This is a genomic window from Exiguobacterium sp. s161, assembly GCF_018619045.1.
Taxonomy (GTDB): Bacteria; Bacillota; Bacilli; order Exiguobacteriales; family Exiguobacteriaceae; genus Exiguobacterium_A; species Exiguobacterium_A indicum.
In genome coordinates this window covers 112,350-227,692 of sequence record NZ_JACSNH010000001.1, presented here as the reverse complement: position 1 = coordinate 227,692, position 115,343 = coordinate 112,350, and the positions used below count along the sequence as shown (strand labels likewise).

General features: G+C 45.4%; 83 protein-coding genes, 1 pseudogene and 2 riboswitches (2 of these 86 cut by a window edge). Of the genes and pseudogenes, 23 read left to right on the top strand and 61 right to left on the bottom strand.

Annotated features, from left to right (window positions below):
* Window positions 1-239, bottom strand: partial view of an ABC transporter permease gene (locus tag KNQ14_RS01045; RefSeq protein WP_235147601.1) — the start only. The gene continues 559 nt to the left of window position 1, outside the view; the window shows 239 of its 798 coding nt (coding positions 1-239); the start codon lies at window positions 237-239; its stop codon lies off the left edge, out of view.
* Between the two features lie 796 nt (window positions 240-1,035).
* On the opposite strand from KNQ14_RS01045, the gene KNQ14_RS01040 reads away from it, so the two are divergent.
* Window positions 1,036-3,147 (top strand): 5'-nucleotidase C-terminal domain-containing protein, encoded by a 2,112-nt coding sequence (locus tag KNQ14_RS01040; protein ID WP_214859308.1) that lies wholly within the window; start codon window positions 1,036-1,038, stop codon window positions 3,145-3,147.
* A gap of 45 nt (window positions 3,148-3,192) precedes the next feature.
* Here KNQ14_RS01040 and KNQ14_RS01035 read toward each other — a convergent pair whose 3' ends face one another.
* The 3 genes from KNQ14_RS01035 to KNQ14_RS01025 all read right to left on the bottom strand — a co-directional run bounded on the left by KNQ14_RS01035 (window position 3,193) and on the right by KNQ14_RS01025 (window position 6,909).
* Window positions 3,193-4,551, bottom strand: a complete 1,359-nt coding sequence (locus KNQ14_RS01035; RefSeq protein ID WP_214859302.1) for an ankyrin repeat domain-containing protein — start codon at window positions 4,549-4,551, stop codon at window positions 3,193-3,195.
* 166 nt (window positions 4,552-4,717) lie between these two features.
* Window positions 4,718-5,737 carry a Delta(5) desaturase DesA gene (desA, locus tag KNQ14_RS01030; RefSeq protein ID WP_023469419.1) on the bottom strand — a complete coding sequence of 340 codons (1,020 nt, stop codon included), beginning with the start codon at window positions 5,735-5,737 and terminating at the stop codon, window positions 4,718-4,720.
* A 470-nt stretch (window positions 5,738-6,207) separates the two neighbouring features.
* Window positions 6,208-6,909: a tyrosine-protein phosphatase gene (locus tag KNQ14_RS01025; RefSeq protein ID WP_075642989.1), complete on the bottom strand. Its 702-nt coding sequence runs from the start codon at window positions 6,907-6,909 to the stop codon at window positions 6,208-6,210.
* Between the two features lie 104 nt (window positions 6,910-7,013).
* Here KNQ14_RS01025 and KNQ14_RS01020 point away from each other — a divergent pair, with 104 nt between their 5' ends.
* Both KNQ14_RS01020 and galE read left to right on the top strand, forming a co-directional pair.
* A complete protein-coding gene (locus KNQ14_RS01020) occupies window positions 7,014-7,994 on the top strand; it encodes a hypothetical protein (protein ID WP_174316597.1) in 981 nt (326 codons plus the stop codon).
* Between the two features lie 73 nt (window positions 7,995-8,067).
* Complete coding sequence (gene galE, locus KNQ14_RS01015; protein WP_035396028.1) at window positions 8,068-9,075, top strand: UDP-glucose 4-epimerase GalE; 1,008 nt, start codon at window positions 8,068-8,070, stop codon at window positions 9,073-9,075.
* 128 nt (window positions 9,076-9,203) lie between these two features.
* On the opposite strand, the gene pelG is transcribed toward galE, so the two are convergent.
* Genes pelG through KNQ14_RS00990 form a run of 5 tightly spaced genes read right to left on the bottom strand, consistent with a single transcriptional unit; the run spans window position 9,204 to window position 16,023 of the window.
* On the bottom strand, window positions 9,204-10,664 hold the full coding sequence (pelG, locus tag KNQ14_RS01010; RefSeq protein WP_214859300.1) for an exopolysaccharide Pel transporter PelG: 1,461 nt from the start codon (window positions 10,662-10,664) through the stop codon (window positions 9,204-9,206).
* The gene (gene pelF, locus KNQ14_RS01005; RefSeq protein WP_023469424.1) at window positions 10,645-12,063 is read right to left on the bottom strand and encodes a GT4 family glycosyltransferase PelF; all 1,419 of its coding nucleotides are present in this window, start codon (window positions 12,061-12,063) and stop codon (window positions 10,645-10,647) included. Before pelF ends, pelG begins: the two co-directional genes overlap by 20 nt.
* Complete coding sequence (locus KNQ14_RS01000) at window positions 12,060-13,895, bottom strand: DUF2194 domain-containing protein (protein WP_023469425.1); 1,836 nt, start codon at window positions 13,893-13,895, stop codon at window positions 12,060-12,062. The genes pelF and KNQ14_RS01000 overlap by 4 nt, the downstream gene beginning before the upstream one ends.
* Window positions 13,892-14,800 carry a hypothetical protein gene (locus KNQ14_RS00995; protein WP_214859299.1) on the bottom strand — a complete coding sequence of 303 codons (909 nt, stop codon included), beginning with the start codon at window positions 14,798-14,800 and terminating at the stop codon, window positions 13,892-13,894. Before KNQ14_RS00995 ends, KNQ14_RS01000 begins: the two co-directional genes overlap by 4 nt.
* Window positions 14,797-16,023 carry a GAF domain-containing protein gene (locus KNQ14_RS00990; RefSeq protein WP_023469427.1) on the bottom strand — a complete coding sequence of 409 codons (1,227 nt, stop codon included), beginning with the start codon at window positions 16,021-16,023 and terminating at the stop codon, window positions 14,797-14,799. The genes KNQ14_RS00995 and KNQ14_RS00990 overlap by 4 nt, the downstream gene beginning before the upstream one ends.
* Before the next feature lie 71 nt (window positions 16,024-16,094).
* A riboswitch (cyclic di-GMP riboswitch) is annotated at window positions 16,095-16,179 on the top strand.
* A gap of 106 nt (window positions 16,180-16,285) precedes the next feature.
* Here KNQ14_RS00990 and KNQ14_RS00985 point away from each other — a divergent pair.
* Window positions 16,286-17,077, top strand: coding sequence for a glycoside hydrolase family 191 protein (locus KNQ14_RS00985; RefSeq protein WP_235147602.1), 792 nt, complete (start codon window positions 16,286-16,288; stop codon window positions 17,075-17,077).
* 233 nt (window positions 17,078-17,310) lie between these two features.
* Window positions 17,311-18,336, top strand: coding sequence for a GGDEF domain-containing protein (locus KNQ14_RS00980; protein ID WP_214859297.1), 1,026 nt, complete (start codon window positions 17,311-17,313; stop codon window positions 18,334-18,336).
* Between the two features lie 127 nt (window positions 18,337-18,463).
* Here KNQ14_RS00980 and KNQ14_RS00975 read toward each other — a convergent pair whose 3' ends face one another.
* From KNQ14_RS00975 to KNQ14_RS00925, 11 genes are all read right to left on the bottom strand, one after another.
* Window positions 18,464-20,233, bottom strand: coding sequence for a WD40 repeat domain-containing protein (locus tag KNQ14_RS00975; protein ID WP_214859296.1), 1,770 nt, complete (start codon window positions 20,231-20,233; stop codon window positions 18,464-18,466).
* On the bottom strand, window positions 20,193-20,927 hold the full coding sequence (locus KNQ14_RS00970) for a nuclease-related domain-containing protein (protein ID WP_214859295.1): 735 nt from the start codon (window positions 20,925-20,927) through the stop codon (window positions 20,193-20,195). Before KNQ14_RS00970 ends, KNQ14_RS00975 begins: the two co-directional genes overlap by 41 nt.
* A complete protein-coding gene (locus KNQ14_RS00965; protein ID WP_214859293.1) occupies window positions 20,911-21,315 on the bottom strand; it encodes a hypothetical protein in 405 nt (134 codons plus the stop codon). Before KNQ14_RS00965 ends, KNQ14_RS00970 begins: the two co-directional genes overlap by 17 nt.
* A gap of 165 nt (window positions 21,316-21,480) precedes the next feature.
* Window positions 21,481-22,347 carry a UTP--glucose-1-phosphate uridylyltransferase GalU gene (galU, locus tag KNQ14_RS00960; RefSeq protein ID WP_214859291.1) on the bottom strand — a complete coding sequence of 289 codons (867 nt, stop codon included), beginning with the start codon at window positions 22,345-22,347 and terminating at the stop codon, window positions 21,481-21,483.
* Window positions 22,348-22,364: 17 nt separating this feature from the next.
* Window positions 22,365-23,837, bottom strand: coding sequence for a glycosyltransferase (locus KNQ14_RS00955; RefSeq protein ID WP_214859284.1), 1,473 nt, complete (start codon window positions 23,835-23,837; stop codon window positions 22,365-22,367).
* A gap of 136 nt (window positions 23,838-23,973) precedes the next feature.
* Window positions 23,974-25,503: an FAD-dependent oxidoreductase gene (locus KNQ14_RS00950; protein WP_214859281.1), complete on the bottom strand. Its 1,530-nt coding sequence runs from the start codon at window positions 25,501-25,503 to the stop codon at window positions 23,974-23,976.
* A gap of 179 nt (window positions 25,504-25,682) precedes the next feature.
* Window positions 25,683-27,092, bottom strand: a complete 1,410-nt coding sequence (gene uhpT / locus KNQ14_RS00945; RefSeq protein WP_214859279.1) for a hexose-6-phosphate:phosphate antiporter — start codon at window positions 27,090-27,092, stop codon at window positions 25,683-25,685.
* Window positions 27,093-27,127: 35 nt separating this feature from the next.
* A complete protein-coding gene (locus KNQ14_RS00940; protein ID WP_214859277.1) occupies window positions 27,128-28,117 on the bottom strand; it encodes an ABC transporter substrate-binding protein in 990 nt (329 codons plus the stop codon).
* Window positions 28,114-28,890 carry a DUF3919 family protein gene (locus KNQ14_RS00935; protein WP_214859275.1) on the bottom strand — a complete coding sequence of 259 codons (777 nt, stop codon included), beginning with the start codon at window positions 28,888-28,890 and terminating at the stop codon, window positions 28,114-28,116. The genes KNQ14_RS00940 and KNQ14_RS00935 overlap by 4 nt, the downstream gene beginning before the upstream one ends.
* A 95-nt stretch (window positions 28,891-28,985) precedes the next feature.
* Complete coding sequence (locus KNQ14_RS00930; RefSeq protein WP_214859273.1) at window positions 28,986-30,383, bottom strand: HAMP domain-containing sensor histidine kinase; 1,398 nt, start codon at window positions 30,381-30,383, stop codon at window positions 28,986-28,988.
* Window positions 30,368-31,039 (bottom strand): response regulator transcription factor, encoded by a 672-nt coding sequence (locus tag KNQ14_RS00925; RefSeq protein ID WP_023469441.1) that lies wholly within the window; start codon window positions 31,037-31,039, stop codon window positions 30,368-30,370. The genes KNQ14_RS00930 and KNQ14_RS00925 overlap by 16 nt, the downstream gene beginning before the upstream one ends.
* Window positions 31,040-31,331: 292 nt before the next feature.
* Between KNQ14_RS00925 and KNQ14_RS00920 the strand changes: the two genes are divergently transcribed.
* Together KNQ14_RS00920 and KNQ14_RS00915 are read left to right on the top strand one after the other, a co-directional pair.
* Window positions 31,332-33,647, top strand: coding sequence for a bifunctional diguanylate cyclase/phosphodiesterase (locus tag KNQ14_RS00920; RefSeq protein ID WP_251138252.1), 2,316 nt, complete (start codon window positions 31,332-31,334; stop codon window positions 33,645-33,647).
* 206 nt (window positions 33,648-33,853) lie between these two features.
* Window positions 33,854-34,042, top strand: a pseudogene (locus KNQ14_RS00915) (helix-turn-helix domain-containing protein); the annotation flags it as partial.
* A 33-nt stretch (window positions 34,043-34,075) separates the two neighbouring features.
* Here the strand turns inward: KNQ14_RS00915 and KNQ14_RS00910 are convergent.
* Together KNQ14_RS00910 and KNQ14_RS00905 are read right to left on the bottom strand one after the other, a co-directional pair.
* Complete coding sequence (locus KNQ14_RS00910) at window positions 34,076-34,822, bottom strand: creatininase family protein (protein ID WP_214859271.1); 747 nt, start codon at window positions 34,820-34,822, stop codon at window positions 34,076-34,078.
* A gap of 408 nt (window positions 34,823-35,230) precedes the next feature.
* Complete coding sequence (locus tag KNQ14_RS00905) at window positions 35,231-36,463, bottom strand: J domain-containing protein (RefSeq protein WP_214859269.1); 1,233 nt, start codon at window positions 36,461-36,463, stop codon at window positions 35,231-35,233.
* Window positions 36,464-36,578: 115 nt separating this feature from the next.
* Here KNQ14_RS00905 and KNQ14_RS00900 point away from each other — a divergent pair, with 115 nt between their 5' ends.
* Window positions 36,579-37,298, top strand: coding sequence for a hypothetical protein (locus KNQ14_RS00900; RefSeq protein WP_214859262.1), 720 nt, complete (start codon window positions 36,579-36,581; stop codon window positions 37,296-37,298).
* Complete coding sequence (locus KNQ14_RS00895; RefSeq protein ID WP_174316611.1) at window positions 37,295-37,978, top strand: hypothetical protein; 684 nt, start codon at window positions 37,295-37,297, stop codon at window positions 37,976-37,978. The genes KNQ14_RS00900 and KNQ14_RS00895 overlap by 4 nt, the downstream gene beginning before the upstream one ends.
* Window positions 37,979-38,020: 42 nt before the next feature.
* Here KNQ14_RS00895 and KNQ14_RS00890 read toward each other — a convergent pair whose 3' ends face one another.
* Genes KNQ14_RS00890 through KNQ14_RS00880 form a run of 3 tightly spaced genes read right to left on the bottom strand, consistent with a single transcriptional unit; the run spans window position 38,021 to window position 41,576 of the window.
* Window positions 38,021-39,751 (bottom strand): zinc ribbon domain-containing protein, encoded by a 1,731-nt coding sequence (locus tag KNQ14_RS00890; protein WP_214859260.1) that lies wholly within the window; start codon window positions 39,749-39,751, stop codon window positions 38,021-38,023.
* The gene (locus KNQ14_RS00885; protein WP_035395989.1) at window positions 39,748-40,170 is read right to left on the bottom strand and encodes a zinc ribbon domain-containing protein; all 423 of its coding nucleotides are present in this window, start codon (window positions 40,168-40,170) and stop codon (window positions 39,748-39,750) included. Before KNQ14_RS00885 ends, KNQ14_RS00890 begins: the two co-directional genes overlap by 4 nt.
* Before the next feature lie 20 nt (window positions 40,171-40,190).
* The gene (locus KNQ14_RS00880) at window positions 40,191-41,576 is read right to left on the bottom strand and encodes a TcaA 3rd/4th domain-containing protein (protein ID WP_214859258.1); all 1,386 of its coding nucleotides are present in this window, start codon (window positions 41,574-41,576) and stop codon (window positions 40,191-40,193) included.
* A 466-nt stretch (window positions 41,577-42,042) separates the two neighbouring features.
* On the opposite strand from KNQ14_RS00880, the gene KNQ14_RS00875 reads away from it, so the two are divergent.
* Window positions 42,043-42,717, top strand: coding sequence for a DUF3298 and DUF4163 domain-containing protein (locus KNQ14_RS00875; protein WP_035395986.1), 675 nt, complete (start codon window positions 42,043-42,045; stop codon window positions 42,715-42,717).
* A gap of 108 nt (window positions 42,718-42,825) precedes the next feature.
* On the opposite strand, the gene KNQ14_RS00870 is transcribed toward KNQ14_RS00875, so the two are convergent.
* The 4 genes from KNQ14_RS00870 to KNQ14_RS00855 form a co-directional block, all read right to left on the bottom strand.
* Window positions 42,826-43,137 (bottom strand): hypothetical protein, encoded by a 312-nt coding sequence (locus KNQ14_RS00870; protein ID WP_214859256.1) that lies wholly within the window; start codon window positions 43,135-43,137, stop codon window positions 42,826-42,828.
* 15 nt (window positions 43,138-43,152) lie between these two features.
* Window positions 43,153-43,338: a hypothetical protein gene (locus tag KNQ14_RS00865; protein ID WP_214859254.1), complete on the bottom strand. Its 186-nt coding sequence runs from the start codon at window positions 43,336-43,338 to the stop codon at window positions 43,153-43,155.
* Window positions 43,339-43,581: 243 nt separating this feature from the next.
* Window positions 43,582-44,142: a hypothetical protein gene (locus KNQ14_RS00860; protein ID WP_214747049.1), complete on the bottom strand. Its 561-nt coding sequence runs from the start codon at window positions 44,140-44,142 to the stop codon at window positions 43,582-43,584.
* 75 nt (window positions 44,143-44,217) lie between these two features.
* Entirely contained in the window at window positions 44,218-45,933 is a 1,716-nt protein-coding gene (locus tag KNQ14_RS00855; RefSeq protein WP_214859252.1) for a hypothetical protein, read from the bottom strand.
* A 327-nt stretch (window positions 45,934-46,260) separates the two neighbouring features.
* On the opposite strand from KNQ14_RS00855, the gene KNQ14_RS00850 reads away from it, so the two are divergent.
* The gene (locus KNQ14_RS00850) at window positions 46,261-46,695 is read left to right on the top strand and encodes a sigma factor (RefSeq protein WP_023469451.1); all 435 of its coding nucleotides are present in this window, start codon (window positions 46,261-46,263) and stop codon (window positions 46,693-46,695) included.
* Window positions 46,692-47,525 (top strand): tyrosine-type recombinase/integrase, encoded by an 834-nt coding sequence (locus KNQ14_RS00845; RefSeq protein ID WP_214747055.1) that lies wholly within the window; start codon window positions 46,692-46,694, stop codon window positions 47,523-47,525. The genes KNQ14_RS00850 and KNQ14_RS00845 overlap by 4 nt, the downstream gene beginning before the upstream one ends.
* On the opposite strand, the gene KNQ14_RS00840 is transcribed toward KNQ14_RS00845, so the two are convergent.
* Together KNQ14_RS00840 and KNQ14_RS00835 are read right to left on the bottom strand one after the other, a co-directional pair.
* Window positions 47,506-48,324, bottom strand: a complete 819-nt coding sequence (locus tag KNQ14_RS00840; RefSeq protein WP_214747059.1) for a tyrosine-type recombinase/integrase — start codon at window positions 48,322-48,324, stop codon at window positions 47,506-47,508. The genes KNQ14_RS00845 and KNQ14_RS00840 overlap by 20 nt on opposite strands.
* A gap of 107 nt (window positions 48,325-48,431) precedes the next feature.
* Window positions 48,432-49,115: a hypothetical protein gene (locus KNQ14_RS00835; RefSeq protein ID WP_251138250.1), complete on the bottom strand. Its 684-nt coding sequence runs from the start codon at window positions 49,113-49,115 to the stop codon at window positions 48,432-48,434.
* 505 nt (window positions 49,116-49,620) lie between these two features.
* Between KNQ14_RS00835 and KNQ14_RS00830 the strand changes: the two genes are divergently transcribed.
* The 3 genes from KNQ14_RS00830 to KNQ14_RS00820 all read left to right on the top strand — a co-directional run bounded on the left by KNQ14_RS00830 (window position 49,621) and on the right by KNQ14_RS00820 (window position 57,437).
* Window positions 49,621-52,275 (top strand): immunoglobulin-like domain-containing protein, encoded by a 2,655-nt coding sequence (locus tag KNQ14_RS00830; RefSeq protein ID WP_214859250.1) that lies wholly within the window; start codon window positions 49,621-49,623, stop codon window positions 52,273-52,275.
* A gap of 161 nt (window positions 52,276-52,436) precedes the next feature.
* Window positions 52,437-56,363: an immunoglobulin-like domain-containing protein gene (locus tag KNQ14_RS00825; protein WP_214859248.1), complete on the top strand. Its 3,927-nt coding sequence runs from the start codon at window positions 52,437-52,439 to the stop codon at window positions 56,361-56,363.
* A 153-nt stretch (window positions 56,364-56,516) separates the two neighbouring features.
* Window positions 56,517-57,437 (top strand): hypothetical protein, encoded by a 921-nt coding sequence (locus KNQ14_RS00820; RefSeq protein WP_214859246.1) that lies wholly within the window; start codon window positions 56,517-56,519, stop codon window positions 57,435-57,437.
* A 54-nt stretch (window positions 57,438-57,491) separates the two neighbouring features.
* Here the strand turns inward: KNQ14_RS00820 and KNQ14_RS00815 are convergent, their stop codons facing one another.
* From KNQ14_RS00815 to KNQ14_RS00805, 3 genes are all read right to left on the bottom strand, one after another.
* Window positions 57,492-58,139, bottom strand: coding sequence for a hypothetical protein (locus KNQ14_RS00815; RefSeq protein WP_214859244.1), 648 nt, complete (start codon window positions 58,137-58,139; stop codon window positions 57,492-57,494).
* Window positions 58,140-58,651: 512 nt separating this feature from the next.
* On the bottom strand, window positions 58,652-64,318 hold the full coding sequence (locus KNQ14_RS00810) for a SpaA isopeptide-forming pilin-related protein (protein WP_214859243.1): 5,667 nt from the start codon (window positions 64,316-64,318) through the stop codon (window positions 58,652-58,654).
* 105 nt (window positions 64,319-64,423) lie between these two features.
* Window positions 64,424-65,194: a transglutaminase-like domain-containing protein gene (locus tag KNQ14_RS00805; RefSeq protein WP_214859242.1), complete on the bottom strand. Its 771-nt coding sequence runs from the start codon at window positions 65,192-65,194 to the stop codon at window positions 64,424-64,426.
* A 12-nt stretch (window positions 65,195-65,206) separates the two neighbouring features.
* Window positions 65,207-65,283: riboswitch (cyclic di-GMP riboswitch) on the bottom strand.
* A 205-nt stretch (window positions 65,284-65,488) separates the two neighbouring features.
* Here KNQ14_RS00805 and KNQ14_RS00800 point away from each other — a divergent pair.
* Window positions 65,489-65,674, top strand: a complete 186-nt coding sequence (locus KNQ14_RS00800; protein WP_214859241.1) for a hypothetical protein — start codon at window positions 65,489-65,491, stop codon at window positions 65,672-65,674.
* Between the two features lie 162 nt (window positions 65,675-65,836).
* Here the strand turns inward: KNQ14_RS00800 and KNQ14_RS00795 are convergent, their stop codons facing one another.
* The 16 genes from KNQ14_RS00795 to KNQ14_RS00720 form a co-directional block, all read right to left on the bottom strand.
* The gene (locus tag KNQ14_RS00795; protein ID WP_214859240.1) at window positions 65,837-65,998 is read right to left on the bottom strand and encodes a hypothetical protein; all 162 of its coding nucleotides are present in this window, start codon (window positions 65,996-65,998) and stop codon (window positions 65,837-65,839) included.
* A gap of 526 nt (window positions 65,999-66,524) precedes the next feature.
* Entirely contained in the window at window positions 66,525-69,506 is a 2,982-nt protein-coding gene (locus tag KNQ14_RS00790) for a hypothetical protein (protein ID WP_214859239.1), read from the bottom strand.
* 225 nt (window positions 69,507-69,731) lie between these two features.
* Window positions 69,732-70,307 (bottom strand): S-layer homology domain-containing protein, encoded by a 576-nt coding sequence (locus KNQ14_RS00785; RefSeq protein WP_214859238.1) that lies wholly within the window; start codon window positions 70,305-70,307, stop codon window positions 69,732-69,734.
* 367 nt (window positions 70,308-70,674) lie between these two features.
* The gene (locus KNQ14_RS00780) at window positions 70,675-75,717 is read right to left on the bottom strand and encodes a right-handed parallel beta-helix repeat-containing protein (protein WP_214859236.1); all 5,043 of its coding nucleotides are present in this window, start codon (window positions 75,715-75,717) and stop codon (window positions 70,675-70,677) included.
* 291 nt (window positions 75,718-76,008) lie between these two features.
* The gene (locus tag KNQ14_RS00775; protein WP_214859235.1) at window positions 76,009-77,769 is read right to left on the bottom strand and encodes a hypothetical protein; all 1,761 of its coding nucleotides are present in this window, start codon (window positions 77,767-77,769) and stop codon (window positions 76,009-76,011) included.
* A 574-nt stretch (window positions 77,770-78,343) separates the two neighbouring features.
* Window positions 78,344-80,647: a hypothetical protein gene (locus tag KNQ14_RS00770; RefSeq protein ID WP_214859234.1), complete on the bottom strand. Its 2,304-nt coding sequence runs from the start codon at window positions 80,645-80,647 to the stop codon at window positions 78,344-78,346.
* A 452-nt stretch (window positions 80,648-81,099) separates the two neighbouring features.
* On the bottom strand, window positions 81,100-81,879 hold the full coding sequence (locus KNQ14_RS00765; RefSeq protein ID WP_214859233.1) for a hypothetical protein: 780 nt from the start codon (window positions 81,877-81,879) through the stop codon (window positions 81,100-81,102).
* A complete protein-coding gene (locus tag KNQ14_RS00760; RefSeq protein ID WP_214859232.1) occupies window positions 81,872-82,816 on the bottom strand; it encodes a tyrosine-type recombinase/integrase in 945 nt (314 codons plus the stop codon). The genes KNQ14_RS00765 and KNQ14_RS00760 overlap by 8 nt, the downstream gene beginning before the upstream one ends.
* 224 nt (window positions 82,817-83,040) lie before the next feature.
* Window positions 83,041-85,362: a DUF927 domain-containing protein gene (locus KNQ14_RS00755; RefSeq protein WP_214859231.1), complete on the bottom strand. Its 2,322-nt coding sequence runs from the start codon at window positions 85,360-85,362 to the stop codon at window positions 83,041-83,043.
* Between the two features lie 569 nt (window positions 85,363-85,931).
* The gene (locus tag KNQ14_RS00750; RefSeq protein ID WP_214859229.1) at window positions 85,932-86,789 is read right to left on the bottom strand and encodes a tyrosine-type recombinase/integrase; all 858 of its coding nucleotides are present in this window, start codon (window positions 86,787-86,789) and stop codon (window positions 85,932-85,934) included.
* Window positions 86,790-87,135: 346 nt separating this feature from the next.
* On the bottom strand, window positions 87,136-87,396 hold the full coding sequence (locus KNQ14_RS00745) for a hypothetical protein (protein ID WP_214859227.1): 261 nt from the start codon (window positions 87,394-87,396) through the stop codon (window positions 87,136-87,138).
* An 80-nt stretch (window positions 87,397-87,476) separates the two neighbouring features.
* The gene (locus KNQ14_RS00740; RefSeq protein ID WP_214859226.1) at window positions 87,477-87,788 is read right to left on the bottom strand and encodes a hypothetical protein; all 312 of its coding nucleotides are present in this window, start codon (window positions 87,786-87,788) and stop codon (window positions 87,477-87,479) included.
* 157 nt (window positions 87,789-87,945) lie between these two features.
* Window positions 87,946-90,741, bottom strand: coding sequence for an Ig-like domain-containing protein (locus KNQ14_RS00735; protein ID WP_214859224.1), 2,796 nt, complete (start codon window positions 90,739-90,741; stop codon window positions 87,946-87,948).
* 831 nt (window positions 90,742-91,572) lie between these two features.
* Complete coding sequence (locus KNQ14_RS00730; protein ID WP_214859221.1) at window positions 91,573-92,904, bottom strand: Ig-like domain-containing protein; 1,332 nt, start codon at window positions 92,902-92,904, stop codon at window positions 91,573-91,575.
* Window positions 92,905-93,135: 231 nt separating this feature from the next.
* Window positions 93,136-93,543, bottom strand: a complete 408-nt coding sequence (locus KNQ14_RS00725; RefSeq protein WP_035395896.1) for a hypothetical protein — start codon at window positions 93,541-93,543, stop codon at window positions 93,136-93,138.
* Between the two features lie 73 nt (window positions 93,544-93,616).
* Entirely contained in the window at window positions 93,617-94,852 is a 1,236-nt protein-coding gene (locus KNQ14_RS00720) for a UDP-glucose dehydrogenase family protein (protein ID WP_214859220.1), read from the bottom strand.
* A gap of 110 nt (window positions 94,853-94,962) precedes the next feature.
* On the opposite strand from KNQ14_RS00720, the gene KNQ14_RS00715 reads away from it, so the two are divergent.
* On the top strand, window positions 94,963-95,211 hold the full coding sequence (locus KNQ14_RS00715; protein WP_041255214.1) for a hypothetical protein: 249 nt from the start codon (window positions 94,963-94,965) through the stop codon (window positions 95,209-95,211).
* 63 nt (window positions 95,212-95,274) lie between these two features.
* Here the strand turns inward: KNQ14_RS00715 and KNQ14_RS00710 are convergent, their stop codons facing one another.
* Window positions 95,275-95,706: a helix-turn-helix domain-containing protein gene (locus KNQ14_RS00710; RefSeq protein ID WP_214747089.1), complete on the bottom strand. Its 432-nt coding sequence runs from the start codon at window positions 95,704-95,706 to the stop codon at window positions 95,275-95,277.
* A 122-nt stretch (window positions 95,707-95,828) separates the two neighbouring features.
* Complete coding sequence (locus KNQ14_RS00705) at window positions 95,829-97,265, bottom strand: SdrD B-like domain-containing protein (RefSeq protein ID WP_214859218.1); 1,437 nt, start codon at window positions 97,263-97,265, stop codon at window positions 95,829-95,831.
* A 139-nt stretch (window positions 97,266-97,404) separates the two neighbouring features.
* Between KNQ14_RS00705 and KNQ14_RS00700 the strand changes: the two genes are divergently transcribed.
* Window positions 97,405-98,922, top strand: a complete 1,518-nt coding sequence (locus KNQ14_RS00700; RefSeq protein ID WP_251138249.1) for a S8 family peptidase — start codon at window positions 97,405-97,407, stop codon at window positions 98,920-98,922.
* 45 nt (window positions 98,923-98,967) lie between these two features.
* Here the strand turns inward: KNQ14_RS00700 and KNQ14_RS00695 are convergent, their stop codons facing one another.
* Genes KNQ14_RS00695 through KNQ14_RS00685 form a run of 3 tightly spaced genes read right to left on the bottom strand, consistent with a single transcriptional unit; the run spans window position 98,968 to window position 100,135 of the window.
* The gene (locus tag KNQ14_RS00695; protein ID WP_053454386.1) at window positions 98,968-99,390 is read right to left on the bottom strand and encodes a hypothetical protein; all 423 of its coding nucleotides are present in this window, start codon (window positions 99,388-99,390) and stop codon (window positions 98,968-98,970) included.
* Window positions 99,391-99,397: 7 nt separating this feature from the next.
* On the bottom strand, window positions 99,398-99,820 hold the full coding sequence (gene fabZ, locus KNQ14_RS00690) for a 3-hydroxyacyl-ACP dehydratase FabZ (RefSeq protein ID WP_023469477.1): 423 nt from the start codon (window positions 99,818-99,820) through the stop codon (window positions 99,398-99,400).
* A 27-nt stretch (window positions 99,821-99,847) separates the two neighbouring features.
* Complete coding sequence (locus tag KNQ14_RS00685) at window positions 99,848-100,135, bottom strand: DNA-directed RNA polymerase subunit beta (RefSeq protein ID WP_214860381.1); 288 nt, start codon at window positions 100,133-100,135, stop codon at window positions 99,848-99,850.
* Window positions 100,136-100,520: 385 nt separating this feature from the next.
* On the opposite strand from KNQ14_RS00685, the gene KNQ14_RS00680 reads away from it, so the two are divergent.
* Window positions 100,521-101,888 carry a hypothetical protein gene (locus tag KNQ14_RS00680; RefSeq protein ID WP_023469479.1) on the top strand — a complete coding sequence of 456 codons (1,368 nt, stop codon included), beginning with the start codon at window positions 100,521-100,523 and terminating at the stop codon, window positions 101,886-101,888.
* An 88-nt stretch (window positions 101,889-101,976) separates the two neighbouring features.
* Window positions 101,977-102,924 carry a class F sortase gene (locus KNQ14_RS00675; protein WP_023469480.1) on the top strand — a complete coding sequence of 316 codons (948 nt, stop codon included), beginning with the start codon at window positions 101,977-101,979 and terminating at the stop codon, window positions 102,922-102,924.
* 47 nt (window positions 102,925-102,971) lie between these two features.
* Here the strand turns inward: KNQ14_RS00675 and KNQ14_RS00670 are convergent, their stop codons facing one another.
* The gene (locus KNQ14_RS00670) at window positions 102,972-103,295 is read right to left on the bottom strand and encodes a winged helix-turn-helix transcriptional regulator (RefSeq protein WP_023469481.1); all 324 of its coding nucleotides are present in this window, start codon (window positions 103,293-103,295) and stop codon (window positions 102,972-102,974) included.
* A gap of 67 nt (window positions 103,296-103,362) precedes the next feature.
* Window positions 103,363-104,520 (bottom strand): AI-2E family transporter, encoded by a 1,158-nt coding sequence (locus KNQ14_RS00665; RefSeq protein WP_035395884.1) that lies wholly within the window; start codon window positions 104,518-104,520, stop codon window positions 103,363-103,365.
* A gap of 248 nt (window positions 104,521-104,768) precedes the next feature.
* Between KNQ14_RS00665 and KNQ14_RS00660 the strand changes: the two genes are divergently transcribed.
* Both KNQ14_RS00660 and KNQ14_RS00655 read left to right on the top strand, forming a co-directional pair.
* Entirely contained in the window at window positions 104,769-107,309 is a 2,541-nt protein-coding gene (locus KNQ14_RS00660; protein WP_214859215.1) for an ATP-binding protein, read from the top strand.
* Window positions 107,310-107,409: 100 nt separating this feature from the next.
* The gene (locus KNQ14_RS00655) at window positions 107,410-108,255 is read left to right on the top strand and encodes an NAD(P)-dependent oxidoreductase (protein WP_214859213.1); all 846 of its coding nucleotides are present in this window, start codon (window positions 107,410-107,412) and stop codon (window positions 108,253-108,255) included.
* Window positions 108,256-108,305: 50 nt separating this feature from the next.
* Here the strand turns inward: KNQ14_RS00655 and KNQ14_RS00650 are convergent, their stop codons facing one another.
* Both KNQ14_RS00650 and KNQ14_RS00645 read right to left on the bottom strand, forming a co-directional pair.
* Entirely contained in the window at window positions 108,306-109,088 is a 783-nt protein-coding gene (locus KNQ14_RS00650) for a flagellar hook-basal body protein (RefSeq protein ID WP_035395874.1), read from the bottom strand.
* A gap of 15 nt (window positions 109,089-109,103) precedes the next feature.
* Entirely contained in the window at window positions 109,104-109,898 is a 795-nt protein-coding gene (locus KNQ14_RS00645; RefSeq protein ID WP_035395871.1) for a flagellar hook-basal body protein, read from the bottom strand.
* 311 nt (window positions 109,899-110,209) lie between these two features.
* Here KNQ14_RS00645 and KNQ14_RS00640 point away from each other — a divergent pair, with 311 nt between their 5' ends.
* A complete protein-coding gene (locus KNQ14_RS00640) occupies window positions 110,210-112,993 on the top strand; it encodes a sensor domain-containing protein (protein ID WP_251138296.1) in 2,784 nt (927 codons plus the stop codon).
* A 46-nt stretch (window positions 112,994-113,039) separates the two neighbouring features.
* On the opposite strand, the gene KNQ14_RS00635 is transcribed toward KNQ14_RS00640, so the two are convergent.
* Together KNQ14_RS00635 and mreB are read right to left on the bottom strand one after the other, a co-directional pair.
* Window positions 113,040-114,236 carry a multidrug efflux MFS transporter gene (locus tag KNQ14_RS00635; protein ID WP_058712959.1) on the bottom strand — a complete coding sequence of 399 codons (1,197 nt, stop codon included), beginning with the start codon at window positions 114,234-114,236 and terminating at the stop codon, window positions 113,040-113,042.
* 193 nt (window positions 114,237-114,429) lie between these two features.
* On the bottom strand, window positions 114,430-115,343 hold the 3' portion of the coding sequence (gene mreB, locus KNQ14_RS00630) for a rod shape-determining protein MreB (RefSeq protein WP_023469490.1). 67 nt of this gene lie beyond the right edge of the window; the window shows 914 of its 981 coding nt (coding positions 68-981); the start codon falls outside the window, past its right edge — the gene reads right to left on this strand; its stop codon occupies window positions 114,430-114,432.

Here is a 115,343-nt window from a genome sequence, read left to right as displayed (position 1 = left end):
AACCAAACGACGATCCCACAGAGAAGCCATACGATGAATGGAATGTTTCCATCGACATTTTCATTTCCCCGAAGACCGACACCAAAGACGAACCAGTAGATGAAAATTTGGAGACCCGGATTGAGGAGTTCCCATAAGAGACCAAGGCGTTGTTCTGCGTGCGCGGACTTAATTTCATATCGCGCGAGCCGGCGAATCAAAGGAAAGTTTTCAACCTGTTCCCGGATGATACTTTTCATTTCTTTCAACATAAGTGTAAGTTCCTTCCGATTTCATGGTGCATGTATTTGTAATTCAATGAATTCTGGATCAAATTCAAACAAAAAACGGGTTCTGTCCGCGATTCCTCAAACGAACATTCCTCCGATCGACATGATATATCATGTCTAATTATCCATCCCTCCTCGTTTAGCTTTCAATTGTGTATACACGAAGTACACTTAATCAATTCTAGCCATCCGTAAAAAGCGTGTCAACGTATAGCGTGAACCGACACCAAACTGTAGCTTTCCCGTTGAAACAAAAAAATCGACAAGGACTCCTTGCCGATCCATTCACAGGATTAGGTATGTGTAAAGTTAGGAAATTCAATTGTCGTCGGTGGAGAGGCGAGCCCCCATATAATCAAGATTCCCATTATACAAAGTATACCTACGAGTAGACTCCTACGTATCTTTTCATCCATTCGTACTCCCGCCTCCCCATCGCATATTTTTCATATAGTAAATTATACATTTTTTTGAAAATGTTTACTACGCGATTCTCTCAAAATGAGGACAATTTCCTACAATCTATTGTAATCTACGTTTCTTTTGAAGGAGGAACAAGATATAATGTAAGCGCAATCATTTATCTTTTCTTCTTTCAGGTAGAAGAAAACAAACGACTTGCAAGAGTTGTATTGTCGTCGGACCTAAGAATTTACGCATTTTACAAAAGGTTCATGACACGATTGTCCGTTAAGCATTTATAGTAGAAGAAGAGGTTACCGATCGCTGGTTGACCTCATATCATCTCGAGGGAGGATTTTTATTTATGTACAAATCAAAACCGCTTTACGCGGCAGCAGTAGCTGTCGCATTGACGACATCGGCAATCGTGCCGGCTGCACAAACGACCGTATCTGCTGCAACACATGTCAAAGTCAAGACGGTCAAATTGAAGTCTCTCATTTTCACGAAGGGTGAGCCTGTTAAACTTCCGGCTACATACAAGGGAGAAAAAATCTCATGGGGTGCATACAATAAGCACATCTTCAATCGCTACCAAACGGTTCATGGCACATATGGTAAGAAAAAGCTCCCAATCGAAGTAAAGATTCACGTCGAGAATTATGTGATCAAAATCATTGAGTCCGTTAAGGAACAAGTGATTTCAGTCGATCAAAAACCAGTCCTTCCTAAAAAACTAGCTGTTCTTTACGCTAACGGCAAAGTCTACGATAAAGAAATCAAATGGAGCAAAGTTGATACGAGTGAGTCAGGTACTTACTATGCGACAGGTAGCTTGACGCATAAAGGCAAAACGGTCACGACAAAAGCAAAAATCATCGTCCGTGACATCAATACAGATGATTTCAGCCTTGCCTTGCTCCATACGAACGATACACATGCTTCGCTTGATCTTGCACCAAAACGAGCGACTGCTATTAAAGAGCGCCGTGCCGCTTACCGCGCCGAAGGTACACCGTCGCTTCTCCTTGATGCTGGTGACGTCTTCTCAGGATCACTTTACTTCAATGAGTTCAAAGGACAAGCCGATCTTAAACTCATGAACTACATGAAATATGACATGATGACGTTCGGTAACCATGAGTTTGATTTGGGTGCTCAAGATCAAGGGGCTGCCTTGCAAGCCTTCGTTGCCGGTGCGGACTTCCCGTTCATCACAGCAAACGTGGATTTTAGTAAAAATCCACTCTTTAACGGCATGCAAAAGAAAACAATCACGTCTGGGCCGGAAGACGGACGGATCTATCAAGGTATCATCAAAAAAATCAACGGTGAAGAAGTCGGTTTCTTCGGCTTGACGACAGAAGAAACAGTTGGTATTTCGAGCCCTGGTACGATTGCATTCTCGAACTATATCAAGAGTGCTCAAGCGACAGTTGATAAGTTCAAGGCACGTGGCATCAACAAAATCGTTGCATTAACGCATATTGGATACGATGATAATCCAGCAATCGATAACGATATTCAACTTGCTCAAAATGTAAATGGAATTGATGTCATTGTTGGTGGACATTCACACACAGAATTAAAGGCACCTGAATATGTCCCAACGAGTGACAAAAAGACAGAGCCAACCATTATCGTTCAAGCAAATGAATATAGCAAAAAATTAGGGGATGTCAGCATGACATTCAACTATAAAGGACAACTTAAATCTTATAAAGGCGGATTGATTGATGTCGCTTCACAAACACCAGATGCAGGTGCTACTGAAATCCTGAAGCCTTATGCTGACAAAATCTCAGCAATTAAGAATCAAGAAGTCGGTGTAAATATTGTCACTGCGTTACCTAACCCACGGAAAAGCGATGGTTTAGATGTTAACGTCCGTAATAGCGAGACTGCTCTTGGTAACTTAATCACAGACGGTATGCTTGCTAAAGCAAAATCGATTAATCCAGAAACCGTCATCGCCGTTCAAAATAGTGGTGGAATCCGTGCCGCAATCGATGCAGGTCCACTTACTACTGGTGAAATTTTGACAACATTACCATTCGGTAACACGCTTGCACTCGTGACAATGAACGGTTCACAACTTAAAGATCTCTTTGAAATCAGTGTTGGAATTGCACCAATTGAAAATGGTGGGTTCTTACAAGTATCAGGCATGAAACTTGAGTACGATGGTTCAAAAGCGAAAGGTCAACGTGTCACGAAAATGACGCTTACGAAAGATGGCGGTGTAGAAGAAGCGATTGATCCGGCTAAAACGTACACGATTGCCACAAACGCTTTCACTGCTAAAGGAAGCGACTTCTTGACACCATTTGAAGATGCGTATAAATCAGGACGTGTGAAAGACCTCGGTCTCTCTGACTGGGAAACGTTCCGCGACTACGCGATTTCGAAGAAAACAATCGATTATAAAATTGAAGGACGTATCCTTAACGTGGATCCAGCTCTTCAAGGTAAATAAGTTCGTAAAAAGTGCTCCTTCCCGATTTCGGGAGGAGCACTTTTCTTATAACGTTTGAGACGTATGTTGCTTTAACAATCGAATGATGTCGTCTAATTCATATTGCTGTGCCAACATCAAAGGCGTCAAACCATCCTTATTCTTAATCGAGACGTCTGCCCCTTGTTCTAGCAATACTTTCACGGTTTGAACGCCTTCCCCTTCCACCGCATGATGTAAAGGTGTGTACTTTTGATCATCAAGCTGATTGATGTTTTCACCGTTCTTTAAATACAGTTCTACTAATTCATTATTGTTACTATATACTGCTGTGATGAACGGACGTTCTCCGAAGTCATTGATCGCGTCCACATCACTTCCCTGCTTAAGTAACGTATCAAAGATTTCCTTCAGTCCTTCACTTGACTTGCGATACCCTAAATAGTGAAGTGCTGTATCACCATCTGCATCCACGGCTTTCATATCTCCGTCCGGTAACTCCTTCTGAACTTCTTCCAACGTACCTTTTTGAATGGCAGCCATCAACTTCGTTTCCTGCAATCCATTCGCCTTTGATTCATCCGATGAGGTGACGACAGCTTTTGCGGTTTCATTTGAAAACGAAACGTTCTGGACACTCCAGCCAATCAAAACGAATGCTACTATACTCGATGCTACCAACAAGAATCGAACAGCATGCTGCCCAGTAGGAGTCTCGCGTGACATCCAGCCTAATTCAATCAATCGTCTGTCTGTCGTCGGTGTCGCGTAGACCATTTCGCTAACGACTTCAGCTAGCGTAATCTGCCTCTTTTCAGCTAAATATGCTGTTACATCGATTTCATTGATCAATTGGTGCCGCCCGTTTTCTTTTAGAATACTCTGCATGACACTATCTGGATCGTCTACAAGATGCAGGGCTTGACGATCCCGGTATAAGGATATCGTTCGTAAATAAGCCGGTCTTAAAAACGGAATCCAACTGCCTAGTAGTAATGCGAAGCGTTTTTCCTCGTCATTATGCTTCAGACGAAGTAACTCTCGAACTCGTTCGAACTCATTTCGCTCCCGCATGGCTTTCTCTGGTAAAAAAAACACGTTCGTTCGGAACAGACTCACGCCTCTAATCGGCGATACGTCGTCTCCGACGATATAGATGCGTGGTGTCTTTAAATTCAAACGTTCCGATAACGACGCGATATCATGATATAGTTCCGGAAAACGATATTCGGTTACCTCAATGCCTTCTTGTTGCAATCGGATCACCGAGGAAAAGAGTCGTAATATTTTCCAGGCGATCCAGACAATCGTTAGCCCCATTAAGACAAGGCCCAAAGCCCCCAGTTCAAAAGACAGATAGACCAGTGCCCCTACTGTCGCAATCGCATTTAAAAACAAAAGCCAAAAGTATATTTTTCCTTTCATGCCAGTCCTTCTTTCTATATGTCTCTTCTCTTTATTCTTTAGTTTAGAGTAACATTTTCAATTTTGTCGTGCCTATATTTTTCCATTCCTTACTCTTTATCGGTCAACTTCTTGTGATTTCAAAGCAAAAAGCACCTTATCTCAAAAAAGATAAAGTGCTACAGACTTAAAGTGATGACGGTTTTGGTTCACGCAGGAGATGCTTGATGTCCTGGAACGTGACGAACGTCTTATTTTTTGCATCGTATAGTTTATAGCGTAAAGATTTTAAGCTAGAGAACAAACCGATCGTCGTCGCCTTTTGAAGCGGTGGTGTCGAGACGTGTGCTTTCTCTAGATGATAGTTCGGTACACGCGGACTCAAGTGATGGACATGATGGAAACCGATGTTTCCTGTCACCCACTGTAATACTTTTGGCAGCTCGTAATATGAACTACCTTCGATCGCAGCCTTGACGTAATCCCATTCGTTTTCATCTTCAAAGTAGGAATCCTCGAATGTATGCTGAACATAAAATAACCAGATACCGAGTACGCCCGCTGTGAACATCGTCGTCCCTTGGATGATCAAGAATGCTTGCCAGCCAATCCAGTAAATCAAGACACCGTATAAAACGACTAGTGATCCGTTAATGAGATATGTGTTAAGACGCTCTTTCTTCCGTGCATCCTTTCGGTTGAAACGACTCGTCACTAAAATCAAGAGCAACGGACCTAGTCCGAACATGACGAGCGGGTTCCGATAGAGTCGATATTTCAATCGCGTCCATTTCGATGACGCAATGTATTCTTCGATTGTCATTACCCAAATATCACCGACGCCCCGCTTGTCCAAGTTACCGCTTGAAGCGTGATGAATCGCATGTTCTCGTTTCCACTTTTCGTATGGAAATAGCGTTAGTACACCTGTAATGGTTCCTACGATTGCATTCGCTTTTTTGTTTTTGAAAAACGAACCATGTGTACAATCGTGGAAGATGATGAACATCCGCACGACGAATCCCGCAGCGATCATCGCAAGCGGTACTGCGAGCCAGGCTGACACGTGAAGTGCTTGATACGCCAAAAACCAAATGACGAGAAACGGCAGGATCGTATTGATCATCTGTCGGATGCTGGCCTTGATGTCTGCCTTCTCAAAAGGCGAGACATGTTTGCGCAGCTGTGCGATTTTTTCTTTACTCATGTATTACTTCCTCCTCGGGTTGTTCCAGCGTTCACGACGCTAATGATGATGATGCCTAAAAAATGAAAGAATTGAGCGGCGTACGTGACGATGTCCTCGGAGATTCGAACGTAATCATGCCCATATTGATTAATCGCTTGAATATTTTTAGTACCAAGTAATGATATCATATCATATATTTTTCAGGATTTTGATTTATTAGAAAAGTTTTTTAAAAAATAAGGCTGACAAAAAAGAATGACACGTCTTTTCACGCCCTTTCCTCAGGCGAGACTCAAGTCAGTTTTCCTGCCTTATTCAGGCATGAAATTGGGGCTTGTTTGTCTCTGACAGCGCAAAGATGCGCTTTTCCTGTAGGAGTGGCGTATGACGCGTCACTCTTTTTGTTATGAGGTAAGGGTGGCAGATCATCACTCTGCCACCCTTACCTTTGTAGAGACTGACTGTTGAGTCATCCTCACTGTCATGTATTAGACAATTGGCGGTGATACCAAGATTTGTTCAGCGTTCCATTTTAATCGATCGACGACATTCGCTCCAGACCACTGTTCAATCTGTTGATACGCCGGCATAAGATGAAGATGGTCTGTTGCTTTTTTAGCGTTGGATGCGATGAAGTGTACCCATCCTTTTTGAATGGCACGCTGACAAAATAGCTTCTTCTCTTCTCCGTGATGACCGAGAATACTGTGTGTCGCCAGTTGACAACGCACGCCCTTTTCAATTAGCTGGACCAGACGTTCAGGATGCTCGAGAAGTTCTGCGTTATCTTCCGGTTGCGCAAGGATTGGCAAATACCCGTCTTCGATTAATCCGGTCATGACTTCTTCCGTATAGACCGGTAGCGGATCGTCGGGGCAATCGATTAACAGATAGGCGGTATCCGCTAAAGTCAAGACGTGCCCTTGGTTGACCGCATCACGCAATCCGAGTGTCAAACGCGTCTGTTGTCCCGGATAGACGAGGACAGGAATCTGTCGCTGGGCCAGTAAAACATTCAGCTCTGCTACGATCAATTGGACTTCTTCTGCTGTCGCATGCGTCGCATATGGTGTTGCGATGATTCGGCGCACCTCTTCTGCAGCAGCACGCCGTGCCATGCGGATCGTTTCTTCGACATGAGTCGCTCCCTCATCGATCAACGGCAAGAGATGATTATGAATATCGATCATCGTCCTTCCCCCTTTTCTCATTCGTCGTTCCATAAAAAATGATATCATAAAAGGAAACGGAAAATTCATACATATCCTGACGTTAGAAGGAAGGAGGATGCCTTATGCATCGCGCCTTATCCGCTTTACAATTCTATACCTCTCACACGGAAGTTGATATCAAGCGTCTCCATGAACGAATCCTGCTGTCCTTGTCTTCCTCTTCTTCGCTTCAGGCGACCTGCCTTCATCTGACAGGGATAGCACCCTCGCGACCGTTTCAGCAAGATACGGTTCGTCCAGAAGAGTGGCAACGATTTTTGGACGGTCATCCACACGAGAGCATCGCCGACTTTTATGGTTTCCTTACATCTGTTCCTTTACTAGATGAAGGAGACGAGATGCCGCTCGAGCAGACGACGCCCACTGCAGTACCGAAAAAGCGAGTCTTGTCCTGGCGACTCGTCCTCCTCGCGCTCGCTTGCTTCTGTATTGGTGCGCTTGCTACATGGGGATATCAGACATGGGCGAAGAAAGACGTAATCTATCATTTCGTCTCCACGAAATCGAGTCCGATTTATCGTCATCCTGATTCCTCGACCGTTCTTCAATCCGCCGACTTTGGTGATGCATTCCCTGTCCTCGATATCGTCAAGGATCGTGCGCGTATCCAGCTCCCTGACCGGACGCAGGCATATATGAAAGCGAGCGACCTATCCGAAAAAACGATTGGTTCCATGATGACGGATCAGGCGCTGTTGAAATGGACGGACGCATATATGACGCTTCCGAAACAAACACGAGCGACCGATCTATTGGATGATCCCGCTACGACATGGGTCGGTCTCGGATCACCGAAACAGAAAATCAAAACGGCTGTAGATGAAACATGGACGTATGAGTCATTCACCGTACACCTCATCGATGATCGCGCATACGCCATCGATTGGAAGAGCCCACGCCTTTCCCAAAAAGAGTTGGCGCGTCTTGGGACGTTCCAGCGGACGAATACAGCGGGACGACTGCGCATAAGCACCCATTATCAATTACAGATCATCGAGTCCGAGTCGCGTATTCAGCTGATTCGTCTAACAAAACGGATGTAAAGCAAAATCAAGAAAAAACCGCTCTCTTTATGCTATTATTAGATAAATAATGGAATTTAACGGAGGGTATCCTATGAACATTTTAGTAACAGGAGGCGCTGGCTATATCGGCAGCCATACCTGTCTCGAACTGCTACGAGAGGGTCATGAAGTCATCGTCGTCGACAATTTAAGTAACAGTCATCGGAGTGCCCTTGAACGTGTCGAACACATCGCGGACCGGACGGTCACATTCTATGAGTCGGACGTGCGGGATGAATCGGCACTCGAACGGATCTTCCAAAACCATTCGATTGATGCTGTCATTCATTTTGCCGGTTTAAAAGCGGTTGGTGAATCGGTATCACGCCCGTTGTTCTACTATCAAAACAACCTGATCAGTTCGCTCGTCCTACTCGAAGTGATGGACCGACATGATGTCAAAAAACTTGTCTTTAGTTCATCTGCGACCGTCTACGGTGTGCCGGAGACGACACCAATCACCGAATCTGCTCCGCGCTCCGCGACGAATCCTTATGGTGCGACGAAACTGATGATCGAGCAGATGCTTGAAGACATCGCGTTCGCTGATCCGACGTGGGATATCACATTACTCCGCTACTTCAACCCGATTGGTGCCGATATGAGCGGTCTGATCGGTGAGGATCCAAACGGTATTCCGAACAACTTGATGCCATATGTGACACAAGTTGCTGCTGGAAAACTCGACACCCTTCAAATTTTCGGAAATGATTACGATACGGATGATGGTACGGGTGTCCGCGATTATATCCATGTCGTCGACTTAGCGAAAGGACATATCAAGGCACTCTATCATGATCATTCCGGGATCGAGGCATTCAATCTAGGAACGGGACAAGGGACAAGTGTGCTTGAACTCGTCGCGACGTTCGAAGATGCGACGTCTCTGCAAATCGATCGAAAGATCACGGCACGACGTCCGGGTGATGTCGGATCGTGTTATGCGGATGCTTCAAAAGCAGAACGCCTCCTCGGATGGAAAGCGGAGAAAGACTTGTATGATATGTGTAAGGATGCTTGGCGCTGGCAATCTAAAAATCCAGACGGGTATCAAAAATAATAGGTAGGATAAATCGTTTTACCTGCAATTAAAAAGGGCGATCCACTTCCGATACGAATTCGGAAATGGATCGCCTTTTCAAATTAGCCTACATGCTATTGATCTACTCAAAAGAACCTTTAATCGCTTCACATCCACGAACGATTCAATCGTTCACTCCATCGTGTAAAACGCATCGAGCGTGGCGGTAACACCATCCGACAAAACGTATGGTAATCAATATCCGAGACATAATGGATGAGTCGCATGAGCGCAAACGCAAACGTCAAGGTCGATCCGATCGCGAAGCTGAGACCGTATCCGGAAAAACCGAACGGCGCGATCAACAAGGCTAAAATCCCATTAGAGAAGAAGAACACGCATGAAATCCATGCCGCTCCTTTTTGATCTTCAAAATACAGTAACAAGAGGGTCAAGACGAGAACCATCGCATTCGAGAACGCACCGATCGTCGTCATTTGGAAAATGCTGATCGTTGCTTCAGGTAATGCGAGGTAACCGAGCAACGTCGAGGCGAACAATAAGGTGAACAGCGTAAACAATCCTTGATTTCGAAACAGTCGTTGTAATTCCTGTCGTAAGACGAGTAACATCGCGTCCCGCGCTTTTTCAACTTGATCCAGCGTTCCGCCCTCGTTCGCGTATCCATAGAAGATGCGATACCGTTCATAGAAACGCGTCTCGACGGAAACGACGAAGATCGTCATCGTCGGGATGACCGTCAAATAGGATAAGAAGATCGCCGTATCGTATAACGGATGATAACGGAATGTCCCGAGATGAACAGCACCGCCGTCAGAGAACCAGATGACCCAGTTCCCGACCCACACCCCGATATTGTAGAGAAAACTCGTCCAAAAGAGCGCCGGGTAACAATCAAAATAACTCAAGTAGGTAAACTGATTTTTCGTCCCGCGTTGCGGGAACGTCAACAACATCGAGGTGAATAGACCGAATAACGTGATGACCATGCCGAATGTGAAACCTGCCGTTAAGGCAAGACTTGGTGTCACGATACCCGTTACATACTCCATCAGATACCGATCAATCAGTAAGACCGATCCGACAGCTACGATACCGCCAATCAAAAAGCTGTATGCGACAGCCTGATAGAACTTCGCGGCACTTAAGAATAGGAAATGCACCCAGATCAAATTGATCGTCATGAACAATATGAAGATCAGCCCGTTCAACAAGAACGGAAGTTTTGAGAAGCTGAGGAAGATGAGAAAGGCGATACTGCCTAACGCCATCGTCATCTTCGTCATACCTAGAAATGCAGGAAACAAATCTTCATATCGTTTCTCGTAGAAACAGTCCGCCAAATAGCGCGTGACGACGAGTTGCTGAATACCGAGCAACACTTGTGAAAAAATGAAGCTGTATGAGACGACTAGATTGAAGGTCGTCCGTTCTTCAAAAGAAGCAATCGACAGGAACGTCGTCAGCCACTGGGTCACAGCGATCGTCAAGATGACGATGAGCCATGGACCGGACGTGACGAGTCCAGCGAAAGCATATGCCTTTAACCGAGATGAGAAATAGTCCTCTTGAAACAATTTTTGAAGCTTAAACCCGATGCCCGCCATACGTCACCCCCCTCTCTTGATACAATGTTTGATACTCCGAGATGAAGCGGTGCGTCTGGTAATACGCAAGTGCGCGTTCTTTCCCATTTCGTCCAAAGCGAATCGCTTCTTCCGGATGTGACTGGAACCAGGCACACCGTTCTGCGATCCGGCGAGGATTGACCGGTGGCACGACGAATCCAGCCGGACCGTAAGGATCATCCTCACGTCCGTTGATCAGCTCGGAACATGCACCGACATCAGTGACGACCCACGGTATCCCTGCAGCCATGCCTTCTAGGACAGCCAGTGGTTGACCTTCTGAAATACTCGTCAACAAGCAGACATCAAATGATGGTAGATAGCTCCGGATATCGACCTTTCCGACGAGTTTCACACTCTCTGATAGTTCAAAGAGATCGATTTGTTCTTGGCATTCACGGGCGTATTCCGGATCCTCTTCAAGCGGACCCATGATCGTCATTTCAAATGGAACGTGCATTTCCTGTAAAACCTTCGCGGCATGGATCATCGTCTTGATGTCCTTGATTGGAACAATGCGGACGATTGCGCCGATCCGAAGTACATCTTGCTTTGGAGTATGTCCTAACGCAGCAAGTCCTGTCGCATCAATTCCATTCGGGATGACGCGAATTTTTTCGGCAGGTGCTCCAAGTTCACGCTGTAATTCACCGTTTCGGTCAAAGAGCGTGATGATATTGTCCGCCCCAGCGTAGGCTTCGCGTGATAAGTGATGGAAGAACTGCACCCAGTGCATGCGGTATTCTTGTGGAATCCACATCGCTTGGACGAGCTCCTCTTCTCGTTCACGGGAGTAGATCCCGTGTTCCGTTAAGACGAACGGAACGTGTTGGCGTTGTTTGATCGCCGCTGCGACGAGTCCCGCATATCCCGTCGACGCGGAATGGATCAAATCGACGGTCGGTAAGTCGGCTTGGAGCAGTTCCAGAACAGGCGCATACATGCTACGCCACATCCATAAATAATCGATGAAGGAGCCAGCTTGTCGTTCTTCTCGGTAACTCGTCTTGACGAGATCAAAAAAGAGACGACTTGAGAAAAATTGCGTCGATGTTCCGATCGCCTGACCGAAGAGTGGGAAAATCGACGTGTTCGTCGCTTGGAATCGCATCCATCGTTTGATATCCTCTTCCTGCTCCGGCGTCAACGTCTGTTTTAGCGGACGCGTCTCATGAGTTTGATCGAGTGGAAGGTTCGTCACACCAACGACGTTCGCGGGAAGCGTGTAACGAAACTCTGCTTCCGTCATGCGTGTAGGTGTGATCGTGATCAGCTCGAACTCATGCTCTGTCATTTGTTGAATCAGCATATGTGCCCAACTAGCGACGCCACCACTGACATAAGGGTAACTCCCTTCTAACACTAAACCAATCTTCATTGGGATCCCTCCAGTACCGGTATGCGCGCGAAGTTCTTCTTGAGTTCTACTTCGTATAAATCGTCCGCATCTCCAAGTTTTCGCACTTGCCCGTACGCGAAGGACCCGGTCGCTAGTTTTCCTTCATTGACACGAACGACCATCTTCGAAGGAAGGAGCATTTGACTACCGGAAATCTCAATCGCTGTTTTAGAATAACGAACATCGATTTTCGATTCTTGATACAACTTCATTTTTTTGTAGCCATCGTACTGTGTCATGCTCTCGAGATACGGATAATCCGTATGGATCGTTTTGAACATCTTTTCTATCGAACGTTCCATCGTCGGCCATCCTTGCCCTTTTGAGCGTCGTTCATCAAGGACGTCATCCGGGTGGATGAAGTGCGAGACAAGTCCGAAGTTCGCGACCGCATCTGCTAAGACAAACATGTCTTCAGGCGATTCATTATATCCGCTTGTGATCCGTGGGAAATTATAGAGATTCTTATAGGTCGAATCTGGTTCGAACTCCTGAATGTAACTTCCTTTTGATGGGTCTCCAATATAAAGAGACGCGATAATTAATCCATCCGGAAATGCTTCATTTAAGACGGATAAACCGGTCGGACCAATGATGTTCGAAGGTGGTACATAGCTGCGCAATTGCTCGTTCGGGAAGAAATACTGATGTGCCGTTTTCACTTCTTCGATACCTTTCATCATCTGCTTACGGTTCTCCCAAGTGATATATCCGAGACTCGGATCCATCGTTTCCCCGTTAATGATGAGTGGTTGGTGGTTATATCCATGTAAACCAAGTTCTCCACCCATCTTCAATAATCCGCGTCCGAAGTTCAGCATCGGAAAACGAATGTTTTCAATCAATTGTTTTTCCGTATCATAAATCGCATTCTTGTAGCTTCCGATGATGAATCCGGAATAAATGACATCCTGTTCCTTCGCGACCCGTTGCATGTCTTTCCACCAGACTTCTGCAAAGAAATCTTTAACGGTCAAATCATAGTTTTTCTGAATCGCTGGATTGGAGGCATCTGGTACGGGTGCCGGGAAATCATCGAAGTGCGCTAGCTTTACAGCGACTTGCTGACTGACGAATGTCGGAAACAGTAATGACAGGGACTGGACGAGTAGACCACGCGAGTTTTTTTCGAGTAACGAAGAAGTATTCCAGAACAAGACCTCTCCTTTTCCGTATTCATGGGTCCATAAGATCGGATTCCCATCAGCCTCGATTTTGACGTCGGCATCTTTTAACGTCACATCCGCAATACTATGGACAAACAAAGTAGAAGTCTTCGGTAAATCGATATACCCGGGAAATAAATCTTTTTTGAATGTCATCCCGTTGACGTCCTCTTTAAAATCACCAAAGCGTTCTACCCCTACTAAGTCGCCCCATTTCGGATCAATGAATCGACCGGCGATGTACAAGCGACCGCCTTGTTGGACGAATTTCCGAATGGTCTCGTACGGCCATTCCTTCGTATGTTCACCGGATAAGACAAGCACTGTCCGGTCACTCGGTTGAAGCGTCTTGATGTCTGACGTACGAATCCGTTGGTGATCGATCTTCGCATATTTCAATGCGTACGAGAAATTTTCGATTGCGCCTTTTGACAGGTCGCTATCGTTTTGAAGCAAGTAGACACGAAGTGCCTCCCCTTTTGCTTCAGTCGTTTTCGTGTTTGCTGTCTCGAATGAACGGACCTTCGTTTTTTCAGAAGGAATCAGTCGATGTGGATAATCGAGACGAAACAGCTGTACGATGCCCATCGTCACGAATAAGACGACAAATAATCCAATGAGATAGCCATAAGGTTTCTTATTCATTGGTCTCCTCCTTCCAAACGTTCCAATATGAAGCGATGCTCTTCTGGAATATCCTCTTCTGCTACTGTTGTTCTTAACTGATGGAGCACCGGACCGATCGAAGTCCAGTCCTGCCGTTGAAAGTAATAACGAATCAACGCTAAATATCCGTCTGGCAACGTCGGATGGATCTGAATCATCTCTTCGTAGAAGGAAATCGCTTTTTCCTCTTCGCCTTGACGTATCGCCATTTCCGCTTCCGCTACAATCCGGACGAGATCCGTCGGATAGAGAGCGCGCATTTGTTCTAGCACGAGGTGAAGTCGCTCATCGAGTCGACCGATACCGCCTTCATCTAATAGACCACTGTCGAGGAAGGTTTTACATTCCTGAATGAACAGATGATACGTCGTCACGTCTACCGGATTGAGTTGTTGTTCCCGTAGCCGAAGATTTGCTTCATAACGGTCAAATAAGGAATTTCGGACCGTCGCTGCGTAGTGGACGGTTTCCGAGTCATCATGATCAAGTCCGTATTGCAAATACTTTCCGGTCTCCTTCAAGGACGATGTCGTTAAATGGATCATCGACTGTTTCCGGCGTTTCGCATCCATGTTCAATGCCTCCTTGATCGGAACCATCTCCATATTGTCTGCAGCTTGCTGCTGCAGTCCTTCAAGATTCATCACATCGAACTGCACATATTCATCGTAATCCAGTAACGTATCAGAAGAAGCAAAACGACGGGAAATCAGATAAGCCAGTCCCCCTAGTACTTCACCGAGAAGTGGTAGGACGGCACTGAACAAGCACACGAACGTTAAGATCCCTCGCTCTTGCTCCGGCAATCGAAAGACGAGTACACGATAAGCCAATACGATGAGTAAAAGATGAAGTACATAAAGAATGAGCAGGAGTGCCGTCATTGGACACGCCCTCCTTTTTGAACGTACACAGCCTTGATTCGTTCAAGGAATCGGTTCGCATGTTCTTGAGGTGTTCCGGGTAATAAGAATTGAAGATGCTCAGTGTTTTCATCAAAACCAATCAGGTCGATTTCACGCATCGATTGCCGCAAGATCAATTCCAGTTCAATCAGAGAAAACGGTGTATTGCGAATATCAAGCTGTACGAGGCTATACGGCTGACCATAATGCTCGCGTCGATATTCTTGATACTTCACTTTCTCCTCGAAGTGCTCTCGTTTAAAGATGCGCGTGCCTTCGATCAATTCATGACGCGTCTCAATCCATTCCATCAACATCGCTTTCTCGATGCGCGACCCTGTCCAATCGACGATCAATTGCATGACGTGCATCTCATAGTTCGTCAAACGTTCGAAGGCGATCGATTGAATGACGACGACTTCCTGGATGCGTCCGTCATAACGGATTGGTGCAATCAGTAACGGGACATCTGTCTCATCTATTGTCCGGATGGCAATCGCCTGTTTCTGGAACATCCGTTGATAGATGCCTTGTTCCGGATCGATGAACATCGTTTGCGGCAACAGTTCCTTATCACCAAAACGAATATGCAAACGAAGCGTACGACGTGACGCATCAACGTGATAGATCGCGATTTCCTTCGCATCGAAGGAATCCTGTAAGATTTGCAACAGCTTATCGCGTACGATGTCCGCGACGGATTGATCAAGTTCTGTTCCGATCCGGTAAATGTTCGTCAACGTGTGATTGGATTCAAGCACTTTGTTACGCATTGCCTCTTGCGCAACGCGCAATTTTTCGAGCGTATCGCGCAACCGTTCGTTCTCTTCTGTCACTTCCTCTTGTCGTAAGCGTAAGGATAGATAACGTTCTTGGAAAGAAGTACTGAACATGCCGCATGAAATCGCGACTAAGAAGTGCAAAATGATCCATGACAATTCGCCACGATCATAAACGAAGAGTAAGACGTCTTCTCCCGCCCAGGCGAGAGAACTCAGGTGATAAATCATCGTAAACAGAAAACTCGCGAATGCTCCGAGGAGTCCATAACGGAGAGAAAAAAGTAAAATATAAAAAATAAGCGGATCAATCGTCCATTTTAAGATCGAAAGGTTAAACATATAGTCTAAAGTGCCGATAATAAGAATACTAACGATCATCTCAATCCACTTGATGCCTTGCCGGTGCTGAGTATATATCATTTTATTCACTCCTTTTGTTTTTTATCGGTATGAAGATGGAAGAAATGTATCGTTGGAACACTACAATTTCATATCGAGAAGGGCAAACTTACTGAAAAGTAAGGGCGCAAAGACATGGGTCGTCGATCTACGGATACCGATCGCCAGTCTGCAATGCCGCGGCCGCTCTCTGATAATTAATCAGGAGGCTATCAACATGGGTATTATCTCACTCAAGCGCATGACGTCTATTTTGTGCATTCTTTTATTAGGAGTGCTCTTCATGTCGTCACTAGACGCAAAAGCAGAAAAATCCAATCCATTGGACAATGCGAAGTCGTACAAAGTTTACTACGACGCACCGTCAGCAGCGAAAATCAAAAAGATGCAACAATACGATGTCATGATCATCGAACCCGTCTTTTATTCCGCTGCACAAATTAAACAGATCCAACAAAACGGTACAAAAGTATACGGCTACATCAACACGATGGAAGCAGACAACTGGAATACGGATTTGATGGGACAACTCGTCGAGTCAGACTTTTTCCATCGCGATGGTCAGCGTATTCATTACGCTGAATGGGATTCGTACTTAACGGATATTACATCGAAGCACTACCAAGCTGTTTTAATGAAAGAAGTCGAGAAACAAATCGTCCAAAAAGGACTAGATGGCGTTTTCCTCGATACAGTCGGTAACATCGATAACGAACATGCCGACCAGCCTGCCGTTCTTGAACAACAACGGGTAGGAATGACAAACTTCTTAAAATCACTAAAAACAAAACATGCGTCTCTATCACTGATCCAAAACTGGGGATTCGGAACGTTGAAATATCATACGTATCCTTATGTCGACGGCATCATGTGGGAGAACTTCAATTATTCAACGGTCGCCAACGATCAGTGGTCAAAGGATCGGATGACAGACCTCCAAAAATTGAGTCAATCTCAAGACATCAAAACATTGACGATTTCTTCTGTACAAGGAACAAAAAGTGCGACACTCGCTCAAAAGAATGGATTCCTTCACATGAAATCAAACGTCGATTTGAATTACAATAAATTCTAAACCCTTTCATATACCACCTTATAAAATGACAGTGAATCCCATCACTTGTCAAGTATCTGGCATATGCTTTACTTCGAAGATGAAGGACCATTTCCCTCTAAAATCTGAGGAAAATGGTCCTTTTTGTCTCGATAGAAATCTATTATGTCAAATACTGATATACAGTATTTGACACTACTTGTTTTTAATTATATATTTTAGAAAACTATTTGTATAGATTGGATGTCTTATATATGATTCAAAACTGGATGATTCAAGGGTCCATGATATTCGCCCTGACGTATCTCCTTTTAGCCACATACCAACTGATTCGTAATAGAAATAGTGAAATCGCAGGCACTGTCATCCTGATTCTCTGGTTTGGCAGTTACTTGTTGGTCATCGACGTCTTATTTTTATCATATGCATTGATCTGGCAAGTCATTCCTTTTGTTATACTGGCTTATCATCGAGAAAAAAGAGCGTTCTTCAGTATAGCGCTCATCACTTTAATGAATACAGGAATGAAGGCAGATATCGAGCAAGCGCTCCTTTCAGTAGTGGGCATCGTGATTCTCTCCTCACTCCTACAAAAAAAGACATATCTCGCTCTACGCTTAGGTATGCTGCATCTTCTGATCGGAAGTACCATTTTGTTCTTCCTACCGGATCGAACGCTTTCCACGATCGTCTTTCACGTAAGTCTCACGTTATTGATGTACGGTATATTCCTCTATCTGTTGCCGCTGCAGCAACGCCACCGAAAACAGCTCGAGGTCTATCAACATTTAGCGGAGTATGATGCGTTGACGGGGCTTGCTAATCGGCGGGCATGGGAATTACGTGCCAAGACACTCGCTGGTCAATCTTCGACCTATCACTTGATCATCCTTGATTTGGATCAGTTCAAACAAGTGAATGACCAATATGGTCACTCTAATGGTGATGCCGTGTTGGAACAGTTCGCAAAAATTTTAGAGCGCAATACACGCCCAGAAGATTTAGTCGCTCGGATGGGTGGCGAAGAATTCATCGTGCTCCTGACCGATCTAACGGCAGAACAAGCGACTACCATCGCTGAACGGATCCGTCAGGAAGTCGAACGGCATACGTTCCGTCTATTAGACGGCTCTTCGATTCACGTCACGACATCAATCGGACTCTCTTCCGGAAAGCGCGACATTCCTGTCCAGCACTCGATGGAACTATCAGATCAAGCGCTTTATCAAGCGAAACGATCCGGACGAAACATCGTTCGGATTGCAAGTCATCTGTTATAAAAGCAAACGACCCGAATGTATGATCCAAGCGGATTACACATTCGGGTCTTTCTAATGTTTCGGTTTCATTTTTTAATTACTAGGAACAAGCTTCAAATAAAAAGTCACGATGTCCAGTTAAAGTTAATTAAAACTGCGAGATAGACATCATACGTACAATTTTATTTTTATCATAATAAATCTCGACTTTTATTCTAGCTGAATAGTAGGTTATATACGAAAAAATATCAAACCGATCAATTCGATTTTTATTAATATCAAATAAATAATGTACAGCCGATTTATACTTATTCAGTTTATAAGCATCACCAAATGCATGTATTACTTCTGTTTGATTAATATTACGTTTCAGTATAGAAGGGATTAAAGTCATATTTTTAATTCGATTCGAATACTTCTGTTCAGCTGTAGTCTTATTTGTATATATTACCCCTTGGACCATTGGACCATGAAAAACGCTCTCTCTTACACCAATGGCTGCTTCAACACCTTGAATTTGATTAAATGGCGTCGAAAATGGATACGCCTCTTCGAACGTTCCGCTTTTTTCAATGCTCGACCAGTGTCTCTTTAACCAGTCGACGTCGGATAAGCTTGCTAGCGGTGCTTGCGTCACCTTTCCTTTTAACGTGACGGACAATCCTTCGTACGTTGCTTTTAACGTATAGCTCCCCGGTTTGACGCCGTAGATTATTCCTTTTTTGGTTTTAATTGTTTTTGATGTCGTCGACCAGTTGACTCCTGTCCGAATCGTTTTCGTCTTCCCATTGAATTGTCGGACCGATAGTTGGAGTGTCTGTTTCTTTCCGGCTTGAATCGCCGCATGTACTTTCGGGATCAGAATCGATGTCGTGCGTTCCATAACTTTACTGCCGTCGTAAAGATTCGTTCCCTCTTCTGAGCCGATCATGATCGTATTGGCTTGATCCGTCATTGCAATCGGTCCCTTAGTAAAATCATCTCTCTTATCGAGAGATGTAAAAATGCGGCGTCCCGAACGATCAAACAGGCGGAACTGCTCATCTTCATCAAGTGTTGCAACATATGACCCAGAAGGATCGATCGCAACAGACTGGACTCCTCGGTCTATTGCTGTTACGAATCCACGTGGAGCGACCGTTTGAAAGTCATTTTTTCCATCGTAGACATGAACAGCTGTCGCATCTTCTGCGACGACAAGTACATCGTCACGCGTGACATCTATGTCATTTAAAACCGTGTCATCTACGGAAGGGATTTCACGAATAAACTTTCCGTCGTGTGTATAAACGTAAACAGCTTCTTCTCCTTTAACATATACGTATTGCTTCGAAGTCAATAGTTCTCCGAATTGTTGCGTTCCTCGAACGAATGTAACGACTTTCTTATCTAAATCATATCCAATTAACTTACCTTCATCTGATTCATCTGCCAAAAAAATGACGGTATGTGAATTCGGAACGAATACTGCATACGAAAAATTTTCTACTTTTTCTTGATTGATAGAAACCGTCTGTACTTTCGATTGCATGGGTTGTAACGTAGCATCATAGACAACAAATCCATCTTCTACTAAAGCAACATGACGAGTCCCGTCATCGGATACGGTGAAGTCTTTCATGTCTTCTTCTAAAGTGTGTATTTTAGCACCTGTTTTTACGTCGAATGCTTTACTTCCGAATTCATTTGCGTCCATCGCCCAAACACGGGATTGATCTGCTGATATGACCAGCTTCTCTGCTGAAGCGATAGCAGCCGTATTTGGAAACGAAACGATTGCGGAAACGTTACTTCCACCAAGGCATAGTGCACTCACGATCCCAATCACTAAACTTTTTTTCATGTTCCATCTCTCCCTTCGGTTATCTATCCATTTTTTAAGCTGTTCCCTGCTCAAAATAGGACTTGATACGCGCAATATCTTTTGACTCGACTGTCAGTGGTTGCTTTTCGATATAAGCGCGCAACTGGTTGACGTCATTCGTAACGATCGTCTTTTGACTTGTCACGTCGAGAGCGGTCTCATGATCGAATAAGACGACACCTTGAACCCAGAGATTTTTTACTACCGGACGTAAATTATTTGCTAAACGGTAGACATGCGTCCCTACTTGTTTCGTCGGATTGTAGAACTCCTTACCGTATACGCCGCCTTGACGTCCCGTTTTTTCGAGATACCAGTTTTTTTCTGCTTCGTCACCGTAAACGCGTCCACGCATCGACTTCATTTCAACGACATAGATGCCTGTCGGTCCAACGACGACTGAATCCAGTTCGCTTTGCTTACCTTGCCATTCAATGAACACGTTCGTGTAGATATCGTAGTTCTCAGGCAGCTTCGCTAACTGACTCGTCAATCGCTTCTCACCGTTTAAACCGTGAAGCTGGATCCGATATTCTTCCGCTGAAATTCCCGCTCGTGATGAACTTCGTTTCGAGAAGTAGACAACAAGAATAATGCCCACGACGATACCGACTAACGGTTGCAGGAATAATAATAAAAACGCAACTACAAGACTGAGTATGATCTGCAGCGTTCCTTTTTGTTTTTCTTGCTTGTATGTTGAAATCGATTGCTGTAGATGTTGCGAACCATTATGAACCTTCGCCATGGATGAATACTCCCTTTCCTTCAGTCATTGGACGAGCTTCAGAACGTGGTCCTTGAATTCCCGAAACGCCTAATCGATAAAATTCCTGATAGAGTGCCTGCTTCTTTGCAAAAGAAACGTGATGACTCATCATGACTTGTTCATTGATACGTCGTGCATAGTTCCAGGTCGTCGGTGAATTTAAGAAATTCCGCCATTTCCGGAACGTCCGAATCATTTGATCGACTTTGCGGTCGTCCAGTACTTCGTAAACACAAATCTTCATCAACTTACTTAAATAAAAATAACGGCGGATACTACGAATAATATAAGATACAAAAAGAGAAGGAATCGCGATCATAACTAACCCTATAACAATGGTTGCTATTACTTCTGTTTGTTCTGCCATTCAAACACCCCTTTCATCTATTCATATTCTACAATCTGTCTTACATTTAATTCCTTTTATTTTTCTCTAATGAAGTAAAGTGTTTTTTTATTTTTGTAATATACCTATAACAATTTTTGAAGCCATTAAAAAACGTGTACACCCCCTCGGGCGTACACGTCTGATTCACTGGAATCGTTTCAGGAACGCTTTTAATTCTTCATGCATTTCAGGATCCTTCATCGCATATTCAATCGTCGTCTTGACGAAACCGAGTTTCTCACCGACATCATGACGGTTCCCCTCGAAATCAAACGCATAGACCGCTTGGTCCGCATTCAACCGTTCGATCGCATCGGTCAATTGAATCTCGCCCCCAGCGCCTTCTGATTGATTCTCCAAGTAATCAAAGATATCTGACGTCAAGACGTACCGACCCATGATTGCAAAATTCGAAGGCGCTGTCCCGGACTCCGGTTTCTCGACGAATCGGCGGACCGGGTAAAGTCGTCCCTCTTTATCGAGTGGATCGATGATTCCGTAGCGATGTGTTTCTTTCGGTTCGACTTCTTGGACACCGATGACGGACTGACCGGTCTCTTCGTAGGCGTCCATCAACTGCCGGATCGCCGGCGTCTCCGATTCGACGATATCATCACCGAGCAAGACGGCGAATGGTTCGTCGCCGATGAATTGACGAGCCGTCCAAATCGCATGACCGAGTCCTTTTTGTTCTTTTTGGCGGACATAAAAGATATTCGCGAGATTCGTCGAGGCACATACTTTCTCGAGTAAATCTAGTTTTCCCGACGCTTGAAGTGCAGCTTCTAGTTCATATTGATGATCAAAATGATCCTCGATCGCACGCTTGTGTTTCCCGGTCACGATGATGATATCTTCGATTCCTGCGGCAGCGGCTTCTTCCACGATATATTGAATCGTCGGTTTATCGAGGATTGGTAACATCTCTTTCGGCATGGCTTTTGTTGCCGGTAAAAAACGTGTGCCGAGCCCCGCAGCTGGAATAATGGCTTTTTTGATTGGTTTTTTCATGACATTCGCTCCTTCGATCATTCAGTATGCAGCCAGTTCATCAGGTTGCGGTAATTTTCGATGCCTTGTGTTTCATATAACCCAGGTTTCGTCCGCACATGTGGGAGTGGTCGTTCGACGATCTCGACCATCTTTTCTGCGAATCCCGTGACGTCTCCTTCAGGGACGAGGTAACCATTTTGACCATCTTCGATGATTTCACGCGGTCCGTACCGAACGTCGTAAGCAATGACAGGACAGCCGACATTAATGCTTTCCATGACGGTTAGTCCGAATCCTTCAAAGCGACTCGTCAATAACGACGCACGGGACGCAGCGAATACTTGGTCCGGTGTCGATGTGAAGTCGTGAATGAGAACATCTTCCTCGATATTCAGTAAATACATCATCTGCTTCATCAACGCTAGTTGTCCATCCTCATCCGCTCCATACAGCGCAAGCTTCGTCGGATGTCCCGATCGTTTGAAGATTGCGTAACTGCGGAGCAAGTGCTCGAGTTGCTTTTGTTTTCCAAAGCGTCCGATAAAACAGAATTGATCCTCTACATGCGTCCGGTCGATCTCGACCGGTTTGATCGAGTGCGGAATGACTGCGAACTGATCATCCGGTATCGGAAAACGCGCTTGAATCTCGTCTTTTTGATGTGTCGTCAAGACGAGATATTTTGCCACACGATCCGATCCTTTGAGAGCGGTTTGGTAAGATTTTTTGATTCGTTGCTGATCTAATTCCAAATGAGAATTATGGAACACGAGAATATTTTTTGTCCGTACCTGACAGTTGAGCAATGACCAGTCGAGAAGTCGCGCATCGTTGAAGACGATATCTCCATCCGTCAAACGATGATTGAAGTAGTAGAGAAATAAATCCTTTTCAGTCTGAAAGGTATGGACAGGACGTCCAAGTTGGTAGGTTTGAATCGAAATCAATTTATTCCGTTTTTGTTCCTCATAATGTTTTTCGCAGTAGATATGACCTTCTTGGTCATAAAATTGTTCATGAATTTTTTTATGCGTTTTTGGTGAGTATCGAATCTTGCGATGCAATCGACCGTTATCGTTATATTGCCAGCGCTCGACTTTTTTCTTCGATGCAGGACTCATGAAGTCTTCAAATGACAGCTGATCACTCGCTTCATGGTACTTCCGGTATAAGACATATGTGTCCCCGTCATAGTACCGGACTGTGTCTGTGTCTACCTGCACAGCTCGTAATCCTTCGATTCCCCGGGAAGTCACAAGCGGTGTCGTAGCTTCATATAATCGATTTCCGGAGAGCCATTCGTAGATATTCTCGATTTGCGTCGTCTCGCTTAAAATGTTCTTTTCTCTAAAGATTTGTACGATACGATCGTATGCTGCATCATAGTTGGTTGTAAGGATCGTTGTCGCATAGCCAAGGTGTTTTTCGATCATTGCGATTCGACTGAGGAGCGACTTCGTGCGTCCCCCATGTTGTGCCGGTAATGTCGAAGTCATCGTATACAGCATGATTCACACTTCCTTTTTCCCGTTCTCCGAACCTATTCTCTGTTAAGACAGACAGTCGCCTGTTTTCTTTTTCATATTTCAGCATCTTTTATTATTTCCGATCTGCCTCTCTCAGAAACTTCAACGAGCATATTGTTTACTCTTCCCTCTTTTTTAACGGTTTAACAGCAGGTCCTTCCATCACTGCCCCGTCGTGTGCAAAGCGCGAACCATGGCACGGACAGTCCCATGAGCGTTCGGCTGCATTCCACTTCGTATCACATCCCATATGGGTACACGTCGTTGAAACGAGATGAAGACTTCCGGCAGGATCACGATATCCCCCGACTGTCTTTCCATGATGCCGCACAAGTCCTCCTTCGTCAGGCTGAAGATCTTTTGCGTCACGATGTGCTTTTGATACTTTCCCTTTTACGAGTTCGATCGCGACATCCGCGTTATTCTTGATGAATTGGGTCGCGTCGACTGCTTTAAGTTTTGATCGCGTCGGATCAAACAGATGTCGAAACCGATTCGGTGTCCCAGTTAAAAGATCACTGAGTAACAGTCCTGCCGCAATACCATTCGTCATGCCCCATTTTGCAAATCCGGTTGCGACAAAGACGTTCGGGTCATCTGCTGTCATTTGACCGACATACGGGATGTGATCCAGTGTAATTAAGTCCTGCGCCGACCAAAATCGGTCGAACGTTTCCACTTGAAAGGCGTTCGTCGCAAAATCAGCTAAGTGCTGATAACGTGCCATCGTTTCCGTTTCGTGACCCGATAAATGATTTTCACCACCAAACAGTCCTAATCGACGACCGTCCGAAGTACGTGTGTGTCGTAAAGAACGACTTGGTTGATCGGCACTCATGAACATACCGTCAGGAAACGAATCGTCGACGAATCCTGAAACGATGTACGATCGATGAACTTCAAGCTTCGAAAAATATAATCCTTTGAAATCATGAAACGGAAAATGGGTTGCGATCACGACCTTCTTAGCTTCAATACGATGTCCATTCTCAAGGACGATCGTCGGTGTTCGATTACTTTCAATCGTCGTCGCCCGTGACTTTTCATACAGCGTCCCACCTTGTCGGACGAAATGTTCTGCTAAGCCCTGTAAGTACTTGACGGGATGAAACTGTGCTTGATCGCGCAGAACGACCGCCCGCTTCACGGTGTACGGCAACTTCTTCTGTACTTCATCTGTCGCATCGCCACCGTTTATCTCAAGACGAGCATACGCTTTGATTTCACGATCCATCGCATTCTCTTTTGAAGAAGAGACATACAGATACGCATCTTGGGTCTCAAGCTCACACGCTAGATCAAGACGTTCGACTTGATGACGAAGAAACGTAATAGCTTCTTCATTTGCTTGATAATAAAGTCGTGCCTTGTCCTCTCCTACACTTTTGATCAATTGATCATAGATGAGACCATGTTGAGACGACACTTTTGCCGTCGTATATCCAGTCGTACCAGCTGCCACCTCTTCTGCTTCAATAACACCCACGTCATACCCTCGTTCTGCGAGTTGCAAAGCGGTGACTAAACCGGCAATGCCAGCTCCAACGATGACGACATCATGTTTTGTGTCTGTCTCAAGGGGTGGATACGATACACCAGCAGATGATGCTTTCCAATACGATGACGGGAAACCGGATAATTCAGACATACAAAAACTCCTCTCTTCAAACAGGCACAACGATCAACTTCGATAGTATTAGTGCTTCCCTGTCTGCGACAAAACATGCACAAAAGATATTTTTTATATAAGAACGTCATCCGAAGTTTTTGGACCTTAAATATGAGCAACAAAAAACAGCCCCTTTTTAATCAAGAGGCTGTCCATATTCATGAACTTAGTTTTTCCGCTTGGCGTTCCAGCAGTCCGAGGCGGCGAATCTTTTTCTCCTCGACGACGGCGACAATGGCGAGGGCGATTAAACCGAACAGTAACGCAGCATTAAAGATGACGAACGTGTCACTCCAACCGTGCAACGTAACGGAACCGATCGTTAGACCGTTCGTTTCCGGGTCAGCGATTTTTGCGAGACCGACTTTCGCGATCGAATCACCGAACAAGTAACCGAACGTACCGACCATCCCGTTCGTGACCGTTGTCGCTTGTTTCGGTGCGAAGCTGATGACCGAGACACCGATCAAGAGCTGTGGTCCATAAATGAGGGCACCGAGTGCAAACAATGAAGCGTAAATCATGACTTCACTCGTACCGTAACGATAACCAAGAACTGCGACAGCCGTCAGTAAGAGACAAATCGCGGCAACGAGTGCGCGGCGCCCTTTGAGTAAGTCGGATACGTAACCCCAAATCATACTGCCGCATAACGCACCAATTTCAAAGAAGAAGATCGTATTGACAGCACTTTCCGTACTGAAGTGCAAGTGTTCCGTGACATAGAGCGGCGCCCAGTTATCAATCCCGATTCGGACGATGTAGACGAAGACGTTCGCGATACAGAGCGTCCAGATCCAGGGGTTCGAGATGACGTACGTTTTAAAGATTTGCCATTTTGTCATACTTTCTGCAGCGATATTTTCCGGTTCAATCGGTTCCTCGAAGATTTCTTCACTCCGGTTCCACCCGAGTTCCTCCGGATCATCCTTCCCGATGAACATCCCGACGATCCCGATGACGAGCGCGATCGCAGCTGGGAAGATGAACATCCCGACGACACTGCCGTTAAAGAAGACGTTCGCTCCCCAAAGGGCGAGACCCCCGGCAATCGCTCCACCGATGTTGTGCGAAACGTTCCAGAAACCGAGGTAACGCCCACGTTTTTCAAACGGTGTCCAGCGGGCAATCGTCGAGTACGACGATGGTCCCCCGACCGATTGGAAGAATCCACTGAGCCCCCAAAGAACCATCAAGAGACCGACTGGACTTCCACCGGCACTCATCAACAGTCCCATCGCGGTGACGATCAAAGACGATAAAATTAATAAGAACGAGATGACACGTTTCGTGTTTTTCCCGTCAACGAAGTAGCCGAGCAATGTTTTCCCGATTCCGTATGTAATCGAGAAGGCGAAGCCGATATAACCAAGTTCCGTCGTCGTAAAGCCCAGTTCCTCTTTCAAGAGCGGTTGCGCTGCCTTGAAGTTGTTTCGGATGAGATACATCGCCATATATGAGAAGAAGACGACTAAGAAGGCCTTTAAGAATTGTTGTAACCATTGTTTCCGTTGTACTTCGATTGGTATGCCGGCATTCGGCAATTTTTTGATGCTGAAGAAGCCCATCTTCCATTTCCCCTATCTGAATCAGAGTCTTCGCATCATTTGTCCTGGAGCTGATTGAATCGACGGAGATAGTCCCGGTAATCGGCGACGATATCCTGTCCGACGTTTTGCTGGATCGGTTGTGTCTTCGCGATCGCATAGGTCGGCGTACCAAACGAGACTTTCCGCAAGATGGCCTGACCGTCTGCTGAGAGCACGAAACGCATGAAGGCGTTCGCCTGCTTTTGTTGCGTCCGTCCTTTCAGCTTTGAAATCGCGTTGATCGAGTACGTATCGAGTGGAATGCTTTTGACCGGATAATACTTTTCGCGCAGCGATTGTTGATCCCCGATGAAATTGACACCAAGCATCGCTTCCCCACTGGCGACATACGACGTCGGTGCAAAGCCGTTCGCCGTGAACAGTCGCGTTCGCTCGATTAACTGGCGTAAGACATCTTCCGCCTTCGTCCCGTATCCGTCAAAGACCGCTTGCAGAATCGTCGCACCGGTACCAGAATGGTTCGGATCCGGCAAAATCAACTCGTCCTGATACCGCTTCGCCGTCAAGTCAGCCAGCGTTTTCGGATAAGCTACTGCTCCGAACCGCTCGTTCCAAACGTCTGTATTGATGACGATCGCGAGGCGTTCGACTTCATAGCCGATCCAGTAGCGATCCGGATCCTGCAGTTCCGCTTGATCCATGTCGCTTGGGAACGGTGTCGATAATCCCCGTTGTTTGAGCGTCTGGTGGGCATCCCACGTTCCGCCGATGATGACGTCGGCGCGCGGATGATCCGCTTCCTTCGTCACACGCCGGACGAGTTCTTCTGTCGACAGGCGCACGAACTCATACGTACAACCCGCCTGCTCACAATATGACGACAGCAAGGCGCGACCGATATCCTCTTTCGCGGAGACATACGCCGTCAAATGCGGAACGGTTTCCCGCGCGGCTGTCCCCTGCTTCGTCTGTTCATTGTTGCGGACGATCCAAATGCTCATGAGACAAATGATACTCAGCAAGAAGAGCATTCCTTTTCTCATCGATCTGCCTCCTTCCCGGTCGGCAGGAGTTGTCCTTTTAAATAGAAAGTGTTTCCATTGTCATCATCCATGTACTGAACGCTAAACAACGTCTCGTACACGGTGATATTCAGCAGATTGGCACGCGTATTCTGCTCATTCTTGAACCGCTGGAGCTTGAGAATGCGCGGCTGCCGCTGACTCGCATCAAGTGCCTGACCGACTTCTTCGTAGTCCGTCATCGGCTCTGCTTGCGCCAGGCGACGCTTGACGTCTTCACGCTCGCGTGCGGTTAGAGTACGCGACCGTCCCGCTGCATACCATGTCACGACTTCCGCCTCAGCAAACTGACGCGCGAGCTGTTCCGGTTCGTGGTAGGCGTTTAAGAACCGTGCTTTTAATGTCGTCGTTTGGGTGCTGGGACGTTTCGCGACACATTGTCCATTCAGTGTCATGTTTTCCCCGAGCGAGAACGTCCACGTCGTTCCGTTTAAAAAACGGAGCGTCCCGTTAAATGTCGCAGTATCTGCTGGACAGGTCCCGTTTGTCACCGTCTTCATTTGCTTCAATAGCGTCGTGATGCGCTGGACTTCCGTTCCGTCTTCTACCGTCTGCTCCCCCCATGCCCGGTGACGTAATGTCAACTCAGTCGGCAGCGAGTCATCGGAAGCATTCAGTCGTTTCGGTTCATCGAGGACATGTAAGCGTCCGAAGACCGTCTGCTGAAGCAAAAGAAGACCGAGGGCAAACAAGACCCCCATCAGGAAGAGATAGGCGATGGTCGATGCTTTCATGATTCCTCTCCTTGCTTGATTCTTAGATTACGGGGCAATTGTTTCGTAAATCCGGTCGAATTGTTTCGTAAATGTATCATTTGTAAGCGATTACATCACGTTTGATCGGCTAATCGGAAGGTAAGTGTGATACGTGTACCGCTCGTATCACTTTCAAGTGCAAAATCGCCACCTTGTTCCTGCATCAGACGTCGGCATAGCGGTAGACCGAGTCCATTCCCACTCGCAGTCGTCAGACTATGTTGCTCCTCCTTCCATTCGGTAAGGACAGCTGGATCCATACCAATTCCGTCATCTGTCATGAGAAGTTGTAAGCTCGTGTCCGTACTGACTGCTGCGAACGTCACCGACATCGCGTCACTGTACTTGACGGCATTCTCGAGAAGATTTAACAAGACTTGCTTCGTCTGATCCGGTTGTCCGAGCACGTAAATAGAAGGAACATCTTGTTCGACTTGAATCCCTTGTCCGTCAAGTCGCAGTTGCATGATGAATAAGGCGTCTGCGAGCAAGGCATCGAGTGCGAACATCGTCGACGTCGCGTGGCGTTCGTTGCGCTGTTGTTTCGCCTGTTCGAGATTATGCGAGACGAGTCGTAATAAGCGCTGGCTCTCGACTTCGATGTAGTGGTAACAGTGTGCCGCTTCGTCTGGCGGCAGTTTCGGAATTAACTCGACATAGCCCATGATCGCCGTCATCGGTGTTCGGAGTTCATGGGTGATGTGATCGATGAACGTCTGTTGATCATTTCGTTGTCGCTCCAACTGCCCGATGTTGTGCTGAATCGCGTCAGCAAGCGTCGAAAAGTCCGCTGCCAGTCGATTCAGTTCTTCGTATGGATAGGCTGGAAGTGCGTTTGCATAATGCCCCTTCGTCAAGGCATGCGAGACGCTACGTAAATCGTCGATTGGTCCAATTAACGTCTTCGCCATCCGCCGCGCTGTCCAAACGGCAATCACAATCAACATCAGAAACACACCGGTGAAGACATAGGTAAATTGTCGAAGCAGTTCCGCTTCCGTCCGGAGATCGACGAGAAAGCGGACTGAACCGATGACGTCTGTCTCACCATACAGCGGGCTCGAGAAGAATAGCACAGGAACATCGGTCTCTTTGAGGAACAGATAACTCGATTTTCCTTTTAAGGCTTGATCAATGTCCCCTGCGAGAAGCGGTAATTGATCGCGCTCCGAATCGGCGAGTAGTTCCGCATTCGGTCCGAACAGTTGGACGCGCGCGTCAAACCGGTCTGCTAAATATGAAGCGATTGGGACAGCCGTATCGGCGAGCGAGTCCGTTTCTTCGCTCGCGAGATAGTTCGTCGTATAGAGTTCTGCTTCCCGACTCAGTTTTTGGACAGACTCGACAGCGTTCTCATAGAGGTTCGATTGGATGAAGGCATAAAGAATCAAGAAGAGAACGAGCAGTGCCGGAACGAGGAGCAAAACGAAGTTTTCCGTGATGACTTGACGTAGCTTCATGCGTCGACCCATTTGTAGCCGACACCGTAAATCGTCTTGATCCGCTCCCCTTGCGCTCCGAGTTTCTTCCGTAAGCGCTGGACCATAATATCGACGGCACGGGTCTGACCGGAGAAGTCAAAGCCCCAGACCTGCTCGAGCAGTTCGTCACGCTCGAAGACCCGTTTCGGATGGGTCAGGAAGAGTGCGAGCAACGCATACTCTCGGTACGTCAGCGGCAACGGTTGACCATCGAGACGAATGACGCGTTCTTCCGGATCAACCGATAAGAAAGGATCCGTCACGACAGGCATGGGTGGTGCGACCGTCTTTACACGTTTCAACAGATTTTTCACACGTAAAACGAGCTCTGTTCCATTAAACGGTTTCGTCATATAATCATCCGCTCCGAGCTGCAGACCGATGATCTTATCATTCATTTGATCACGTGCTGTCAGCATCAAGATCGGCAAATCAGGTGTCGTCTTCCGCAGCTTGGGAATCAAATCGAAGCCGGTCGTATCCGGGAGCATCAAATCGAGGACGATCAAATCAAACGTCTGCGTCTCTTGCAATGCGAGTGCCGTTGCCCCGTCCGCTGCCGTCTCGACCGTCTGACCATCGAGCTCAAGTTGTAGTTTGACGAGATGCCGGATGCTCGCCTCATCATCAATGACAAGAATATGCATAGGAATTCCTTCTTTCTAGACAATCTTTTCTGGCCCCTAGCGTATCATGGAATCGTTTACACGGTCAGCTCACTTTCATCATAACTATAAATATGCTTTGGATAATCAACGTCTCATCACCTGTAGGATTGCTTGATAAAACCTCATAAGTTTGATACTTTTTTATACATTTTCAGAAGACGCATAACATGTATACGATCCCTCAAAAAAGGGTATCTAGATTACACCTTTATAATTCGATTAATCATTCCACTCTGTCGAGGTGACTTCGTCCATCATGCCAACCCACACGATGCATTCTCATACTGACTTTTTACTCATCACGTTGTCTTATCTCATTGCAGCGACATCCGCTTACATCGCAATCGAGCTCGCTGGTCGCGTCAAAACGGCAACTAATCGTTCAAAACATGTTTGGCTAATTGCCGGTGGATCAATTTTAGGTCTTGGCATCTGGTCGATGCACTTCGTCGCGATGCTTGGACATGGTACCTTGAAGGATGCCACTTATTCTTTTCCGCTCGTCTTTCTGTCCGTCATTATCGCGATGATTGGATGTATTTTAGGATTTTATCTTGTCTCACGCCAGATGTCCCGTGAATCATTCGTCCTCGGAGGCTTTTTAATGGGCAGTGCGATCGCAGGGATGCATTATGTTGGGATTGCGGCTTTGCAAGGAATGACGCTTCAATATCACCTAGGATATGTCTTGCTATCGATTTTAATTGCGATTGCAGCTTCTTGGACTGCGCTCTGGATTGGCTTCTTCTCTCGATATGCGAAGCAACAGATGATGATTCAGACAAAAGTTTTCTTTGCCTTTGTCATGGGAATTGCAATTTTTGGGATGCATCACGTCGGTATGCTTGGTTTAAAATTTCGTATGATTCCATCGTTCACGAGTGATCAAGTGATCGAACCGACAATGCTTTTGACTCTTGTTTCGGTTGTCACTCTGTTTTTGTTCATTGTCTTCTTCGCTTCTGTTTTATTTGATCTCCAACTACGCAAGCGGGATCTCGTCCAAGCGACGATTCTTGAATCAACCGAAGACGGTGTCGTAACGACGAATCCAGATGGAACGATTCAATATGCAAATTCACTATTCTATCATTTCTTTCCTGAACGTCATTTGTATTTAACCGAACATAGTTCTGCTCTATGTCTCGATGTTCCGAATCATACGCGTCAGATACTACACGTCGACAAATGTATTCTTGAAGTCGTCAATCATCCGCTCAAGGGAGAGAACTTGAATCAGACGCTTTGGTTCTTCCGAAACATTACGGATCAAGTATCATCTCAGCGTCAGCTCGAGTATCTCGCCTTTCACGATCGGTTGACGGATTTACCGAATCGAGACAAAGTCACCCTGTTCATTGAAGAACAAATCAAACAAGCAATTCCGATTTCCTGTCTGGCACTCAGTGTAGACCGCTGGCGTTTCCTCAGTGACATGCTCGGACATCAAGGTGTAGAGAGCCTAATACTTCAAATTGCAGAACGACTGCAATCGGTGATTCATGAAAAAGATGTCCTAGCGCGACTCGATTCGTCCGAATTTCTCGTCATCCTCAGCGACGAACGGAGTCAACTCGCGACACAGAAAGCCGAGAAATGTTACGCCGCCTTATCGCAACCGTTTGATATTGATGGAACGGTCATCACGCTTACGATGCGAGCTGGCATTAGCCATTATCCGGAAGACACAACAATCGCACAAGAGTTGATCGAGTATGCAAAACTAGCAATGCACGCTTCGTTCAATGAAGCACAACATACGATTAAGGAGTTCAAGATTGAGAATCGAAATGATATTTTACGGACCGTACAGATTGAAAAATTCATGACTGAAGCACTTGAAACAGAAGCGTTCGAGCTCGTCTATCAACCGAAAATCATGGTGGCTACGGAACAAATGATAGGTGTTGAAGTTTTAGCACGATGGACGCACGATGAACTCGGCTTTGTCTCGCCAGCAGAATTCATTCCGGTCGCTGAAAATACTGGCGCAATCCATGCCCTCGGTGACTGGGTGTTACGGACTGCCTGCCTTCGATGGGTGGCATGGCAAGATGTCACGCCTGGACCGTTCTCGATTGCCGTCAACGTTTCACCTCTACAGTTTGCAAGTCAAAAGTTTCTAATGCGTGTTGAGGCAATTCTTGCTGAGACAGGGATGGACCCCATGTATCTAGAGCTCGAAATTACGGAGTCTGCCGCCTTATCGTATGAGACGACGACGTATGATAAGCTTGCGCGACTACAAGAACTGGGCATTCGTGTCTCACTGGACGATTTCGGTACCGGTTACTCGTCTTTTAAACAGCTCCGTTCTTTACCGATTCAGTTGTTAAAAATTGATCGTTCTTTCATCAGTTCATTATTTGACGGTAAGAATCAACAAGCAATCGTTCAATCGATGATTCAACTCGGACATAATTTGGAAATGGAAGTTTTGATCGAGGGAGTGGAGACGATCGAACAAGCAGACTGGCTCGCTCGAGAAGGTTGCGATTACTTCCAGGGCTATTACTTTAGTCGCCCACTAAAAGAAGAAGACTTATTTCGATATTTAAGAATGCTTCGATCGAATGGAAGTGCATGACTATATTTTTGATTTTCGAAGTTACATTAGAATAGCCATGATCCTTATGAATCAATAGCCAGTACTCATTCGCGCAACAAGTAAAGCATCTTTATTCGTAGACGAATTGTAATATTAAGTGTAACAACTAGCTGAAAACACAAAAAAACTCATAACGACCTCGTGTAGAATCGAGTTACCACACAAACTTCAACAGAGGATTCGTTATGAGCTATGTTCATCTTACAATATCAGAAAGAGTCAAAATAGAAACTTATCTAGAGATTGGTTTTTTAATGAGAAAGATCGCTCAGCATCTTGGACGACAGCCGTCTACGATCTCACGTGAGCTAAAACGGAATCCTTCCTACAATGCGATCAACGTTCCTCAGTACGCCAGCAAACGAAGTGAATGCGTAAACACCGAAACCGAAGTGCGGTAGCAATCTTTAATTCATTTTTTTTAGATATGCTTCTTCGAGAATATCTTTCAAGTTTTCACCTCTTTTAGAAATAAAGGAAGTCCAAAATTTTTCTCCAATTTCAGCTAGTTGATTTGGAGAGTATGTTTCTTTATCGAACTTACCCCAGCAACCATCTTCGGTTAATTTATCCCAAAACATATAGTCAGCAAACTTTCTGTTTTCTGGAGGCACATCAGAACCCATAGATTCCAGCTTAACTAATTCCGGACATAGCCACATTGCAGCACAAACAGATAATAACCCTGCGTGCATCTCATTGTGACCTTCTAAATTTACTTCTTCTAACGCTTCTTCCCACGCTAAATAACGATATGTAGTAATTACAAGTAGTTCTGGATATTTGTAGTTCATATGTTTAACGAATGAAGATTCCCAATATGCACCTCCGTGTCCATTACAAAGGACGAACTTTTTGAATCCTTGTCTGTTCAAATTAACGATTATTTCTTCTAGCATTGTTGTCAAAACTGTTGGACTTACTGTAATAGTACCTTTGCAATTGGCATGTTCTTCTGAAGTATTAAATGGAATAGTTGGTAACACATAAGCGTTTAATACTTCTCCGTAGTGTTCGGCATATTTTTCTGCGATCAATGTATCTAAATGCATTGGCAAGTATGGTCCAAATTGTTCTGTCGCTCCAACTGATAAAATAGCAATATCTGTTCCACTGTCACTCACTTCTGTTGTTGAATTTTTAAAACTTAACATATGTACCCCCGTTGATGATTTTTATAAAAGTCTTATTTAGAAAGACTGAATAATTCGACTATACCACCAAAAAACCATTTATTGTTAATGCGATGCCATACAAATAGTATGGTGTTCTTACATATCTAAATAAAAGATCATCATTCTTTCGTGACATGACAATTTCTCATAACGTTACCGTTGCTGCAGAGCTAAGCACGAAAAAAACGGTCGATTCCGACCGTTTTCGCAAACTTTATCTGATTGATTTGTAGTCATTTGCCATTTTGTATTTCCATGCTCCTGATGCATCATGTTCTTTGAAGATGACCGCTCCTAGGGCATTAGGGAGTTCTACGTCTTCGAGCTGAGCATAAGAGCAAGTGTCGATGCTACTACGATGTTTCTCACGAGAAGTTCTTCTCCGATTTAATAGGTCGTCGTATCGTTTTGGCTAAATGATTTCAGTGGTTGTGAATCCACGATGTACCATCGTTCATTCTTCACATCATATTTTAGATAATACTTGAACGGGACGTCTTCTCCTGGGTCGCTCTCCTCAAGAGAATCATCCTCTTCTCGATAATAATCACCCTCGTAATAGCAGAGTGCTTCGACCGTAGCCGATAAATCCGTTGCTTTTTCGCTGACCGTGATCGATGTCGGTGAATATTCGACCGAATCGAGGTATCCATCCCAATAGACACCACGTTTGTTCATGCTGGCATAATAACTTTTTTGTTTGTTCAAGTAAGCAGCCGACGTGAATAACGTGAACGCAGACGTGTCTTTATCGATATATGCCTGCTCCCATTCCTTCGCATGCTGGTGAACCGTATCGATGATATCTCCTTTGACGGACTCCCGGACTTCCATCCCTCTACCGTCCGCTGAATCCGAGAGAGATTTCCGCTGATTGACGAGCCAGTCTTTCCCGGACTTGACGAGATTCAATTCCCAGACGATCGTACTCGATTCCGGACGTTCATGTAGATAGGGTTGGTACGACCGAGAGGAATAGTCGACCGTCGCTTTGACCGTTGCTTGGTCTCCTTTAATCGTGATGTCGTTTTGAGGAATGTCCTTGACGCTGAGCTCTCCGTCAAAGATGTATCCGCCTGTGACTAAGTCATTCAAGCTTCCTTGGAATGTCTGATTGTACGTATCGGTGCTGACGGAAAGTCCTTTGACACTTCGGTCTGTCAATGCATCTTCGAGTTCTCGGAAGAAGAGTGTCGAAATATCTTGGATATCTTTATAGTCTTGTTCCGATACTGCCTTCGAGTCTGGTTTTTGCTGTGTTTCCGGATCTTGCGACGATTTCGAATCCGTCTTCTCCTCACTCTTCTTCTCTTCCTCACCAATGACGAATGAAGCATTCTGTTTTTTACGCTCGACCGCTTGAGGTGTCTCTTCCTGATTCAAGAAGAAATATGTCCCTCCACCGGCAGCGAGCAGAAGAACGAGCGCTCCGATTCCAACCGTTCGCTTATTCCGCTTATTCTTTTGTTTTTTCTCATACTTGATGACGACGTATGCTCGTTCGATTTCCGTCCGTTCCTCAGATTCGTCTGGATGCGCTTCTAACTTTTCAGCGTACGCTTGCTCCAATTCTTTCATCGATGAGGTACGCGATATCCCTAATCGTTCATATGGATCCATAATTCCCTCTCCTTTTTAAAAATATTGTTATTTTTTATCTTTATTTTACATTATAATGACAAAGGTAAGAAAGGAGTGCTTTTTTGTGTCACATTGTTCGAATTGTCAAACCCCGATGAATGACCAGATGATCTATTGTCCGGTCTGTGGTCAAAAGAATCATCGGCCGCGGTCCCGTTCATCTAAAAAATCATGGTTCATCGGATTGTTACTTCTCATGCTTTGTATCGGTGGAGGTACGTTCGGTTACTTGAAATATCAAGCTGCACAACCGTTGTTTAAAACAAGTGAACTGACGCGGTCCGCTGCGGATGTCGATCAGGTCTTGCCGGAAGGTTTCTCATCGACTCAACGAAACCAGCTTACAGATGACGAACTTGAGGATTTCCTCACGTTTGATACGGCATCACCTGATTCGCTATACCACTTTTTGAGTACGTATGCCGAGCGTCTTCCTTCGATCGGAAACGAAACGGGCGGTGACTGGGAATACTACGACTCGTCACTCGATGAATACATACCGTATGCCGACTTGTTCTATGGAGACGATGATTTGACGGAGGACGAACGCGAGTCCTTCGGCAATCGACTCGCCTTTTCAGAAGAAAGTCCAACGAGCCACGTCGCCTTACAGAATATGACGTTCGACGTCATAAAAGCCATTGATGAAACACACTTCCATGTCGAGACGACCGAAACATACGATCGACGAGACTTCGATATGGAAAACCAGCCATCTCATCGTGCCAGCGTCGAATATGAAATCACGTTCGATGACGAACAGTATTACATCACATCGATTAAACGAACGTTCAAGAAGGAGGCTACCTCATGATGTCACGTGTACTTCCTCTTCTCTTTACAGCTCTCGTACTAAGTGGCTGTAACAAGGATTCAGCGGATCTTTACTTAAAGCAAAGTGCTCAAAGCACGCTTTCCGGAGACCTTTACGAAGAACAACAATGGCGTGAGAAAGCTCGTGCAGAAGGAGCGACGGATAAACGTCTGATTGCGCTGACACAACAACAAAAAGCGTTTCATGATCTAGAGGCCGCTTTATTCATGAATCAGACGACCGATGCTGTACGTTACGCGGAACGGGTCATGAACCAGACGTTTGGTGACCGAGCACTCGCGAACGAAGCCGCACGCCGCCACCGAACTCTTAATAAAGTAGAGAAGGCGTTTCGTGACGTGGCAGGAACCTATACTTACTCGACGAGCGATCAAGGCGAGTACGAGCAAGATTATACCGATGCGACGATTGATGTCGTGACACGTCCGAATCGTGAGGCGACCTTGACGGTTCATGATGCCCGTGATTTTGAAGGACAACCCCTCGATGACTATTCGTACAGCGGACGTTTTAATTCCGATAACAGCTTGATGCTCTACTTTTATGAGTCAGCTTTAGAGATCACGTTTAATGAAGACGGCAGCCTGACATTCCATAGTATGGGCATTGAGCAGGACTCGACGATCGACTTTGAACAGACGACCAAACAATCCTTATGATAAAACGCTTGTCTTCGAAAACGGAGACAAGCGTTTTTTGAATCATCCTTTTGTATCTTTGAAGCGGCTCAATCCATACCCTGCCAATCCGCCGAGGAACGGGAAGAGGAAGAGCATGAACGCATTCCACCATGTCAACGTAGAGACGACGATACCGGCTAATAAATCGTTGTCCCATTGAATTTCAAGTCGTGCTTGTGTGAAGTAAGCTAAAAGAAGTCCACCGACCAAGAACACACCAGCATAAATTGCAACACCAGGTAACGTCCGGATCCAGCGGAAACCGATTCCGACGTGAATGACGAACATCAGAATTAAAGCAATCAAGCCGTACGGGGCGACACTTGAATTTACAAGTTGTTCTTCTTCGAACGACGTGGAGGCATCTGCCATTTGTGCGAAGCGTGTCAACAGTCCCGCATCCACGGTCTCATCGAAACGTGTCACTTTCGGATCGAGTGTCGGCTCTTCTCCATTTTCAATCTGATTGTAGATGATTCCTTGAATGCGACCGAGATTCGATGCTTCTCCGGCTTCTTCGACCGGCCGTTGAAGATCACTTAAGCGGTCTTCGCCATATAAGGCAGCACCTAGATGGAAGTCTTCCGTCAAGACAGTCATCTTGAAGTCGACTTGTCCTGCTTGTGACATCGCGTAAAACGGAGATGCGCCACTCAACAGAACAAGGCTTGCGGATTCACCGAATTCGACTTCGTCCAGTTCATCCATCTGATTAATGTAATACAGTTGCCCGAACGATGTCAGAAGGACACCGAGCAAGTAGATGCTCATCAACGTCGTCGCGGCAATCCGTCCGACCTGCCAAGAACCGTCGAGATTCGTTTGACCAATGAATTGGAATAAGAGGACACCAGCAAACGATAGAATGAAAATACGAATCATCCCGGCGAACAGATGTAGATTGAAGATTCCGAAGTCCGTCGCAAACAATCCGACGACCAGCGTGATCACTGATAACGTCAGGGCAAAGACGACAGCACGTTCAATGCGTTCATTCCACGATGTCGCCTTGATTCCGATGACACCACCGCGTTCGAGTAACCAGGCACTTCCGATAAGAAGAAATAACCCCGGCAAGGACAACAAGAAGTGCCCTGAGAAAATATGAAAATCAAGCTGATTGACGGCTTTTTGAATTTCAGAGAAATATTCCGTATCGTTGCCTGTCACTTCCGTCAGAAAGCGCGACTTCAAGTCTTCACTCGATGTCAGTTGTAGACCAGCAAGGGCAACGAATGCGAGGAAGAAGAACATACCGAACGTACTAAAGTCGTCTCCCATGTTTTGTTGCACCGTCTTGACTCCTTCGAGTGCCGGATTATCGCTGAGAAGACCCAGCATGATGAATAAGAAGACGATGATGGCAGCAAAAAAGATGACCCCAGTGATACTACCAATCGCAAGACTCGGATTCCCGAGTGATAGATCGAATCGCGATAAGAATGCTCGTCCCCGCTCTTTCCACGGAAGATTCACATTCCAATCTTGCGACTTTAGCTTTTGTCGAATATCGTGCATGCCCGGTAGACGATCCACGAGCGATTCTTCCGATGTCGCGGCGACAAGACGCGAATGTCCACAATTCGGACAGTAGGACGAACGACCATCCATTTGTGTACCGCAACCGACACAGAAATGCGCAGCTTGTTCAAAACGGATAGGACGACCCTGCTTGTCTAAGGGTGTTCCGTCTACTTCGCAGTACTGGGCGTGCGGAGCATGCGCTTGTCCACAGGTCGAACAATATTTCATAGACGTTGCCCCATTTCCGATCCACAACATGTGCAATAGTGTTGCTCACTTCGTTGTGGCGTGTGGCACGTCATGCATTCAACTTTCGCTTGTTCGTTCTCGCGCGGGACGGACGTACCGCATTTCCCGCAGAACTTCGCGCCTGGCTCAAGCGTCGTACGGCATGACTTGCATTGTTTTTGAGCCGCTTCGACTTCCATCTCGTCGATCCGTGACAAGGCGCCAAATACGAGTACTTCTTGCGCAAGAATCTCCTCGATTTCTTGACGACGTCCTTCACTTCGGAGCTTCATGTAATGCCGCTCACCGATTTCATACAACAAGCGCCCTTTCTCACGTCGTGCTTGCTCGGCCTGTTCCTGTAATTCTTTTGCTGTCATTCCTTGAAAACGTGATTTGACTGATTGCCAATCCATCATCTGTATAGCCTCCCTTATGTTCATTTGATGTTCGTTGCTTGCTGAATTCGGAACTCTTCTTCATAACTATCTTCACCACTCGTATACGTGAAGAGATAACGGAAGAGGGATTTTGCGGTCGATTTTCCTGGTGATTCACTATCCGGTGTGTACATTTCACCCCGGATGTATGTCGTCGCCATGACTTCGATGCCGACCGTATCGCCATATTCGACGAACTTCGCTGAAGAACGATCAATCGATGCGTTCATGAATTCACCGTCCCACTCCAAGTCCTTCCGGCTCCAATCGTCATAGTTCTTTTGTTGTTTTGCGAGATATGACGCATCATCAACGAGCGAGAAGTAACTCGTATCCTGATAGATCGCTGCATCGACCCAGTCAGATGCATGCGCTTCGACGACTCCCTGAAGTTCGTTTAAAACGGCTTCAGACGGTTTGAATGTGAAGGTCGCTTTTTTCGTATCGGGTTTGACGAGAATCTCATCTGACGTTTCTTCTCCCCACGGGAAGTCATTCTCGACTGAGAGCTTGATTCCGTTTTTCGGGATCGGTCCGTAGTTCTTCAAGTCCGACACTTGTTTAGAAGTCGACTTCCCGTCAACGATCAAATAGGCATCCGGATAGGTCTGATCCAGTTCGATTGCATCCCCTTTTAACGTGATTTCGAATTTGCGATCCGACGCATCTAGCGTCAACGGGTTGATCGTGACCTCACTCGTTTCTTTTCCATATTCACCGTCATACGCAATCTTCGCATCGGTCAATCCCGGATAGACACCGTCCATCATGATGCCTTCTTCCGACGCCTTGCTGCTTTCCGTCCCGACCGGATTCACGAGTGTGACCTTTGTTCCTTTAAAATTACTGACGACTTCCGTTTTGACCGTATCCAGACGGAGTCGGTAATCCTTGAAAATACCGAGCTGACGACCGTTTGCTACGATTTGACCAGGAACGTCACTTTCGTTTTCTGCTTGAATCGACGCACCAGCCATCAATAAATAATCCATGAATGATTTCTTTTGTTCCGGCGCCTCTTTCAAGGCGTCTAAAAAGCGTTGTGCCATTTTTTGGTCGATCGGCTTTCCATTAAATTCTGTATGCTCAGCAAGTAACGCAGCGTCACCTGAGCGAATCGCGTCACGTACTTCATTCGTCGTCGCTTCAACTGTGAACCATTGCGTAGCGAGTCCATAATAGGCGCCGCCTGCTACGACCACTAACACGACAGACAGAAGAATTGCTTTCGCAGACTTGCTCATCTTTTTAGAGCGCGCGGGTCTCGCATCCCGTTCTGTTTTCACAGGTTCTGGGTGTTCTACATGTTTTTCTAGGGCATCACCGCAACTTGGACAAAATTTCAGTCCACGTCTTGCGGCATCCGAACAGTTCACACATGCCATTCGATGTCCTCCTCACTCGTCATCTATTTATAGTAAAAAATAACCATAGAAAATACTAACATGCATTCAACTTTTTTACTATATTTCATCAGAATATTTTAGAATCTAATTTTAATATCAAATAAAAAATGTAAAAACTGTTTACCAAATGCAGTTGTACGGATAAAAGGATTAACTCAAAAGTCGAGCTACACAAAGATAAGGGTGGCAGAATGATGATCTGCCACCCTTATCTTTCCTCAGTGATTATTTTTAATGTATAGCGCTGGTCATCGTGTTGAATCCTTTCTTGAATTCTAAAATAACAATCGGATATCATTCTTGCCAATTTATTCACTTCACTATTTTTTAATGAAATCATTTTTACTTCATCAATTTTCATTCATCCTAAATAGATTAGGATTTCAATGAAAAACATTGTATAATTTAGATGAATTTGTAAATCATTTTAATTAGGAGGCTTTTTATGAATAAGTTGCTTCTTCCACTTCTTGCGACATCCCTTTTGTTGCCTACCTCGATTTCTGTCGATGCTGCTTCGAAAGCAACCGTCGTTACAAAGTATGCCCACGATAAAAAAAATCTGAAGTACCCTTATGTGTCTAAAGGATTGACTACGTCAGTAAGAAAGACGATCAACGCCGATTTGACGGGGTATTCAAAATTTCTCTATCAAACATATCTCGATACAGAAGCCTTTGAAAAACAAGAAAAAAAGAAGGATTATTGCAAGGAGTTACCCGCCACTTGTAACTTCACTTTCGATAGCTCGTATAAACGGGTCGGAGATAATGCTTCTTATCTAAGCTTCACCGTGCAAAATCACACTTACCTTGGTGGCGCACATGGATCTACCTACAAATTCGGTGTCAATTACTCTTTGAAAACCGGAAAAGAAATACGGATCACATCCGTACTAAAAACTTCCACACAAATGAAAAAGGTAGAACGATACATTTATGATCGTCTCAAAAACAATGAGAATTATTTCGTGGATCATTTGAGTGATATTGATGTATCGAACACATCTGAGTTCTACTTTACTAAAAACGGTATGAAGGTGATTTTCCAAGAATATGCGATTGCCCCTTATGTCATGGGACAACCAGAAATTTATGTCCCTAAATCCGTATATCAATAAAATTGAGTTTCCTCCACCTCTACTTGGTTAAAAAGTGGAGGTGTTTTTGAGTTATTTAATCTCATGATTAAAATGGACACAGATGCTTTGCTTTGACGTAAAAACGATTCAACTCAGCTGTAACAAGGCTTCGATGTCTTGATTCATCCCTTTGTACAACTCATGAATCGAAGTGACGATCTCATCGTTGCTTGAAAAGGAGTCTTCAATGATTTGATTCGTATTATAGGAGTTCGCTTGAAGATGATCTTTGAATGCAATCAGATACGATCGCTGCTTTTCATTAAAGTATTCCGGTTGATATCTGACATGATGTCCTATGCTTTTCACTAAACCGTTCATGTCATTCAATAATTGTAGTACATCCGCTTTACGTACATCTTTCTCATTTAATGCAGAAGAAGCGAGGACGTTCTTCACCTGCGCCTTTATTTTTTAATTGTATTCTTCATCTTCCGACAGAGTCGGAACGTGTGAAGACAACTTTTGAAGGTTGTTGTGATAACGACTCGTTGTTTGATCCGAATCCACTTCAACTTTTTTGTTGATGCTGAGAGCGCTATACGGATACATGTAACGAATGGCTATGGCAGCAACAAACAGTACGATGATTGCAATCACCGTATACCTCATCATATTCTTTTTCAAAATTTGCACCATCCTTGTTGATATAACTGAGAGATTATTCAAAAATATACCATTCTTTCACCACTTTATAAAGCTAACCATATTAATTATTTAAGAAACTATTCCTTCAAGAAATAAGCCTATTTTCACCTCGTTCACTACAAAAAAAGCTACCAGACACCATCGATAGATGGTATCCAGTAGACTGATGACGTGTTCTATATTGCGTACTCTCCTTCATCGATCCGTCGCTGAAACACCAAATGCGCGGACATAGCCTTTGGTATCGTAGTCAAACCACAGTAAGGCTTTTTTACTTACGTTGTAATAGTACGTACCCTTTTGTTCGAATCGGAGATATTCTTCTTTTTTAATTTGGAAGCTCATCTTTGCTGGGACTTCATCCTTTTGTAGCGTTTCGTGTTGACTCGGTTTCCCGAGCGCCTGTTTGACCTCACTCAGCTTAATTTTACGGTCGTTGAGCTGCGGTAACGTCATCAAGACTCCGACATGCTCCGGGTACTTCGCACTAAACCGAAAATCGGAATACAGATACGTTCCTTTCAACTTCCCGAAGACACAACAATCGGTCTGATCGACCCCATAGCTGGCGTCCTTTCCTTTAATCGTGAAACGATCATACAGCTTCGCCTTTGCATCAAGCAAGGTTCCTTTTTCTGCTGCTGCGAATTGTTTTTTCAAGTACGCGGCATTCGACATCGTTTTCGCATCAACCGTCATTGGAACAAGTAATACAAGCACTAGTAGTAGTGCCATACATCCTTTCATCCATTTCATTCGATGTTCCTCCTTTGTCGTGGATTACCGTTACCCTAACACACCCCCTTCATTTTTCCAAATCCATCCATCTGTTTAATTCACATGAATCAACCGCGCCATCCCTTTCGCGTCAAAGGCGAACTGGCACGTCACTTGTCCGATCCGATATTCGTAGACGCTGCGGATCGCGTATGTCGCGCGTGTCGTTTTGCCTTCGACGACGCGTTGCGAGTAGGACGTCGCATACGTTTCCTTGAACGTTGGTTTCCCGAATACAGCGCTGACTTCTGCTTTCGTCAGCGTCCGTTTCTCAAGCGATGGTGCGAGCGTGACGAGATCAATTCGGTCGATTTGACTGCCGAAGCGCGGATAACGGGCTACAAAGTGACGACCTTTCCACTTTCCGTTGAGGACCTTTTCTCCTGTTTGAACGAGGCTACCGGACGTACCTGTCCACGAGACATAACTAGCTCCGACGCGCGGCGATCCTTCAAATCCTTGCTTCTCTTGCATCGCCTGCTTTTGACGTTTCAACCAACTGCTGTCGGAGACAGTCGAGAGCTTCGGTAACGGGATGACTTTTCCTTTGAGTGTCGCAGTGTAGCCTCCGTAGGATGCTCGTAACGTGTAGGCTCCCGCTTTTTTCCCGTATAGTTTTCCGGACGAGACGCTCGCGATCGTCGGCTGATCCGAGACCCACTTCACTTTTGCCGCTACTTGTTTTTTCTTGCCGTCTGCTTGCGTGACGTTGAGAAGAAGCGGCTCAGGTGATCCGACCTTCACTTCCTTGAAGGAAGACGGGATCGAAAGCGCGACCGGTCGCTCGACGAGCAGGCGACCATCGTACATGTTCGTCCGCTCACCACCATCGGCATTCGCGATGAGGTAGCGGGCTCCTTTCGTGATGCCGAGCACAGACGAGTAACTGACGGAATCATCCCGATCCAGTGATGTCTCGATCCGGTGACCGTTTTTCTCGAACAAGGCGAAGTAACCGTCCCGTCCCGTATACAAGGCACCGATGAACTTCCCACTCTCATCGACCGCGATATCTTTATACGTTCCGGTCATCCCCGTGATGAACTGCGAGGAGGTACTTTCCTTGAATTGATGCGCTCCATCATAGACATACAGACGGCGGTCATTCGCCTTCGCGAGTACGAGTGTGCCCTCGCGTCCCATCTCATAGGCGGCGTAGCCGGATGGATGCGTGAGACGTTTCGCGAGCGTTCCGTCTTTCTCGTAGACGTCAACGCTTGTCTCACGGATGATCGCTAAATAAGCAGTCGACGTCCGAATCGCTTTTGCCCCTGTCGTCTCCTGGACAAAACGAACGGTTGCTGAATCTAAATCGTAGACGGCTGTCTGCTCGACCCGCTCTTGTTTCGCGCTCACAGCAAGGAGATGTGAGTCTGGGAAGAAGCGAGCACGAGTGAACGACTGGAGTGTTCCTGCAGGTGTCTTGATCTGATCGATGACGTGTAGCACGTTTCCTGTCGCATCGCGTACCTCAAGCACTTGATCCTTCACAAAGACGAATCGTTGTTGATCGTCCGATACCGTGAAGTCTTGTATCGGTGCTCCTTCTTCAGTCGATAGCACCTGCAAATCACGCGCTTGCTCGAAATCGAAGAGTCGTGGTGCTTCATAAGTCCCCCAGCGCCAGACACGCGACTCATCCGGTACGACTTGAAAAGCGGATGACGGAGTGAGTGACGTGACGAACGGAATTTTGACTTCTGCCGACGAATGGATCGACGTTGCAGAATACAATACGGTCGCAGCAAGACCGACGATCAATTTTTTCATATGTAGCTTCTCCTTTTTAGTAGCGTCTTATTCATAAGTATAATGAAATTCTCAATCTTTTCCTTCTTTTTCCAAAAATAAATCTTTTTTCGAACACGTTCGAGGATAAGTAGAGTTATCCTCGGCTTTCAACGTCACTTTTTTGAATCGTGCCAACGGTTTTCTCATCTTTTACGATGCGTTCACCCTTCAATACAGAAAAAATCCTCTTCTTTAATCGAGAAAAACCGCATGAAATCAGACGGCTGTATCGGATAACTCTACTTATACTGAAACTACCGCGGAATACATAGCAGATATGCATATCTCGTCAAAGGACTCCCTCCGATGAATGAACTTCTTCGCAACTGGCTCCCCCTCATCAACTCCCTGCTCTCCCGCCTGTCGATCCACCCAAATGAACAAGATGAATGCCGGCAAGCTGCCTTGCTCCGACTCTGGAAATCGATCGAGGACGGGAAGACATTGACCGTCACCTTCGTTCGGATTCGCGCGAAAGGCGCGATGCTCGATTACCTGGCGACCCGTAACCGGACGCTTGCGACCGAAGTCGTCTCCGACGCGTTACCGGAACGCCCGCGTACCCCGCACCTGTCGTTCACCTACCTGATGAATGAACTCAAGCGAGACTTATCAGCGACGGAGTTCACGTTTCTCGAGTCGTTGATGAACGGGACGGAAGAGACGCTCGGGTACTCGCACGCCCGGCTCCGATCCTTGAAATCCGAACTCCGCAAGAAAGTCGAGTATTTGCTCGGATGATGGTGTTCTATGAAGAACGACTATTAACGTTGATCGAACAAGGACCCTACAGTCCATTGACGAAAAAAGCTTACCGCAGCGACGTCCGTCATCTGTGTCGCAACGTGACCCGAATCGATGTTCCTTCGTTGCAACGGTACGGTACCTTACTGCGAACGTCGTATGCTTCGACGACTGTCGCCCGTCGTCTCCACGCCCTGTCGACACTGTTCGACCAACTCGTCACTGAACGTTCGTTAGCACACAATCCCCTCGCACAAACGAAACGTCATCCCCCGATTGCCCGTCGACGCCCCCGCTTTTCGTATGATGAGGTCCGGTCCGTCCTCGAACGGATTACGGACGAGACCATCTACGCGTTCTGCTTTTTACTGCTCCATACGGGACTTCGTTTCGCCGAGGCACATGCTTTACGCCTGACGGATGTCGATTGGGACACCAAGCAACTATTCGTTCGTCACGGAAAAGGAGGACGTATGCGTCACCTGCCGTTACATGACGAATTGCATCGCGTCTTATTGCGTTATCTTGAGACAACATGTGTCCCTTCGCAGGAATTGTTTTCAACGGAGACGGGTCGTCGCTTCCCGGCAGAACGGATTCGGTCGACGTTACGCGAAGCGAGTCTAACGCAGCTCGGTCGGATTCTCCGTCCGCACGATCTTCGGGTGACCTTTGCGACCACGCTCTACCACGAACATGAGACGGACGTATTGACGATCATGCGTCTACTCGGTCACCGGGACGTCCGGACGACCCAACACTATATCTTGCCTTCTAGCGACATCGATCGCGCCTCGGTCAACCGACTCAAGCCGACAACGTATTGAGGATCTCCCGGATTCGGTTCGTACGACTCCGGATATAACCGACGGTCGTCGTCGGATGCGCATGACCGAGTAAGCGCTGAATCTCAACGATCGTACAGCCTCCTTCATGATGCAGATAGGTCGCATATGCGATCCGGAGCGCATGCGGGCGGAGCGGTGCGCCGCTCAAGCGCAGGGCGGTGTCCCGAAGAATCACACGTGCCGTCTGTTCATGCAGATGGCGTCCGGTCACGGACTGAAACAGAATGCCCTCTTTACGTTCACCGATGAAATGTAGGAGACGATGCGACAGCATCATCCCGATCGGAATCGTCCGTAGGCGGCGTCCCTTGCCGTAGCGGACGAATAGCGTATGCGTCTTAAAATCGATATCCGTAACGGATAACAGGCGTGCTTCAGTGAAGCGGAGACCGGTCTGGCAAATCACCTCGAAAAACAAACGGTACACCGGATCTGTGATACTCCGGACGATCGACAGTCCTTCCTGTAAGTCATGGTAAGTCTCGTCGGAAAAACGTTGATGCGTGATCGGTGACACGTCATGCAGTGGATTCTTTTGCAACCTTCCGGCTCGGACTAGTACATTCCCGAGTGAACGCAAGGCATGGAACCGCCGCAGAATCGTCGACGGCTGATAATTCAGACGCATCTGATCGAAGTAATGCTGGAGCGACGCGATCGACCACGAGACACCGGCACGTTCCATATGCCGGACGTCACTACGGTAGGCTTTGATTGTCGGTTTTGCGAACGTCGGATGTGAGATGAGATATTCGTGCAAGTACTCGTCGTGTTGCATGGGAATTCCTCCTTCAGCTAAATGATTTCATCTGCTCGATCTCGTCAATTCCTGCTCCGCTTAGACAACAGGAGTCCATCTAGCAAAAGATGGACTCCTGTATGTATTCATAGTGACGTATGATCTGCGACTTTGAAGGTTTTTTTCTTGTAGTCGTAACTCATGAGGACCATCTTCCGTCCACCTGTCGAAGTCGGGAAAACATACGTCTTATACGATGACTTCTCTGCACCGATCGTAGCGAGGTCCGCTTTCGATTGAATCGACGACCAATCCGTCGCCTCGATTCCTGTCCACTCCCCAAGTCCTGTTCCAGAAAGAATCGCATCGAGTTGCTTCGCTGTCATTCCTTTTTTAACCTTTGCGCCCTTTGCGAGCTTACGTGTGCTTTCACGTGCGGCAGACTTCGTATTTTCACGATAAATATCAAACGATTTTCCGATCAATCGATAGACAGAACTATTCTTTTTCGTCATAAAGATGAGTGACGTATCGCTATCTCCGTTCTTGCCATTCGTGAAGTAGTAGAACTTCGTTTTTTGACCGTACGAGATTTCCGTCGACTCGGCTTGTTTCTTCAAAACCGTACTGCCACTCTTCTTCACCAGTTGTTTTTTATAATCTTTACCGTATAAGACTTTTGCTACTTCCGTCATCGTCATACCGGTCTTTAAGTTCGTGTACTGCGTCGTATACTTCGTTTCCTCTTTCGTAGCAGCCGATGCACTTCCAGCACATACTGTTGCGCCTGCGATCATTGCTGCAAGTACCGTTGTTGTCATGCGTTTCATTCAATCATCCTCTTTCTTCTGTTCATTTCATGAATGCATCATTCATACCTCATCTCATTATAATGGATTTAATGGTTTTTTCTATCTATTTTTCCTTTTTAGTTTTTGTTTTTACATTTTTATTCAATTTTTATCGTTTTTTCATGACCTTTATTTCGAAATAACACTCAATTCATACACTGGATGACCGAATTTAGTACTTTTTGAAAATAAAAGAAACAAGTATGTCATATATTTGAAATTTAGACCGAAATTACTATTTGTTGAAACTTTATGAGTATATAGACCTTAAAAATATGAATATTTATTACATCTCTAAAATCCTCCTATACCAATGATTCAGGTCAATTGACCTATATTATATGCCTAATAAATACCATTTAATATAATTATGTTAAAAATATTACATATTTTTCATAATAAAAGGGTAATTTTATTTTATACACCTGAGATGCACGTTCATCCATGCACACTTTAGTCTATTGATTTAGAGGAGGTTGTATTGATGAAAAAAGGGTTGGCAATTGTTCTGAGTCTTCTTCTCATTCTGTCCTATGGGTTGACCCCATTGGGTGCTTCTGCCGCTTCTTCGAGTAGCGTCAAGACCGTCTACTCACCGAAGTATCTTGTTCACTACGGTGGCGTGAAGTATGCCAAGAAGAAATTGACGTATCCAAAATCCGTCAAGGTCAAGCTCTCGAACGGGAAGTATGCGTATCGATCCGTCAAATGGAGTAAGGTCAGTTTTGATAAGAAGTACATCGGAAAGAAACAAAAGATCAAGGGGGATGTCTACGGTACATCAAAAAATGCGTACTGGTATGTCAAAGTCAAAAACTATCCAGCGAAGGTACTTGCTCCGAATATCATGACCGTCGGAAAGAATCAACCAGCGAACTTGCCGACACGTCTTTCAACGATTTTCGAGGGTGGACAACGCTACTCATATCCGCTCAAATGGAGTAAAGTCTCAACAGCTTCATTCGGTACGAAAAATCTGACGTATTCGACAGTCGGACGCAACCTCGAAATTTACGGGGCTGCCAAGCTGAAAGTATCCGATGTCGTCCAGTCGATGCAGAAGTACTATCTCGTCTCGTACGGGAAAAAGATCCGGGCAACCGGCAAGATCCTCTATGAAGCAAAAGGTATGAAGAGCTACCTCGTCATTACGGATAAAAAGACGGGTGAGAGCACGAAGATGTATCTCAAGCTCGACAAAAAAGGTCACTACTACGTGACAAGTCAGGAGCTCGCACCAGGAGACTACACGGTCTACATCCTGTCGGGTTCAAAAAAGACGAAATCCGTCACGATTACGATCAAAAAACCGATCATGGAACCAACGGATGAACAAAAACGGGAACTGCTCCAAAAATTACTTCTCGTCATCAACGTCTCGAATCCCCTATTAAGTGACATCGAGTTCCCAGAAGTCGATGGTGTCTCGTTCGCGGTCGATTCAGACAACTCAGCCGTCTCTAGCAGCGGAAAAGTCACGCGTGGCGCGACCGATCAAACCGTCAATTTTGCAATCAAGGCGACATTCGGCGGTGTTACGGAAAGCAAATCGTTCTCGAACATCCTCGTTCCACGAAAAGATCTATCGGACGAAGAGTTGATCGACTTCACGCTTCAGAACTTCACAATCGCCAATCCACTCAAAACGAATATCACATTACCAACGACTGAAGGAATCTCGTTCTCGCTGATTTCGTCGAATGAAGCCGTCGTCTCAAGCAACGGAATCGTCAAACGCGGAATGGAAGATAAACAAGTAGACTTGACGTTACGCGCGACGAAAGGCAGCTTGACGAAAACGAAGAGCTTCCCGAACATCCTCGTCCCGAAAGTCGACAATGCGACAGATAGCCTGTTGCAAGATTATCTCGATAAACTCGATATCAAGAGTCCGGTGACGAAAAATATCGTTCTTCCAGCACTTCCGGGTGCTACGGTTTCCATCACATCAACTAGACCTAGCGTCATCTCAGACACAGGTGTCGTCACACGCGGTATGACGGATCAAACCGTCTCGATCGTCGTCTCGGTCACAAAAGACGGTATCACGAAATCACGTGATTTCTGGAACTTAACGGTTCCAAAACAAGATGCAACGACAGATGAATTACTTGATCTTTACCTGTCTGGTTTGACAATTAGCAGTCCGTTGACAACGAACTTGTCGCTCACACCACCAGCTGGTGTAAACTTATCAATCAGTGCGTCAGACCCAAATATTTTATCGAACTCAGGTATTCTGACTCCACCAGATGTCGATAAAACGATTTCTGTGACGGTTACCGTCTCTAAAGACGGCATCACGAAATCACGGACGTTTACGAATATTCTTGTGCCACTCAGTCTTTCAGCAGAGCTAGATGCTGCGCTGAATGCAATCAATCTGAATCTATTGAATTTAACGGGTAACGTCAATTTACCAAGCAGTTCGAAAGGAATTGCAGTTCAATGGACTTCAAACAATCCGGACGTCATCTCGAACGACGGTGTCGTGAAAGGTGCATTGAACTTACAAAACTTCACGCTCAAAGCAAGCGTCACAAAAGGTGGTATCACAAAAACGAAAACGTTCGCAGGAACAGTCGCAGCTAATCTGGGATTATCGTTTAAAAATGATATCGCTAAAATCAAGTCGAGCGTCGGTACGCTGAACGTCGGTTACAACCTCAACCTTCCGACTTCATTGAATGGCTCAGCGGTTACTTGGACGTCGAGCGCACCATCATTATTAAGTAGCACAGGTGCCATCTTGAACGACTCTAGTTCAACGCCATTCACGCTGACAGCAACATCTGGAGGGACGTCAGAAACGTTGAATCTTGCTATTCAACGCCCTAATGGCGGTCTACTCGGTGGGTTACTTGACTTACTTGGAGACGTTCTGAAACCGGTCCTCAATGGTCTCACTGGGAATCAAGATACCGTCACACTACCAGAGAAATATGGCGGTATTGGCTTATTAGGTATCGGAGAACGTAAAATCACTGGATGGAGTAGCTCTCATCCGGATCTCGTAACGATTCAAGGAAATAACTTGACGCTTAAACGAGATGACTATGATCACGTAGTTGTCCTCTATGCAAACTTCGAAGGATTTAGTAATCCAGTTCCAATCATCATCAAAGTATCAAAACGTTAATGATGTGCGTTTCTGTTTAAACTAAATATGCGGTGAACCTAGCTTCTCATTAGGTTCATCGCATATTTTTCTACTTTTCTTGTCTACATACAACAAGGGAATTTTAACACCTGAGAGCCAATCATTTGCCTGGACACTACATTTTCTAGGGAGGTTTGGTCATGCGAAAGAGTCTCATCGTTCTTCTCTGTCTGTTGCTTTCCTTCCCCGCCTCATTTCAATCCGTTGTTGCCGCTAAATCAAGCAGCGTCAAAAAAGTATACCGTCCTGCATCAACTGTTCACTATGGCGGTGACGTGTTTGCGGTCAAACCTCTTTCTCCACCGAAGACCGTCCGTGTCAAACTTGCAAACGGAAAAAAAGTAAAACGATCCGTAAAGTGGAGTAATGTGCGCTTCGATAAAAAAATCATTGATCGAAAACAAAAAATAAAAGGAAATGTTTCGGGAACGTCTAAGAGTGCCTACTGGTACGTCACGATTAAAAACTATCCGAAATCAATTCTTCCCCCCGTTGTAAAGACGGTCGGGAAAAATCAATCAGCCAAACTTCCAGAACGGCTATCGACGATTTTCGCTGGTGGACAGCGCTATTCGTATCCACTCAAATGGACACGTACGACGACAGCGTCCTTCGGGAAGAAAAGCGTGAAGTACACAGCCGTCGGACGCAACGTCTTGATTACCGGAAAAAATACATTGCGCGTCTCAGATGTCAAACATGAAAACGTGAAGTATACGCCGTTTGAAAGTGGTCGCCGACTGCTCGTCACCGGTCGGATCCTCTATCCGGCAAAAGGTATGACACATCACCTGTACCTGATCGACGATAAAGACAGTGTATCCATGTATCCACTGAAACGTGATCGCCAAGGATACTTCCGAATCGAAACGAATGTATTGCCGATCGGACGCTATGACGTTTCGATTTTAAGCGGATCGCAGAATGCAGTGCCTTCCACTGTGACGATTCGTAACGTCGTCACGCCTCCAGCACCGGACGACTCAAGAAAAATCTTGAAGGCATTGCTTGCAGGAATCACGATTCCAAATCTGCTCCTCCAAAATATTCAGTTTCCACAAATGGATGGAGCCACATTTAGCATTCGCTCCACAGACGGCAATCTATCGCCTACCGGACAAGTCACTCGTACAGATCAAGAACGTGACGTCGCTTTCACGATTGTCGGGAAGTTGAATGGCCTTGAAGAAACACGTTCCTTCTCGGGCATCACGATTCCGAAACGTGAGCTGACGGACGAGGAACTGATTGACTTCACTCTCGACAAATTCAAGCTGGCAAGTCCATTGACGAAGGACGTTCAGTTGCCGCAAGCAGAAGGTATAACATTCCAATTAGTGTCTTCAAACGAAAAAATCGTCACATCGGACGGTAAAGTACGCCGTGATTTGACAGATCAACTCGTCACACTCACGGTAAAGGCTTCAAAAGGTAGTCTCGAAAAATCACGTCTCTACTCGAATATCATTGTCCCAAAAGTTGACAATGCGACGGAGTTATTCTTAGACGATTATTTGAGTCGTCTGACATTCCCAAATCCTTTAACAAGGGATTTAGTCTTACCTGCCGCTACGGGAACGACACTTTCTCTGACCTCTTCTCTTCCAGATGTCCTCTCGTCGACGGGGAAGGTGACACGTGGACTGACCGATCAACCCGTCTCATTTCTTGTTTCGGCGACGAAAAACGGCTTGACACGTACACGTAGTTTTTGGAACTATCAAGTCCCGAAACGAGATACGGCGATTGACGAACTGTTAGCAGATTACTTGAACAAACTCGATATCCCGAGTACGTTGACGCGTGACGTAAGTCTTCCGACAGTTGAAGGAATTCAAACGACACTTTCTTCAACCAATACATCCATCCTGTCAAATACAGGACAAATCATCCGTGGTCAAACGGATAAGATCGTCTCATTAACAGTCATTGCGACAAAAGACGGCGTTACTAAATTACGCACTTTCTCGAACTTGACCATTCCGAAGAAAGAAAACGCGACGTCCGATCTGCTTGATGATTACTTGAGAACGGTCGAAATCCCGTCACCTTTGACGACTGATTATTACTTGCCGACCCCAATGACACCGGGAATCGAGACCTCTCTCTTCTCAACAAATACAGCTATCCTTTCAAATACTGGAAGCGTGACACGTGGTCTGACTGATCAGATTGTCTCCGTGACGGTGACGGCGTCAAAAGACGGAATCATTCGTAAGAAGGAGTTTCCACTGATCACGATCCCAAAACAAGAAGTGTTACCGGATGCCTTGATCGATACTTATTTGGATCAAGTCGAGATTACTAGTCCGCTGAATCAAAACATTCAGTTGCCTCTCGCACCGGAAGGAATGACCGTCTACCTGACCTCTTCTGAGCCGGATATCGTGGCAACCTCAGGCGTTATTAAACCAGCAGACACTGCTCAAACTGTTACGGTCAGTGTGACAGCTATGCTGAATGGTGTTTCAAAGACGAGGATGTTTTCAAACCTCTCAGTACCCGCACGTCCTCTGACAGTCACAGAAGAACTGACGAATTATTTGAATGGTGTTTCGATACCGAAATCACTTGAAACTGATCTTTCATTGAATCCACCTGCAGGAATAACCGTTAGTGTCGAGTCTTCCGTTACTTCGTTGTTATCTAGTACCGGAATCCTGACACGCGATATCGTAGATCGAACGACTGATATTACGGTCATTGCTTCAAAAAATGGGCTATCGCTCTCTAAACAATTTGAAAAAATTTCAGTACCGAAACGTGGATTGACGGATACCGAAGTACTACAAAAATACCTCGACCAACTATCAATTCCTTCTTTACTCAATGATAATCTTAATATCCAGCCACCTACTGGAATTGAAGTTACGTTATCTTCCGACAAAACGAATGTACTTTCAAACGATGGAATCGTCATTCCAGGTATTAAAGATGAGCTCGTCTCACTTAAAATAACTGCTAAAAAAGGAAGTTCTACATTACAGAAAACCTTCTCTAATTTAGTGGTTCCACAGGCAGGTTTATCTGTCAGGGATCTATTAGAGTCATATCTTAAGAACCTCACCATTCCGACTAAATTAACAGAAAATCTAGTGATTCAACCTCCTACAGGAGTAAAATTATCCCTCTCGTCTGATGATCCAGGTGTATTATCGAGTAGCGGAGTCATCGTTCGAGGCGATACGACCAAAAACATTGTCGTCACGGTTCAAGTAGAGAAAGATGGTGTGACTGCTGAAAAATCATTTCCTGAAATTGAAGTTCCATGGACTCTAGAAGCGGAACTAAATCAGGCAGTGAAAGATCTCTCCCTCTCTTCACTAACAGATTTGAAATTACCACTCAACTTGCCGACTGAAGTCAATAAGTTACCGATCACATGGACCTCTAGTAATACCAATGCCATCACAAATACAGGTACTATCATCCCAGCAGTTTCTTCACAGGCGTTTACGTTGACGGCATGGATCACAAAAAACGGCGTTCTAAAAAGTAAGACATTCAATGGAACGATTGCCGGAAATCTCAGTCTGATCCTTAAAGAAGATCTCACCCGCATCGCTACTGCTAGTCCGACGCTGAACGTGTATCTCGATTTAAAGTTACCTAAATCGTTGAACGGTTCACCTCTTAATTGGTCGTCTAGTAACGAAAGTTTGATGACAACTTTAGGTAAAGTGCTAGTGACTTCAAAGATAGCCCCATTCACACTTTCAGCTGCAACCGGAAATACATCTAGCAGCTTATCGTTGTCTACACAAGACGTTCGCACCTCCTTATTAAGTGGCTTACTCAATCTTTTAGGAAGCATCGTCGATCCGATCGTCGATTCACTCACATTAGGAAAATCAGCATCTCTGCCAAAAAGTTACGGTGGTGTTCTTGGCATTGGAGCAAAATCCATTGACGGCTGGACATCCTCTCATCCAGACATCGTGACGATTCAAGGAAATCAGGCTGTCGTAACACCAGACAAGTACGAACACCTCGTCGTCTTGTTCGCAAAGTTCGAAGACGTGCCTAAACCGGTACCATTCCTCATCAAGGTTCCAGCAAAAAAATAAGATTCCTTTTCCCTCTGTATGTGTTTCAGTACAGAGGGATTTTTGATTTTCGCTAAATTGATGTTTTTTAAAATCTCATTTCTTTATCATTTAAAACTGAAAATATATCCAGTAATTTCCTTGCTATACTACAGAAAAAGGAGGCGTTTAACGATGAAAAAAAGTATGACATGGACAGCACTCGTGACGCTTGGTCTCAGTAGCGCAGTCTATCTTTCGCCTGTTGAAGCAGCGACAGACGAATTCACGGTAGAAACGAAAAACATCCACACACGGACGGAAGTTTTGAAAGGAAAGGCACCTGCCGGATCCATCGTCGTCTTACAGTCGGACGACACAGAGGAAGAAGACTTACAAGAAGTCGCTCATGCAAAAGCGGATACAAATGGAAACTATTCGATCGAGTTACCCGAAGAAGGATTGATCGGCGAGGATTTCTACGACTACCATCAATCTGATTCCGATGAGTATGACTATGATGAGGAGGACGAAGACAGCTCTTCCGACGTCACACCGAACTACTTCCTCGAAGTCGTGAGCGTCGATGATTACACGGGCGATGATGATGGAATGGAAGATGACTGGGACGATTATTACGTAACGCGTGCCACTTCTCATGGCGATGACGATGGAGGAGACGACGGTGATGAACCGGGTGATGGTGATGATGATGGATATGACGATGGCGATGAAGGGGACGAGCCGGGAGAGGATGATGGCGATACGACGGAAGAACCACGAGATCCAATCTCGTACGACCTCGATCCAATCGACCTCACGGTGCGGACATTCATTCCAAAAGCAGCAACCGTCGATACGAAAACACTGACACGTACGACTCGGACAGTGACCGGATCTGTTTCGAACAAGGATGTTCGCGTCGAAGCTTACGTCTATCATAAGTCGAGCAAATCATGGAAACTACTCGGTAAGGCGAAGCCACGCAGTAATGGTTCGTATAAAATGTCGATTAACAAAAAATTATACAAGAAAGATGCGAGCGTCAACTTCTACGTCGTCGGAAATCGTGATGCGGACGGTTTCAGTAAAGCACTTCGTAAAAAATACAAGTAATCAAACTATAAAAAGGAAGTGCGACATCGTTACGTCGCACTTCCTTTTTATGACTTAATATAATTTTTCTATATGTGAACCCATGAAGACTTGTACATTCGTTGTTCCACCTGACACATTCTCAAATGAAGATGGACCGAGTGGCGCTCCCCAGAACCGGACCTCATCCTCTTCTAAAATATCCCCAGATCCTTTAAACAGAAGCACTTGGTAGGAATCTCCCGCATCGTCAATGACATGCAACAACGATACCGTGTCTTCACTCTCTTCAAGCGGCATCTCTTCGATTGAGACAACACTCCCCTCAAACGATACGATCCTTTTATAGTACGGTGTCACATTTTTATTCAACATTTTAACACTGACCGAAGTATCTTCCATCTTCTTCACTTTAGCAATGTCTGTTTTTTCAAAAGCAGGAAACAAAGTGTAATGTTCATGGATGTATGCATAGGACGTATCGGATAGTTCAAGTGTCTCATCGGTCCACTTCGGTACGAAGCTCTTAGCAAAAGCTGCATATTTCTCTGTCAAATCAATTGTTTCTTCATCCGTTTCTTCTACTGGTTCTTTTTCTTTTGTTTCAGATTGCGCTGATGTTTTTTCTGTTGTTTCGTCATCTGTCGTCAATAATGCGACTGCAATGACGAGGAAGAATAATAACCCAGCTGCCATCAACAACCATTTTATGAATTTTTTCAATTAACTTCCCTCACTTATAAAATATGTTTCTTTTCTTAAATTAAGATACATTATATTACTATTATTAACAATATAATGATCAAATTTCTTTATATTCAAATAATTTATAGCTACTTATTTTTATATGTATTTAGCTACATCATTTCTTTTCTTCTTACCTCTTTCCTATTTAGATTTAAAAGAATTATCTTAAATGTGAGTTAATCCAAAAACACATTTCCATAAAAAGTTAATCAGAGCCTATAATCAAAGACTTTTTCCTTTAAACTAAAGAAGGTTACATTATTTGGTTTTAAACCGAATTTAATTCCTCAATTTTCTAATTAAAAGGAGCTACTATTCATGAATCGTTTAACGCGTTACCTACCTTCTTTAGCTGTGATTATCTTTAGTATCCTTGTCTTCTTATTACCCTTCCGTTGATTCATCTTTCCCAATGTCAGATACAATAAAAAGCTGTCTCGACATACGTCGGGACAGCTTTTTGTAATTCTATTCTTATCTTTCTCTCTTTAACCTTCGCGTTGACTCTTTTTTCTTCTATTTAGAGACAGTAGAAGAATTCCAAATGCCGCAAGCAAGAATCCAATAGGCTGAGTACTGAATGGCTCGGACTCACCCGTTTGAGGAAGGCCGCTTGAATTCGATGGTCTAGTCCCATCATCGTTCGGTGTATCTGTTCCCCCATTTGGTTTGTGAGGCGTTTTCGGATCATCCGGTTGTGTGGTGTCCTTTGGGTTACTTGGATCTTTTGGATCACCTGAACCACCTGGCGTATCCTCGTCTTCAAATTCATAATCCGGATCAATCGTGTTCGTTATCGTGACACGAACGACGGCTTCCCCGCCACTTTTCAGACGAATGGTCCGTGGTTCAGAATCTAACAGATAACCGACAGGTGCTTGCGTCTCGATAAGGGTATACTCACCGGAAACAAGATTCGAAATACGTGCTTCTCCTTTTTCGTTTGTCGTTACACGAGTAACACGCTTTCCTTGTGCATCCTGTAATTCAAATGTTGCATCTTTCAAGGCTTCACCGGACTCATCATCCACTTTCTGAACGATGAGCGTCTTGAGTCGTTCATTGAAGAGGATCAGTTGCTCCATATCAGCTTGATTCTTGTCAATCACGACATCGTGTGGTGTAGTGTCCAGCTCATATCCTGCAGGTGCTTTCGTTTCGATGAAGCGATATGTTCCTGGCGTCAGTCCTGTTACGAGGATTTCACCAGAATCATTCGTCACGAGACGATCACGTACGGTACGTTCATTCGAATCCAATAGTTTAAATTCCGCACCCGAAAGCAGACTTTCATCCGTACCATCTTTTTTGATCAGACGAATCGATTTGAACGTATCGTTCGTCATCTCAATTGTTACGACTTCATTCGTTCCGGTCGACAATGTGAATGGACGTGGTGTGGCATCTAACTGATATCCTTCTACTGCTTTAGTCTCGATAAACGCATATTTTCCCGGTAATAATTCGTTGACGTAGATCTCACCGTTCGTATCCGTCACGAGTTTTTCTTTGATGATCTCACCAGTAGATTTTTGAAGCGTAAACTCTGTTCCAGCTAGTCGCTTCCCATTCGTCGCATCCGTCTTCAAGAGTCGAACGGCTTTTTTCTGTTCATTTTTCACCGTCACGAGTGTCGACACACTTTGACGACTCGATACAGTGAAGACGTGTTGTTTTGAATCAAGCAAATAACCGTTCGGTGCTTTTGTCTCGATGAAGGCATAGTCTCCCGGTACAAGACCGCTGACATACACTTCACCGTTTACGTCCGTCACAAGTCCTGTCCGAAGGATTGTTCCGCTCGCATTAATCAACGAGAACTCTGCTCCCATCAATCGGGCAGAGGACAATGCATCGATTTTCGTTAATCGAACGGATTTAAATGTATCGTTTGTTGCTCGGACGATCGCAGTATCATTATTTCCTCGTACGAGCGTAAAGACATACGGTGTTCCGTCCGTCATATAGCCGCCAGGTGCACTCGTCTCAACGAAACGATATGTTCCTGGTACGAGATTTGTCACAAGGATTTCACCACTCGTATTCGTCTTCAAATTAGTTTGTAAAATGTTCCCTTGGCCATCTAATAGAGAGAAGACTGCATCCGCAAGCGGTTGACCGGTCATCGCATCCGTCTTGATTAAACGCACTGACTTTTTGCGTTCGTTCTCCACTGTGATCAAGCTTGGCGTACGTTGCCCTGTCGTGACAGTGACGGCTTGTCGAGTCGTGTTTAACAAGTAACCATTCGGTGCCTTTGTCTCAACGAAATGATACGTTCCCGGATTCAACTTCGTGACGAGTACGGTTCCGTCCGCTCCAGTAACAAGACCCGTCCGGATTTCATTATTTGCTGCATCATACAAACTGAATTCGGCACCTTGTAACGGCGTCTTCGTCTGATCGTCAACTTTCGTCAAACGCACTTCTTTTTGTTTTTCGTTCGTAATCTGAAGTTGCTGAACATCTGGACTGTCGAGTTTGATCGAGAATGATTTTCCGAGTCCAAGGAGGATATATCCATCCGACGCTTTTGTCTCAATGAGGCGGTAGTCACCGAGATCGAGGTCCTCAATCAATAACGTTCCATTTGCATCCGTCTTCAGATTCTCCCGTATCGTCTGATTGGCGGAATCAACGAGTTTGAACGTCGTATCCGCAAGCGGCGCTTGCGTCACATCATCCACCTTCGTGATTTGAATTGACTTGAATGCCTGATTCGTGACAGTTAATGACTTCGCGGTTACTTGATCCTTGACGATTGTAAACGATTGCTTCGCTGGATCCAACAAATGACCAGCCGGTGCTTTTGTCTCGACGAAAGAGTACGTTCCTGGTAAAAGGTCTTCTACCGTCAACGAACCGTTCGCATCCGTCACGAGGTTCGTCCGAATCGCCGTATTGTTCGAATCATAGAGCGTAAATTCAGCACCTGCAAGAGGTTGGTTCGTTTTCTTAGACTTTTTGATCAACGTGACATCTTGGCGGACTTTCTTGTTTGTGATAGTTTGATTCGACTCAGGCTTAGAAATCTTGATTGGTGTCTCTTTTTTTAATGGATCAATCACATATCCTGAAGGTGCACTAGTTTCGTGTAACTTATAATCTCCATATAAAAGGCGACTGAAGGTCAACGTCCCTTGACCGTTTGTTGTTCCTTTTCGGACGGTTCTTCCACTTTCTGCATCAATCAGTTCGAACGTCGCACCTTCAAGCATCTTCGTGCCACTCTCGTCTGTCTTTTTGATCGTCAGCGTACCCGTCTCACCAGATGCTGTCGCCATTCCACTTGTCTTTTCCACAATGATCGACGTTTTCTTCGTCGTCACGCCTTCTGACAATGAATCAGCCGTAAACGTCACTTCATTCGTAATGGAAGCACCGACGGCAGCAACGATGAAGGAATCATATTCTATGATATAAGGACGTGTGATTTCATCTTTGAACGCAAGCGTGAATTTTCCCATCTCATCTTCTTGCGTCACAGTATACGCATCTTTTGACAAGAGGGTTCCTTTTGACACTGTCCCATCCGTCGCGACAGACGTCTGATACACCTTGACAGAGTCGATTAAGACATCTTGATTGTTCGAAGGAAGATCCGTCACGACAACATTCCGGAGTGTCGATTGACCGTAATTCAACTTCACCTGCCAAGCAATCAACTTACCTGTCTGCTGGCCGGATTTATCAGCGTACTCACCGCCATGTTTGACAGAAACGCGTGCTTTCAAGTCACCGAGTAACGTTTTATCATCCGTAACAAGCGCCCGATTCTCATACTCCGACTGAACGAACGTACCATCGATTGATGTTTTATAGGTGATGACGTACGCGTCCGACGTCTTTTCATTGAATGTCAGGACGAACTTTCCCTTCTCGAAAGTGACCGTATAGGCAGAAGCTGGAATCGTTTGTGTTGCTGTATATTCATTCGCTCCCGCCCCACGAACCAATTTCGAGACCTTGAACGAAGGCTCGAGCAGTTTTTGCTCTCCCTGCCACGTATCCGTCACAGTCAAAGCATCTGTCGCATACTCATGATAGTTAACGCCAAGCGTCCATGTGATTTCTTTTTGGATGGCATTATACGTACCACCTTTGAAGCCATTGTTCGAAGAGTAACTCGATAACGTGACACGATCTGCGACCTTGATTTGTCGATCCGCACCTTTCAAATCTTTAAATTCGACGGTCGCTTCGTTTTCAAGATACGCTTTATTTTTATCTGCACGCTTTTGATAATCGAATGCCGTTTGGTACGTAATCTCATACTTTTCTTTGACTGGATTGATGAATGTCAGGATAAAACCGTTCGTCGTCGGTGTCAACGTATAATCCGTCTCACTCATACCAGATACTTTTAGTGAACCCGGAATGTACGTTAAGCCTTCATTCGTGAAATCATCCGTCAATACGACGTTCTGCATATCTTTCTTATCCCGATTCAATTCAATCTTCCAACCAATCGTCTCTGTCGCGTAGTTTGGTGTACTATGCGATTTACGAAGTACGGCTTGTCCGACTGACTGATCTGCTTTATCTGTCAGACCGTTGACAGAAATCGTATTACTGACCGTTCCCGAAGCAAATAGACGGTCGATTGCCCGTGTCTGATAGACGAGCTGATAGGCCGTCCCGTTTTTCGGGAGTGTCAGGGTAAAACCGTTCGTTTCCGTATCAGATCTCGGTGAGCTCGTTATTGGGACTTCTGTTCGTTTACTTTCTTTCCCGTCCGCATTCAGCTCAATTTCATACAACTTCACTTCATCCAATAATTCATGCGTATTCGTGAAGTCATCCGTGACGACAAGAGAACTTAAATCACGCTGTCGGTAGTTGATGTCAGCTGACCAAGTGATAATCTGTTCCGTATCATCATAATCAATCGCCTTCTTATCTAATTCGACGCCTCGACCGATCGCGACAGTCGCACTTGCCGTTATATTCGAGAGCCCATCTCCAGTAAGTGCCGTCTCATTTTTGAATGACGCCGCTTCTTCATTTTCAATCGTCGTATCAAAACTGATCCGATAGGCATTTTTCATCGTTTTGAAGTCTATACGAATAGCACCTGTCGTCTCAACCGTATAGTCTTTCGTCACATCCACGACTTGATCAATCGTTCCGTCCATTTTCAGAACAAGACGTTCGATTCGGATGCTATCGGTATCAAGTTTTAACCCCGCCGGTAAAGGATCGGTCCATACCGCGTTCGTAATATCCTTTAATCCTTTATTCAGCTCAACTGACCATTTGATTGAATTTGGATTGTATACACGATTCGCAATACCACTCTTCGCGATATCCTTACCCGGGTTTTTTAAGGCGACCCGAATGTCCTTGGATACCTTTCCGACGATCGGGGTGATCGTGATCGTCTTTTCTTCAGAAATCGAGACCGTCTCCTTGACTTGTGTCAAGACGGTGAGTTTACCTCTGATTTCCGAATATTCATTGATTTTCTCATTGAATGTAACCGTCGCATTTCCATTAAAGTCGACGTTGAACGTCCCAAGAGAAACATCTTTGCCAAGGGAATCATCTCTGAATTTCAGCGATTGATCCTTGATGACTTCATAGATTTTCAGTTCTTTCGGTATTTGAAACGAAAAGGTAGATCCGTCCGTATACTTATGTCCGTCAGGAATCGACCAGTCGTATTGGATTTCTACAAGCGAATCCGTCGTAACAACATTCACTTCATCATCGGTTTTCGTGGTCGTCTTGATGGTGTAGTCATTTAATATATTTTCTGTAATCACCATGATTTTGTCATTCGTCGGACTTTCGGATGCTAGCATCTTCGCATTAGAAGGCGTCTCAGACGACTCCTCTGTCGCAGCAGGCTCGTCAGAGGTCTCTTCCTTCTTCTCCGCAGAAGGTGAGGTTGCAGATGGAGTATCTGAAGAAGAGCCCTCTGCTGCAGGTTCCTCTGAAGTAGTTTGGTTTGAAGACGCTTCTTCCGTAGCAGGTACGGTCGTCTCCGATTCAGTTTCTTGATTTTCACTCGATGTTCCTTCCGGTTCTTGAACATCAGGTGTCAATTCTGTGGAAGCGGTAGGTGTATCACCTGTCGCATATACGAGACCTGTCGTTGCAAAGGGCTGCAAGACGAGGAATACCGCTAATATCATGGATAGCCATACTCTCATGCAAGTTTCCTCCTAACTCATTGTCCGTAGACCACACAAGTTATAGAACAGGAGGTATCTCAGAAACAGAAAAAGATCTGTCAGAGGTATGAGCCTTTATTGTGCTTAGTAATCAAGTGTCATCGTATAATCAGATCGTTTTTGATAATTCGTCGTCTTATGTTCTGTCACGTCGCGGGTCACATCGATGATTCGCCAGTCTCCTTCGATATAAACTTCATTCCAAGCGTGATATCCTTTAATACCTTTCGCAGTACCCATAACAAGGCGCGTCGGGATGCCCTGACTCCGCAACAATCCGGCTGTCAAAGAGGCGAAGTCATAACAGATTCCGCGTTTAGTACGTAGCGTCTCTGAGTTATCAGGTAGATAGCGAGCGGGTAACATCTTTAATTTTTTAGCGTCATATTTGATGAGCTGACGGACATATCGGCTTGTAGCAAGGGTTTGTTGAGAAATCGAATAGGATGGACGTGATAAGGACGTCGCAAGACGAGAAACCTGATCGTTGATGATGATATTTTGAATGTTATGGAGGTACGGCGCCGTTTCTTGTTTCAGTTGCACACTGAAAAATTCACGTGCTGTTCGTTTATATCGCTTTCCATCTGTTGAGTGGAAGGTGGAGAGCGTATATGTTCCATTACCAAAGAGGAGATTAAAATGATTACTGCCTTTGAATAAATCGTAATGTCTGACTTGAAGACCGTTTCTGATTTCAAGCTTCAGATAGCCCGTCTCGTTTTTTGAAACCGTGACATCGACTTTTCCTGTCGTCGTCTCCACTTTCATGCGAGGAGCTGCCATGATTGATGTTTCACATACGACCAATTGAAGACACAATAAAAACAAAATACTGAAAAAGATTTTTTTCATGAGATACACTCCTTTGGGAACTGGCTGCCATGTGAAAGGCCCTATAGTTTTGCGTCACTAGCTTTCGCTGAGCTTTGCCGTTATCAGTGAGGTCATACAGGATAAAAGTAACATATTAAAAGAAAAAAATTTCAATTTCACTTTAAAATTAGGTAAATACTGCTTTTTATTTCTTCACTCTATAATTACCCCGTTTTATGAAGAACTACCTCACTCACAAGAATAATCTGATTAATATGTTATACTAAATAATGTAAAATCAGTGGCTACGTCAAATCTTTAAGGAGTGAACGTATGTCAAATCGAAAAAAAGACTATTTGATTTCTTTATTGATCGTCATCTTCACATCCATCGTCATCTTTACACTCGACTTACCAAAAGGAACTAGTTTTGCTGCGATTCTGATTGTCGTGATTCTTTCCGTTTTCTTGTACGAGTTTCGTTTAATCACTCAAGATAAAGCAAAACATAAACATTAATGCTTCTCTCTAATATGACGACCTGAAATCCTCACATGATAGGATTTCAGGTCGTTTTTTAATTGCTATGTTTGATCGTAATGAATAAGGTATTACAGAAAAAGCGATAGTATTCGGTCATCAACCGAGTACTATCGCTTTGAGTACTACTATAAAACACACTTATTTGACTGGGATCTCGAACGTATACGGTGCGAAATCAATATCATAGTTGTCGTTTGAAGCATCAATCAATAGTTTCACGCTTGTCGTTCCTTCTTCGACCGTTGGGTAGATCATGACGCCTTCCATTTCAATCCCCGGTAAAATGTCAGATTTAAACAAGACTTCGCACTTTGAGTCACTGATATTCGGAATCTGAATCGCCGATACTGTCTCATCCGTTAATTAGTGGTCATACTTCAGAATGTTCTTAGTTTCTAAACGCATATTGTTTCCTGAGTAATCATTGGCTCGTGTCTTGGACGTATAAATGGAAGTTATTTTCAAAAGGAATTTTCCGTCTTTCGAAACAGTCCCTTCATAATGAAACTAATAGCTCAAATTGATTTCATTACCAAATTGTGTTTATTTAAATATTTCATTTGAAATATATAAATTAATAGGGATTTTGATAATTTTATGTATTCTTTCATTTTACTTTAAATGAATCTTTTTGATTCAGATAACTGGTGGTTGATATGATTTAGTTTCTAATGTAATAAAAAAAGCCATTCATTCAGATCCAGCGATTAGCTGTTCTTGAATAAATGACTTTGAAATTTGCATACCAAATCATCGTATTTTTTTATTTAATGACTTTATTTTCCTCAAATAAAATCAATTAGTAGTTAATCTATGCGCAATTACTTCAATTACTAGACTGTACTATATTTTCATCAATTGGTACATTTGTGTCTCCATCATCAGTTGGTTCGTTCTCTGAATCAGTAGGATCTGTTTCTTGATCCGTGTTATCTGATGAAGCATTTTTTTCAAGGAATTCCGCAACTGAAATCCCATTGATGCGAAGCACCTCGCGTAAATTATCTTTAGTTGTTCCGAATTCTATCTGTAAACGCTCAATCGTTTTCGTATCTTGACTGAACTGATAATACTCATATGAACCACTCCGCTCAAGATCCAAAGGATAGCGATTCGTAAAGTATCGATCATTAATTTTTTCGAGACTCATATTAAAGCCGTTTCTCGTATTAAATGTACCATTTGGTTCTTTCACAAACAAAACATCATCGCCACCAGTAAATAGATGAGGATTTTCTGATTCATTTAGAATCCATGAAGGGTTTAGCACTTTAAAATCTTCATTTTTTGTTTCACGCAATTGAACCAATTTTTGATTTAAAAGATTGCTTTCTTCTTGAAAATGAGTTAAATCTCCTGCTTTTTCATCATCGATTTGTTCAAGCATTGCCTGATAGATAGGCAGTCCTTCAGCAGTATAGCTAGGATCAATCTTTCGGAAAAGTTCAATCGGTAGTGATGAGACATCATTCAAAAGAATCGCTCTACGCATCCACTCTAAAGCCATCTCTTTTGATTTTATCTTATTGACTGGAATAGCTTTTGTTTCGAACCTCTCAAAGACATCGATGGATAATTCTTGTTCAAAGTCTCCCAATTTAATAAGATATGTGTCACTCCCACTCTTTTTCAAGTCAATCTTCAATTCGTTTGAATCTATAGAGAGAACCGTATCTTCTTCATCCAAAGCTTGACCGTCACGATTCGGTATGCGTTGAATGTCGACATCTTTCATCTCGATTGTCTGACCATCGATTGTCTCGAGATTGATTGGGTAAGAGATGCTCTCATCGCTCAGTTCAAATCCTAATCGATTTAACAATGCTTCACGACCGTATCTTTCGAAAATGAATTGGAACGGTTTCGTCTGGTCAATATCTTTGAAATCGATTTTACTCTCGAACGGAGTAGGTGCATATCCCGGAATTAACAAGTCGCCTTTGAATTGTCCATCTTCATATAGGGATTTCAATATACCAATGATTGCCTTTCCTTCTTCTTCATTCCGATATGAAAACATACGATCGATACCATTATCAACCTGTCGACCGTCATGATCGATATCCACACTACTTTTCATCTGTGGAATTTCGTAATATATGAAACGATCGAAATCCAGATATGAATAACTCATATCTTCTGGATCGATTTGATTGATCTCTCCTTGATATTGCATATTTGGTACAATGATGTCTTTTCCATTGAATTGAGTGAGATAGACCATATCGTCCTTTTTGTCAGTCTGATCCATCGTCAAATGGCTATATGAACCGTCTTTCTTTTCAAATATAACTTCATCGTAATGATTAGAAGACCACATCCGATATCCTTGTTCTACTTTTTCTAAATCACCAAAATAATTAGAGTATCTTCCATCTTCATATCGTTCCATCCGTACTAGATTTCCATTTCTCTTGAAATAGGACCGTACGATATCTGGTTCGTTGAATGATAAATAGTATCGCTCGCTATCATCCCACTTTGACGCAACGGGAGTAAGCGTGAGCGATTGTTCTTTAGACACGTGAATTTCTTTGAGTTCTTTTACTTTTCGTAAAACACGTTTAACATCTTCTGCACTATTTAATTCCTCAATGTCCATACTTTGAATGTACATTCGATAATCATTGATCAATTCCGGTTGATAGGACTCGATTTCTTTGGACTCAATCAATTTATCAAGTAGTTCTTCCGTCAAATCAAAAACTGCATATCGATCACTTTTCATATCCAGTACTTGATCCAGTTCATCCGAAATTTTGGTTTGAGGTGGAGTCGTTTCGCCACCCGTTGTTGGTGGAGTCGTTCCGCCGCCCGTTGTTGGTGGAGTCGTTCCGCCACCCGTTGTTGGTGGAGTCGTTCCGCCGCCCGTTGTTGGCGGAATGATAATTGGTGGATTTTTGATTTGTTCATCTACTTTATCATAATTCGTAATCAGATCTGTGACGTTTGATCCTGCCGGAATACTCAATGAAGTAATTTGTACACCTGTTCCGACATCCATTTTTACTTCTTTTGACGCAATGATGACTTCCGGGATATTTGATTCAATCTTCAATGCGACAGATGTTGCAGATTCTCCAATCGTCAGTTTATCAATTTTAGGCGTTCCGATTAGCTCGATTTTCTCTGCGGTTAAGACTTCTAGTTGACGAATCGCAATATTCACTTCAACTGATTTCGATCCATCTGCAATACTCATGTGGTCAATCTTTCCATTCCCTTGAATCGTCGCTTCTTCGGCAGTCGTTAGATTCTGGATAGTCGCATCTTGGACGATTTCCAATTCAACCGGCGCTTCAAGTCGACAATTTTGTACGGTACCGTCCACTTCAGCATAAAGTGTCCCTCGTTTAATGATTAATTGCTCAATAACGGCACCTTCGTTAGTCTCGATCCGTGCATTAGCTGAAAGGATGACATTCTTGATTTTCGCACCATTCGAGACGATTACAGACGTGTTCGGATGCGTGACAACGAGTTCTTCGACATCTGAGTTGATGAAGATGACACTTGCACCGTTGTAGCTCTTAATGACTTCTGAGTTACTCGATATAACACGAGATTTAGCCATCGATGTCATCGGACCCGCTTGTCGAACGAGATGAGACGAAGTAAGATCTTGCTTCTGCGCAGAAGTATTCGATTCAATTTGAACCTTTCCCGTTACCTTGACGCGATTGAATGTCACATTCTTCTTAGCCTGTTCCTGAACGACCAATCGCTCTACTTCAAGCTGTTGAACTTTTACGTTATCCGTCTTGATTGTCAAGCGAGGAATCATCGCACCTGCTCCATTTAAAATCACAGGTGTCTTCTCACTGCCTCCTTGCGTGATTGTTAGCTGATCAATCGCTGTGATCTTTCCTTTGTCGGCAGTGAAGAGAATCGTAGCTTTTTTCAGCGCCGATGATTGAAAGAGACCCTCCCATTTTTTATCAAACGTGTAGGTCAAACCATTGATGACGACCGTTTTATCCGTCGCACGCTCGATTGTCATCGGGACAGATTTTCGTTTAGAGAGCAAGTGGCTCTACTGTGCGAATTCCCCACGCTTGACTGCTTGACCTGGCTTCAATTGAGTACCTGGATAGATATGATGTAGCAACGAGAAGGTACTCAACGAGGAAACTGCCTTCCCTGTCGACGAAGTAATGGACACATCCTGATACGGTTGAACATTCGTCGGTTTTAGTCGGAAAGCGCGCTGGCTCCATTCGAGCAACTCGGACCGTTGAACCAATTGTTTCTTATCGAATGTCTTCGATTTTTCAAGGATTCCTCTCGCTACCATGCCATGTAAAAGCGGATATAACTTTGATGTCTTTGGAATATTCGTGAAGACTCCTTTTTGAGGTTTTGCCGCCTTTACTTTCCAAATTTTAGATAGCATCTGAACAGCTGCCTCTTGTGTTAAATAACGATCCGGATAAAAATGGTTCCCTTGAATCGCTTTGTTTTTTAATAAGAATTGAACGCCTTCATAGTATTTCGTTCCTTTTTTGACATCCGTTATTTTTTGACTAGCTCCTGCAACCATAGCAGGTTGTAGCGCACTGAATGCTAAAACAGCTGCCAATGAAGCTTTAAATGCCGGCTTATTTTTCATGAATGAGCCACTTCCTCTCTTCTACTTTTTATTCACTTTTAATCATATCGACTTCATGATTAAAAGTGTCTTTTCATTACATTTAAAGGTAAATCGTTTTTTTAAATATATTAAATTATTTCTTCAACATGATGAGGTATTCGATAAACCCTGATTCGAAATACTCGGTTATGTATATGCCTAAGAACTTGCATAGGCTTCACACTAAGGAATTACTTCACGGTATCAACTCTCGAAGCACGATTTCCGGAGTACTCTTTTTATAGTGGAAATCTATTTTTAGTTTTTTGATTGCATCCCATTAAAATAATTCCCATACATCACATAATTAGAAAAAGCCACCCTGTATTCAAGGTGGCTAATCAAATTACCGCGGTTGTGTATCTGTTATTTTATCCGTCCAATACGTGAATTTCAGATCAACTTTTGGCGTCTGTATTTTAAATCCTTCTGCCTCGACGATTACGTTGTTATTCCCTTCTACGTAATCCTCAGAGACGATCTGTCCTACTTCCTCGAGTCGACCACTCTTGAAGATCAAGTGAGCGGGTAAGTCAGAATCCGTTCCACTGCCTAATGCGACATTGATACCGCACCAGTAATTTCCAGATGTATTGACGTTATTTGCTGTTACACGCGATCGATTGACGATGATACCAGCATTGGCATTATCGCGACTTGTCACGTTCGTAAGCGTCACGTCTTGGGATCGATAAATGTTGATGCCGCTCCCGGTTGATTTTTCGATGATCATGTCTTTTACTTGAACTGCTTCTTTCACATTGACGATCGATAGAAGATGTGTCGCCGAACTCGTTTGTGACTTGAAATAGTCTGTCCGTCCTAACTGTGCATGATTCTCGCCTTGAAGCGTGATCGCTTTATCCAACACGAGCTGTTCATGTAAGAGATGTTGACCATTGACGATGACCGTGTCCCCCGCTTGTGCGGCTTTCACTGCTTGATGTAACGTCAGAAATTGTCGGGTAGTGCTTTTATTTTCAAGATAGAATCCTGGAAGTCGCTTTGCGTCACGCTTCGTCCAATACGACGATGTCCCCTCCACTTTATGCTCTGTATAATCCCCTGTCACTGAAACATTTCGTGTGTCAGAAGGGCTCGCAACGATCGCATATTCTTCTGCCAGATTCCCGCTCTCTAATTTAAAGATGGATGATTCTTTCACTCCCTTGCCTGGAGCTACACCCACCCCGTACCATTTGTTTCCCGATGTATGGAATGGCTGGCCCTTGACCGTCGAACCGTTGACGATCAAACCAGCTGCTTCATTGTCCCGACTCGTGACATTTTTAAGGCTGACGTTTGAAGAACGATAGACGTTAATCCCGTTTCGAGCCGACTTCACGACGTCCAGATTCTCAAGTAGGACGGCTCCATTTCCTGCATCGATCGTGATCAAGTTCTCGCTGTTGACGTCTGTCGTCTTTAAGAATGTTTCAGATGGCGTGATTTGTGCTCGACCATTGAAAGATCGGATGTTTAGCGCCTTATTGATCAAAACTTGCGTCATGACTTTCGCATCTCCATTGAGCCAGACCGTATCGCCCGCTCCTGCTTTTAAAATAGCTTCATTCAACGTTTGATGACTCACCAACTGACGTTCTGATCCAGTAATGGATTGTACATAGACACCTTTCGGCAGCTCATTCCAGTACGCTACTCCCTTTTCGCCTTGCACGCGGTAGTAATCATTTCCGTTCTCACCGAGATCGATTTCAATCTTACCTTGGATTAGACCTTTATCCGCATAGACTGCCAATTTTTCTAATAGTTTTCCTCGATTCAAAATGAATTTCGCCTGTGTCGCGACACCTGTGCCTTGATCGACGTTGACTCCGTACCAGAGATTCCCCTCCGTTTCGAGTCCGTTTGCTGTAACGATTGATCCATTGACGACTAGTCCTGCCGCTGTGTTGTTTAAGAGCTTGACTTGGTCCAGTGTTACGTCTTTTGATTGATACGCCTGGATACCAGAACGAAGTGATTTCTCAATCGTCAGATTTTGAATCGAGACAGGTTCTGTGACGTTTTCGATGGAGACCAGGTTCTTCGATGGATTGTAGTCCTTACCGTCCGCTTGCACGATCTTGAAATTCGTTGCTGGCATCAAGCGACCATTCTGTTCCCCTTTTAGGGTAATCGCTTTATTGATGACTAGTTGTTCCTTTAGTGCTATCGTGCCGTTAATCAAAATCGTATCACCTGCTTCAGCGGCACTCACAGCTGCTTGTGGTGTCGGGTATTGTTTCGTCTCTTTCGAACCGACAACATAAACACCATTGCGTCTGTCCTGTGAAGTCGACCAGTATTTCTTCGTCGTTCCTTCGATCGCATGTTCTGTGAACGATGTCGGAAGATTGACGCGTACTTGTTGATTGGCAACATCTGAGACAACCTCGTATTCTTCTTCCAGCACACCGGATTTCAGTGTGAAGTCCGAAACCTCATTCACATTTACACCTGAATCGACATTGACACCGTACCAAGCATTTTTTGACGTACGCAATTCTTCTGCCGTCACCTTCGATCCGTTGACGATCAGTCCGGCTGCCGCGTTCTCAACACTCTTGATGTCCTGTAATGTCACGTCCGACGAACGATACGCTTGTACGCCTGTCGCATACGATTTTCGGAACGTCAGACCATTCAATTGGACTGGTGTGTTCACTTCATTGATCGACACAAGGTTATCCAACGGTCTTTTACCGGTCTTATTGAACGCAACAGACGGCTCCATGATAGCTCCTGATCCATTGATCGTAATGCCTTTCGTGATCGTCAGTTGTTCTGCTAAGGCATACGTACCGTCGTTCAAATCAAGTCGTGTACCTTCTGGTAGATTCGCAAGTAATGGTGTCAGTTCCGCCGCACTTCGGTTCGATGACGTTACCTTGAGATTGTTTGCCTCGATATTTGCTCCACTGGTATTCATTATTGGAAAATACTTATCTCCTTCAACCGATGCATACGCATAATTCACATCGACATCCTGTAATCGAAGCGTTAAGTTCGGGCTTGCTCCAGTTGTCGTGATTCTCCCCTTGTCAATTTCTGTATTCTCGATTGTCGCTGTCGTTGTTTTTTCTTCAGTATTAAAGTAAATGCTGCCAGCAAAATTCTGATCAGCTTCATCTGTCTCGACCAATGCATTCGGCATGATGTGAGAATCACGTAACGTAAAGTTCGTGCCAATCACTTCGATTACTTTATTAACATCAACTTTCGACATAATCGTCATATTCTCAAGTGTGACGCCATCCGCGATGACCGTAATCAGATTCTGAGTCGCCCAGTTACCGTTCTCACTGAATTTATCACCGAAGAGACGTGTGTGTTTTCCCCCTATGATTCGAAGACCCTTTTGAACAATCGGGAAATAGTATCCAGTCTGATTACCATGAGTGATATTTTCATTTGGTTTCAGAGCATAGTCTCCACTTTGAATGAACCAAAGTTCTCCCTGTACCGCTTGTTTCGTTTCGTTTTGTTTAGCGATGGCATCGGCTAACTCTTGGCTTGATCCAATGACCTTATCCGCGTGATAGAGTCGCTTCAAATCACTATCCTGATGTACTATGTGACCCGCGACATTCAACGGTGTCTTCCACGTCAACGTGTTCGAGAATGCGAGTCCGGATTTGCACTCTGCAATGTTCCAAATAGCGTCTTTAGCGTCAACCGTCCCCTTACCTCGAATCGTGAGTTCACCATCATCCGTACGTATGTTTCCCGTTAGTGTCAATGTGACACCTTCTGGCACATCAAACGTTTTTGCGGTCGCCATCTTACGTCCGTCAATTGTCACATCTTCCGTGATCTCGAATCGCGCACTACTTGCGCTACCCAAGTACGTATTGAGGCGTTGTGTGAAGCTCGGCGGTGTCTCGACACCTCCACCGCCAGTACCACCACTTGGAGGTGTGACAGGTGGCGTAACAGGAGGTGGTGCTGGCGGATCGACCGGAGGTTTTGTCGGTGGAATGACGCGTGTCTCTTCGACCTTCACCTCATCAACGACCGTCGTTCCTGTGTCGATTGTTCCTTTATTCGTTGCCGTCTCTTCAATCTTCGTTATATGCGGCAGCGCAATGCTTGTTGCCGAAGAAGAGTCGAGCGTGACGGTTTCGACCGGTGCCGTTCCTTTAATCGAGAGCGTCGCTCCTGTCGTCTGAACTTGCATCGCATTCGTTGGCGTGTTCAGCGTCAACTCTTTCATAGCACCAGCGAGCGTCAGTGTGCCGATCCCTTTTCCACCACCGACTTGGAGTGAAGCATTCGCAATCAATTTTTCAATCATGATGTTTTGACCTAACGTCAATGCCGTCTCGCCGAGCGTTTGTAGTTGCATCACAGGGGCATCGAGCAACACCGTTCCGCCTTTGATATCCACACGATTCACAGGCTTCGTACCTGTATACTGCGCTGACTTTTCGAGAGTGAGCGTCTCTACTGTAATCTGTTTTCCGAACAGCAGCTGCGACTGGTCTCCGACCGCTGTCACTTGCTTGACGTCACCAGATACATTCATGTGAAGGGTAGCATTACTTCGCTTCGTCACCAGTTGATCGATGTTCGTTGTTCCGGTAACACTTAACTGTTTGGACTCGGAATCAAACGTCCCGATCGATCCGCTGACTGTTAACTGACTGACATCCGCCTGTGTATTGATCCGAGAGATTTTTTGTCCCTTCAGGATGTGTAACGTACCGTTCGCTCGGACATCGACTTTGTTCACGCGAGATTGATTACCAAAGAGGACGTTAGTATTTTTTCGATTCAACTCAACGGATTGGAACGTACTTTGATCGAGTTCCAGCTTCGGTTTCGTGATTGCCTGTTTTGTCGCCATGTTCGTCTTGCTGCCGTGAAGCAGACGCGTCGATTGAACGCCGGTCATTTTTACGAGCGTCTTAGCTCGATCCGATACATTCACTTCGACCGCCTTGATGTTACGTACCGTTACGTAATCCGCGTTGATGATTAGATTTCCTGTCAGCGTCGTTTGAAGTCCTTCCAACACAAGATTACGTTCCAGTTTCTTGTTTGATTTGGATGGTTTTCCGGAAGTATTCAATTCAATCGTATGTAGTCGTAACACACGTCCTTTTATGTCGTAGGTAAACGCCAGGCGTGCTTGTTTTAATATATGTTTATTCTTTTGGAAGAATGCTCCTTGCGCTTTTGAGAGCTGATAGGTCTTCTTCCCGATTTGTAAAGAGTGTTGGTCAATCCGTGTCAGTGAGCTCAGCTTCAACATCTTACCCGCTGTTTTTTGTTTGACCGATTGCTGCGTCGCTGCCTGTACCGATAGTACGGGAGTCGGAATGATGGAAAATAATGTGGCCGCCAATGCGACCTGTGTCATGGACCGATGGAATGATGATGGCATTTCGTTTCCTCCTGATGATAGGTATTCCTACCCATAGTGATGATGCTATGAATAGAATAGGAGAACGAAATGCCTTTGTATATACATTTAAGGTTAATATTTTACATATTATCCCTTTATAAACTTTTTATTTCTAGGTTGATAAAAAAATCAAATTGTTCATTTCCACCATTTCGAAATTTTATTGCATTTAGAAAGCGAACTCATTAAAACTGAATAATTTCTTTTGAAAATAAAATAGCAGGTGACGTATGCACGCGCCACCTGCTTCATGTATTGAATTCGAGAATCTCATGGTAAAGTCGTTCGCTTCCCTTTTTCTGAGGATTGCTTACTCACTGTGATGAATCGTACCATATCCTTTTTATCATAATAGGTTTCTACGGAGAGATCGTTCAAGCGATAGCGATCGACACGTTTGATGGTGTATTTCGCGAATGTCTTATCGGACTTTGAAAACTGATGCGAAATGGAAGGAGCGTACGTTGTTGAGGTCACTGGTTTACCAAAGACGGACTGAATCTCCTTTTTTGAAATCGAGCGCTGTTCAAGCGCTGGGAGCATCGTCAGCAACTCAATCCGATTCGGCTGATGTTCTAAGGGGCGTGGATAACGTGAAGCAAGGACACTTCCTTTCCATTTCCCGTTCATATTCACCTTCTCTTTCGAAAGTAACATCTTCCCCTTCGTTCCTTTAAGTTTCGAATAAGACGAGGACAGGACCGGTAAGCCTTCAAACGATTCGTGATCGAGTAGTGATTGGCGGTGACGCTCTAGCCACGGTATATCTTCTAGCGACGATAGCTTTGGCGGTGAGACCTTACCAGTGACAGTCGCCGTGAACCCCTCATAGGTCGCGGATAAGGTATAGTCTCCTTCTGCTTCACCGTGCAGTTTCCCCGATTGAATGAAGGCTGCTTCTGGATGATCCGTCTCCCAGATGACACCTGCTTTGACGAGAGAAGTCTTTCCGTCAGCTCGCGTGACTTCAAGTGCTAACGTTTCTGAAGCCCCTCGACCTATGCGTTGACGAGCTTTTGGTATTTGAATTGCGATCGGTCGTGTCGATAATGCTTTTCCACTGTAAATGTTCGTCTGGTTAGATCCTTCGACGATGATGGAACGTGCTTTGTTACTGAGTTCAACACCTGATTGATAGGAAAAATCTTGATTGTGGTCGAGAGAAGTATAAATACGCCGTCCCGTCTCTCGTTCAAATAACGAGAAGGGGCGATCACTTCCGGACGAGGTGACCGCAATGAAGGTTCCTGATTCATCAATCGCAATGTCACTATAAGAAACGTCACTTCCCACCACAAACTGCTCATTCGTCTGTGTCTTTTCAAGACCATGATTCAAATCGTAGACGTCGGGCTGTGGTACTCCCTGTTCTCCGATGACGAGAAGTCCCTCGTCATTCATGTCAAATGCCTCGATCCCATCTTCTTCTCTCGCATGGATGACTCCTGTATACGTCAAGTCAGCGGTATAGAGATATACAGCAGACGAATAGACGACGGCAACATGATTGCGTGCGGTTAACAATTGACCGTATGGACTGGTTCCACGACTACTAAGGAGTTGCTCCGCATCTAAATCATACGAAAGAAGTTGGCAGTGCCCACCATTCTTCGCTAGTAACACGACCGTATGCGTATTCGGAATGAACTGGACGTCCACGAACTTCGTAATCTTGTCTTCCTTGTCGACAATCTCTGATACTTCTTGAACCTTTGTTCCAAAAGCATTGTAGACATGAAGCACTCCCTGTTTTATTACGACACGTTGTTTTTGATCGTCCGAGACATCGAATCCTTCAATCGATGATTCCCTACCAGAGAGCGACTGAATGCGTTCTCCATTTTGAAGGTCAATCAGACTAAGTTGTTGATAGGAAGACCACTCCCAAACGCGCTCTTGTCCTTTGACGATTTGAAACTGTCCCGATAATCCGAATGATCCTGTTAATGGTACAGTGACTTCTGCTGCGACAGGTAATGCTCCTCCAAAAGATATGATTCCCCCAAGTAAAACCATCATTATTTTTCTCATGCCTATCATCCTTTTTTATCTAACTTTCATTCATAGTTTAACGTATTTAAGGATAATAAAATTCTATTTTAAAATTATTTTTATACAATCAACTAAAATAATTATGCATTTTTTATATTCATACATAGAAATTAGTAACCTATTTCATTAAATAAATATAAGTATATTTATTATTATTTACTAATTATTTATCATAATTATAACTCTCTATATTCAAATTTATTTCTTTAGTTAAAAGTATTTAAAATGATAGTCGAGAAAGTTAATATAATTTCTATAAATTTTTAGTTAAGATTACTGAATGAAAAACATCAATGAATTAGCGTTACACGAAACCCATAGATTTTATAGATTAGAATAATTGATCGTATTAGATTAGTGAAGTCTCCAAGTGATAATTGATTCACTAATACTTAATAATCTTTAAAAATTATATTTATACTAAAAAAAGTAGTGGATTCTCGCATTGAGAAACCACTACTTTTTAAAACTAAAATACAATATATAGAGAGTCTTCTTAAATTAGATAACTATATTCTAATTTAAGTCATTTAACCATAAACATTATGATGGTTTATTTAATGTCACTAGCAGCAATAGTTAATGTTGTAACAGCACTTGTGTTAGTAGATGACGTTTTCTTAGTACGAACTTTAAATACATCACCAGCACTAGCAGGAATTGATTGGTTACTAGCTGTAAACGAAGTGTAGGCTGCGCCGTTTTTGCTATATTCCATCGCTGTAGTAGAGTTAGTAAATGCTGTTTCTCCAGTAGCAGATCCTTGAGCCAGTGTAACGTTTGGTGCAGCTGGTGTTACTAACTCAAACGTTTGAGCAGTTTTAGCATTCCGAGCAAGATCTTCAATCGACCCTACGATAGATACAGTAGCTGGCAAGACACTAGTATTACTAGAATCACTTGATAAAGTAAGTGTAACAGTGTTGTTACTAACTACTAGAGATTTGATAGTACGACCATTTACAGCAAAATCTGATTCTTGAACAGAAGCTGCATATAGGTTTTCAGAGAATGTCAATACAAGCAAATCATCGTTTGCAGCGACCGCATCATCTGCAAAGACTGCATTTGTAATAGATGCAGCAAATTTATCTTTGACATCTGCTCCAGTTACATTTGTTAATGCTACTTTAGTTCCGTAGCCATTGACAGCAGATACTGTAGCTGCAGATGCAGTAGAAATTACAACTGGTGTAGCAACAAGATCTGATGCCATATCACCATTTACTCCATTTGAAGTAGTAAGAGTAATTACTGATTTCCCATCAACTACTTCATTAGATAAATTAACTGCAGCTGTAGCAGATGCTGATCCAACTTTAACAAGGAAATCATCCGCTTCAGCATTTGTAATTACTTCTTTGAAGTAGAGTTTTACAGAGTTTTTACCAGTTACTTCAGCTTTATCAAACAATGGCGCTGTAGCATTTGCAGGAACAGTTACAGTTGTCGTTGGAGCTAAGATTAAGTTACCAGCAACATCTGCCACTCGCAACACTTGAATACTAGCACCATTAGGAGTAGTCTGTGGTCCTGATTCTACATCAGTAAAGTCTAGAATAACTGATTTGTTGTTATTAGAAGCAGTTAATTTTACTTTACTATCAAGTGCGTCAGTACCTGAACCAAACAAGTAATTAGCCTTGTTTTCAATTGATGCTTTGTCCATTACTTCTGAGAAATTAATTTGGACTTTTTTAGATGATAATAATTGAACTTGATTCGAAGCAAGTTGTGGACGAACCGTATCAGCAAGAGTTACTGATTTAGTTACATCAGCTAATTTATTTCCAGACGTATCTTCAACACCTTTAATAGAAAGGTTATAAGAACCACCGTTTAATTGATTAGTAGTTGTAACTCGATAAATATTTTTAGAAGCATCTACTCGAGTAACATTTTGAATAGCAACTGTTTCACCAGTCGAATCTTTCAAAGCATAGTTGGAAACATTTGTTCCACCAATAACTTCTTCACTAAATGTTACATCGATAGTGTTACTTGATTTTCCTTCTACATTTGTAACAGTAGGAGCTGTTTTATCAGCAACGTAAGAACCTGAAAGTTCAACTTCTGCAAATTTATTACCAAAAGTATCTTGAATTTGCGTACCGTTATCCGAAGAATAATCAACAATTACTTTAACTGGACCTTCAGGGAGTTTTTGACCTGATGGAAGTGTAAGCGTAATTTCATTCCCAGAAATTGTACCTTTAGTAAGCTTATACGAAGATGCTTTAGTCGTATGATAGAAATCAACATTCGCATCATTTAAATTCGTAACATCTTCATTAAATTTAACTTTTACTTGACTAGAAGATAATACTTCTAATGTAGCTGTTGGTGCAGTAGTGTCTGCATTGTAAACGAATGATTTATCTACAGATTCAACTTTAAACGTCGCAAAATCAGATCCACCGACAATATTGAGTGTATGTGAAGAACCATTTTCAGGAGTTAGTCCAATTGTAAGATCCGCATATAATCCACTTGAAGCTAATTGTGTACTTACAATTGTCGTAGCACCATTATTTAATTTAAATGCAGGGATTGCTGTAAGTGGCTCAGAGAAATATACACGAACTACACGTGGTGCTACAACTTTAATTTCTCCAACTGTCGGAGCTACAACATCAAGGAATTTAACATCTTTTGTTACTTCAGCGATATTTTTTCCTTTTGAATCCTTAAGATTTTTAACTGTTAATTTTGCATCAAGTGACTGTGCTTGAGCTGTATTAAGTGTAAGGATTACTTTTTTACCATCTACCACTTCAGCAGAAGAAATAGCAATTGAAGTATTGTCAGCTTTCTTAAGTTCATAATTAGCAGTTAATGAAGCTAAATCTTTGTCCACATCTTTATTAAGTGTGACTTCAATTTGCTTGAGGTTAATCGCCTAATCCCCATAAGATTACCCCAACTCATGTGATACTACGATTTCTGAACACCCCCAACGAAACCCGTCCCTTCTATACTTTCCACTCGTACGATTCCTGAACGAATCCTCTAAGAATCGATCTCCTCTCTGACAGATTCTCATATGAAATACTTACGAGTCGCGTCATCTTTTATCAGGGTAATACACTATCTCTGAAGATTACTTACAAGTAACGAGTTTCTTCTATAGTAATACTTTTTCGTACCATGCCTCTATTCGGATCAAATCACCGGCTTATCCGCGTTTGATGCATTCGTCCTCCCATTTATACCTTTCTGACTTATCTCCGGCTTTCCGCGTCTATTTGATACCAAATTGACGGTGTTCTCTGTCTCTCGACAAAAAAAAGGAGCGGTTCTACGCCCCTCCTAATCTTGTCTTCTATTTTTCTCTGGGAGTGATGCCCGATAGGTCGGTGCATAGCGCGTGATGAACTCGATCAATCCGATCGTTACGATCTCTCCTTGGGTCATGTTCATGTCTTTTGCCAAGAGCGGAATCAGTTCCGACATGGACTGGGGCAATGTGACCGTCTTGTTTTGCCGAAGGGGTCCGAAGCTATACCGAGGGACTGGCTGTCCTATCTGTTCCTCTTGCATTTTTTCTTCGAGCAAGCGGCGTAAAGGACCTACATGTTGGAGCAAGTACTGAATCAGATCATGCCCTGCCTCATTCGTCATGAGCGCATCAGATGCTGGCGTTTCATCATCCTTTACCTTGAACAGGACGGAAGAATCCGCTTCTGCTACAACAGGATTCGTCTGTGTAATCGAAGGAAGGGCTACCGGACAATAGGTCTGCTCCTTATCCGACCAGACATAGCCTGCTTGCCGCATCATTTTTCCGAGTGCTTCCATCGTCTCGAAACCATATTTCTTGGCTACTTGATCGACTCGAACGTTACTACTCCGAAGAGACTGGATAACTTGTTTGGGAAGATTCGTCTTTTCCCATGTCTTTAGTCGTTCTTCGGATCGTTCCTCTTCTTTGACGAATCGATCGTTCTTCAGTCTATATCCTTCCCGACGCATGAACATGTCGATGCTGGAGAAGCTCTTATACCCATACCGTTCTGTGATCTCCGTCCGGGAGACACCCTCCTTCATCATCTGTACAATCGTTGCTATCTTTTGTTCCTTTTCATTCATCAGATGTCTCTCCCTTCTCAGGTGAGAATCGAACCTTCGTAATCGTTTCTTGAAGGTCCTCTTGATAGACATGCATATACCCGGAAGTCGTTCGAACGGATTCATGACCGAGTACTTTCTGAATATAGACGACGTTGACATTATTTTTGACCAACCAGCTGGCGTAACTATGCCGTAAAGTGTGCGACGTCACATGTTTGTCGATTCCTGCCTGATTCTTCGCGCGTTCGAGGACCAGGTTGATGTAGGCAATCGAGATCGTTCCAGTTCGTTTAGTAGCGAAGAACAACAAAGACTGTGTAGCGTGACGATGATGCACTAGATAATCATGTAATTCCGTCACGAGTTCTTCATTGATCGGGACCGTCCGTGCCTTATCACCTTTTCCATGCTGGACTCGGATACATCGACCATCGAGATCCACATCATCGAGTGTCAATTGGATTGCTTCCGATACGCGTAATCCGGCAAATGCTTGGACATAGGCAACGTAACGGACGATGGGGATATCGATACATGAAACGAGCAAATAGAACTCTTCCTGTGTCAGGTGTTCCCGTTCCGTTTTCCGGACACGCGGCAGTTGGAGGCGTGCCGTCGGGTCTTTTCCGACTACATCTTGAATCTCAAGGAAACGGAAGAAGCTACGCATGGCAGAGACATATCGTTTTGCACTTGCAACTTGTAACTTTCGTTCTTGGAACAGATAGGTGAAGTAGGGTTGGATGTGTTGATGAAGCGTGATGTCTTGGCAACGAATCGGTCCATTCATCCGTTCTGAGAAGTAGCGGTTGGCATCGAGTAGAGATAAGCGATATCCCCGAATCGTCTCACGACTTTTCTTTTGGAAGGCAAGGGACTCGACGAACGCTTCGATGGCTTCTTTCATCGTAATATTTTGATCCAATCCGTACTGAGTAAGAATATGAGCATTCATTGGTCGAATTCCTTTCGTGACGCGTACTTTACGCCATTTATTTTGTATTTTGGACTAGAAGACCAGACCGATAAGAAGGAGCGGACTCCTTCTCAATCATCGGAATGGGTACAGCGATAGCAACAAGCGATTGGGTCTCGTACACTGGATGGACTGCATCCATCTGATCCAGATGTATTCGGGATGAGCGATACCAATTAAGAAAAGGGGCATGACGCTATCCATCAGTTGTCGAACTCGAATTCATCTTCATCCGGTGGCGTTTCGAGTTTAGGCTTCTTCTTGACAGTAGAATGCACACCGTTACTCCGGATTTCAGGCTTTTTACGGAAGACACTATGGGTGACTCCTGATGGATTCAGTTCGCCTACCGTCATCTCGGAAATATATTCATCCAGAATATCTTCTTCGATTTTGAATAAATAGCACGAATCTTCTGACTTTTTTACCTTCTTTTCGGTCATCTTCTCTCGTAACTCTTCTTCCTTCTCCTCAAAGATCCGAATACGACGTTCGTTACGATCACTCTCTCCGATGATCCATCCCCGTTCTCGCCACTCCCGTCCTAGTACGGTCGTACTTGGATATCCATCGGTTGTCATCCAGTTCTGAACGATATTACGAAGAATCGCTACTTCATAATGCGTTCCTTTTTTGATGACTTTACCGTAGATGGCTGTCCGATCTGGCGTCTTCCCTTTGATTTTGAAGTGGTTCAAGTTCTTAATCACCAATTCCTGAATCGTATGATAGGCGTTCAGGGCAATGTCGAGATCCTTCGTTTGTTCCAAGAAAGAATCAATCAACATCTCATCGATTCGTGTCATCCCTTCGTGCAAACTCTTACGCGCAACATCGAAGGTATCCGGCATCGCTTCTGCCAGGAGTTCAAGTGCAAGGGAGACAACTGACAGCATGTTCGTTGCTCGATCCCGATAAGCGGAAGAAGGCAATTGGTTCCGGAACTGCTCCCGTCGTTCGTCAAAACGTTCGCTCATCTTGATCGGATTTTGACGGAGAAGATACACAGCAAGCGTCACACCGAAGTGTCCGTGATAGGACTGAATCATCCGGGAGACCTGTTCAGCAATCGCGGCATTCGGCATGAAGTCGAGATTGATGAATTCGAGGTAACGAATACTGACACCAGCACTCTTGAGTTCGGTTTTCTTCATCGCATTTTGTCGGATACCTTGCTCACCCGTTGATAGGAAGACAGTACTCCAATCCCCTCCTTGTCGAGTTTCCATGTCACCGTTCAGTCGAAGACGTTCCTCCCCTTGTGACAACTCATAGATGATATTCGTCATACTGCCTTGGAAGGTACTTGCCTCATCCAGAATCATCGCTAGTCCATAGTTCCGGTTCGCGAGATTGATGATGGCATTCTTCGTTGAGACCCACGAAACAGATAATGGTTGCTGATAGGGATTACCGTTCATGGAGACTGCCAATCGAGCTGCTGTCGTCTTTCCTCGGGATGAGTTACTATGCAAGTGAATCAGGAAAGGCATCAGGTCCGGTCGTGTCAGACGAAGGTAACCGAGCAAGATGCTTGATACACCAGCTCCCATCATCAGACGGATCGTATCGTATTCGAGGAGTGGAGTCAGTTCTTCCATATACGCGGATAGATCCCCTTTGATGTCAATCGCCTTCTCATACTTCTTCGAGATCTCACTTGGTTTCAGGACGACTTCATCGGTGTCATGATCGTAAGACAGGAATCCGGGAGCATGTGCGAATGTATACGAAAGACGATCTGTTATACCGTCTCGTAAGACCCACCCGACAAAATCATGACGATAGCGGGGATGCAACTGACTCGCCGATACCATCAGATAGTACGCGATCGTGGCACGATTGGCTTGAGTCGGAAACATCACGACACCTTCTGATAATAGTTGCTCGACACCCTCTTCCGTCAGTTTCTTATTCAGGATGCGGGCTTGACGATACCCTTGATTTACAGCATAAGTGACTTCATACTCTCGTAGGTTTGTCCCATTCATTTCTCGGACGCGTTCGACATAGAGACAAGTACAAAATGGGTGATGTTGAACGACATAATCATCTTTCTCGAAGACGATTCGATAGACACCCTCTTTTCGGACTTGGAAAACCGGATTCCCTTGTCCATCCTGAATGAGGTAAATCTCACCCGCTTCTAGTCCAGCCGCTGTGATCGGTTCCTTCTGTATCGTATACGGATTGAGTACGGTCGGTGCGTCCATACGATCAATCAGAGCTAGTACTGTCGGATAGGCATAGGGAGCTGGAACCGATGGCGATACGGCATCCTCCAACATAGCTTCAGCAAAATCATCGTGCTCTTCCGGAGGTGGTTCACTCTCCTCTAATCCATCATTCATGGCTGACTCCCAGCTGGATGCATCGATCTCGTCGGAAGCATCGTCCGCTTCTTCGGAGGTGACATCCTGTGTCTCCATTGATGACGTGTCGACGCTTTGCTCGAACCCTTCTTCTGACAATTCGTTTACATGTTCTTCCGGTAACTTATTCTGTTGCTTCTCCTGTTCATTCATCTCAGGTCATCCCCTTTTTACCCTTCACGGGTGGATTGAGTGACAAGGAAACTTGCTTCCTCGTAACTCCTGAGACATACACTACAACAAGATAAAAGAATTGAAAAGCCCTACAAACGGCTCTACAGAGCAATTTCAAATCTACCTCCAAAATCACTTTTTCCTTTTTTATTCCATTTTGATCATGATTACTTTCTATGGCGCTCCTAGCCTTCCCGTCCGATAAAAATTTTTGAGTAAGGAGCGCCTTGGGTAAAAATCTGATCATTTTTCAGGTCTTTTTATAATTTACGGACCATAAAAAGTTTTCTATTACCTTTATTTACCACTAAATAAGTCTTCGAAATTCATTAAAAAAATTTTCGAACACTTTCCCAAGTAAGCTCAAGAAGGTATCTATCTCACAAATATTGCAACGAAATAGATACCTATCCAATTCCTTTCAAATCACTTTCAGAAAGTCATCCACGACGGATTTGTTTGATATTGATGACGATACGAATCATCACTCGGATCATAGGATTCATGTCTAGTACCTCCTTCCTTCTCCAAAGACGAAACATCTTCTATCAGAGTTGTTCTACTGCCTGTTGTTTCTCTTCTTTCGAAGTCTGGATGTAGTATCGATTCGTCTGTTCGATCGAATGATGCCCGAGCAAGCGACTGATGACGGTGATATCAACATGCTTCTGTGTCAATCGTGTCGCGAACGTATGACGAAAGAGGTGTGGATAGAGATGACGACCAACATTGGTATTGATTGCTCTCAGAACATCCGATAGACCACCTCGCGTCAATCGCTCCCCTCGTTGACTCAAGAAGATATACGGACTCTCTACCGCCTGACGATGTTTCATTCTATCTTCCTCCACATACTGACGTAGACAACGTAGCGTATCTTCGCGTAATGGGACTTCACGGACCTTATCACCCTTCCCGTGGACTTCGATGCTTCGTCCTATCCAGTCAATCTGCCACAAGCGTAGCTCGACTAGCTCACTTGCTCGAAGCCCTGCATACAATAACAGATGAATCAGTGCTTGATTCCGATACGACAGACACGGTATGACCTGTTGTAAGCGAAGGACTTCCTTCTCCGTCAACACATCAACCTGATGACTTCCCTGCGCTACCTTGATACGGTCACTCCAGTAAATCCATCGTCGATCCAGCTTGCCTTGTGCCATCAGAAAGTCATTGTAGGCAGTCATCGCATTGAGAAACTTATTGATCGTAGCTGCCTTTCTTCCTTGATCAAGAAGCCATTGTTTGTGCGACAGGATATCCTCTCGTGAAGAAAACGTTCCTCGTCCACTGAACTTCTCGACTTCTGCGACATAGCTCTCGATTGTATTCGGTTGTCGTCCTTGTTCATAGAGGAATCGACGAAAGGATTCTTTTTCCCCGTTTGCTATTCCTGATGTCATGGGTCCATCCCCTCTCGATTATTTTCGGGGTTTCGGGGGTGTGAAGACAAAAATACCCGAAACCCCGTTTTTCTAGGTGGAGATACATCTCTATATCCTATGAAAACGGAATCGGGGAACGGGACATCTCCTCACAGTTCTAGTAGACTTCCCCTCAAAACTCCCGGCAGTTCTACTTTTGTCTTCTGCTCTTTTGCTGAATAGCTACTGAAACCGTTGGTATACAACATTTTCCTTCTTATCCTTACTCCCAGCAGTCTTAATGAACAGTCAGGAGTCACAGACAAGAATACTTCTACAATCTGCTACGTCTAGTCCCAAAATAGGACAAATAAAAAAGACCTTCTCACTCGAAAAGCTCTACGACTCGTTCTAGATATTCGACGTAAGACTGGATGATCAGCCGGTCATCTTCATCCATGATATTTTTGATACTTCGTTGGACGCGCGATCGATCGACATGAATGACGTCTTGTACGACATCCTCTAAGACTTGCTCGATGACATCTTCTTCAGTCAATAATTCTCCTTCGTAACAGTCCAGCGTCTCATCATATTGACGATAATAGTCCTTTCCTCCAAGTACTACCCGATGATATTTCCGCATTCTAATCTCCTCCTTTGGTATTCTCCACGGCACCGCATCTGTTACATACACTTGGTGTCGTCCTTCCTAGTCAATCCTCATCATGACTTCGTTTGGTCATATAGTTCGTAAGCAATCGTTCTTCCGTCACATAGCCATACCTCATAGACCAGCCGATAGGTGATCGGATCATAGCCCATTCCAGCTATCCATTCCTTTCCTTCTTCTTCGACATAGACGAATGTATCGAACTGTACAGGATCAGGAAGTAACAACAAATGTTCCGACGGAACGATAGACGAATCAATCTCTGAATGCTCGAACAGATAGGATTCCATCCCGACTTCATCGACGGCTACTACTTTACCAAACAGTTGCTTGATACGACTAACGAACCCGATTCTTCTATCCATCACATTTTCTCCTTTCTCCAAATAAAAAAAGAGCATTCACTCCGAAGTGGAATGAATGCTCTTTGTAAAGTCATACAAGATAATAATATATATTTATCTTTTGGTTCGACTCACAAAAAACTCTGATACCTTCGTAAGGCATCAGAGTCTTAAAAAATTATTTCGAAGCAGTTACAGTAGTTCCACCAACGATGACGTTTCCACCAAGATCAGCGATGTTAAGATCAGTTCCAGCTACTTGAACTGTAACCGTTTGAGAAGCGTTAAATGCTTCTCCCAAAGAAAGAACTACTTTGTCGTCTTGTGCATCATTTGCTTTGATTGTAACAGCTTTTTCAACACCATTAATTTTAACGATGAAATCGTCAGCATTGTTAGCATTTGCAGCGATTGCAGGAAGAATTTCACTGAAAGTAAGCTCTACTTCGTTTGCATCAGTAGTAACTGCAGCACCACTGTTTTTGAGTACAGCAGCTTTCAATGTAGGTGCTACGTTATCAAGAAGGTTAACTGTTGTAGTGTAGTTTGCTTTTGTAGCCGCAGTTGCGTCAGCAACAATCATAGAACCTGCAGCATTTTTAACATCTTTAGTGATTTCGAATTTGTACGCAGCATCAGAGACAACTTTGAAGCTAGCTGGAAGACGAAGTTCTACAACATCTTTAGCAGCAGAAGTGAATACCGCAGTCGTACCAGCTGGAAGAGCAGCATTATCTAATTTGTAATTTGCAACGTTTAAAGCAGAAGTTCCGACTTCTTCGTTGAAATCAACAGCGATAACGTTTTTAGAAGGTACAGATACACTACCAACTCCATTAGCATCAACTACAGTATCGAATGATACATATTGTTGTGATGCATCGTATTTCACAGATGTAGTGAATGCAGCGTTTGCATTATTGTCAACATCAGTAACTGCACCTGAAGCGAAGACCACTTGATAGTTTCCTGCAATTGGAGTTCCAGTAACTGTTACTTCAAGTGCTGTGTTAGCACCTTTTGAACCAGTAACACGAGCTACAGTAGCTGAGAGTTCAACACCATCTGGGTTGATGACTTTTACTTTCGAGTTAGTGTTTCCATCGATCGAAAGTTCTTCAGTGAAAGGAACTGTAATTACTGTGTTTCCACCAACTACATTAATAGTATTTAAAGCTTGGTTAAGAAGCGCAGGAGCTGTTTTGTCTTTTGAGAGCGTTACAGAACCTGTGTATGTTTTACCAATTAGGTTAACCTCATCTTTGAAGTTTGATACTTCAACAGAGAGTGAAACTGAAGAATCATTTGTTCCATAAAGTGGGTTAACACCATTTCCTGTATCTGCAGCAACACGGTAAGTGTATTCAGAACCAGTTGAAGCAATGAGTGAAGCGTTATATTGAATAGCGCCCTTCATAACTTTAATCGATGGATTAGGAAGTTGAATATTTTCAGAGAACTTGACTTTGAAAGTATCAGCAGATACTGCTTCGATTGATTTTACTGTTGGAGCAGTAACATCTTTAGATACTACATACGAAGTTGTTAAAGTTCCTGCTTCATTTCCAGCAAGATCTTTCGCGCTTACGAGAGTGACAGCATGAGTACCTTCAGAAACAACACTTCCAGAAACAGCTAACTCATATACATACTTACCTGCTTCATCTTCAACGAGTGTCGCACCAGAAACAGTAACTTGTTGTCCATCAACACGAAGAATTGCTGTAGAGAAATCTACTTCTTCATCAAATGAAAGCTCAAGGCTATTACTGTTAACCATTGCACCTTTCAATACTGGAGCAACTTTATCAGAGAACTTGTACTCGCCAGTGAAGTCAGCAACTTTTTTATAATCAGCTGTCAAAAGGTTTTGAGCAGTGACTTTATAAGATGCACCTTCAAGTTGTGCTGTAGTTGGAGCTTCAACTTTTGATGTGAAGCGTACAATTGCCGTTTTACCATCAGCTTGAAGTTGGATATCTTCAATAGCTAAAGTAGCAGAAGCTGCTGGTGCAACTGAAGTAAACGAGTAGTTTGCCGCAGTTTCAGCTACTGACTCTAAAACAGGTTTGTTGAATGTGATTTGTGCTTCTGTAGCGTTAATCGCCTTAACTTCTTTAACCATTGGAGCTTCGACTACGAAGTCTTTAGCAGGTGAAACAACATCACCGACTTTAACTACGAATGCATGAGTTCCATCTGGAAGAACAGGTGATTTAGCAGTCAATTTGCCGTCTTTGAGTTCAGCAGCAATTTTAATTGGCTCTTTCGTCATGTCTTTAAGTGCATAGACAAGAACTTCTGCTTTAGCATCTTTTGCTGGGTATTTCACGTCAGCAGAAACTGAAAGCATATCGTCTTTAATTTCGTTCATGACGTTTGTGATTTCAGCAGCTTTGACTTCATAAGCGATTGAACCCTTGATTGAAGAGTTTTTGCCCATGTAGTTGTAAGAAAGCTTCATTTCGCCAGCTTTGTCTGTTTTTTCAGCCGTAAGGTTGAAAGATTTAGCAGAACGAGCGATGACTTTACCGTCTTTGTATTTTACGTCGATTGTTGAAGGAAGGTTGAGTTTCTCACCAACTGCGACAGGAGCGAGCTTTGGCTCAACAACGTCAACTGGGTAGTTGTTCAACTTGACTTTGATCGAAGCTTTTTTCGTAGTACCTGAAACAGTACCAGAGATTGTTTGGTATTTACCGATGTATTTTTTGTCGTAAGAGACTTTGCCCCATTTGACTGAACGGTTTTCGTATTTCTTGTTTGAAAGCAATACTTTAACCGTTTTTGGAAGTGACAATTTTTTCACTGCGAATGTGTAACCACCGTAGTGTGAGATTGAAGCTGGGTTTGTAACAGATTTAACTGTGACTTTCGATGCAGCATCCGCCGTAAGGCCTGGTGCTACTGCTGAAGCTGTCACTGCAAGAGCAGCTGCTGCAGCGTATAATTTGTTCGATTTCTTCGTGCCCATGTGTAAAAATCCTCCCTTAATTAAACTACTAGTTGACTTGACGACTTGCCTCCAATAAAAGACAAAAGACAAACTTCAGGATCTCCTTCACCCAGCCTTTTCTCGTCCATACAATGGTAATTTAGTTGCTATTTCTACCAACTAAATTTCAATTGTATTTCAAATCCAAGTCAGATAAAGGAAGAAGTCTTACGTCCTGACGAAAATTGATAATTAGATAAAATAGGTAATATTAGAAACCTAATTTTCCCTTTTCTATCGAATCAGTATGTAATCGTCATTCCATAATTCTTATCGACACCTGATACTCCAATGTTTAACGATTTCTCGAAGAAAAATCGTTTTTCATGAATTTGCAGGTTAATCCCACTGTTTACCAGTTGTCTCGACCTACAAGAATAAATATACCGAAAGTGTTTCATTTCAACAACCCTAAATTTGTAACTAAAATGCAATCTAATGGTCTTATTAAAAATTTTTTACATGGTGTCTTATGGAAAATGATTTTCCGATTACCCTACTGTTAAAAAACACCTTTTTTTCGACAAAAAGTGACACGTTTTCACGACTGGGTGTCGAATGATTTTTTTATCAAAAAAGCTAGACTAACTTCTCTGCTTTTAGTCCGATTTTAAAAAACGCGGAAATGATTCGAAAGTCACGCTCTGATTTTCAATCCAAAAGAGATTAAAAAAATTTATTTTAGATGTTTTTTGATCCTTTCATCGCTTTTCCCCTGATTGTCCCCACTCACAAATTGTGTCGAAATCGTGAAAACGCATTCCTCGTCTGTTAGGAATGCGTTCTTTCTATAGATGATTAGCGCGTCACTTATATCTGCTTCGTTGTTTTCCCGTACCTGTTCTCAGAAGAGATAGTGATCTTTGTGCCACGCTTTGCTTTAGGGATTGAAAATGTATAGCGACCCGTTTGATTCGCTATTTGAGTATACGTCCGCTGGTTGATCGTTACTCGCACTGTAGCATTCTTCTCCGTCGTCCCGCTGACCTGTCGCGCTCCGGCTTTCACCGGAGTGATTTGTAAGACTGGGAACAGGTGACTCGCTGTCATCCGGAAATGATAGTATCCGCTGTAGTACGTACTCCCGATCCGGAAGTAGTAGGTGCCTTTCGGAAATTCGAGACTGTCCTTCCATCTCCCTGGTGTCTTCTCATTTCCGCTCAGACTCCGGTAATAGAGCGACTTGTTCATCGGGTCCGTCCATTCGATCGTCATGGATGGATCAATCATCGTCGTGACATCGAACGTCACCTGACTCTTTTTCGGCAGCGTCACACGGTAGTAATCGTGATGATCCTGCCAGGTCAGCAGACCACTATAACTTTGTGCAAACAATAGACGTGTTGCCTCGAGCACTCCGTCATTCGGTTCCTGTTCATTCGTCGTTACCGGTTGCATCGCTGCCTGGACCTGATAACGACCGGTTTGTGTACTTGTCCGTGACAAGGTCAGGAAGTAAGTCCCCGCTTCGACATAAACCGCTCGACGGAATTTTTCCGGCGACTTCTCTTCACTGACAAGATAGCTCGAGAAGACGTTCTCATTTAAACTGTCCGTCAGACTGATCGTTGCATTGCCGCGCAGGTATGTATCGATGGCTAGTGATAGCTTGCCGTTTTTTGGGACGTTCACTTGATAGATGTCTTTTTCATCTTGCGCAGACAGCATTCCACGGATCGCTTGCTGAAACGGTAAGACTTGCGCTTCTAGCGTACCGTCGTTCGGTTCCTGATCATCCGTCGTGACGGTTTCTGCTGTCGCACGAAGCGTGTAGGCTGCCGGTCGCTTACTTAAGATGTATTCCGCTACGACGAGACGGTAGTTGCCCGGCTCCACGTATTCAGACAGGACAGCTTGTGCCGGTCTGACACCGTCACTCGTTACACTCTGATAGAGAACTTGTTTACCACGCTCATCCTGTAAGGTCACACGTGTATTTTCACCGAATCCACTGACGTCGACAGTCAACTTACTCGGACGTGTCACGGTGACATCATATTTCTTCGCCTCATTAGGTTTTAGGACATCGGATACCGGTTGATCCCATACGAGTGGACCGTCCGCTTCGACCGCACCACCTGACCAGATGATCAGTAGTAAGCTCAGCACACTCGCTCGCCCGACCATACGTATTCCGTTCATCGTCTTCTCTCCTCGCTTTTAGGTCATGCCTTCCTCAGTATACGAAACCACCTGTTGGAAAATGTTTGTTCTTTTCAGGAGGATGGGAACCGATTCTTAAAAATCAGCGATAACCAAAAAAAGAAAGCCACGCAGGCTTTCTTTTTAAAGTCGATCTGCTAGTGTTCGCCCGAGTAAAGCGTTCTGCTCCGACGCGTTGACTACTTTCTAGTAGATCCTTTCTTATAAAACTCACGGTAGAGCATACATCGACTTTTCCAGCGCTTCGAGAAACGGACGCTCCGCAAAGGCATGGCTCCGTTCTGCTGTGACGACGATCGTCTCCTTCTCGCGTTTAAAACGAACTGGTAGTCCTTCTGCGATCCAGTCGAGCTGCGCTTGCATCTTTTGGCGGATACTTCCGCCCTTGCGTTCTGCTTCCATGAACTGACGTATGTACTGCAGGACATAGCCGAATCCGAACTCGATTGGAATTCGGAGTTCCGTCCCCCGTTGACGAATCCGAATCAGTCCTGCCCCGTAATGGACAGCACGTTCCCACTCTTCGTTCTGTCGTTGATTCCATCCGGGATATAACACGTGTGCCTCGAGCGCTCCTTTGGGACCACTCGGTTGAACCGCGAAATAATCGATCTGCATGTCGCCTCGTCCTTTCGTCTAGCAAAATAGGGATGACACCATGACTGGTCTCATCCCTATTGACAGGTCGCACTTAGCGTTTGTTCGAAAATTCTTTTCCCGGACGTCCGATCGCTTCATAAGCGACGCCTGCCGGGGCATCAACGTACTGCCAACAGTTCCGTCCGTCGATCAAGCGTGGCGTCTGCATGACGCGCGTCAACAGTTCCGGCGCCATCGTCTTCATCTCCGGCCACTCCGTCATGATGACGGCGACGTCCGCTCCGCGTAACGCTTCTTCAAGCGTCGGTTTCTGGTCAAGCAATGTCCGCGCCGCCGGATCATAGCCGACGACGACGACACCAAGTTGCTCGAGCCGTTCCGCGAGACGCAAGGCTGGTGCATCCCGTAAGTCGTCCGTGCCCGGCTTAAAGGCAAGACCGAGTAGCGCGACACGCATCCCCCGCTCCGGTCGGATCTTCGCGAGGACGTAATCGAGCTGGGCTTCGTTCGTCCGGTCAGCTGCTTCGATGACGTGCAGCGTCGTCTCGTGCGTTCGCGCAAGCGTCGTCAATGCGGCGATGTCTTTCGGGAAACAAGATCCGCCGTAGCCGGCACCCGCTCGCAAGAAGGCGGAACCGATCCGGGGATCAAGTCCGATCCCGTGGGCGACTTCCGTCACGTCGGCACCGACTGCGTCCGCTAGGCGAGCAATCTCATTAATGAAACTGATTTTGACGGCGAGGAAACTGTTCGCCGCATATTTCGTCAATTCCGCTGTCGTCGGATCAACGACGACGACCGGGGCTGTCGTTTGAAATAACTGTTCGACCGTTTTCGCAAAGGCGGCATCCGTCGTCCCGATGATTAGACGGCTCGGCTGACGGTTGTCCGCGAGGGCCGTTCCTTCACGCAGGAACTCTGGCACCATCGCGAAGCGTAACGTTGGGTGCTCGTCTTGCAGGCGGGCCGTCGTTCCCGGTGGTACCGTCGACTTGACGATGACACTCGCGCCCGGGCGTGTTTCTTCAATCAAACGTGCGACCGCTTCAACAGCCGATAGATCACAGCTACCGTCTGCCCGTTCCGGAGTCCCGACGGCGATCAAGTACAAATCGGACGCCGGATAGTCCGTCGTGAACGTCAAGCGTTCGCGATTGAGGCGGAGCGCGTCTTCGATTCCTTCTTCGGTGATCGGTGCGATCCCTTGCGCTAACCGTTCCATCCGTTCTGCATTCAAGTCGACACACGTCACCTCATGTCCGTTTTCTGCGAGTCCGATCGCGGTGACGAGTCCGACATATCCTGTCCCAATCACTGTTGCTTGCATCTCCATCACGTCCTTGTCCATTTTTCTCTGTCTTCACTATACGGGAGGAAAGCCGATTTGTGCATCGAAAAAGCTTTCCGAATACGCTATACTGAGTACGGAATGGAGGAATGCATGTGGCGATCATTATTTTTAGCCTCATTTGTCTCTTCGCGTATCGGATCCGTAAGCTTCCAGAAGTCCTGCGGTCGATTTTACTCGTCCTTGGTTTAATCAGTGGATGGTTCGCGTTATTTGAGATCATTGGATATATCGAAGCCAATCCGTACTTGGCGGCCATCCCGATCGCACTCGGGCTCGGCTATTGGTACTGGAAACGTAAACAACGTTCCGTCAAAAAGACGCCTTCGGATCAGTGAAGGCGTCTTTTCCTCTTACATACGAAAGCGCACGAGGGAGTTGTCCCTACGTGCGCTTTGTTTTTAGGATTGTTGTTTACGTTCCATCGACGCGATCTGTTCCTCGATATCAAGCAACTTCAATTCGTGTTCGAGCTCGAGGCGACGTTTCTTCCGTTTCAAGCGCGCGAGTTCCGCTTCCATCGAAGCTTTCGAGGCTTCCGGTGTTGTCGTCGTTTCACTCGATTGCATCGTCGCTTGAAGTGGATCAAAGACGTTCGACTTCGCGAACTGAGCTGCTTCCGGTCCGAACATATCTTGGATGATTGGGAGAATCTTGTTCAATGCGGTTCCCGGAATCTGTGATTTCTCATCGACTAACCGTTTCAGCGCCAATTCATCGACACGGTACCCTTTGCCGTCCTGCTCCGCGTGCAATTCCCCTGTCCGAATCCAGCGCCGGACCGTCTCTTCCGATACGCGTAACAATTCACTGATCTGTTTTGTCGTCAACATCGAATCCCTCTTTCCTGTGATTTGATACTACTATTATGCGCATATGTGTGCGTGTGTGTCAATCAACACACATCCCTCCATAAAAAAAGAACGCCTCACTCAGGAGACGTTCCGTTTAAGCCTTATCGTTTTCGAACAAGTAACCATACTCCGACGACGGCACTCATGCCACCGACGATCGCGAACGGAAACGGCTTGTCTTCCCCTGCTTGCGGTAGACGCTCCGCTGTAACGCTTGGAGTCGACGTAGTGTCCGCTTTTGCTGCGACCGGTGCTGTCGATTTGACCGGACTAACGACTTTCGTCGGTGTTTCCTTGACCGGTTGAACAGGTGGCGCCAGTTCGACGGCAACCATTGTTCCGCCACCATCGCGTGTTAGATCAAGGACGGCGTCGACCGATTGACGCTTCAAGTGTTTCAAGAGGTGCGCCTGAGCATCCTTCGCCTCACTCATGTCCTCTTCAAACGCAATGTAATCGAGGTGATGCATCGCTTTGACTGTATAACCGGCAGGCGCTTTGACTTTTAAGATGTACGTGCCGACGGGGAAGCTGTCTCCGCCTGCAAAAGTATGATCATTCCCTTCGTCTTCAATCGTCCATGCCGTTTCACCCGTGACCGTATCCAGTAACGTGTACGTCATCGGGACGGTCTCTTCTTTTTCCTGCGGCTGTTGGTCCCCATTCGCATCGACGAAGTTCGTCAGTGTCAGGAAGTGCGACGGTTCCATCATCTCGTCCCCTTCTGTCATACCGGCATCGATGATTCGGACGTCCCCTGCTTGGATCGTTACGTTCGTTGTTCCGAACGTGTTGACATCTGAATCCTGATGCGGCTTCGTGAACGTATACAAGCCGATGTCATAGCCATCGACCTTGACTTGATACGTCCCTGGCGTCACCTGTTCGAATATGTAGTTCCCTTGTTCCGTGATCGCCATGTCCGTGACGTCGCCACGTGGCGTGATTAAGAAGACACTGACGTCATCAAGAAGGGCTTCTGTCTCTTGGCGAATCCCGTCTTCGTTTGCGTCATACCAGACCGTTCCCGTAATTTGCCCCTTCGTCGCCTTGACGTTCGTCGCCGGAGATGGTTTTGTTTCTGTGACTGGCTTTTCCTTTGTCGGCGTCGTCGGTTTTGGTTGATTCGGTGTGACCGGTTGTGTATCCGGTTTGACGTCTGGTTTAACCTCCGGTTCCGTGACCGGTTCTTCCGGTGTCGCAGGATTGTCCGTTACCGGCTCCTCCGCGTCGACTTTCGGAAACTCAAGGAGGATCGATTGCTGTGTCGTTGGTTCCGTGACGACGATCCGTGGTGCCGTCTCTGACGTGAACGTCACCGTCGGATGTGCAGTGATATCAATGCCGCTTCCCGTCAAACCGTCTGAGAACGCAAGCGCCGTCTCACTCGTCACATCGACGATGCCTTCTCCCGTGAAGGTCAACGTATACGGCCCTGTCCCGCTTGCTGTCACGTCCCATTTCGATTCGGCTTGGACCGGAGCGATGCCCGTCCCACCCCACATCAGGAGTAACAAAAAGATGATGATTTTTTTCATGGTGTCTCATTCAGCTCCGTTTCTATAAGAAAAACATATCTAAATTTTAAACAACAACGTAAAATTAAACCAGATAATTTTGTTTGAACTGTCCTTTTTTTCAACTTTCCACCATTTTCCGTAAAGGTCGTGATTTTTCATGAAACGTATCCTTCCACTCCTCCTTGGTGTCAGTCTCCTGACCCCGTCCGCCGTCTCGGCTGCTACGACACCACTTCCGGTGACGAGTCAGACGTTACGCGGTACATACGATGCTTCCGGACGCGCTGTCTTCACCTTACCGTCCGCCCTTTATATCGAACGAGCGACGCATCTTGAATTCGATTTAGATCGCTCAAAAGGTTCCGTCTATACCTCAAAGACGAATTTCAGTAAAGGGACCACTTACAGCCGATATCGCCAATTGCAAGACGAAGCGTTGATCTTCCCGCTCAGCTGGTCCGGTACACAGTATGTCGTTTTTGAAGGAAAACCCGGTACCCGCTACCAGATTCCTTTCAATCTTCGTAAACTCCAGCCGCTCTTGCCGATGAAACCAAGTGCGACGACGTCAAAGACCGCGAGTCTCCTCGTCAAGATGAAGCACGGCAGTCTGAAACAATCCGTCTCGACGTCGCTCCAGGCGACACGATCGTCGCTTCCGGGCCTGTCCCTCGAAGAATGGACGTTCAAGACGAATGCTGCCGCAGCGCAGGCAAAACGTTACTTAGAACGATCAGCTGCTGTTGACTACGTCGAGCATACACAGACCGTCCGGACGGCAAAGGATATGTATCGCCCGTACCAATGGTCGCTCCAGAACACAGGACAACGAAAAGGAAAAGTCGGAGCTGACATCCAGTATGCCGCTGCCTTAAAACGACTCGCCGGAAAAACGTTACAGCCGACACTTGTCGCCGTCGTTGATACCGGGATCAACTCGACCTATGCCGATTTCGCAGGACGCGTCCGGACCGATCTCGGGTACGACTTCATTCGCGGAAAGACTTCCGTCACCGATCCAGACGGTCACGGTTCCCATGTCGCCGGGATCATTGCTGCGAATGCCGATAATCTGTATGGCATTCAAGGGATCAATCCAGCGGCTTCCTTAATTCCGATTCGTGTCCTTGATGCAAACGGGCAAGGCTCCACGTCGGACGTCGCACGTGGTATTCTCCATGCGATCAAAAAAGGCGCCCGCGTCATTAACCTCAGTCTAGAAATGGATGAAAAATCACGCGCTATCGAGGATGCGATCGCGTATGCCGATCAGAAGAAGGTGCTCGTCGTCGCTGCTTCCGGTAATGACGGTGCGAAGACGATCAGCTATCCTGCACGCTATGCGCATGTTCTATCTGTCGGCGCGACGGACCGAAAAGATGTCCGCGCTTCGTTCTCGAATCGCGGAAAAGGACTCGATCTCGTCGCCCCAGGGGTTGAGATCCCAAGTTATATCGGTGACGGTGAACTCGCCTATTCGAGTGGGACTTCGATGGCAGCCCCTCACGTCGCAGCAGTCGCGAGTCTTTTGATGAGCTTGAAGCCGAGCTTGTCACCGAGTGCGACAGAGAAGCTTTTAAAATCGTCTGCCCGAGATCTCGGAACAAAAGGCTACGACACCTCATACGGCTACGGTCGCCTCGACGTAAACCGTGCCGTCTCGCTCGTCAAATAAACGATAAAGCGCCGATTCCTGTGACAGGAGTCGGCGCTTTATCGTTCATCGGATGATTTCGAGCGGAATCTCAATCCCGCGTCCTGCTCCGGCGTCAATGACAAGGACAGGCAGGCGATTTTCGTTGAAAACTTCATCTTCAACGGTTGTATCTGAAGTGTACGTGCGAATCTCACCCATTTTTTTAGCGGAAAACGACACGAATGGGAACGGAATCGATTGATTCGAGACCTCTAAGCGAATGTCGACTTGTTGATCGTCAAGACGAATGTCATTCGTCGTCTTGATCGTCAAACGCATCCGGTCCTTACTCGTCAAGGAAATCTGGGCGGAGATGTTCTCTGTCTGACCAGCCCGTTTGATCGGGTCGACGATGACCGATGGGGAAGCGGTCTCGACCTTTTCAGCACGCTGACAGCCAGGGATGATCAATAAGGAAATCGCGAGAGGAAGCAACCAGCGTTTCATCTGGTCATCACTTAATTGCGAATGTCAATTCGGCAGTGCAGGCGACTTCCCCGTCTACCGTCGCTGTGGCACGACCTTTTCCGATAGGTCCACGTAACTTCGTCAATTCCACTTCGAGGCGCAATTGATCGCCTGGCACGACTTGACGTTTAAAGCGGCAGTTCTCGATGCCGGCAAAGAAAGCAAGCTTTCCTTGATTCGCTTCCATCTTGAGGACAGCGAAGGCACCGACTTGCGCGAGCGCCTCGACGATGAGAACGCCGGGCATGACGTTATAGTCAGGAAAGTGTCCGTTGAAGAATTCTTCGTTCGCAGACACGTTTTTCACTCCGACCGCGCGTTTGCCTTCTTCGACCTCTAAAATCCGATCGACGAGCAAAAAGGGATAGCGATGCGGAATGACTTCCTTGATTTGTTCGATTGTATACATTATTAAACAGCTCCCATCACTGACAAATTAAGATTTCATCCAAAAATCGGTGATGCGGGTCCATGTGTCGAGCTTTAACACATCCATTGCCTCGCCACCACCAAACGTTGCATACCCTATCATTGCACCGACGACCAGTGCGACGATGACGAGAACGAGAACGATCAACAACCGGACGAGAATTGGGACACGTCGCGTCGTGTATTTCCGAAGACGTGGTGTTTTCTTTTCAGATGTTCCGGCGTCCTTGCCTTGTTGATGTCGCTTTGAACGTTCACGCGTTGGCTGTTCCGTACCTGCTTGGTCTTGTACCATTTTGATCACCTTTCATTGATTCAGTCTAAGCGTAGTATAGCACATTAGTACCAGGTAACAATATCAGGAATGACTTTGTTTTCTCCTGGTTCCTAGCTAGTGTAACACGAGCGATCGGTAAACATTTAAAAAAAGTTTTCTTTTGTTATATAAGGAAGTAAAAAATTCGCAACACATTATTTCCGTAAATCTCACATTTTTTTAAATCCAAATGCCATCCATCCGCGTAAGCCTTACAGATTCACAAGCAACACTTACAAGCACAGGATGACACGGGCCCGGTTTCATCCCTCTATTCAAGTTTAGATCAACGCTTCCAAACGTTTTCATATTAAAAACCAAAGCAAGCGCTCCACTACTTTACAATCGAGAGGATGGATTCAACATGAAACACACTAAAAAATTCGCAGCATCAGCAATGGCAGCAGCACTCGTACTTCCAGGAACAGCAGCATTCGCTTCTGGTGGCGCAGATGACATGAAACAAGAGGCACCAAAGAACGTCACGGTCAAAACAAAAGCTGCTGACCTTCGTGCAACACTCGATCAGTTACTTTCAGAGCACTTCGTCCTCGCTGTCATGGACATGAAAAAACAATATGACGGTTCAAAAGACGCAGAATATTACGAAGCAGCACTTAAACAAAATGCACTCGATATGACACCAGCCATCGCTTCAGTTTACGGCGATGAAGGCGCAAAACAATTCGAGAAAATCTTCGTTGATCACAATAAATACACAACAGACCTCGTCAAAGCTGTAAAAGCAGATGACCAAGACGGCATCAACGCTTCGAAGAAAGAAACAGAAGAGTTCGTACAAGATCTCTCAAGCTTCCTCGATACAGCAACGGAAGGTAAACTCCCGAAAGCAGCAGCTGAAGAAGTCCTCCGTGCGCACGAAGCAGATGTCTACAAGACATTCCAACAATATGCAGCTGGTGACTACGAAGGATCGTACAACACGTTCCGTGAAGGATACAGCCGCATGTACGATATCTCTAAAGCACTCTCAGTCGCTATCACAACACAAATGCCTGAGAAATTCGATAACACGAAAGCTGACTCAAAAGCAGCAGATCTTCGTTCAACACTTAACAGCCTTGCAGCTGAACACGTTGCACTTGCAAACCTCAGCATGACAGCTGGTGTTGATAAAGCGAAGGATTACGATGCAGCAAACTGGGCTGAAGATATGCACACTGCAGACTTCAAAGCAGCGATCAAATCAATCTACGGTCAAGCCGGTGCGGATCAGTTCGAACAAGTTTGGACGAAAAACCACATCGAAGCACAAGCAAACCTTGTCACAGCAGCAATCAATGACGATAAAAAATTAATGGGTGACGCACAAGACATGCTCAAAATGTTCTCGAACGATTTCGGTGCATTCCTCGGTGCGGCAACAGAAGAAAACCTTCCAACAAAAGCAGCACAAGAAGCCGTATCAGGTCACGAGACTTACGTCCAAGATACGTTCATGCAGTATGTTGAAGGCGACTACAAAGGTTCTGTCGACACATTCCGTGAGTCTTACGCTTACATGTACGGCGTAGGTGAAAACCTCGGTGAAGCGATCGTCAAACAATCGCCAGAGAAATTCATGGATGGTACACCAGGCTCAATGCCGAACACTGGTAACGGTGGTATGAGCGACAACAACACAGCTGCAACAACAGGTGCAATCGCAGTATTCGGTCTCGCACTCGGAGCAGTTGGTCTTGTCCTCGCACGCAAACGTCAAAACGCCTAAGAAATTGGGTATAATCAAAAACAGGATAGCAATCTGCTATCCTGTTTTTACATAGAGAGACCCTTCTCTCGGAAAGGAGTTACACGTCATGCGAAAATGGTTACTGCCGACAAGCATCGTTTTGATGGTTGCTTCCGTCGGAACGCTCTTGTTCCTGCTCTTTAGCACGCCGGAACAAGCAGCATCCAACATCACCCAAGGAACGGCGTCACCCAAGACGGTGACTTCTTCCGAGAATAAGAAGGAGGCGCCAGCAGAAGATCCGTTAAAACCATCGGACATCTTCAAAAAAGAGTTCAAGGATCTTTCGACGAATGAAGTCGAATTACCAAAGACTCTCTCGATTCCAACGCTTGACGTCAAAACAAAGGTCGAGCAAGTCGGTCTTGATAAGAATGGCGCCATGGCGACACCAAAGAATGAACAACAAGTCGGCTGGTATAAGTTTGGTCCACGTCCAGGCGATGTCGGGAATGCTGTCATCGATGGACACACCGATACGAAAACAGGTCCTGCCGTCTTCTATCAACTACGAGACTTAAAGAAGAATGATCAAATCAAGATTAAGGATGCTTCGGGACGGACGCTCGTCTTCCGCGTCAAAAAGCTTGTTCAATACGATCACTTGGATGCCCCGCTTCAAAAAATCTTTGGTGCTTCTGAGAAACGGAATCTTAACTTGATTACGTGTATCGGAACGTTTGACCAAAATGCCGGAACGTATGATGATCGACTCGTCGTTTTCACAGAACTCGATGAGAAAGCATCTGATCCCGTCAAAACACCACCGAAACCAGCCACGAACGTCCGCGTCAGTGGTGGATTCGTCAACTGGTATGCTTCTACGGATAAAGATGTCGTCAAATACAACATCTATCAAGAAAAAGACGGTAAACGCAAAAAACTCGGTACAACAGATGTCATCGAACGGAAAGCCTTCCCACTTCCAGAAGATGCGACGGGTCGTTTCATCATTACAGCCGTCAACAAAGCAGGCATTGAATCGGAAGAAGCTTTCAGTGCCGTACGTCGTTAAGATCCACAAAAAAGCCAGAGTCTAGCGACTCTGGCTTTTGACGTCCATCAATAACGAATATGCTGTTTGCTCCAGCGAATCGATTCCTTGAACTGACGGACGAGATCTTCTGCCGGTGCCGTTAAATAATAGGCCAGCCCGTGCACTTTTTCTGACATCTGCTGGACGACGAGACCATCTTCGATCAGCTCCTGCAGCTGTTCGAGGATTTGACCGTGTGACTGATCAATCCGTTGCTCGAGTTCCCCGATCGTCAACGCCCCATCACGCAAGAGATAAATGATACTCGACTTGAGGCTGTTCTCGAAGTTGTGTTGAAACTTCTGCAATGCCAGTAAATCGGCTTGTTCTTCGGTATGACGTGAATCCATCTGATCCCTGCCCCCTTTTTCTTAACTACGTCTTCAGTATGACGCACTTTTACGTGAATTTCAAAACTCAATCGCGCTCCGTGACAATCGTATCGAACGTCTTCTCTTCTTCCGTAATGACCATCTTCTTTTGCGACCGAAGATGATAGAGACGACGGATGTTCAGGATGACGACCTTCATGACGGCGTAGAACGGAACACCGAGTAAGACCCCGAAGAATCCAGCGATATTCCCCGCAACCAGCAGGACGATGATGATCGTCAATGGATGGACATCGAGCGTTTTCCCTTGGACGAGCGGTGACATGATGTGCGAATCAATCTGTTGCGCGACCGTCATGACGATGATTGCATAAATCGCAAGAATCGGATCCTGAATGAACCCGACGATCAATGCCGGAATGACACCGAGGACCGGACCAAGAAATGGAATGATGTTCGTCAGTGTCGCAAACAAGGCAAGCAGCAACGCATAATCAATCCCGATGATTAAGTATCCGATGTAGGCGATGATCCCGACCCCGATACTGACGATGACCTGACCTCGGATGTAACTCATGATCGTCAAGTGGACGTCCCCGAGAATTTTTTTCGTTTCCTTATGGTACTCGTACGGCATCAGCTTGACGAGATTGCCTTTCAGCTTATCGCCATCAAGCAACATATAGATCAACATGATCGGGATGATGACGATCGTCACGACCGTCGTCGTCACGACACTGACGAATCCACCAACGCCCGTCCCGATGTTCTTGAGGAACGTCGAAGCGTATTCCGAGATGTTGCTAGAAAACTTATTGAACAAGTTATCTGGTCCTGAGAGAAAGCGTGAGAACACCGAACTGTTTTCAAGTTGCTCTCGGACATCGATCAATTGACGCTGAAACTGCGTCGCAAGTGTCGGAATCGAGTTGACGAACTGTGTGATCTGTTCTGATAGCATCGGACCGAAGATGAAGCCGAGCGTCGTCAAGATTCCAATTAGACCGACGAGGACGATCAAGACAGCAGGCCGTCGCTTCATCTTCTTCTCGAGCAACTCGACGATCGGCAGCAGGACATAATAGAGAATCCCGGCGATCGCAAGCGGTGGTACGACCATCTGTAGCAAAATCGCGACCGGTCGGAATAGGAACGTGACATGATCGCCAATCCAGACGATGATGAGTAACGTCATGATCCACCAGGCGAATCGGTACCATTTGTTTTCGAACATTTTTTGCATCTAACCACTTCCCTAATTTAAAGTATGAAGTTCCATATCCCCTATTGTTTTCCTTAAAACAACGCTTCTTAATCCTTATTCTCAGAAAATATATCGGTTCCTCCATTTTAACCAACATATGATATATTTGTTTTAATAAGATTTGCAGATTCAAATTTGCCGTACAAGTTGAATGTGCGTAAGATGAATATATTCGAACTTAAGCAATCTTTTTCATACATGTAAAATAGAATACGGAGGATACCCCAGTGAAATGGATCAACCATACCATCGGTCGCCAATTGATGTTCGCCTTCTATATGGTGTTCGTCGCACTCAGCATCACGTCTGCGATCGTTTATTTCTACACGGAACAAAAAATCGATCAGGCGAATGCGACATTCGATGACTTACGTGAACGACGAACGAATGCCAACGCACTCGCAAGCGAGTGGACCGTCGCGCAAAGTAACGTCAAATCCTATTTGTTGACCGGCTCACAGGAAACACTGGATACCGTCAAGACGAATCAACAGGAAATCAATCGTTTAACGACATGGTTCGAGAAGTACGCTGTGTACGAGCAAGGAAAAGAGTACGCAACCGCGACACGTCAAATGTATGACGATTATTTCGGAACAGCACTGCCGCTCCTCAACGAATACGTCGAAGGAAAAAAAGACGGGAAAATCAACGAAGATTTTGTTGATCCGAATACACTTGCTGCCCTGTCGAACGGAAAAGACTTATTCACAGCGAATGGGACGTTACGTGGATCAGTCAGTCTGTCAGATGCTGATATCGATATGACACGGATTGATACGTTGCTTGGTGATTACCTGACTTTAATCCAAGGGAAGGAAGTGGATGCAAAGAACGATCTTCTAGGCGAGATGCGCGTTGCGCAGTTCATCTGGCTCTCGAATCTTGTCGTGCTGATACTAGTGCTCCTATCACTCGTGCGTCCATTCATCAGCCGCATTACAAAACAAGTCAATGCCTTGTCTCGTGACAGCGCGATGCTTGCAACAGGTGAAGACATCCAAGCGATTCCATTGCCAAAACGTAAGGACGAACTGCATACGTTGACGACATCATTCAATCAGATGGCGGCTTCGATTGCTGATAACAAGGTCCATATGCTGGCGAAGAACGAAGAACTCCAAGCACAACAGGAAGAACTCGTCGCCCAGCAAGAAGAACTGCAAGCGCAACAGGAAGAGCTTGAGGAAGCACTCGATATCACGCTTCGGAGCGAACAACATCTCAAGTACCGCAATGAATTGACCGAGACGCTTGCGTCCCGTGAGACACTGACGGCGTATCCAGAAATCATCGAGAAGCTCGTCTCGATCACGCATTCTGAGATCGGTGCCCTGTTGTTCCTCGATCAACAAGAAGTCCGCTCGACGATCGATTATGGGATGACGGAAGAGATGGTCGGTCGTCTTGTCTCCGATGATCAATCACTCTTGCACCGCGCACGCCTCCTGAAGCGTCCAGTTCATTCATCGAAACAGGTCGCGCATGAGAGTCCGCTTCCATACCCATACTATATGTATGAGGTCGCAGTCCCTGTTCTTGATCCGTCAAAAGAGCACATGATTGCCTGTATCTATCTCGTTCGTTATCGTGACGCCTTTACAGCGGAGCAGATGGATGACATCCTGTCGTTCTCGCATCAATTGTCGCTCTCCCTTCTCCGGATGGGGATCTATGAAGAAATGATTCGTGAGAAGAATAAGACGACGCAACTGTTGAACTCGATCCGGGAAGCAGTCGTCTACATCGAACATGAGACGGACGAATTGCTCGTCAACGAACCGCTGATGACGTTGTTCCCGGAAGTCCCAACAGAGTTCAAAGACAAAGAGCGCTCTGCCTTCCAGCAAGCGATGCAAGCACTCGCTGACATCATCGATGAACCAGCACCATTTGAGCGTTACATCGAACAGATCGTTGAGCTGAATTTACCAAAAGATAGCTTGATCGTCTCGATTCGAAAACAGAGTACGTACATCCAGATTTATGCCGAGAAGATTGAAGTCGACGGCATGTGGGTCGGTACGATGCTTGTTCTCCGTGACGTCACAAAGGAAACGGAAGCCGAGCGGATGAAGGAAGAATTCGTCTCGACCGTCTCGCATGAATTACGGACCCCACTCTCTTCGATCTATGGCTTCACCGAGCTGATGCTTAATAAACGGTTCGAGGAAGAACGGCAACGGAAATATCTCCAGACGATCCACTCCGAGACGGGTCGCCTGACGACGCTCGTCAATGACTTCCTCGATGTTCAACGGATGGAATCGAGTGAACACCGTTACGAGATGACGACGTTTGATGTCGTCGAACTCGCCCAGGATTTAATCGAGTTCTATGATGTCTCGCATGAGACACACACGATTGATTTTGAGGCACGTGGACCGATCATGATCGACGGCGACGCAGAAAAGATGAAGCAGTTGCTCAACAACCTGCTCAGCAATGCCGTCAAATATTCACCAAGCGGCGGGACGGTCTTGATACGGATTTCGAACGAACTCGGTTTCGCCCAAATCCGCATCCAGGATGAAGGCATCGGGATTCCACAAGACGCGCTTCCGAAGTTGTTCGATAAGTTCTACCGTGTCGATAACTCCGAGACACGGAAAATCGGTGGAACCGGTCTTGGTCTATCGATCTGTAAGGAAATCGTTAAACACCACAGCGGAACGATTGATGTCGAATCCGTCGTCGGTGTTGGATCAACCTTTACGATCCGTTTCCCGATTGCTGTCATCTCGACCATCCTCACGTATGAAGATTAATCACCTGACCGTTCACATCATGTGGACGGTCTTTTTTGTCGTTAGATTCGACGACGTGCGGGGTATAGTCAAAAGCGCATTAGGATAAGGAGGAATCAACATGCAACTGGGATGGATTGGTTTAGGACATATGGGTATACCGATGGCAAAACGTCTGCTTGACGGTGGGCATGACGTGATCGTCTACAACCGGACGTTTGAAAAAACAGCGCCGTTGACTGCTCGAGGAGCAAAAGCTGTCAAAGAAGCACAGGAAGCAGTACGTCAAAGCGACATCATCTTCGTCATGCTCGCGGACGGACCAGCTGTCGCGTCCGTTCTCGAGAGTGTAACAGACGACCTCACAGGTAAGACGATCGTCAACTTGAGTACAATCTCACCGGAAGAGACAAGGAAGATGGCTCGGCTTGTCGAAGAGAATGGTGGGACGTATCTTGAAGTTCCTGTTTCGGGGTCCGTCCCCGTCGCAGAAAACGGGCAGCTCGTCTTGCTTGCTGGCGGTGACGCAGACGTCGTCACGGCTTGTAAGCCGTATCTTGATCTACTCGGAAAGGAAACGATCCATTTCGGTCCACATGGCTCAGGAAGTGCGGCAAAACTTGCCATCAATCTCTTACTCGCCGTCGTCGGACAAGGAGTCGCGGAGACGTTGTTGCTCGGAGAAGGTGCGGGTCTTGAGAAAGAGAAGCTGATCCAGATGATCAGTGCATCGGGCATGAACACGCCGCTCTTCACCGGTAAACGGGACATGTACCGGAACAACGATTTCCCGTCTGCCTTCCCGCTTCGCTTGATGGCGAAGGATCTCGGGCTGATCATAACTGAAGCAAAACGTCAGCAGCTCGAGTTGCCGCTCGCTCAAGCAGCGGATCGTAGTTATGCGAAGGCAAAGCTTGACCATGGGAATGCCGATATGGCCGCTATTTATCAAGCGCTACAAGACTGAATATAAAAAGCAGATCCGCACTCAAATCTGAGGCGATCTGCTTTTTCATGTTATTTCAGTGACGTGACGATTCCCATCATCTGATCGGTCGTCATCAGTGCTTTTGAATTGAATTGATACGCCCGTTGAATCTGTGTCAAATTCGTCATCTCGGTTGCCATATCGACGTTCGACGACTCGAGTGTGCCGACCGTCAATGGGTTGCCACCGACCGCCTGATATTGTTCCGGTGTCGTGAATAAACCAGAACCGTCTTCCGTCAACTGGTTCGGATTGTCGATATACCCGACACCAATCCGTGCGAGGACACGGCGCTCTCCATTGACGATTCCCGTGACGTTGCCGTCCTTGTTCAATTCGACACCCGTCGCATCCGCAGGTAAGAGAATTGGTTCATTTTGACCGTTGACGACAGACCGTCCCGCGTCATCCGTCAATTGAATACGCCCATCGGCTTGCGGAGATAGTTGGAAGTTTCCGTCTCGCGTGAACTTCGTCATCCCATCCCGATCGATGACCGCAAAGAAATGATGCGGATCCGATAAGGCGGCATCGAGTGCCCGGTCCGTCCGTTTGAACGTTCCCATCGAAAAGCGCGTCGCTTCATTGGCGACATAACCGCCGACACCGATTCGTAAGCCGGCCGGTGTCGATAAAGGTCCCGTTTGCAACGTAGCCGGTTGATTCTGGATGTTACGCGTCAACAGCTCTTTAAACTGGGCGTCACGACGTTTATATCCGTTCGTATCGACATTCGCTAAGTTATGCCCGGTCGTATCGAGTTGTTTTTGTAATTGCGCCATTGTACTAGCTGACGTATAGAGTGATTGCATGGTGTTCCCCTTTCATTATCGGACGCGACCGATTTCAGAAACTGCCTTTTCCGCTGTCCGATCATACGCTTGAATGACTTTTTGATTCGCTTCAAACTGACGCAGACCAGCGTTCATCTCTGCCATCGTTTGTTCGATTGCGACGTTCCCTAGTTCAAGTACCCCTTGATCGACCTTGACGTTGCCTTGCGCCAGCGCTTCAGGTGCCCGGTAGAGTCCGTTTTCGACTCGTTCAAGTTGTTCCGTATTATTCGTCGTCACGAGTCCAAGTCGTCCGACTTGTTCTCCGTTCCCACGCGTCACGATACCTTCAGGTGAGACTTTGAAATCGTCATTGCCGACGTTCATGATATTTCCGTTCTCATCGAGTACCTGATCGCCGTCCGTCGTCCGCAAGATACCGTCTCCATCGACCGCAAACTGTCCGTTCGTTGTATACAACACTTCTCCTTCAGGTGCTGTTCCGCCTCCATTACCATGTAGGATCGTAAACATCGGTACGCCTTCCGCCGAACTGATCTGTAAATCCGTCGCATTTCCTGTCTCCGTGATGGATCCGGGTGCGAAGTTCGGTGTCGCTGCCTGCATGAACACACCTGTCGCGAGTGTACCGACGTTTCCAGCAGGTCGAATTCCCGTCCGTTCATTCGTCGCCGCTTGATGGATCATCATCTCTGGAAACGTGCGCAGGGATGCTTGATCGGCACGGAAGCCGGGCGTCCGTGCATTCGCTAAGTTATTACTCAACATCTCTTGTTGGCGTTGCAATGCCTGCATCGCACCGGATGCCGTATACATTCCGCGTAACATCTATATTTCATCTCCTCATTGACTTCATGTTCAATTCTATCTTTTAGTATATCGGTCCGTTTGCTTCAGATTATGAGTTTTTTTCAAAAAAAGGGAATAAAATTCTGAGTTGCATCTAAAGTACTACTATTCCTATCAAAAAATCATTCTCCTTCTTTTGAATTCGTTTCATATTCATAATTATTCCAATTGGTTATAATTAGAAGTAGTTCATATCGACCAGTTGAAACGAGGTGATGACGGTGTCTTTCTTTAAAAGACGTACGAACCAATCGACCACTCCTTCTTTAGATTTCACACTGTTGACAGACATGACCCACTTCCTTGAAAATCACCCGGATGCAGTTTATACGATGGATTTGAAAGGAAATTTCATCGCATTTAATAATAAGCTACCTCTTTTACTCGGTTATCCTACCGACGCGATCCGTGGTATGCATTTCAGCGAGCTGCTCATCAAATCAGAAGCTGAACGTATTGCACCACTAAAACATCGTGTTCACGAAGGCGAAACGATTCATTTCACAACGGACATTCAACGAAAAGATGGTCAAATCCTGACTGTCAACGTCACGAACATTCCCCTCTACAATCAACACGTCATCATTGGACTTTACGGCATTGCGCGTGACGTCTCCCAACAAAAAGAATTACGTACCGCTTATAATCGTCTACTTGCAAAGGAACAGTTGACGACGACGCTTGACGGCGTCACCTTTCTTGAATATATTCCTTCGACGAAACAACTGACTGCCGATGCCGCACTTAGTCAATTGCTAGAATGGTCACAGCGTCATGTCGCACAAATGGATGCATACGAACTGCTCGACGAAATCCACCCGGAAGACCGCGATCTATTCTTACAACAGAGTACTGCCTTGTGTGACGAGCTGATTGCTGAATTCTCGATGTCCCTTCGAATGAGCAAACGACGTCACTATACGAAAGTCGTTCGTTGTGATGCCTTACTTCAGCAAAACTCTTCTCCCCGCTGCGTCAACTTCATCCTGCATGATGCGACGGAGCTGACGAGTCTTGAACGCGAACGCGATCATGCCATTCAGTCCTTAAAGGATGTCTTCGGCTCACTGGATACGTCCATTTACGAACATATCTATCATCCGCAAACCGTCACGTTTCAATCAGCCGGTTTTTTAGCTCCCTATCAGCACATCCTGAACCGGATTGAAAAGGAACCCCAGTTATGGCGGACACTGATTCACCCCGAGGATTTACCACATTTAGAACTCTCGTATCCTGAGATTCGTAACGGTAAGGTCATCCGACACGTCTATCGCCTCCAACTCCTCGACAATGTCTTTTGGATCGAGGAAACCTGTATTCCAATTCTTGATAATAAGGGCGATGTCTCGGGTCATTATGGGGTCTCGTCTGACATTACGATTTTAAAAGAGCAACAGCATACGATTTGGCATCTCTCCATGCATGACTCGCTAACTCAGTTACCGAACCGCGCCTTTTTACTCGAGGAAATCACGAGTTTATTGAAGACACGAACATCGTTTACGTTGCTTGCTGTCACCTTTAAGCAATACAATGTCATACATGAACGTTTCGGACATGATGTCGGAGATGAATGGATTCGCCAGACGAGTACTGAAGTGCGTCGCTTTGCAGATCAAGATCATTTCGTCGGTCATCTGTTCGGTGATAAGTATCTCTTCATCATTAAGAAACCGATTGATGAGACAGCTATCGTGAAACTAAGCCATCAGCTACTGAAGCTGTCTGAAAAACGTTTTGATGTCTTGTCTTATGAATTGTTCACGAACGTCTATATCGGTATCACATACGTCGTCAACGATAAACTATCAGCAGACGAATTATTGAAACAAACGTATACAGCACTCCGGCGTGCGAAATCACGAACGAAGAGCAATTATCAGTTTTACTCGACGACGCTCGATATTGATATGTATCGCCGTTATGAACTCGAACGGGATTTACGATACGCCATTCAAAACGAGCAGCTCGTCCTCGAATACCAGCCGAAAGTCGATGGCTGGAACGGAAATATCCAAGGAGCCGAAGCATTGATTCGCTGGAATCATCCGGAGTGGGGACGCTTGACGCCAAAGGATTTTCTCTCCTTGTCGGAAGAAAGTGAGATGTATCTCCACATTGGGGATTGGGTACTCGATCAGACATGTCGTTTTCTCAGTAAGCTTCGTGAACAACGCCATTCGAACATCGTTCCGATTTCCATCAACGTCTCCCCGAAGCGTCTGTTTTACGGAGATTTCGGACAAGTCATCGAACAATATCTCAAGCGATACCGAGTACCGGGTCATCTCCTTGAGATTGAATTACTCGAGTCCGACATCTTACTTGAAAGCGATAAAATCCATGAGATTCTAGAACGAATTTCTGCACTCGGTGTCCATATCTCCTTAGATGACTTCGGTACCGCCTATTCATCGATCTCTCACGTCCAGCGCTATCCGATCAATTGCCTGAAGATCGATCGTTCTCTCGCGCAACTGATCGAGCACGATCCAAAAAGTCGTTCCGTCGTCAAAAGCATTCTCTTCATGGCAAAGGAGTTTCAATTGACAGTCGTCGCAGAAGGCATCGAAACGATTCCGCAGCTCGACTTTTATCGCGAGTTACAGTGCGACCTGATTCAAGGTTATTTGTTTAGCAAACCTGTGTCAGAGAGCACTTTTGAAAAATTACTGACGAAAGGGATGTTATATCCTCAACACACCGGTACAGCCGCTCCAGTCGAAGCGATCTTATCGTTATTCGCTCAAATCACGATTACCCGGCTAAACGGTCGAGCCATCCAAGTCGGATCCTCTGATATCCTGATCAACCGATGTACGAATAAGACGCTGTTCTTCTACTCTTCGATTCGTCTGCCGATTCATCAAAACATCGAACTAAACGTGACACTTGCCTCATTGATTCATCCCGAGATTTTTCTCGTTCCTGTATCCATCACGGAACTCGATAACGGTCTATTCCATTATGCAGCGGATTTCAAGGTGCGTGCGCTCTCTTCTCTCGTCCAGGAGCAACTGAAACATTCTCAACCTTCCTTTTTGGAAGACGTTCTCGAACCGCCTTCTTAAGACAAAAAACACGTCGACTCCTTCGTTAGAGTCGACGTGTTTTACCTTATCCGTTATTTTTACTGAGCACTGCTGTTTGTGTCCGCTCTAACACGGCATTCGTGATGACGATCAGTCCAGTGAAGAGGAATAATGCTTCAAAGCCGAAGTGCCCGGCAATCTGTCCACCCGCGAGTGGTCCGAGGAAGTTCCCCATGAACTGCGCGGACTGGTTATATCCAAAGATCCGGCCTGACGCATTGGCTGGCGTATTCTTCCGAAGCAACGTTTGGACGGACGGCATTAGTGCTGCTGTCGCAAAACCAATTCCCATCCGTAAGACGATCAGTTGGCTCGTATCCGTGACGAACGCTTGCGGAATCAAGAACGCCGCAAAAATAAGTAGCGCAAAGAACAAGACACGCTCTGCTCCAATCTTATCTGAGAGACGACCGAGACGCTGTGCCGCAATCAATGCCGCGATCCCAGGTGCCGAAGCGACGATCCCGGATAGTAACGCGAGACGTTCTGTACCCGGACTGAGTTCCCGGACGTAGAGCGACAGAATTGGACTAATCGATTGTGCCGCGAACTGAATCAGGAACGTCGTCAAAAAGAGACTTAAAATGAGTTCCGGATGACGAAGCGACTGGATAACTTCTTTCGCGGACGCCATTTTTTTGACTTCCATTGGGACGAATTCTTCTTTAACTAAGAAGTAGGTCACGAGGAAGGTAATGAAGAGCGGAACGCTCGTAAAGAGAAAAACGGGTCGAAGCCCAACAACGTCGGCGAGGAATCCTCCAATGAGAGGTCCTAGCAATCCACCGGCAATCCCACCGGTCGACAGGGTGCCGAGCGCCCAGCCACTTTTCTCTTTTGGGGTTTGGGAAGCAACGAGTGTAATACCGGCTGAAATGAATCCGGATACGGCTCCCATGACAAGACGTAAGAATACGAGTTGATAAACGTCTTGAACGAAACTAATCAAGAACATGACGATCGACATACCAAGACTTGCACGAAGCAACATCAGCTTCCGACCTTTTCGATCGGCGAGACGTCCCCAAATCGGTGAGACGATCGCAGCGACGAGGAACGTTGCACCAAAAGCGATGCCGGACCAGGTCGTAATATCTTGTCGGCTGTCGACACCAAGTTCTTCAATGAATAAGGGCAAAAACGGTAAAACGAGACTGAGGGCTGCAGCGGTCAAAAAACTACCGAACCAAACGACGACTAAATTTCTTTTCCACAATGGCATTGTGGCATCACTTCCTTTTATTTTACAATTCGTTTCAATACAACAACTTCTAATATACACTTCACAATGTGAAATGTCTAGCGTTTGAATCGTTCAAGTATTTCTTCCAGTTGTCCTCTACTCTTCATTAATTCGCAAAATGAATGCTACAAAAAAAGAAGCATTCTCCGATGAGAACACTTCCTTCCTATCATCACTTGCCTAGATTATCGAGCATGATGCCTGTACCGCGTGCGACACATAGCATTGGATCTTCTGCGATCAGAACCGGTAGTCCGAGTTCTTTTGCAAGCAGTTGATCGATGCCGTCAAGGAGTGCACCCCCACCCGTCAGGATGATACCGCGATCGATGATATCCGCTGCAAGCTCTGGTGGCGTCTTCTCGAGCACACGCTTCGTTGCTTCGACGATTTCCATCGCTGCTTCCGCGAGCGCTTCGTGCATCTCTTCTGATGTCACCGTGATGTTGTGCGGTAAGCCTGTCACGAGATTGCGTCCCCGAATATCCATCTGTTCGCTCCGTCCGTCTTCTGAAACAGTAGCAACTGTCGTCTTGACCGCTTGTGCCGTCCGTTCCCCGATGATGAGCTTATGTGTATCCTTGATTGAACGGATGATGTCGTGGTCGAAGCGATCTCCTGCGACTTTGATCGTCTCCCCGCATACGATATCACCCATCGATAGTACAGCGACGTCCGTCGTTCCCCCACCGATATCAATGACCATGTGCCCTGCTGGCATCCAAATGTCCATACCAGCACCGACTGCTGCGACCTTCGGCTCGACTTCGAGGAAGACCGTCTTTGCGCCTGATTTTTCACCGGCTTGACGAATCGCCTTCGCTTCAACCGTCGTGATGCTTGCTGGTGTACAGATCAACATCCGGACGCCACCGAACATCTTACGGACTTCAATCTTATCGATGAAATGGCGAAGCATTGCTTCCGTCATTTCGAAGTCCGCGATGACTCCGTCTTGTAAAGGACGAATCGCGACGATGTTCCCCGGTGTCCGCCCTACCATCAAGTGTGCTTCCGTTCCTACTGCATGAATCTTACCTGTTGCCTTATCGATCGCGACGACCGATGGCTCATCGAGGACGATGC

Coding starts and splice junctions, on each gene's coding strand:
- KNQ14_RS01040 (WP_214859308.1), top strand. CDS start 1,036: ATGTACAAATCAAAACCGCTTTACGCGGCAGCAGTAGCTGTCGCATTG.
- KNQ14_RS01035 (WP_214859302.1), bottom strand. CDS start 4,551: ATGAAAGGAAAAATATACTTTTGGCTTTTGTTTTTAAATGCGATTGCG.
- desA (WP_023469419.1), bottom strand. CDS start 5,737: ATGAGTAAAGAAAAAATCGCACAGCTGCGCAAACATGTCTCGCCTTTT.
- KNQ14_RS01025 (WP_075642989.1), bottom strand. CDS start 6,909: ATGATCGATATTCATAATCATCTCTTGCCGTTGATCGATGAGGGAGCG.
- KNQ14_RS01020 (WP_174316597.1), top strand. CDS start 7,014: ATGCATCGCGCCTTATCCGCTTTACAATTCTATACCTCTCACACGGAA.
- galE (WP_035396028.1), top strand. CDS start 8,068: ATGAACATTTTAGTAACAGGAGGCGCTGGCTATATCGGCAGCCATACC.
- pelG (WP_214859300.1), bottom strand. CDS start 10,664: ATGGCGGGCATCGGGTTTAAGCTTCAAAAATTGTTTCAAGAGGACTAT.
- pelF (WP_023469424.1), bottom strand. CDS start 12,063: ATGAAGATTGGTTTAGTGTTAGAAGGGAGTTACCCTTATGTCAGTGGT.
- KNQ14_RS01000 (WP_023469425.1), bottom strand. CDS start 13,895: ATGAATAAGAAACCTTATGGCTATCTCATTGGATTATTTGTCGTCTTA.
- KNQ14_RS00995 (WP_214859299.1), bottom strand. CDS start 14,800: ATGACGGCACTCCTGCTCATTCTTTATGTACTTCATCTTTTACTCATC.
- KNQ14_RS00990 (WP_023469427.1), bottom strand. CDS start 16,023: ATGATATATACTCAGCACCGGCAAGGCATCAAGTGGATTGAGATGATC.
- KNQ14_RS00985 (WP_235147602.1), top strand. CDS start 16,286: ATGTCGTCACTAGACGCAAAAGCAGAAAAATCCAATCCATTGGACAAT.
- KNQ14_RS00980 (WP_214859297.1), top strand. CDS start 17,311: ATGATTCAAAACTGGATGATTCAAGGGTCCATGATATTCGCCCTGACG.
- KNQ14_RS00970 (WP_214859295.1), bottom strand. CDS start 20,927: ATGGCGAAGGTTCATAATGGTTCGCAACATCTACAGCAATCGATTTCA.
- KNQ14_RS00965 (WP_214859293.1), bottom strand. CDS start 21,315: ATGGCAGAACAAACAGAAGTAATAGCAACCATTGTTATAGGGTTAGTT.
- galU (WP_214859291.1), bottom strand. CDS start 22,347: ATGAAAAAACCAATCAAAAAAGCCATTATTCCAGCTGCGGGGCTCGGC.
- KNQ14_RS00955 (WP_214859284.1), bottom strand. CDS start 23,837: ATGCTGTATACGATGACTTCGACATTACCGGCACAACATGGGGGACGC.
- KNQ14_RS00950 (WP_214859281.1), bottom strand. CDS start 25,503: ATGTCTGAATTATCCGGTTTCCCGTCATCGTATTGGAAAGCATCATCT.
- uhpT (WP_214859279.1), bottom strand. CDS start 27,092: ATGGGCTTCTTCAGCATCAAAAAATTGCCGAATGCCGGCATACCAATC.
- KNQ14_RS00940 (WP_214859277.1), bottom strand. CDS start 28,117: ATGAGAAAAGGAATGCTCTTCTTGCTGAGTATCATTTGTCTCATGAGC.
- KNQ14_RS00935 (WP_214859275.1), bottom strand. CDS start 28,890: ATGAAAGCATCGACCATCGCCTATCTCTTCCTGATGGGGGTCTTGTTT.
- KNQ14_RS00930 (WP_214859273.1), bottom strand. CDS start 30,383: ATGGGTCGACGCATGAAGCTACGTCAAGTCATCACGGAAAACTTCGTT.
- KNQ14_RS00925 (WP_023469441.1), bottom strand. CDS start 31,039: ATGCATATTCTTGTCATTGATGATGAGGCGAGCATCCGGCATCTCGTC.
- KNQ14_RS00920 (WP_251138252.1), top strand. CDS start 31,332: ATGCATTCTCATACTGACTTTTTACTCATCACGTTGTCTTATCTCATT.
- KNQ14_RS00910 (WP_214859271.1), bottom strand. CDS start 34,822: ATGTTAAGTTTTAAAAATTCAACAACAGAAGTGAGTGACAGTGGAACA.
- KNQ14_RS00905 (WP_214859269.1), bottom strand. CDS start 36,463: ATGGATCCATATGAACGATTAGGGATATCGCGTACCTCATCGATGAAA.
- KNQ14_RS00900 (WP_214859262.1), top strand. CDS start 36,579: ATGAATGACCAGATGATCTATTGTCCGGTCTGTGGTCAAAAGAATCAT.
- KNQ14_RS00895 (WP_174316611.1), top strand. CDS start 37,295: ATGATGTCACGTGTACTTCCTCTTCTCTTTACAGCTCTCGTACTAAGT.
- KNQ14_RS00890 (WP_214859260.1), bottom strand. CDS start 39,751: ATGAAATATTGTTCGACCTGTGGACAAGCGCATGCTCCGCACGCCCAG.
- KNQ14_RS00885 (WP_035395989.1), bottom strand. CDS start 40,170: ATGATGGATTGGCAATCAGTCAAATCACGTTTTCAAGGAATGACAGCA.
- KNQ14_RS00880 (WP_214859258.1), bottom strand. CDS start 41,576: ATGGCATGTGTGAACTGTTCGGATGCCGCAAGACGTGGACTGAAATTT.
- KNQ14_RS00875 (WP_035395986.1), top strand. CDS start 42,043: ATGAATAAGTTGCTTCTTCCACTTCTTGCGACATCCCTTTTGTTGCCT.
- KNQ14_RS00860 (WP_214747049.1), bottom strand. CDS start 44,142: ATGAAATGGATGAAAGGATGTATGGCACTACTACTAGTGCTTGTATTA.
- KNQ14_RS00855 (WP_214859252.1), bottom strand. CDS start 45,933: ATGAAAAAATTGATCGTCGGTCTTGCTGCGACCGTATTGTATTCTGCA.
- KNQ14_RS00850 (WP_023469451.1), top strand. CDS start 46,261: ATGAATGAACTTCTTCGCAACTGGCTCCCCCTCATCAACTCCCTGCTC.
- KNQ14_RS00845 (WP_214747055.1), top strand. CDS start 46,692: ATGATGGTGTTCTATGAAGAACGACTATTAACGTTGATCGAACAAGGA.
- KNQ14_RS00840 (WP_214747059.1), bottom strand. CDS start 48,324: ATGCAACACGACGAGTACTTGCACGAATATCTCATCTCACATCCGACG.
- KNQ14_RS00835 (WP_251138250.1), bottom strand. CDS start 49,115: ATGAAACGCATGACAACAACGGTACTTGCAGCAATGATCGCAGGCGCA.
- KNQ14_RS00830 (WP_214859250.1), top strand. CDS start 49,621: ATGAAAAAAGGGTTGGCAATTGTTCTGAGTCTTCTTCTCATTCTGTCC.
- KNQ14_RS00825 (WP_214859248.1), top strand. CDS start 52,437: ATGCGAAAGAGTCTCATCGTTCTTCTCTGTCTGTTGCTTTCCTTCCCC.
- KNQ14_RS00820 (WP_214859246.1), top strand. CDS start 56,517: ATGAAAAAAAGTATGACATGGACAGCACTCGTGACGCTTGGTCTCAGT.
- KNQ14_RS00810 (WP_214859243.1), bottom strand. CDS start 64,318: ATGAGAGTATGGCTATCCATGATATTAGCGGTATTCCTCGTCTTGCAG.
- KNQ14_RS00805 (WP_214859242.1), bottom strand. CDS start 65,194: ATGAAAAAAATCTTTTTCAGTATTTTGTTTTTATTGTGTCTTCAATTG.
- KNQ14_RS00800 (WP_214859241.1), top strand. CDS start 65,489: ATGTCAAATCGAAAAAAAGACTATTTGATTTCTTTATTGATCGTCATC.
- KNQ14_RS00785 (WP_214859238.1), bottom strand. CDS start 70,307: ATGAAAAATAAGCCGGCATTTAAAGCTTCATTGGCAGCTGTTTTAGCA.
- KNQ14_RS00780 (WP_214859236.1), bottom strand. CDS start 75,717: ATGCCATCATCATTCCATCGGTCCATGACACAGGTCGCATTGGCGGCC.
- KNQ14_RS00775 (WP_214859235.1), bottom strand. CDS start 77,769: ATGAGAAAAATAATGATGGTTTTACTTGGGGGAATCATATCTTTTGGA.
- KNQ14_RS00765 (WP_214859233.1), bottom strand. CDS start 81,879: ATGAATGAAAAGGAACAAAAGATAGCAACGATTGTACAGATGATGAAG.
- KNQ14_RS00760 (WP_214859232.1), bottom strand. CDS start 82,816: ATGAATGCTCATATTCTTACTCAGTACGGATTGGATCAAAATATTACG.
- KNQ14_RS00755 (WP_214859231.1), bottom strand. CDS start 85,362: ATGAATGAACAGGAGAAGCAACAGAATAAGTTACCGGAAGAACATGTA.
- KNQ14_RS00750 (WP_214859229.1), bottom strand. CDS start 86,789: ATGACATCAGGAATAGCAAACGGGGAAAAAGAATCCTTTCGTCGATTC.
- KNQ14_RS00745 (WP_214859227.1), bottom strand. CDS start 87,396: ATGCGGAAATATCATCGGGTAGTACTTGGAGGAAAGGACTATTATCGT.
- KNQ14_RS00740 (WP_214859226.1), bottom strand. CDS start 87,788: ATGGATAGAAGAATCGGGTTCGTTAGTCGTATCAAGCAACTGTTTGGT.
- KNQ14_RS00735 (WP_214859224.1), bottom strand. CDS start 90,741: ATGGGCACGAAGAAATCGAACAAATTATACGCTGCAGCAGCTGCTCTT.
- KNQ14_RS00730 (WP_214859221.1), bottom strand. CDS start 92,904: ATGAACGGAATACGTATGGTCGGGCGAGCGAGTGTGCTGAGCTTACTA.
- KNQ14_RS00725 (WP_035395896.1), bottom strand. CDS start 93,543: ATGCAGATCGATTATTTCGCGGTTCAACCGAGTGGTCCCAAAGGAGCG.
- KNQ14_RS00720 (WP_214859220.1), bottom strand. CDS start 94,852: ATGCAAGCAACAGTGATTGGGACAGGATATGTCGGACTCGTCACCGCG.
- KNQ14_RS00715 (WP_041255214.1), top strand. CDS start 94,963: ATGCATGTGGCGATCATTATTTTTAGCCTCATTTGTCTCTTCGCGTAT.
- KNQ14_RS00710 (WP_214747089.1), bottom strand. CDS start 95,706: ATGTTGACGACAAAACAGATCAGTGAATTGTTACGCGTATCGGAAGAG.
- KNQ14_RS00705 (WP_214859218.1), bottom strand. CDS start 97,265: ATGAAAAAAATCATCATCTTTTTGTTACTCCTGATGTGGGGTGGGACG.
- KNQ14_RS00700 (WP_251138249.1), top strand. CDS start 97,405: ATGAAACGTATCCTTCCACTCCTCCTTGGTGTCAGTCTCCTGACCCCG.
- KNQ14_RS00695 (WP_053454386.1), bottom strand. CDS start 99,390: ATGAAACGCTGGTTGCTTCCTCTCGCGATTTCCTTATTGATCATCCCT.
- fabZ (WP_023469477.1), bottom strand. CDS start 99,820: ATGTATACAATCGAACAAATCAAGGAAGTCATTCCGCATCGCTATCCC.
- KNQ14_RS00685 (WP_214860381.1), bottom strand. CDS start 100,135: ATGGTACAAGACCAAGCAGGTACGGAACAGCCAACGCGTGAACGTTCA.
- KNQ14_RS00680 (WP_023469479.1), top strand. CDS start 100,521: ATGAAACACACTAAAAAATTCGCAGCATCAGCAATGGCAGCAGCACTC.
- KNQ14_RS00675 (WP_023469480.1), top strand. CDS start 101,977: ATGCGAAAATGGTTACTGCCGACAAGCATCGTTTTGATGGTTGCTTCC.
- KNQ14_RS00670 (WP_023469481.1), bottom strand. CDS start 103,295: ATGGATTCACGTCATACCGAAGAACAAGCCGATTTACTGGCATTGCAG.
- KNQ14_RS00665 (WP_035395884.1), bottom strand. CDS start 104,520: ATGCAAAAAATGTTCGAAAACAAATGGTACCGATTCGCCTGGTGGATC.
- KNQ14_RS00655 (WP_214859213.1), top strand. CDS start 107,410: ATGCAACTGGGATGGATTGGTTTAGGACATATGGGTATACCGATGGCA.
- KNQ14_RS00650 (WP_035395874.1), bottom strand. CDS start 109,088: ATGCAATCACTCTATACGTCAGCTAGTACAATGGCGCAATTACAAAAA.
- KNQ14_RS00645 (WP_035395871.1), bottom strand. CDS start 109,898: ATGTTACGCGGAATGTATACGGCATCCGGTGCGATGCAGGCATTGCAA.
- KNQ14_RS00640 (WP_251138296.1), top strand. CDS start 110,210: ATGACCCACTTCCTTGAAAATCACCCGGATGCAGTTTATACGATGGAT.
- KNQ14_RS00635 (WP_058712959.1), bottom strand. CDS start 114,236: ATGCCATTGTGGAAAAGAAATTTAGTCGTCGTTTGGTTCGGTAGTTTT.